At 62.1% G+C, this 113,478-nt stretch carries 100 protein-coding genes, 2 tRNA genes and 3 pseudogenes (2 of these 105 running past the window's edge); 56 read left to right on the top strand and 49 right to left on the bottom strand.

Annotated elements, in window-relative coordinates:
• The 3 genes in view from asd to C5F70_RS22110 are tightly spaced (at most 57 nt apart) and all read right to left on the bottom strand, a layout consistent with a single transcriptional unit that may run on beyond the window.
• Positions 1-230: the 5' portion of an archaetidylserine decarboxylase gene (asd, locus tag C5F70_RS22120; protein ID WP_104904053.1), read on the bottom strand. It extends 631 nt beyond the left edge of the window; 230 of the gene's 861 nt are visible here — the first part of the coding sequence; the start codon lies at positions 228-230; its stop codon lies off the left edge, out of view.
• Between the two features lie 16 nt (positions 231-246).
• Positions 247-1,062 (bottom strand): thiosulfate sulfurtransferase, encoded by an 816-nt coding sequence (gene rhdA, locus C5F70_RS22115; RefSeq protein ID WP_046490724.1) that lies wholly within the window; start codon positions 1,060-1,062, stop codon positions 247-249.
• Between the two features lie 57 nt (positions 1,063-1,119).
• On the bottom strand, positions 1,120-2,655 hold the full coding sequence (locus C5F70_RS22110; protein WP_026140383.1) for an HDOD domain-containing protein: 1,536 nt from the start codon (positions 2,653-2,655) through the stop codon (positions 1,120-1,122).
• A 166-nt stretch (positions 2,656-2,821) separates the two neighbouring features.
• Here C5F70_RS22110 and motA point away from each other — a divergent pair, with 166 nt between their 5' ends.
• The gene (gene motA / locus C5F70_RS22105; protein WP_017849767.1) at positions 2,822-3,673 is read left to right on the top strand and encodes a flagellar motor stator protein MotA; all 852 of its coding nucleotides are present in this window, start codon (positions 2,822-2,824) and stop codon (positions 3,671-3,673) included.
• Positions 3,674-3,676: 3 nt separating this feature from the next.
• Positions 3,677-4,693, top strand: coding sequence for a flagellar motor protein MotB (motB, locus tag C5F70_RS22100; protein WP_102617178.1), 1,017 nt, complete (start codon positions 3,677-3,679; stop codon positions 4,691-4,693).
• A 49-nt stretch (positions 4,694-4,742) separates the two neighbouring features.
• Here the strand turns inward: motB and rsgA are convergent, their stop codons facing one another.
• Positions 4,743-5,774 carry a small ribosomal subunit biogenesis GTPase RsgA gene (rsgA, locus tag C5F70_RS22095; RefSeq protein ID WP_017849765.1) on the bottom strand — a complete coding sequence of 344 codons (1,032 nt, stop codon included), beginning with the start codon at positions 5,772-5,774 and terminating at the stop codon, positions 4,743-4,745.
• A gap of 108 nt (positions 5,775-5,882) precedes the next feature.
• On the opposite strand from rsgA, the gene orn reads away from it, so the two are divergent.
• Together orn and C5F70_RS22085 are read left to right on the top strand one after the other, a co-directional pair.
• Positions 5,883-6,425, top strand: coding sequence for an oligoribonuclease (gene orn, locus C5F70_RS22090; RefSeq protein ID WP_017849764.1), 543 nt, complete (start codon positions 5,883-5,885; stop codon positions 6,423-6,425).
• Between the two features lie 90 nt (positions 6,426-6,515).
• Entirely contained in the window at positions 6,516-7,133 is a 618-nt protein-coding gene (locus C5F70_RS22085; protein WP_169850564.1) for a trimeric intracellular cation channel family protein, read from the top strand.
• Here the strand turns inward: C5F70_RS22085 and queG are convergent.
• Positions 7,127-8,194: a tRNA epoxyqueuosine(34) reductase QueG gene (gene queG / locus C5F70_RS22080; protein ID WP_104904052.1), complete on the bottom strand. Its 1,068-nt coding sequence runs from the start codon at positions 8,192-8,194 to the stop codon at positions 7,127-7,129. The two genes, C5F70_RS22085 and queG, sit on opposite strands and share 7 nt — an antisense overlap.
• Positions 8,195-8,257: 63 nt before the next feature.
• Here queG and C5F70_RS22075 point away from each other — a divergent pair, with 63 nt between their 5' ends.
• The 12 genes from C5F70_RS22075 (at position 8,258) to C5F70_RS22020 (ending at position 22,590) form a co-directional block, all read left to right on the top strand.
• Entirely contained in the window at positions 8,258-9,118 is an 861-nt protein-coding gene (locus C5F70_RS22075; RefSeq protein ID WP_104904051.1) for an NAD(P)H-hydrate dehydratase, read from the top strand.
• Positions 9,106-9,576 carry a tRNA (adenosine(37)-N6)-threonylcarbamoyltransferase complex ATPase subunit type 1 TsaE gene (gene tsaE / locus C5F70_RS22070; protein ID WP_017849760.1) on the top strand — a complete coding sequence of 157 codons (471 nt, stop codon included), beginning with the start codon at positions 9,106-9,108 and terminating at the stop codon, positions 9,574-9,576. Before C5F70_RS22075 ends, tsaE begins: the two co-directional genes overlap by 13 nt.
• Positions 9,577-9,591: 15 nt before the next feature.
• Positions 9,592-11,013, top strand: coding sequence for an N-acetylmuramoyl-L-alanine amidase (locus tag C5F70_RS22065; RefSeq protein ID WP_017849759.1), 1,422 nt, complete (start codon positions 9,592-9,594; stop codon positions 11,011-11,013).
• A complete protein-coding gene (gene mutL / locus C5F70_RS22060) occupies positions 11,013-12,926 on the top strand; it encodes a DNA mismatch repair endonuclease MutL (protein ID WP_017849758.1) in 1,914 nt (637 codons plus the stop codon). The genes C5F70_RS22065 and mutL overlap by 1 nt, the downstream gene beginning before the upstream one ends.
• Positions 12,926-13,897: a tRNA (adenosine(37)-N6)-dimethylallyltransferase MiaA gene (miaA, locus tag C5F70_RS22055; protein WP_104904050.1), complete on the top strand. Its 972-nt coding sequence runs from the start codon at positions 12,926-12,928 to the stop codon at positions 13,895-13,897. Before mutL ends, miaA begins: the two co-directional genes overlap by 1 nt.
• A 94-nt stretch (positions 13,898-13,991) precedes the next feature.
• On the top strand, positions 13,992-14,252 hold the full coding sequence (gene hfq, locus C5F70_RS22050; RefSeq protein WP_017849756.1) for an RNA chaperone Hfq: 261 nt from the start codon (positions 13,992-13,994) through the stop codon (positions 14,250-14,252).
• A 12-nt stretch (positions 14,253-14,264) separates the two neighbouring features.
• Entirely contained in the window at positions 14,265-15,566 is a 1,302-nt protein-coding gene (hflX, locus tag C5F70_RS22045) for a ribosome rescue GTPase HflX (protein ID WP_046384903.1), read from the top strand.
• Positions 15,567-15,662: 96 nt separating this feature from the next.
• A complete protein-coding gene (gene hflK, locus C5F70_RS22040) occupies positions 15,663-16,838 on the top strand; it encodes an FtsH protease activity modulator HflK (protein WP_017849754.1) in 1,176 nt (391 codons plus the stop codon).
• Positions 16,838-17,704 (top strand): protease modulator HflC, encoded by an 867-nt coding sequence (gene hflC / locus C5F70_RS22035; RefSeq protein WP_017849753.1) that lies wholly within the window; start codon positions 16,838-16,840, stop codon positions 17,702-17,704. The genes hflK and hflC overlap by 1 nt, the downstream gene beginning before the upstream one ends.
• Before the next feature lie 280 nt (positions 17,705-17,984).
• Complete coding sequence (locus C5F70_RS22030) at positions 17,985-19,172, top strand: ATP phosphoribosyltransferase regulatory subunit (protein WP_017849752.1); 1,188 nt, start codon at positions 17,985-17,987, stop codon at positions 19,170-19,172.
• Positions 19,173-19,226: 54 nt separating this feature from the next.
• Positions 19,227-20,516 carry an adenylosuccinate synthase gene (locus C5F70_RS22025; protein ID WP_017849751.1) on the top strand — a complete coding sequence of 430 codons (1,290 nt, stop codon included), beginning with the start codon at positions 19,227-19,229 and terminating at the stop codon, positions 20,514-20,516.
• A gap of 139 nt (positions 20,517-20,655) precedes the next feature.
• Positions 20,656-22,590: a methyl-accepting chemotaxis protein gene (locus C5F70_RS22020; RefSeq protein ID WP_026140382.1), complete on the top strand. Its 1,935-nt coding sequence runs from the start codon at positions 20,656-20,658 to the stop codon at positions 22,588-22,590.
• A gap of 108 nt (positions 22,591-22,698) precedes the next feature.
• On the opposite strand, the gene C5F70_RS22015 is transcribed toward C5F70_RS22020, so the two are convergent.
• From C5F70_RS22015 to C5F70_RS22000, 4 genes are all read right to left on the bottom strand, one after another.
• Positions 22,699-24,264: an iron ABC transporter permease gene (locus C5F70_RS22015; RefSeq protein ID WP_104904049.1), complete on the bottom strand. Its 1,566-nt coding sequence runs from the start codon at positions 24,262-24,264 to the stop codon at positions 22,699-22,701.
• Positions 24,264-25,289, bottom strand: a complete 1,026-nt coding sequence (locus tag C5F70_RS22010) for an extracellular solute-binding protein (protein WP_104904048.1) — start codon at positions 25,287-25,289, stop codon at positions 24,264-24,266. Before C5F70_RS22010 ends, C5F70_RS22015 begins: the two co-directional genes overlap by 1 nt.
• A gap of 144 nt (positions 25,290-25,433) precedes the next feature.
• Positions 25,434-25,520 (bottom strand) — tRNA-Leu (locus C5F70_RS22005).
• A gap of 176 nt (positions 25,521-25,696) precedes the next feature.
• Positions 25,697-25,783: transfer RNA gene (locus C5F70_RS22000), tRNA-Leu, on the bottom strand.
• Positions 25,784-26,007: 224 nt separating this feature from the next.
• Here C5F70_RS22000 and rnr point away from each other — a divergent pair.
• The 10 genes from rnr to C5F70_RS21950 all read left to right on the top strand — a co-directional run bounded on the left by rnr (position 26,008) and on the right by C5F70_RS21950 (position 37,283).
• Positions 26,008-28,644, top strand: coding sequence for a ribonuclease R (gene rnr / locus C5F70_RS21995; RefSeq protein WP_017849747.1), 2,637 nt, complete (start codon positions 26,008-26,010; stop codon positions 28,642-28,644).
• Entirely contained in the window at positions 28,641-29,396 is a 756-nt protein-coding gene (gene rlmB, locus C5F70_RS21990) for a 23S rRNA (guanosine(2251)-2'-O)-methyltransferase RlmB (protein ID WP_017849746.1), read from the top strand. The genes rnr and rlmB overlap by 4 nt, the downstream gene beginning before the upstream one ends.
• 309 nt (positions 29,397-29,705) lie before the next feature.
• Positions 29,706-30,128 carry a 30S ribosomal protein S6 gene (gene rpsF, locus C5F70_RS21985; protein ID WP_003217491.1) on the top strand — a complete coding sequence of 141 codons (423 nt, stop codon included), beginning with the start codon at positions 29,706-29,708 and terminating at the stop codon, positions 30,126-30,128.
• A gap of 28 nt (positions 30,129-30,156) precedes the next feature.
• Positions 30,157-30,387, top strand: coding sequence for a 30S ribosomal protein S18 (gene rpsR / locus C5F70_RS21980; RefSeq protein WP_002551829.1), 231 nt, complete (start codon positions 30,157-30,159; stop codon positions 30,385-30,387).
• 36 nt (positions 30,388-30,423) lie between these two features.
• Positions 30,424-31,317 (top strand): hypothetical protein, encoded by an 894-nt coding sequence (locus C5F70_RS21975; protein WP_026140381.1) that lies wholly within the window; start codon positions 30,424-30,426, stop codon positions 31,315-31,317.
• An 18-nt stretch (positions 31,318-31,335) separates the two neighbouring features.
• The gene (rplI, locus tag C5F70_RS21970; protein WP_010563337.1) at positions 31,336-31,782 is read left to right on the top strand and encodes a 50S ribosomal protein L9; all 447 of its coding nucleotides are present in this window, start codon (positions 31,336-31,338) and stop codon (positions 31,780-31,782) included.
• Positions 31,783-31,892: 110 nt separating this feature from the next.
• A complete protein-coding gene (gene dnaB, locus C5F70_RS21965) occupies positions 31,893-33,290 on the top strand; it encodes a replicative DNA helicase (RefSeq protein ID WP_017849744.1) in 1,398 nt (465 codons plus the stop codon).
• A 96-nt stretch (positions 33,291-33,386) separates the two neighbouring features.
• Positions 33,387-35,690: a YgiQ family radical SAM protein gene (locus tag C5F70_RS21960; RefSeq protein ID WP_026140380.1), complete on the top strand. Its 2,304-nt coding sequence runs from the start codon at positions 33,387-33,389 to the stop codon at positions 35,688-35,690.
• A gap of 226 nt (positions 35,691-35,916) precedes the next feature.
• Positions 35,917-36,843: a hypothetical protein gene (locus tag C5F70_RS21955; protein WP_046384895.1), complete on the top strand. Its 927-nt coding sequence runs from the start codon at positions 35,917-35,919 to the stop codon at positions 36,841-36,843.
• Positions 36,843-37,283: a hypothetical protein gene (locus tag C5F70_RS21950; protein WP_017849741.1), complete on the top strand. Its 441-nt coding sequence runs from the start codon at positions 36,843-36,845 to the stop codon at positions 37,281-37,283. The genes C5F70_RS21955 and C5F70_RS21950 overlap by 1 nt, the downstream gene beginning before the upstream one ends.
• A 15-nt stretch (positions 37,284-37,298) precedes the next feature.
• On the opposite strand, the gene C5F70_RS21945 is transcribed toward C5F70_RS21950, so the two are convergent.
• Positions 37,299-37,787 (bottom strand): type VI secretion system tube protein Hcp, encoded by a 489-nt coding sequence (locus C5F70_RS21945; protein WP_046384893.1) that lies wholly within the window; start codon positions 37,785-37,787, stop codon positions 37,299-37,301.
• Between the two features lie 187 nt (positions 37,788-37,974).
• Between C5F70_RS21945 and C5F70_RS21940 the strand changes: the two are divergent.
• From C5F70_RS21940 to C5F70_RS21915, 6 genes and pseudogenes are all read left to right on the top strand, one after another.
• Positions 37,975-38,890, top strand: a pseudogene (locus C5F70_RS21940) (NAD synthetase).
• Complete coding sequence (locus tag C5F70_RS21935; protein ID WP_079442726.1) at positions 38,887-39,345, top strand: hypothetical protein; 459 nt, start codon at positions 38,887-38,889, stop codon at positions 39,343-39,345. The pseudogene C5F70_RS21940 and the gene C5F70_RS21935 overlap by 4 nt, the downstream one beginning before the upstream one ends.
• Before the next feature lie 99 nt (positions 39,346-39,444).
• Positions 39,445-39,939 carry a hypothetical protein gene (locus C5F70_RS21930; RefSeq protein WP_104904047.1) on the top strand — a complete coding sequence of 165 codons (495 nt, stop codon included), beginning with the start codon at positions 39,445-39,447 and terminating at the stop codon, positions 39,937-39,939.
• 201 nt (positions 39,940-40,140) lie between these two features.
• Entirely contained in the window at positions 40,141-43,431 is a 3,291-nt protein-coding gene (locus C5F70_RS21925; protein ID WP_104904046.1) for a DUF2126 domain-containing protein, read from the top strand.
• A 161-nt stretch (positions 43,432-43,592) separates the two neighbouring features.
• Entirely contained in the window at positions 43,593-46,079 is a 2,487-nt protein-coding gene (locus C5F70_RS21920; RefSeq protein WP_046384889.1) for a circularly permuted type 2 ATP-grasp protein, read from the top strand.
• Complete coding sequence (locus C5F70_RS21915) at positions 46,079-46,969, top strand: transglutaminase family protein (RefSeq protein WP_017849734.1); 891 nt, start codon at positions 46,079-46,081, stop codon at positions 46,967-46,969. Before C5F70_RS21920 ends, C5F70_RS21915 begins: the two co-directional genes overlap by 1 nt.
• Positions 46,970-47,071: 102 nt before the next feature.
• Here C5F70_RS21915 and C5F70_RS21910 read toward each other — a convergent pair whose 3' ends face one another.
• Positions 47,072-47,254 carry a hypothetical protein gene (locus tag C5F70_RS21910; protein WP_017849733.1) on the bottom strand — a complete coding sequence of 61 codons (183 nt, stop codon included), beginning with the start codon at positions 47,252-47,254 and terminating at the stop codon, positions 47,072-47,074.
• Positions 47,255-47,587: 333 nt separating this feature from the next.
• On the opposite strand from C5F70_RS21910, the gene azu reads away from it, so the two are divergent.
• Positions 47,588-48,034 carry an azurin gene (gene azu, locus C5F70_RS21905; RefSeq protein ID WP_046384887.1) on the top strand — a complete coding sequence of 149 codons (447 nt, stop codon included), beginning with the start codon at positions 47,588-47,590 and terminating at the stop codon, positions 48,032-48,034.
• 136 nt (positions 48,035-48,170) lie between these two features.
• On the opposite strand, the gene nadE is transcribed toward azu, so the two are convergent.
• The 3 genes from nadE to C5F70_RS21890 form a co-directional block, all read right to left on the bottom strand.
• Positions 48,171-48,998, bottom strand: coding sequence for an ammonia-dependent NAD(+) synthetase (gene nadE, locus C5F70_RS21900; protein WP_017849731.1), 828 nt, complete (start codon positions 48,996-48,998; stop codon positions 48,171-48,173).
• 3 nt (positions 48,999-49,001) lie between these two features.
• A complete protein-coding gene (gene pncB, locus C5F70_RS21895; protein WP_017849730.1) occupies positions 49,002-50,216 on the bottom strand; it encodes a nicotinate phosphoribosyltransferase in 1,215 nt (404 codons plus the stop codon).
• Positions 50,217-50,431: 215 nt separating this feature from the next.
• A complete protein-coding gene (locus C5F70_RS21890; protein WP_104904045.1) occupies positions 50,432-51,319 on the bottom strand; it encodes a LysR family transcriptional regulator in 888 nt (295 codons plus the stop codon).
• A gap of 153 nt (positions 51,320-51,472) precedes the next feature.
• Here C5F70_RS21890 and C5F70_RS21885 point away from each other — a divergent pair, with 153 nt between their 5' ends.
• The 8 genes from C5F70_RS21885 to C5F70_RS21845 all read left to right on the top strand — a co-directional run bounded on the left by C5F70_RS21885 (position 51,473) and on the right by C5F70_RS21845 (position 61,410).
• Positions 51,473-52,963, top strand: coding sequence for an aldehyde dehydrogenase family protein (locus C5F70_RS21885; protein WP_017849728.1), 1,491 nt, complete (start codon positions 51,473-51,475; stop codon positions 52,961-52,963).
• Between the two features lie 111 nt (positions 52,964-53,074).
• Positions 53,075-54,358: an FAD-binding oxidoreductase gene (locus C5F70_RS21880; RefSeq protein WP_104904044.1), complete on the top strand. Its 1,284-nt coding sequence runs from the start codon at positions 53,075-53,077 to the stop codon at positions 54,356-54,358.
• 386 nt (positions 54,359-54,744) lie between these two features.
• The gene (locus C5F70_RS21875) at positions 54,745-55,881 is read left to right on the top strand and encodes a branched-chain amino acid ABC transporter substrate-binding protein (RefSeq protein WP_046490657.1); all 1,137 of its coding nucleotides are present in this window, start codon (positions 54,745-54,747) and stop codon (positions 55,879-55,881) included.
• Positions 55,882-56,081: 200 nt separating this feature from the next.
• The gene (locus C5F70_RS21870) at positions 56,082-56,996 is read left to right on the top strand and encodes a branched-chain amino acid ABC transporter permease (protein WP_003236186.1); all 915 of its coding nucleotides are present in this window, start codon (positions 56,082-56,084) and stop codon (positions 56,994-56,996) included.
• Positions 56,997-56,998: 2 nt separating this feature from the next.
• Positions 56,999-58,276: a high-affinity branched-chain amino acid ABC transporter permease LivM gene (livM, locus tag C5F70_RS21865; RefSeq protein ID WP_017849725.1), complete on the top strand. Its 1,278-nt coding sequence runs from the start codon at positions 56,999-57,001 to the stop codon at positions 58,274-58,276.
• On the top strand, positions 58,273-59,148 hold the full coding sequence (locus C5F70_RS21860) for an ABC transporter ATP-binding protein (protein WP_017849724.1): 876 nt from the start codon (positions 58,273-58,275) through the stop codon (positions 59,146-59,148). The genes livM and C5F70_RS21860 overlap by 4 nt, the downstream gene beginning before the upstream one ends.
• A complete protein-coding gene (locus C5F70_RS21855; RefSeq protein ID WP_104904043.1) occupies positions 59,145-59,861 on the top strand; it encodes an ABC transporter ATP-binding protein in 717 nt (238 codons plus the stop codon). The genes C5F70_RS21860 and C5F70_RS21855 overlap by 4 nt, the downstream gene beginning before the upstream one ends.
• A 784-nt stretch (positions 59,862-60,645) precedes the next feature.
• Positions 60,646-61,410: an SDR family oxidoreductase gene (locus tag C5F70_RS21845; RefSeq protein ID WP_017849722.1), complete on the top strand. Its 765-nt coding sequence runs from the start codon at positions 60,646-60,648 to the stop codon at positions 61,408-61,410.
• Between the two features lie 126 nt (positions 61,411-61,536).
• Here C5F70_RS21845 and C5F70_RS21840 read toward each other — a convergent pair whose 3' ends face one another.
• From C5F70_RS21840 to ureE, 5 genes are all read right to left on the bottom strand, one after another.
• On the bottom strand, positions 61,537-62,658 hold the full coding sequence (locus C5F70_RS21840) for an AGE family epimerase/isomerase (RefSeq protein WP_104904042.1): 1,122 nt from the start codon (positions 62,656-62,658) through the stop codon (positions 61,537-61,539).
• A gap of 196 nt (positions 62,659-62,854) precedes the next feature.
• Entirely contained in the window at positions 62,855-63,427 is a 573-nt protein-coding gene (locus C5F70_RS21835; RefSeq protein WP_104904041.1) for a HupE/UreJ family protein, read from the bottom strand.
• A 22-nt stretch (positions 63,428-63,449) separates the two neighbouring features.
• On the bottom strand, positions 63,450-64,064 hold the full coding sequence (gene ureG, locus C5F70_RS21830; protein ID WP_017849719.1) for an urease accessory protein UreG: 615 nt from the start codon (positions 64,062-64,064) through the stop codon (positions 63,450-63,452).
• Between the two features lie 9 nt (positions 64,065-64,073).
• A complete protein-coding gene (locus C5F70_RS21825; protein ID WP_104904040.1) occupies positions 64,074-64,748 on the bottom strand; it encodes an urease accessory protein UreF in 675 nt (224 codons plus the stop codon).
• Complete coding sequence (ureE, locus tag C5F70_RS21820; RefSeq protein WP_017849717.1) at positions 64,745-65,245, bottom strand: urease accessory protein UreE; 501 nt, start codon at positions 65,243-65,245, stop codon at positions 64,745-64,747. The genes C5F70_RS21825 and ureE overlap by 4 nt, the downstream gene beginning before the upstream one ends.
• Before the next feature lie 338 nt (positions 65,246-65,583).
• On the opposite strand from ureE, the gene C5F70_RS21815 reads away from it, so the two are divergent.
• A complete protein-coding gene (locus C5F70_RS21815; protein WP_026140377.1) occupies positions 65,584-66,090 on the top strand; it encodes a C40 family peptidase in 507 nt (168 codons plus the stop codon).
• 4 nt (positions 66,091-66,094) lie between these two features.
• On the opposite strand, the gene C5F70_RS21810 is transcribed toward C5F70_RS21815, so the two are convergent.
• Together C5F70_RS21810 and C5F70_RS21805 are read right to left on the bottom strand one after the other, a co-directional pair.
• Positions 66,095-66,727, bottom strand: coding sequence for a TetR family transcriptional regulator (locus C5F70_RS21810; protein ID WP_046384878.1), 633 nt, complete (start codon positions 66,725-66,727; stop codon positions 66,095-66,097).
• Positions 66,728-66,887: 160 nt separating this feature from the next.
• Positions 66,888-67,259 (bottom strand): hypothetical protein, encoded by a 372-nt coding sequence (locus tag C5F70_RS21805; RefSeq protein WP_017849714.1) that lies wholly within the window; start codon positions 67,257-67,259, stop codon positions 66,888-66,890.
• A gap of 358 nt (positions 67,260-67,617) precedes the next feature.
• Here C5F70_RS21805 and C5F70_RS21800 point away from each other — a divergent pair, with 358 nt between their 5' ends.
• From C5F70_RS21800 to C5F70_RS21790, 3 genes are all read left to right on the top strand, one after another.
• The gene (locus C5F70_RS21800; protein ID WP_104904039.1) at positions 67,618-69,687 is read left to right on the top strand and encodes an AsmA family protein; all 2,070 of its coding nucleotides are present in this window, start codon (positions 67,618-67,620) and stop codon (positions 69,685-69,687) included.
• Positions 69,688-69,867: 180 nt separating this feature from the next.
• Positions 69,868-70,848, top strand: a complete 981-nt coding sequence (locus C5F70_RS21795) for a hypothetical protein (RefSeq protein WP_104904038.1) — start codon at positions 69,868-69,870, stop codon at positions 70,846-70,848.
• A complete protein-coding gene (locus C5F70_RS21790; protein ID WP_102618689.1) occupies positions 70,845-71,201 on the top strand; it encodes a hypothetical protein in 357 nt (118 codons plus the stop codon). The genes C5F70_RS21795 and C5F70_RS21790 overlap by 4 nt, the downstream gene beginning before the upstream one ends.
• Positions 71,202-71,252: 51 nt before the next feature.
• Here the strand turns inward: C5F70_RS21790 and C5F70_RS21785 are convergent, their stop codons facing one another.
• Complete coding sequence (locus C5F70_RS21785; RefSeq protein WP_046384874.1) at positions 71,253-71,783, bottom strand: bacterioferritin; 531 nt, start codon at positions 71,781-71,783, stop codon at positions 71,253-71,255.
• Between the two features lie 176 nt (positions 71,784-71,959).
• On the opposite strand from C5F70_RS21785, the gene C5F70_RS21780 reads away from it, so the two are divergent.
• Entirely contained in the window at positions 71,960-72,850 is an 891-nt protein-coding gene (locus C5F70_RS21780) for a triacylglycerol lipase (RefSeq protein WP_017849709.1), read from the top strand.
• A 112-nt stretch (positions 72,851-72,962) separates the two neighbouring features.
• Here the strand turns inward: C5F70_RS21780 and C5F70_RS21775 are convergent, their stop codons facing one another.
• A complete protein-coding gene (locus tag C5F70_RS21775) occupies positions 72,963-73,850 on the bottom strand; it encodes a DMT family transporter (protein WP_017849708.1) in 888 nt (295 codons plus the stop codon).
• 144 nt (positions 73,851-73,994) lie between these two features.
• Here C5F70_RS21775 and C5F70_RS21770 point away from each other — a divergent pair, with 144 nt between their 5' ends.
• Positions 73,995-74,294, top strand: a complete 300-nt coding sequence (locus C5F70_RS21770; RefSeq protein ID WP_017849707.1) for a PsiF family protein — start codon at positions 73,995-73,997, stop codon at positions 74,292-74,294.
• Positions 74,295-74,467: 173 nt separating this feature from the next.
• Positions 74,468-75,481, top strand: a complete 1,014-nt coding sequence (locus C5F70_RS21765) for an AI-2E family transporter (protein ID WP_017849706.1) — start codon at positions 74,468-74,470, stop codon at positions 75,479-75,481.
• A gap of 140 nt (positions 75,482-75,621) precedes the next feature.
• On the opposite strand, the gene C5F70_RS21760 is transcribed toward C5F70_RS21765, so the two are convergent.
• On the bottom strand, positions 75,622-76,890 hold the full coding sequence (locus tag C5F70_RS21760; protein WP_017849705.1) for an Hsp70 family protein: 1,269 nt from the start codon (positions 76,888-76,890) through the stop codon (positions 75,622-75,624).
• A 288-nt stretch (positions 76,891-77,178) separates the two neighbouring features.
• Here C5F70_RS21760 and C5F70_RS21755 point away from each other — a divergent pair, with 288 nt between their 5' ends.
• Complete coding sequence (locus C5F70_RS21755; RefSeq protein WP_102618693.1) at positions 77,179-78,123, top strand: DnaJ C-terminal domain-containing protein; 945 nt, start codon at positions 77,179-77,181, stop codon at positions 78,121-78,123.
• Between the two features lie 154 nt (positions 78,124-78,277).
• On the opposite strand, the gene ureC is transcribed toward C5F70_RS21755, so the two are convergent.
• The 12 genes and pseudogenes from ureC to urtA form a co-directional block, all read right to left on the bottom strand.
• On the bottom strand, positions 78,278-79,978 hold the full coding sequence (ureC, locus tag C5F70_RS21750) for an urease subunit alpha (protein WP_104904037.1): 1,701 nt from the start codon (positions 79,976-79,978) through the stop codon (positions 78,278-78,280).
• A gap of 113 nt (positions 79,979-80,091) precedes the next feature.
• Complete coding sequence (locus C5F70_RS21745; protein WP_017849702.1) at positions 80,092-80,397, bottom strand: urease subunit beta; 306 nt, start codon at positions 80,395-80,397, stop codon at positions 80,092-80,094.
• A complete protein-coding gene (locus C5F70_RS21740) occupies positions 80,394-80,927 on the bottom strand; it encodes a GNAT family N-acetyltransferase (RefSeq protein ID WP_017849701.1) in 534 nt (177 codons plus the stop codon). Before C5F70_RS21740 ends, C5F70_RS21745 begins: the two co-directional genes overlap by 4 nt.
• Positions 80,928-80,932: 5 nt before the next feature.
• Positions 80,933-81,445, bottom strand: coding sequence for a GNAT family N-acetyltransferase (locus tag C5F70_RS21735; protein ID WP_104904036.1), 513 nt, complete (start codon positions 81,443-81,445; stop codon positions 80,933-80,935).
• A 9-nt stretch (positions 81,446-81,454) separates the two neighbouring features.
• The gene (ureA, locus tag C5F70_RS21730) at positions 81,455-81,757 is read right to left on the bottom strand and encodes an urease subunit gamma (protein ID WP_104904035.1); all 303 of its coding nucleotides are present in this window, start codon (positions 81,755-81,757) and stop codon (positions 81,455-81,457) included.
• A 147-nt stretch (positions 81,758-81,904) separates the two neighbouring features.
• Positions 81,905-82,744, bottom strand: coding sequence for an urease accessory protein UreD (locus C5F70_RS21725; RefSeq protein ID WP_104904034.1), 840 nt, complete (start codon positions 82,742-82,744; stop codon positions 81,905-81,907).
• Positions 82,745-82,774: 30 nt separating this feature from the next.
• Positions 82,775-83,473, bottom strand: coding sequence for an urea ABC transporter ATP-binding subunit UrtE (gene urtE, locus C5F70_RS21720; RefSeq protein WP_017849698.1), 699 nt, complete (start codon positions 83,471-83,473; stop codon positions 82,775-82,777).
• 22 nt (positions 83,474-83,495) lie between these two features.
• Positions 83,496-83,582, bottom strand: a pseudogene (locus C5F70_RS31225) (outer membrane lipoprotein carrier protein LolA); the annotation flags it as partial.
• A gap of 24 nt (positions 83,583-83,606) precedes the next feature.
• Complete coding sequence (gene urtD, locus C5F70_RS21715; RefSeq protein WP_026140376.1) at positions 83,607-84,455, bottom strand: urea ABC transporter ATP-binding protein UrtD; 849 nt, start codon at positions 84,453-84,455, stop codon at positions 83,607-83,609.
• Entirely contained in the window at positions 84,452-85,531 is a 1,080-nt protein-coding gene (urtC, locus tag C5F70_RS21710) for an urea ABC transporter permease subunit UrtC (protein WP_104904033.1), read from the bottom strand. The genes urtD and urtC overlap by 4 nt, the downstream gene beginning before the upstream one ends.
• Positions 85,531-87,033, bottom strand: a complete 1,503-nt coding sequence (gene urtB, locus C5F70_RS21705; protein ID WP_104904032.1) for an urea ABC transporter permease subunit UrtB — start codon at positions 87,031-87,033, stop codon at positions 85,531-85,533. The genes urtC and urtB overlap by 1 nt, the downstream gene beginning before the upstream one ends.
• A 142-nt stretch (positions 87,034-87,175) precedes the next feature.
• A complete protein-coding gene (urtA, locus tag C5F70_RS21700) occupies positions 87,176-88,441 on the bottom strand; it encodes an urea ABC transporter substrate-binding protein (protein WP_104904031.1) in 1,266 nt (421 codons plus the stop codon).
• Positions 88,442-88,917: 476 nt separating this feature from the next.
• Here urtA and C5F70_RS21695 point away from each other — a divergent pair, with 476 nt between their 5' ends.
• The gene (locus tag C5F70_RS21695) at positions 88,918-93,525 is read left to right on the top strand and encodes a DUF4329 domain-containing protein (RefSeq protein ID WP_104904030.1); all 4,608 of its coding nucleotides are present in this window, start codon (positions 88,918-88,920) and stop codon (positions 93,523-93,525) included.
• A 75-nt stretch (positions 93,526-93,600) separates the two neighbouring features.
• Here the strand turns inward: C5F70_RS21695 and C5F70_RS21690 are convergent, their stop codons facing one another.
• From C5F70_RS21690 to cbiE, 9 genes are all read right to left on the bottom strand, one after another.
• Positions 93,601-94,971, bottom strand: coding sequence for a PepSY domain-containing protein (locus C5F70_RS21690; RefSeq protein ID WP_104904029.1), 1,371 nt, complete (start codon positions 94,969-94,971; stop codon positions 93,601-93,603).
• Positions 94,972-95,088: 117 nt separating this feature from the next.
• Positions 95,089-97,158: a TonB-dependent copper receptor gene (locus tag C5F70_RS21685; RefSeq protein ID WP_104904028.1), complete on the bottom strand. Its 2,070-nt coding sequence runs from the start codon at positions 97,156-97,158 to the stop codon at positions 95,089-95,091.
• Between the two features lie 93 nt (positions 97,159-97,251).
• Positions 97,252-97,677 (bottom strand): DUF2946 domain-containing protein, encoded by a 426-nt coding sequence (locus C5F70_RS21680; RefSeq protein ID WP_079442743.1) that lies wholly within the window; start codon positions 97,675-97,677, stop codon positions 97,252-97,254.
• 11 nt (positions 97,678-97,688) lie between these two features.
• Positions 97,689-98,171, bottom strand: coding sequence for a copper chaperone PCu(A)C (locus C5F70_RS21675; RefSeq protein WP_046384861.1), 483 nt, complete (start codon positions 98,169-98,171; stop codon positions 97,689-97,691).
• 47 nt (positions 98,172-98,218) lie between these two features.
• Positions 98,219-98,614 carry a DUF2946 domain-containing protein gene (locus C5F70_RS21670; RefSeq protein WP_046485671.1) on the bottom strand — a complete coding sequence of 132 codons (396 nt, stop codon included), beginning with the start codon at positions 98,612-98,614 and terminating at the stop codon, positions 98,219-98,221.
• A gap of 96 nt (positions 98,615-98,710) precedes the next feature.
• Positions 98,711-99,001, bottom strand: a complete 291-nt coding sequence (locus C5F70_RS21665; protein ID WP_017849687.1) for an addiction module antidote protein — start codon at positions 98,999-99,001, stop codon at positions 98,711-98,713.
• 3 nt (positions 99,002-99,004) lie between these two features.
• A complete protein-coding gene (locus C5F70_RS21660) occupies positions 99,005-99,307 on the bottom strand; it encodes a type II toxin-antitoxin system RelE/ParE family toxin (protein WP_079442744.1) in 303 nt (100 codons plus the stop codon).
• A 356-nt stretch (positions 99,308-99,663) separates the two neighbouring features.
• Entirely contained in the window at positions 99,664-100,383 is a 720-nt protein-coding gene (locus tag C5F70_RS21655; RefSeq protein WP_057006059.1) for a cobalt-precorrin-6A reductase, read from the bottom strand.
• Complete coding sequence (cbiE, locus tag C5F70_RS21650) at positions 100,380-101,585, bottom strand: precorrin-6y C5,15-methyltransferase (decarboxylating) subunit CbiE (protein ID WP_104904027.1); 1,206 nt, start codon at positions 101,583-101,585, stop codon at positions 100,380-100,382. Before cbiE ends, C5F70_RS21655 begins: the two co-directional genes overlap by 4 nt.
• A gap of 38 nt (positions 101,586-101,623) precedes the next feature.
• Here cbiE and cobG point away from each other — a divergent pair, with 38 nt between their 5' ends.
• The 5 genes from cobG (at position 101,624) to C5F70_RS21625 (ending at position 106,980) form a co-directional block, all read left to right on the top strand.
• Entirely contained in the window at positions 101,624-102,976 is a 1,353-nt protein-coding gene (cobG, locus tag C5F70_RS21645) for a precorrin-3B synthase (protein ID WP_104904026.1), read from the top strand.
• A complete protein-coding gene (locus C5F70_RS21640; protein WP_017849678.1) occupies positions 102,969-103,595 on the top strand; it encodes a precorrin-8X methylmutase in 627 nt (208 codons plus the stop codon). Before cobG ends, C5F70_RS21640 begins: the two co-directional genes overlap by 8 nt.
• On the top strand, positions 103,595-104,326 hold the full coding sequence (locus tag C5F70_RS21635) for a precorrin-2 C(20)-methyltransferase (protein ID WP_017849677.1): 732 nt from the start codon (positions 103,595-103,597) through the stop codon (positions 104,324-104,326). Before C5F70_RS21640 ends, C5F70_RS21635 begins: the two co-directional genes overlap by 1 nt.
• Positions 104,326-105,963: a precorrin-3B C(17)-methyltransferase gene (gene cobJ / locus C5F70_RS21630; RefSeq protein WP_104904025.1), complete on the top strand. Its 1,638-nt coding sequence runs from the start codon at positions 104,326-104,328 to the stop codon at positions 105,961-105,963. Before C5F70_RS21635 ends, cobJ begins: the two co-directional genes overlap by 1 nt.
• A gap of 237 nt (positions 105,964-106,200) precedes the next feature.
• The gene (locus C5F70_RS21625) at positions 106,201-106,980 is read left to right on the top strand and encodes a hypothetical protein (protein WP_017849675.1); all 780 of its coding nucleotides are present in this window, start codon (positions 106,201-106,203) and stop codon (positions 106,978-106,980) included.
• Here the strand turns inward: C5F70_RS21625 and C5F70_RS21620 are convergent.
• From C5F70_RS21620 to purD, 3 genes are all read right to left on the bottom strand, one after another.
• Positions 106,977-107,573, bottom strand: a complete 597-nt coding sequence (locus C5F70_RS21620; RefSeq protein WP_104904024.1) for a MarC family protein — start codon at positions 107,571-107,573, stop codon at positions 106,977-106,979. The genes C5F70_RS21625 and C5F70_RS21620 overlap by 4 nt on opposite strands.
• A gap of 1,587 nt (positions 107,574-109,160) precedes the next feature.
• Positions 109,161-111,932, bottom strand: coding sequence for a hybrid sensor histidine kinase/response regulator (locus C5F70_RS21615; RefSeq protein ID WP_046485690.1), 2,772 nt, complete (start codon positions 111,930-111,932; stop codon positions 109,161-109,163).
• A gap of 101 nt (positions 111,933-112,033) precedes the next feature.
• A complete protein-coding gene (gene purD / locus C5F70_RS21610) occupies positions 112,034-113,326 on the bottom strand; it encodes a phosphoribosylamine--glycine ligase (protein ID WP_017849672.1) in 1,293 nt (430 codons plus the stop codon).
• Between the two features lie 21 nt (positions 113,327-113,347).
• Between purD and C5F70_RS31220 the strand changes: the two are divergent.
• Positions 113,348-113,461: pseudogene (locus C5F70_RS31220) on the top strand (outer membrane lipoprotein carrier protein LolA); the annotation flags it as partial.
• Positions 113,462-113,476: 15 nt separating this feature from the next.
• Here C5F70_RS31220 and purH read toward each other — a convergent pair.
• Positions 113,477-113,478, bottom strand: a 2-nt sliver of a protein-coding gene (gene purH, locus C5F70_RS21605; protein WP_046384852.1) for a bifunctional phosphoribosylaminoimidazolecarboxamide formyltransferase/IMP cyclohydrolase. It continues 1,606 nt past the right edge of the window; only 2 of the gene's 1,608 nt are visible here; the start codon falls outside the window, past its right edge; its stop codon straddles the right edge of the window (only 2 of its three bases are visible, at positions 113,477-113,478).

Genomic DNA, 113,478 nt, shown 5'->3' with positions numbered 1-113,478 from the left:
GGGCGCGCGCCGTCTTTCAGGGCGCGGGTGAAGAACGCGTTGAAGTGTTCGTAGGCGCTCAGGTCTTCAACCAGGGCCTGGGACATGTCCACTTGATAGCGCTTGGCGAACCAGGCGGTGAACGCGTTCTTGAACCAGCGCACGCGGCACTCGGCAATGCAGCCGGCCAGGCGCGACAGCAAGTGGTGCGGCAGCAAGTACTGGCTGAGGATGAACAACTGCTTTTTCATTAACTGTCCTTAAACCTTAAATCTCGACGGGGGTGTCGGGGTGGTTGCCCCATTCGCCCCAGGAACCGGCATAACCTTTGACTCGCGGATAACCGAGCGCCTTGGCCACCAGGTAGGTGAAGCCAGAGCGGTGGTGAGTCTGGCAGTGGGTGATGATTTCTTTGTCGCGGGTCAGCCCGAGGTTTTCGAGGATCTGCGGCATGTCGCGGCGGATGCGCAGGTTGCGCGCCTTGTCCATGCCGGCAGTCCACTCGAAGTTCACGGCACCGGGGATGTGACCGCCCTTGGCTGCCAGGACCTTTTCGCCGGAATATTCCAGCGGGCCGCGTGCGTCCCAGATGCCCAGGTCGGCGGCGCCGAGACGGCTTTGCAGGTATTCGCGGGTCGCGGTGGGGCCGTCATGCAGGGTGAGGCTGACAGGCCCGCCAGCCGGGGCCGGCACCTCGGTGGACAGCGGGAGCTGGTCTGCCAGCCACGCCAGCAGGCCGCCGTCGAGGTAGTGGTATTTCGTGTGGCCGATCACGTCGAGCAGCCAGATGAAACGTCCGGCCCAGCCACCGCCTTCGTCGTCGTAGACCACGTAGGTCGCGTCCGGGGTGTGGCCCAGCTCGCCGAACAGTTTTTCCAGGTCTGCCTTGTTCGGCAGCAGGCCGGGGGCTGGCGGCTGGCCCAGTTGGGTGCGCTTGGGGTCAACGAAATGCGCGCCGGGGATATGCCCTTCGGCGTAGCGGGCGGCGCTGGTGAGGTCCACCAGAATCAGTTGGTCGGCATCAAGGCGGCCAAGCAGGTCGCTGGGTTCGATCACCAGCGGCAAGCCAGAGAAGTCAGGCATGTGAGGTCTCCTGGGCACAAATGTTGGCGATAAAAGAGGGCGATTGTAGCGCAAGCATCAGCCGGTGCGGTTGGTAAAGCTGTGCAGGGCTTTCTCGATGCATTGAGCGGTTTTGCCAAAGGCCTGCACGGTGGTTTCCGAGAACGGCCCGCCGCCCTGGTCGGCGATCATCAGCATGACCACCCGGCCGTTGCAGCTCAGTGAGCGCAACAGCAGGTGTTCACCGTTGAACAGGCGACGCAGGATCGGCGGCAACAGGGCGGCAAATTGCGCGTGATTGTCGGGCGTGAGGCGCACCTGGGCGGATTTTTCCAGCATGCGTTGCAACAGCGTGCTGTTGACCACGTCCAGGCTCAAGTTCGCGGCGTCCTTCGGCAGGCCGGCGGCCTGGTGGACGCGCAGGGTGCTCAGGGCGCGATCGGCCATGAACAGCAAGACGCGCTGCATGCCGCTGGCCTCCAGGGCTTCCTTGGCGCAGGTGGTCAGGTGCATGGCGTTGGCGAAGCGGCTTGGCTCCACCAGCAGTTCGGTGCAACGGCTGCGCCAGACGGCCAGGGCCTCGGCGGTCGGCGGCGGTGCGGGCAGCAGGCCGTGATGGATTTTCTGTACATTCCACGGCCAGATCAGCGACAGCGCCGGGTGCCAGAGGTCGGGCATCAGGGTTGCACGAGCGCTGATCACCGCTTGCTGGTGAACCTGTTGCTGCACCTCGCTCAACGGCTGTTGCAGGTACAGCGCGGTGAGGTATTGCCAGCGCTCGGTATGCGGGCAGGTCCAGGATTCCTGGGCCGACATCGCCAGGCCGTTGGCCAGCAACACCGTATTGGCCGGCTGGTTCAGCCAGCGCCGCAAACTGGGTTCGGCATCCAGCAGTTGTTGCTGGCGCAGTGGGTCGTCTTCCCGGGCGATGCGCAATGCCTTGACCAGCAAGCGTTGCTCGGTCAGCAGCAGGTGATAGCCCTGGGATACCCAGATCGGCAGGTGCCAGGTTTCGGTCAGGCCAAGGCACAGGTCGAGCAGGCGCACGCCGAACAATTCCTGTTCGACCTGACGCGCCGATTGGCCTTTGTGGATTACCCGCAGTTCCCATTCGTCCAGGAGCTTGGGGTAGGCCACAGCCATCGGCCACAACGGCGCCAGGAACAGCAGGCTGCCCCAATGAATGTCTTGCCACAACCGCGCCAGGCGGCTGGCGAACAAGCCGCTGGCTTGCTGCGACGCGTGGCGGCTGACCAGCACCAGTTGGCGAAAGGCGACGGGGATTTCATTCATCGGCACCGACGGCAGCCGTTCCAGCAGGTCCTCGGCGCGTTTGAGGCCGAGACGGTTAAGCGCCACCTCAAGGTTTTCTGCCGGTTCCGCCATGCTGCCATGGGTGTGGCTGTTGGCCTCGCGCATTACGCTGAGTACCAGCGACGGGCTGTTCTGCATCAGCTCGGCAATATCTCGCAAAGAACTGCGGCTATCGCGGATGGCTTTGCACACGCGCTCGTGGCTGGCCTGGGGAACGGGCAACCGGACTTCGTCCAGGCACTTGATCCAAGCGGCGAGAGAGATGGGTCTTACAGATGGGGCTGTCTTTTCATTGGCCATGATTGGGGCGCGATCATCACTTACTTCAACACGCCCTGAACGGGCCGAACTGGCTTTTCGCCTTGACGGCCTATAGTCTGGCGCAGTTTTGCCGATAAGTAGAACAAGAGTTTTTCAGTTACCCCAAATATGTCCATGAACCCGACGGCGCAAGTACAAAACCCCTATGGCTAAAATAATCGGCATCATCGTCGTCTTTGCAAGTGTGCTCGGTGGCTATGTCCTGTCTCACGGCAAGATTGCAGCGTTGATCCAGCCCTTCGAAGTGATGATTATTGGCGGCGCGGCATTCGGCGCATTCTTGCAGGCCAACCCCGGCTACATGACCATGCATGTGATCAAGAAGTCGCTGGGCATGTTCAGTTCGCGCTTCTCCCACACCTTCTACATGGAAGTGCTGGGCCTGGTTTATGAGATCCTCAACAAGAGTCGCCGTGAAGGCATGATGGCCATCGAAGCGGACATCGAAGACGCTGCAGCGAGCCCGATTTTCGCCAAGTACCCGGCAGTGCTCAAAGACGAGCGCATGACCGCCTACATCTGCGATTACCTGCGCATCATGTCCTCCGGCAACATGGCCCCCCATGAGCTGGAAGGCCTGTTCGACATGGAACTGTTCAGCCTCAAGGAAGAGCTGGAGCACCCGTCCCACGCCGTCACCGGTATTGCCGACGGCATGCCCGGCTTCGGTATCGTTGCGGCGGTACTCGGTATCGTGGTGACCATGGCCTCCCTCGGCGAGGGCGACCAGGCGGCCATCGGCATGCACGTAGGTGCGGCGCTGGTGGGTACGTTCTTCGGTATTCTCGCGGCCTACGGTTTCTTCGGTCCGCTCGCCACCTCCCTGGCCCACGATGCCAAGGAAGAAGTCAATCTGTATGAAGCGATCAAGGCCAGCCTGGTGGCTTCGGCCTCCGGCATGCCGCCTTCGCTGGCGGTGGAATTCGGTCGCAAGGTGCTGTACCCGAAACATCGCCCGAGCTTTGCCGAGTTGGAACAAGCGGTTCGCGGTCGCTAAGCCATGGAAAACAACCAGCCGATAATCATCAAGCGCGTCAAGCGCTTCGCTGCGGGGCACCATGGTGGCGCCTGGAAAATCGCCTTCGCCGACTTTGCAACGGCGATGATGGCGTTCTTCCTGGTGCTGTGGCTGATGTCCACCGCGACCCCCGAGCAGAAGATCGCCATCGCCGGTTACTTCAAGGACCCGATTGGCTTCTCGGAAAGCGGTACGCCCTTCGTGATCGACCTGGGCGGTTCGCCGCAGTTGGCGCCGGAGCGCACCATCAACCCTGAGGTCAAGACCGAGGCGCCGCAGGAAAAAATTCCGATCGAGCGCGACACCGTCGAGAGCCTGGCCGAACAGGTCGAGCAGGAACGCCTCGAATTGTTGCTGAAGGAATTGCAGACCAAGGTCGAAGAAAACCCGCAGTTGCTGAAATTCAAGGATCAGATTTCCTTCGAAATCACGCCGGATGGCTTGCGCATCCAGATCACCGACGCCGCCAACCGGCCGATGTTCGACTCTGGCAGTGCGCGGTTGAAGCCGTACTTTGAAGACATCCTGCTGGCCATGGCCGACACCATCAAGGCGGTGCCGAACAAGATCAGCATCAGCGGTCACACCGATGCCAAGCCGTATTCGGGGCAGGGCGACTTCGGCAACTGGGAGCTTTCGGCCAACCGCGCCAACGCCGCCCGACGTGCGCTGGTGGCCGGCAGCTACCCGGACTCGCAGGTGGCGCGGGTGGTGGGTTTCGCTTCGTCGCAGCTGTTTGATTCGAAGGACCCGTTCAACCCGATCAACCGCCGGATCGATATCGTCGTGCTGACCAAAAAGGCCCAGCGCGCGATTGAAGGTGATCAGCCGCCACCGCCACAGCCCCCAGATACGGGCACGCAGGGCGCAGCACCGGCCGACCCGAACGCGATCCCGCCGGGGCAGGAACCGTTGCCGGCGCATGAGCTGCGGCAGAAGCTGAACCTGTTCGAGGGTGGCGGGATGAAAGACCCTACGGTGCCGGGTACGGGATCGTAAGCTGTATACGACAAGGCCGCGATAAACGCGGCCTTGTCGTATGTGCTGTTTAGTAACTGCTCTCGGGCAAACTCGCAATAATCGACCGATAGCTGTTCATCCGTTGCTGCTGCACGCGGCCATCTTCCAACGCCTTGAGCAGGGCACAACCGGGTTCGCGGTCGTGTTTGCAGTCGCGGAAGCGGCAGGTGCCGATCAGGTCGTTGAACTCGATGAAACCGGCTTCCACGTCGCTGCGGCTGACATGGCCGAGGCCGAATTCACGAATGCCCGGGGAGTCGATCAGCTCACCGCCGCCGGGGAAGTGGAACAACCGCGCGGTGGTGGTGGTGTGGGTGCCCTGGCCGGACAGCTCCGACAGCGGGCCGACACGGGTGTCGACTTCCGGCAGCAGGCTGTTGACCAGCGAGGACTTGCCCACGCCAGACTGGCCGACGAACACGCTGATGCGCCCGTCCAACTGGTGTTGCAGTTGTTCCATGCCATTGCCGTGATGAGCCGACACTTCCAGCACCGGGTAACCCAGGGTGCGGTAGACCGCCAGCAACGCGTTGAGCGCCGGGGCGTTCTGTTCGTCGATCAGGTCGAACTTGTTCAGCAACAACAGCGGGCGAATGCCGGCATGCTCGGCGGCGACCAGGTAACGGTCGATCAGGTTGGCATGAGGCTCGGGCAGCGGTGCGAAGACGATGACGATCATGTCGACGTTGGCCGCCACCGGCTTCAACTGGCCGCGGCTGTCGGGACGGCGCAGTTCGGTGGTGCGGGGCAGTTGCGCGACGATCACGCCGATGCCTTGGTTGCCGGCACGCCACACCACTCGGTCGCCGGTCACCAGCGCCGGCAGGTTGGCGCGCAGGTGGCAGCGGAAGACCTGGCCGGCGAGTTCGCCTTCGAGCGCCTCGACCTCGACCTGCACACCAAAGTGCGCGATCACCAGGCCCGTTTGTTCGGGGCCCAGGTCGCCGCCCTCGAGCGCTTCCACGGCGGAGGATTCACGTTTGGCGGCGCGTGCGGCGCGTTCGCCCTGAATCTTTTCGATGCGCCAGTTTTGGCGACGGTTGAGCTGGCGTTTGGCCATTGGTGTTCCGTGTCGATAATGCAAAGGTTGGGTGAAACGGTCGCGAGTCTAGCACGGCCCCGCCTGCTAAACTGCGCAGCTACGCCAAGGTGCCAAGAGAATCAAGCCATGCAAAACCCACAGAATCTGATTTGGATCGATCTGGAAATGACCGGTCTGAACCCCGACACCGACGTCATCATCGAGATGGCGACCATTGTCACCGACAGCAACCTCAACACCTTGGCCGAAGGTCCGGTGATCGCCATCCACCACAGCGACGCCGTCCTCGCCACCATGGACGAGTGGAACACCCGCACCCACGGCAACTCCGGCCTGACCCAGCGCGTGCGCGACAGCCGTGTCAGCATGGCCGAAGCCGAAGCCGAAACCATCGCCTTCCTGGAAAAGTGGGTGCCCAAGGGCAAGTCGCCGATCTGCGGTAACAGCATCTGCCAGGACCGCCGCTTTCTTTATAACCACATGAAGGCGCTGGAAAGCTACTTCCACTACCGCAACCTGGATGTGTCCACGCTCAAGGAGCTGGCCGCGCGCTGGGCGCCGGAAGTCAAAGACAGCTTCCATAAAGGCAGCACTCATTTGGCGCTGGATGACATTCGTGAGTCGATCGCCGAGTTGCAGCACTACCGCAAGCACTTCATCAAGGCCTGATGCTTGGGGGCGCCTCGGTCTTTCGCCAAGCGCCCTCTTTTGGTGCCGTCAGCAAATGATTAGACTGCGCGCCTCTTTGTAAGGATCGCCATCATGCTGCTGATGCTCTACCTCGTCGCCATCACCGCCGAAGCTATGACTGGCGCTTTGTCTGCCGGTCGGCGCGGCATGGATTGGTTTGGCGTGGTGTTGATCGCCTGCGTGACGGCGTTGGGTGGCGGTTCGGTGCGCGATGTGCTGCTCGGGCATTACCCGCTGACCTGGGTCAAACACCCGGAATACCTGGTGCTGACCTCCGTCGCCGCGCTGGTGACGATCTTTATCGCGCCGCTGATGCGCCGCCTGCGCTCGCTGTTTCTGGCGCTGGATGCCGTGGGGTTGGTCGCCTTTACCCTGATCGGCTGCATGACCGCCCTGGAAATGGGCCACGGTATGTTGGTGGCGTCGGTCAGCGGCGTGATCACCGGGGTGTTCGGTGGGATCCTGCGGGATATTTTCTGCAACGACATCCCGCTGATCTTTCGCCGTGAGCTGTACGCCAGCGTGTCATTCCTCGCCGCTTGGTTCTACTTGCTGTGCCTTTACCTGCAATTGCCGGGCGAGCAGGCGATTATGCTCACCCTGTTCAGCGGCTTTCTCCTGCGCCTGCTGGCGATCCGTTTTCACTGGGAAATGCCCAAGTTCATCTACAACGACGACGTTCACTGACGCTCGGCATGCTGCTTCAGCGCCCATTCCACATGTTCGCGCACCAGCTCCGACGGATAGTTCCGGCGCGCCTTCAAGGCTTCCAGCACCGGAATGCTCGATGGCGCATTGCCCAGGCCTACCGCCAGGTTGCGCAGCCAGCGCTCGTAACCTGCGCGGCGTAGGGGCGAGCCTTCGGTGCTGCTGAGGAATTTTTCCTCGTCCCACATGAACAGTTCGGCCAATTGCGCGTTATCCAGGTTGTGTCGTGGCTTGAAATCGCTTTCGGCGGTGGTGCGGGCGAAACGATTCCATGGGCAAACGATCTGACAGTCATCGCAACCGAAAACCCGGTTGCCGATCAGCGGGCGCAAGTCTTCGGGGATCGCGCTCTTGAGTTCGATGGTCAAATAGGAAATGCAGCGCCGCGCGTCCAGCACGTAGGGCCCGACGAACGCGTTGGTCGGGCAGATATCCAGACAGGCGGTACAGCGGCCGCAGTGCTCGGTGACGTGGGGCGGATCGACCGGCAGCGGCAAGTCGACAAACAGCTCGCTGAGGAAGAAGTAGCTGCCGGCCTTGCGATTGAGGACCAGGGTGTTTTTGCCGATCCAGCCCAGCCCGGCTTTCTCGGCGATGGCTTTTTCCAGCACTGGCGCGCTGTCGACAAAGGCGCGAAAGCCGAAGGGGCCGATTTGTGCCTGGATGCGTTCGGCCAGTTGCTGCACGCGCTTGCGGATCAGTTTGTGGTAGTCGCGGCCCAGGGCGTAACGGGATATGTAGGCTTTTTCCGGTTGGGCCAGCCGTTGCGCCATGTGCGTGTCGCCGGGCAGGTAATCCATGCGCAGTGAGACTACGCGCAAGGTGCCCGGCACCAATTCATCGGGGTGCGAGCGTTTGCTGCCGTGGGCGCCCATGTATTCCATCTCGCCGTGGTAGCCCGCGTCGAGCCAGCGTTGCAGGTGCTGTTCATGCTCGGCCAGGTCCAGGCCGCTGATGCCGACTTGTTGGAAACCCAGCTCGCGGCCCCAGTCTTTGATCGATTGGGCGAGCGCGGGCAGATCGGAAGTAATAGCAGGCATGAGACACGGGAAACCACAGGTTAGATGAGTATAATTCTGCCAGACATCGGAGCTTGAAGACGCATGCCGCAGACAAAACACGCAATAACCGACGTTCAGCCCCTGTTGCCCGGCAATTTGCCGCAACTGGCTGCGCGTTCCCCGGACGCCCATAAAGGCCGCTTCGGTCACCTGCTGGTCATCGGCGGCGACCGAGGCTTTGGCGGCGCTGCGTTGCTCAGTGCCGAAAGTGCGCTGCGCAGCGGGGCGGGCATGGTGTCCCTGGCGACTCGCCTTGAACACGTGCCCGCCGCGCTGGCGCGCCTGCCGGAAGTCATGAGCGTCGGCGTGAGTTCGGCCAACCAATTGATGGGTTTGCTCGAAAAGATCTCGGTTATCGTCATTGGTCCGGGCCTGGGCCATGCCGCCTGGGGCAAGAGCCTGCTGTCCGTCGCCGCCAACGCCAAGCAGCCGCAAGTCTGGGACGCCGATGCCTTGAACCAGTTGGCGACCGGCAGCGTCAGTCTTCCCGCCAACTGCGTGATCACCCCGCATCCTGGCGAAGCGGCGCGCTTGATGGGTATTTCGACAGCCGAGGTTCAGGCGGATCGTCTTAAGGTGGCGCGCGCGTTGAGCCAGAAATTCAATGCAGTGGCTATTCTCAAGGGGGCGGGCAGTCTGATCGCCAGCCCGGACGGTCGCGTCGCGCGATGTGACCAAGGCCATCCGGCCATGGCGACCGCGGGGCTCGGCGACGTATTGGCCGGCCTGGTGGGCGCATTACTGGCACAGGGCATGCCCGCTTATGAAGCCGGCTGCCTGGCCGTGTGGCTGCACGCCACGGCGGGAGCCCTGCAGGGCACCTTTGGCCGCGGCCTGGCGGCCAGTGACCTGATACCTGCCATTCGTCAATTGCTGGAGGAACAGTCGCCGTGCCTGAAGTAAACCTTTTCCTGGCGGATGAAGCGGCAATGGTCGCCTTCGGTCATCGGATTGCCCAGGTGACAGGCGGCGCGGGGCTGATCTTTCTCGAGGGCGACCTGGGGGCGGGCAAGACCACGCTGTCGCGGGGCATCATTCGCGGGTTGGGCCATGCTGGGGCGGTGAAAAGTCCGACCTTTACGCTGGTCGAGCCTTATGAGATCGGGGCGACAAGGGCCTTCCACTTTGATCTCTATCGTCTGGTGGACCCCGAAGAGCTGGAGTACATGGGGATTCGGGATTATTTCGAGGATGACGCGCTGTGCCTGATCGAGTGGCCAGATAAAGGCACAGGCTTTTTGCCAAAGCCGGACCTGACCATTACCATTACGCCGCATGAGCACGGACGTCGGCTGAAGTTGTTGCCCCAGGGTGCGCGCGGTGAGTCGTGGTGCGCTGCTCTGGCATTGGAATTCAAATAATTGGTGGGGTTAGGTATGCGCTTTCGCGCGTTGGTTGCTGTCGTAGGGGTGTTGCTTGCGGCAATGACTGTCAATGCTCTGGCTGCTTCACAGGTGAAGAGTGTTCGCCTGTGGCGAGCGCCGGATAACACGCGACTGGTGTTCGACCTGTCTGGCCCGGTCCAGCACAGCGTCTTTACCCTGACGGCGCCTGATCGCCTGGTGATCGACATCAACGGTGCGACCCTGGCCGCGCCGCTGAAAATCTCCACTGCCAACACGCCGATTACCAGCATGCGTTCGGCCCAGCGCACGCCGAGCGATCTGCGCGTGGTCATCGACCTGAAAAAGGCCGTGACCCCGAAAAGTTTCTCCCTGGCGCCCAACGCCCAATACGGCAACCGCCTGGTAGTCGACCTGTTCGACAACGCCGCCGATGCCGCACCGCCGCCCGCGCCGACGCCGAGCGTGGCGACCGTACCGGCCGTGCCGGTCAACCCGTCGCAACCGCAGGTCAAGTTGCCACCGCCGCCGCCGGCGCCAGCGGGTAAACGCGACATCATCGTGGTGATCGACGCCGGTCACGGTGGTGAAGACCCGGGCGCTTCCGGCTCGCGTGGCCAGCATGAAAAAGACGTGGTGTTGGCCATCGCCCGTGAATTGCAGCGCCAGGTCAACGGCATGAAAGGTTATCGCGCCGAGCTGACCCGTACCGGCGACTACTTCATCCCGCTGCGCGGTCGCACCGAAATTGCGCGCAAGAAGGGTGCCGACCTGTTCGTCTCGATCCATGCCGACGCCGCGCCGTCGGCTGCCGCCTTCGGCGCCTCGGTGTTTGCCCTGTCGGATCGCGGCGCCACGTCCGAGACGGCCCGCTGGCTGGCTGACAGTGAAAACCGTTCCGACTTGATTGGCGGGGCCGGCAACGTGTCCCTCGACGACAAGGACAAGATGCTCGCCGGTGTACTGCTCGACCTGTCGATGACCGCCTCGCTGACCTCCAGCTTGAACGTCGGGCAGAAAGTCCTGAGCAACATCGGTCGCGTGACATCGCTGCACAAACAGCGCGTGGAGCAGGCCGGGTTCATGGTGTTGAAATCGCCGGACATCCCGTCGATCCTGGTGGAGACCGGGTTCATTTCCAACGCCAACGAAGCCTCGAAACTGGCCAGCGCCAGCCATCAGCAGGCATTGGCACGTTCCATCAGCTCCGGCGTGCGCCAGTTCTTCCAGCAGAACCCGCCACCGGGCTCGTATGTCGCCTGGCTGCGCGACTCCGGGAAAATCGCCCAGGGCCCACGTGACCATCGTGTACAGCCTGGCGATACCCTCGCCATGTTGGCGGTGCGCTTCCAAGTGTCGTCTGCGACGTTGCGCAGCGCCAACCACCTGAAAACCGATGAGCTGAAAGTCGGCCAGGTGTTGACCATCCCCGGCACTGAATTGGCGGCACAGTAATGAGCGAATCGATCCTCAACAGCGGCTCGCGCATCGAACTGCTCAGCCCGCGCCTTGCCAACCAGATTGCGGCGGGCGAGGTGGTCGAGCGGCCGGCGTCGGTGATCAAGGAGTTGCTGGAAAACAGCATCGACTCCGGCGCCAAGCGCATCGATGTCGATGTGGAGCAAGGCGGCGTCAAGCTGCTGCGGGTGCGTGACGACGGCAGCGGCATCTCCTCCGATGACCTGCCGCTGGCCCTGGCGCGGCACGCCACCAGCAAGATTCGCGACCTGGAAGACCTGGAGCGGGTGATGAGCCTGGGCTTTCGCGGTGAGGCCCTGGCCTCGATCAGTTCCGTGGCGCGCCTGACGCTGACCTCCCGCACGCGCAGCGCCGACCAGGCCTGGCAAGTGGAAACCGAAGGCCGCGACATGGCGCCTCGGGTCCAGCCGGCTGCGCATCCGGTGGGCACTTCGGTGGAAGTGCGCGACCTGTTCTTCAACACCCCGGCGCGGCGCAAATTCCTCAAGGCCGAGAAAACCGAATTCGATCACCTGCAGGAAGTCATCAAGCGCCTGGCCCTGGCGCGCTTCGACGTGGCATTCCACCTGCGCCACAACGGCAAGACCATCCTCAGCCTGCACGAAGCCAACGACGACGCCGCGCGCGCTCGGCGGGTGGCGGCGGTGTGCGGCGCGGGGTTCCTGGAGCAGGCGCTGCCGATTGAAATCGAACGTAATGGCCTGCGCCTGTGGGGTTGGGTGGGGTTGCCGACGTTCTCCCGCAGCCAGGCGGACTTGCAGTATTTCTTTGTGAACGGCCGGGCGGTGCGCGACAAGCTGGTGGCCCACGCGGTGCGCCAGGCGTATCGCGACGTGCTGTTCAATGGGCGGCACCCGACGTTTGTGCTGTTTTTCGAGGTCGACCCATCGGTGGTCGACGTCAACGTACACCCGACCAAGCATGAAGTGCGCTTCCGTGACGGGCGCATGGTGCATGACTTCCTCTACGGCACCTTGCACCGCGCGCTGGGCGATGTGCGCCCGGATGACCAACTGTCCGCGCCGATCGTGACGGCGGTGGTTCGTCCGAGCGGCCCGCAAGCCGGCGAGTTCGGCCCGCAGGGCGAAATGAGCCTGGCGGGCAACCTGCTGCAGTCGCCGCAACCCCAGCCGAGCTACACGGCGCCGGGTTCGGGGTCGGGGGCGGGCTATCAGTATCAATACACCCCGCGTCCGCAATCGGCGGTGCCGGCGGCCGAGGCCCAGGCGGCCTATCGTGAATTCTTTGCGCCGCTGCCGGGCGCCGAGCCGAGCGCGGTCGCGTTGCCCGAAGGTGGCGGGGATATTCCGCCACTGGGTTATGCATTGGCGCAGCTCAAGGGTATCTACATCCTCGCGGAAAACGCCCACGGCCTGGTGCTGGTGGACATGCACGCGGCCCACGAACGGATCATGTACGAGCGCCTGAAAATCGCCATGGCCAGCGAAGGCCTGAGCGGCCAACCGCTGTTGGTGCCGGAATCCCTGGCGGTCAGCCAGCGCGAAGCCGATTGTGCCGAAGAGCACGCCAGCGTGTTCCAGAAACTCGGTTTTGAACTGCAGCGCCTGGGCCCGGAAACGCTGGCGATCCGCCAGATTCCCGCGCTGCTCAAGCAAGCCGAGGCCAACCGGTTGGTGGCCGACGTCTTGGCGGACCTGATGGAGTACGGCACCAGTGATCGTATCCAGGCGCACATCAACGAGCTGCTCGGCACCATGGCCTGCCACGGCGCGATCCGCGCCAATCGCCGCCTGGCTTTGCCGGAAATGAACGGCCTGCTGCGCGACATGGAAAACACCGAGCGCAGCGGACAATGCAACCATGGCCGACCGACCTGGACCCAAATGGGCCTGGACGATCTGGACAAACTGTTCTTGCGCGGCCGCTGATGAGTGCCTTGCCCCCCGCGATCTTCCTGATGGGCCCCACGGCCGCCGGCAAGACCGACCTGGCCATCGAGCTGAGCAAAGTGCTGCCCTGCGAACTGATCAGCGTCGACTCGGCCCTGGTTTATCGCGGCATGGACATCGGCACGGCCAAGCCTTCGAAGGAGTTGCTGGCGCAATATCCGCACCGCTTGATCGACATCATCGACCCCGCGATGAGCTATTCGGCGGCGGATTTTCGCAGCGATGCCCTGGCGGCCATGGCCGATATCACTGCGCGTGGCAACATCCCGCTGCTGGTGGGCGGCACGATGCTCTACTACAAGGCTTTGCAGGAAGGCCTGGCGGATATGCCGCCGGCCGACGCCCAGGTGCGCACCGAGCTTGAAGAAGAAGCGGCGCGCCTTGGCTGGCAAGCCCTGCACGAGCAACTGGCGGCGGTCGATCCGGTGTCAGCCGCGCGCATCCACCCCAACGATCCGCAGCGCCTCAGTCGAGCTCTGGAAGTCTGGCGGGTAAGTGGTCAGACCATGACCGAGCATCGGCAGCGACAATCTGCGCAAAGTGCTGACGCAGGCGCATCGGGGCGCTCACAATTGCCCTATACTGTGGCGAATCTGGCGATTGCTCCGGCAAATCGCCAGGTGCTGCATGAACGAATTGCACAAAGATTCACAATTATGTTGGAACAGGGGTTCGTGGAGGAGGTCGTAGCACTGCGTTCAAGAGGTGACCTGCATCCGGGGTTGCCTTCGATACGTGCTGTAGGCTATCGCCAAGTCTGGGATCATCTGGATGGCAAGCTGACGTCAGCCGAAATGCAGGAGCGCGGCATCATTGCCACGCGCCAATTGGCGAAGCGCCAGTTCACCTGGCTGCGCAGCTGGAGCGATTTGCATTGGCTGGACAGCCTGGACAGCGACAATCTGTCACGCGCCTTGAAATACTTGGGAACGGTCTCCATATTGAGCTGAGTCCTTGCAATTGCCGTCTATCCTTGGGGGTGTGACGGCCATAAGCTATTTATTTTCCGATTTTTTATTATTGATCCTTAAAGGAGTGCGGCACATGTCAAAAGGGCATTCGCTACAAGACCCTTACTTGAATACTTTACGTAAAGAGAAAGTGGGGGTTTCCATCTACCTGGTCAACGGTATCAAACTGCAAGGTACGATCGAATCGTTCGACCAGTTCGTTATCCTGCTGAAAAACACCGTCAGCCAAATGGTTTACAAGCACGCTATCTCGACAGTCGTTCCCGTCCGTCCAATCCGTCTGCCTAGCGCGACTGATGGCGAACAGGGTGACGCTGAGCCAGGTAACGCCTGATAGGAGTCTCCTTTGTTCTTTGAGCGCCACGGTGGTGGTGAGCGAGTGATCCTCGTTCACTTGGATGGACAGGACCCTGAGGCGCGCGAAGATCCGCAGGAGTTTCAGGAGTTGGCTAATTCGGCCGGCGCCGAGACCGTTGCGTTTTTTAACGTGCCGCGTCATCGGCCAACCGCCAAATACCTGATTGGCAGCGGCAAGGTCGAGGAACTGCGCGACCTGGTCCATGCCGAACAGGCCGATCTGGTGATCTTCAATCACATCCTCACGCCCAGTCAGGAACGTAACCTCGAACGTGTTTTCGAGTGTCGCGTGATCGACCGTACCGGCCTGATTCTCGATATTTTCGCCCAACGCGCGCGTACCCATGAGGGCAAGCTCCAGGTTGAACTGGCCCAGCTTGACCACATGAGCACCCGGCTGGTGCGCGGCTGGACTCACCTTGAGCGTCAGGGTGGCGGTATCGGCATGCGTGGCCCGGGCGAGACCCAGCTGGAAACCGACCGGCGACTGTTGCGGGTTCGCCTGCGTCAGATCAAGGGCCGGCTGGAAAAAGTCCGCAGCCAGCGCGAACAATCGCGACGTGGCCGCAGCCGTGCGGATATCCCGACCGTTTCCCTGGTGGGTTACACCAACGCCGGCAAGTCCACGCTGTTCAACAACTTGACCAAGTCGGACGTGTACGCGGCCGACCAACTGTTCGCGACCCTCGACCCGACCCTTCGCCGCCTGGAACTGGCCGACCTGGGGCCGATCGTGCTGGCCGACACCGTGGGCTTCATTCGGCACTTGCCGCACAAGCTGGTCGAGGCGTTTCGGTCTACGCTCGAAGAGTCGAGCAACTCCGACCTGCTGTTGCACGTGATCGATGCGGCTGAGCCGGATCGCATGTTGCAGATTGAACAGGTGATGGTGGTGCTGGGCGAGATTGGTGCCCAGGACTTGCCCATCCTCGAGGTCTATAACAAACTCGATTTGCTTGAAGGCGTTGAGCCACAAATTCAGCGCGACGAGGACGGCAAGCCCCAGCGGGTCTGGCTGTCGGCGCGTGATGGCCGGGGCCTGGACTTGCTCGAGCAAGCGATTGCCGAGTTGCTCGGCAACGATTTGTTCGTCGGCACCTTGCGCTTGCCTCAGCGTTTTGCTCGACTGCGTGCACAGTTTTTCGAGCTGGGCGCGGTACAGAAAGAAGAACACGATGAAGATGGCGTCAGCTTGCTGGCCGTTCGATTGCCGCGCTCGGAGCTGAATCGGCTGGTCAGTCGCGAAGGCGTTGTACCGACAGAGTTCATCGAGCAACACACTTTGCAATAAAAGCCTGAGAAAGCGGTTGTGCCGCAGTAGCAGGCATTCTGTAGCATTGGTCGGCGCGCCGTGGGTGCGTCTTTGCTTTATCAGATGGAGAGCGCTATGGCTTGGAATGAGCCGGGTGGCAACTCGAATAATCAGGATCCTTGGGGTGGTAAGCGCCGCAATAATGGCGACCGCAAGGGGCCGCCGGATCTCGACGAGGCCTTCCGAAAGCTGCAGGAAAGCCTGAATGGGTTGTTCGGTGGTGGAAAAAAACGCGGTGGTGACGATGGCGGTCGCACAAGCAAGGGCGGCGGCTATGGCCTGCTGGGCCTTGGGCTTGTCGTGCTCGCGGCCGTGTGGCTGTACAGCGCGGTCTACGTGGTGGATGAGCAGGAGCAAGCCGTGGTGCTGCGCTTCGGCAAATACTACGAGACTGTCGGCCCGGGCCTGAACATCTACTTCCCGCCGATCGACAAGAAGTACATGGAGAACGTCACGCGTGAGCGTGCCTACACCAAGCAGGGCCAGATGCTGACCGAAGACGAGAACATCGTCGAAGTGCCGCTGACCGTGCAGTACAAGATCAGCAACCTGCAGGACTTCGTGCTGAACGTCGATCAACCTGAGATCAGTCTGCAACAGGCGACTGAGAGCGCCCTGCGCCACGTGGTGGGTTCCACCGCGATGGATCAGGTGCTCACCGAGGGTCGTGAATTGATGGCCAGCGAGATCAAGGAGCGCCTGCAACGGTTCCTCGACACCTATCGCACTGGTATCACCGTCACCCAGGTCAACATACAGAGCGCAGCGGCACCGCGCGAAGTGCAGGAAGCCTTCGATGACGTGATCCGCGCCCGTGAAGACGAGCAGCGTTCGCGCAACCAGGCTGAAACCTACGCCAACGGCGTCGTGCCGGAAGCCCGTGGTCAGGCCCAGCGCATCCTTGAAGATGCCAACGGTTACCGCGATGAAGTGGTCTCCCGCGCCAAGGGTGAGGCGGATCGCTTTACCAAGCTGGTCGCCGAGTACCGCAAGGCACCGGAAGTCACGCGTGAGCGTCTGTACCTGGACACCATGCAGGAAGTCTTCAGCAATACCAGCAAGGTTCTCGTGACCGGCGGCAAGGGTGGGCAGAACAACCTGCTGTACCTGCCCTTGGACAAGATGATCGAAGGTGGACGTAGTGGCGCCAGCGCACCGGCCACCGGTTCGAATGCCGCTGCCAACGAAGCGAGCGCCCGTGCGGCCGCTGACTTGCTGCAACAGCAAACACGTACCAGGGAGAGTCGTTGATGAGCAATAAATCGCTGACCGCCCTGATTGTGGGCGTCGTCGTGGTCATCGCTGCCTGGAACTGCTTCTACATCGTCGCTCAGACCGAGCGTGCGGTGCTGCTGCAATTCGGTCGCGTGGTCCAGGCAGACGTCCAGCCGGGCCTGCATGTGAAAGTCCCCTACGTCAACCAGGTGCGCAAGTTCGACGCGCGCCTGATGACCCTGGATGCACCGACACAGCGTTTCCTGACCCTGGAAAAGAAAGCCGTGATGGTTGACGCCTACGCCAAGTGGCGCGTCAAGGATGCCGAGCGCTTCTACACCGCGACCTCCGGCCTCAAGCAGATTGCCGACGAGCGCTTGTCGCGTCGTCTGGAATCGGGCCTGCGTGACCAGTTCGGTAAACGCACCCTGCACGAGGTGGTGTCCGGTGAGCGTGATGCGCTGATGGCGGATATCACCCGTTCGTTGAATACGATGGCGGAAAAAGAGCTGGGGATCGAAGTTGTCGATGTCCGGGTCAAGGCCATCGATCTGCCGAAGGAAGTGAACCGCAGCGTGTTCGAGCGCATGAGCACCGAGCGTGAGCGTGAAGCGCGTGAGCACCGCGCCAAAGGTAACGAACTGGCCGAGGGTATCCGTGCGGATGCCGACCGTCAGCGTCGCGTACTGCTGGCCGAGGCCTATCGCGAGTCTGAAGAGGCGCGTGGTGACGGTGATGCGCAAGCCGCGTCGATCTACGCCAAAGCCTACGGCCAGGACCAGGAGTTCTACGCGTTCTACCGTAGCCTGCGTGCCTACCGTGAAAGCTTTGCGAACAAAACCGACGTCATGGTGCTGGACCCGAGCAGCGACTTCTTCCGCTACCTGGAAAAGTCCAAGTAACTCATTGTTCACTCCCGTCGGGCGGCTAAAACGCCTGGCGGGGTGATCCTTTGAGAAAACGGGTGTATGATGCGGCAGCCGGGAAATTCCCGGCTTTTTTGCGTCTGCATGTTTGATTCGGCAGGCGCGACAGATTTTTCGAGGAAAGTGCCCGACGAGGCCGTTTGCAGGCCGTTCGTCACGTCGCTCTTGCGCGTGGTTTATGCCGGGGGCAGGCATTTTCTGCTTCACTCAAGGCTCGGCCGAGGGCTGGCCGCCCGGATCATAGGGGAATGGCGTAATGGCAACGGTAGACCGCTGGCTGCTGCCAGATGGCATCGAAGAAGTACTGCCACCAGAAGCTGCGCGCATTGAAGTAGCGCGTCGCCAGGTGTTGGATCTGTTCCAGAGCTGGGGTTACGAGTTTGTCGTGACCCCGCATATCGAGTACCTGGAATCCCTGCTGACCGGCGCGGGCCAGGACCTCGATCTGCGCACGTTCAAGGTCATTGACCCGCAATCGGGCCGGCAAATGGGGTTCCGTGCCGACATCACGCCGCAAGTGGCGCGCATTGATGCACACACCCTGCGTCGCGAAGGCCCGAGCCGCCTGTGCTATGCCGGCAGCGTGCTGCATGCAAAGCCGCGGGCGTTGTCGTCGTCGCGCAGCCCGATCCAGTTGGGCGCCGAGTTGTATGGCGATGCCAGCCCGAGCAGCGACGTGGAAGTCATCAGCCTGATGCTGGCCATGCTGCAACTGGCTGACGTGCCGGATGTCCACATGGATCTGGGCCACGTCGGTATCTACCGTGGCCTGGCGCGTGCGGCCGGTTTGTCCGGTGAAGTGGAGCAACAGCTGTTCGATGCCCTGCAGCGCAAGGCAATCGATGAAGTCGTCGCCTTGACCGAAGGCGTGCCGGCCGAACTGGCTGACATGCTGCGTGCGCTGGTGAACCTGTGCGGCGGCCGCGAAGTCCTGGACGCTGCCCGTGAGCGCCTGGCCAATGCGCCGGCGCCAGTATTGGCGGCACTGGATGACGTGCTGGCGATTGCCGCGCAGTTGTCGGCGCGGTTCCCGCAACTGCCGCTGTATTTCGACCTGGGCGAGTTGCGCGGTTACCACTACCACACCGGTGTGGTGTTCGCTGTGTTTGTGCCGGGTGTTGGCCAGGCCATCGCTCAGGGCGGTCGTTATGACGATATCGGCGCCGACTTCGGTCGTGCGCGTCCGGCCACCGGCTTTTCCACCGATTTGAAAACCCTGGTGACCCTGGGGCGTGCTGAGGTCGAGCTGCCGTCTGGTGGCATCTGGATGCCCGACAGTACGGACGCAGCACTCTGGCAGCAGGTTTGTCAGTTGCGCGGTGAGGGTCAGCGTGTCGTCCAGGCGTTGCCTGGGCAGCCATTGGCTGCCGCCCGTGAAGCGGACTGCGACCGGCAATTGATTCTGCAGAACGGGCTTTGGCAAGTATCGCCACTGGCTTCTTGAGTTTTCCTGCCGGCCATCGCCGGCACCAAGTTTGCGCGAATGAGGACAAGTGTTATGGGTAAGAATGTCGTAGTCCTGGGCACCCAATGGGGTGATGAGGGCAAAGGCAAGATCGTTGATCTGCTGACCGAACATGCTGCCGCCGTAGTGCGCTACCAAGGTGGCCACAACGCTGGCCACACCCTGGTCATCGATGGCGAAAAAACCGTCTTGCACCTGATCCCGTCGGGCGTCCTGCGCGAAGGCGTGCAGTGCCTGATCGGCAACGGCGTGGTGGTTGCACCCGACGCCCTGATGCGGGAAATCACCAAGCTGGAAGAGAAAGGCGTACCGGTGCGCGAGCGCCTGCGTATCAGCCCGGCCTGCCCGCTGATCCTGTCCTTCCACGTCGCGCTGGACCAGGCTCGTGAAAAGGCCCGTGGCGAGCTGAAGATCGGTACTACCGGTCGCGGTATCGGCCCAGCCTACGAAGACAAGGTTGCGCGTCGTGGCCTGCGTGTTGGCGACCTGCTCAACATGCCGCGCTTTGAAGACAAACTGCGTGAGTTGGTGGATTACCACAACTTCATGCTGGTGGGTTACTACAAAGAGCCAGCCATCGAATTCGACAAGACCCTGGCCGAATGCAAGGAATACGCTGAGCTGCTCAAGCCGCTGATGCTGGACGTGACGGCCGAGCTGCACGACCTGCGTCGCGCTGGCAAAGACATCATGTTCGAGGGCGCCCAAGGTTCGTTGCTGGACATCGACCACGGTACCTACCCCTACGTGACCAGCTCTAACACCACCGCTGGCGGCGTCGCTACCGGTTCGGGTGTTGGCCCGATGTTCCTGGACTACATCCTGGGCATCACCAAGGCTTACACCACGCGGGTCGGTTCGGGTCCATTCCCGACTGAACTGTTCGACGAAGTGGGCGCGCACCTGGCTAAACAAGGTCACGAGTTTGGCGCGACTACTGGCCGTGCTCGTCGTTGTGGCTGGTTCGATGCCGTTATCCTGCGTCGCGCTATCGATGTGAACAGCATCTCGGGTATCTGCCTGACCAAGCTGGACGTACTCGACGGTCTGGAAACCATCAACATCTGTGTCGGCTACAAAGATGCAGAAGGTAAGGTCGTTGCCCCGACTGACGCTGACAGCTACGTAGGTCTGCAGCCGGTGTACGAAGAAGTACCGGGCTGGGTCGAATCGACCGTGGGTGCCAAGACCCTGGAAGAGCTGCCCGCCAACGCTCGTGCTTACATCAAGCGCGTTGAAGAGCTGATCGGCGCACCGATCGACATTATTTCGACGGGCCCGGACCGCAACGAGACCATCGTTCTGCGTCACCCGTTCGCTTAATAAGCTGTTGATGTAAAACGCAAAGGGCTCCTCAGGGAGCCCTTTTTCGTTTAAGTTCGCCAAACGGCACGACCCTTGCTGTATTTCCTTCTTTCGCGGTGCTATCAAATTAATGGCACCCGTGGTGGAGGGATTCCCGATGTCTGCCGTTCTCTCATTGTTACAAAGTCGTCTGTTGCGGCCGGTGTTCGTTACCCTAGGTATCGCTCTTTTGGTGCAAGTGCTGGTGGCGGTCGCTCTTACTCGGAGCACAGTCACGGCGCTGGAAGCTGATTTGGGCAATCGCCTGGGGGTCGACAGTCAGAAACTGTCCGGCGAATTGGCCCAGGCCGGCAAGGAAGTCACATCCAGCCTGGACAGCTTGTCCAGCAGTACCCGTCAGCGTCTGACCGCTGGGCTTTCTGCGCGCCTGCAGGAAGAGCAGAAGCAACTGCGTGCGACCCTGGAAAAAGACCTGCAAGACTCCGCTAACGACATGGCGCAACTGCTGGCCTCCGTGGCGCCTCGCGCCATGTGGGACAACGATGTGCCGACGCTGTCGGAGTTCGCCCGGCGGGCCCAGCGCAATCCCAACGTGTTGTTCGTGGTTTACGACGACGCCGCCGGTGAGCATCTGACCCGCTATCTGAACCGGGAAAACCCGATCAACCAGGCGCTGCTGGAAAAGGGCAAGGGCGACCGCGCCCTGGATAAAGTGCTGGACGCCGCCAAGGCGGACTCTTCCGTGTACTACGTCGAAGCGTCCATCAGCCCCAACGGTGTCGAGATCGGCAAGGTTCGCATGGGGGTCTCGACCGCGTCGGTGGAAGCCAACCTGCAGGCGCTGGATAAGCGCTTTGCGACACTGATCGCCAGCGGCGATCAGTTGGTGGGCGATAGCCTCAAAGGTGCGGCGGCCGATAGCGCGGCCGCCATGGGCGCGAGGTTGCAGTCGGCGCAGGCGACCGCCACCCAGATGACCGCCAACACCACCAATGCCGTGCAGGACGCGGCGGGCACCTTGCGCTGGCGCATCGGTATGGGGCTCGCGGCGGTCGGCTTCGGTGTGCTGCTGTTGATCGCGGTGGTGCTCGGGCGGCGGGTGGTCAATCGCCTGAAACTGTTGATCGCGGCCATGGATGATCTGGCGGCGGGCGAGGGCGACCTGACCAAGCGTGTGCAGATCAACAGCAAAGATGAGATCGGCGACATGGCGTCGGCGGTCAATCGCTTTGTGGATAAGTTGCAGCCCATCGTGCGCGAGGCCGGCGATGTGGCGCAGCGTACCGGTGTGGAAATCGGCGCGATGACCTTGCGCAATGCCGGCGCCGATGCGGCTGCCGGTTTGCAGCGCGACGAAGTGGCCGAGAGCCTGCGCGCGCTGTCGCAGATGGCGGATGAGGCGCAGGCCGAAAGCCATGCGATGCAGGCCGCGCTGCAGCAGGTGGTGGATATACGCCAGGCCACGGATGAAAACTCACGCACTTCGGCTGAAGTCGGCAGCTTGATCGAAGCGCTGGCGGGCCAGGTGCAGGCCGGTTCCAAGGTCATCGAGCGCCTCGCCGCGCAAAGCGAGCAGATCGAAGTGGTATTGACGGTGATCCATGGCATCGCCGAGCAGACCAACCTGCTGGCGCTCAACGCGGCCATCGAAGCGGCGCGTGCCGGTGAGACCGGGCGTGGCTTTGCGGTGGTGGCGGACGAGGTGCGTGCGCTGGCGAGTAAAACCCAAAGCTCCACCGGCGATATCCAGGCACATATCGTGGCGTTGCAGCAGGGCGCGCGCGAGGCCGTCGAAACCATTGGCAAGGCCGGGCGCCAGGCCAACGAAGGCTTGCTGGTGCTGCGCGACAGTGTGCGCTTGCAGCAGACGGTGCAGGCCTCGGTGGAGCAGGTGCATGCGGCGATTGGCCTGGCCACTCGTGCGGCCGAGCATCAGGCCCAGGGCGCGCATGCAGTGCGTGGGCGGGTCGAGGTGATCCATGCCCAGGCCGAGCGTGCCGCACAGGCTGTGGTGGAAACCACGGCCAGCGGCAAGGTGCTGGATGGCTTGGCGGCGCAGTTGAAGGCGAGCCTGGGGCAGTTCCGGGCTTAGTGTGGTCTGTGCCGTCGCTATCGGGAGCAAGCTCCCTCCCACATTCGACTGCATTCCAAAGCTGGAACCCAGTCAACTGTGGGAGGGGGCTTGCCCCCGATAGCTGTTTCAGCGACTCAGATACATCCGCGTCGTGAGCAAATAAACCGGCAACCCCGACACCAGAATCAACAACGCCGCATACGGCGCCGCCGCCGCGAATTCGATATTCGAGGTGTGCGCCCACACCGCCGTCGCCAGGGTATTCAGCCCGGTCGGGCTGAGCAGTAATGTCGCGGTCAATTCCTTCATCGCATCGAGAAACACCAGCGCGAATGCCGCCCCCAAAGCCGGGAAAATAATCGGCAGGGTCACTCGGCAAAAGGCACTGAACGACGACGCACCCAACGTGCGTGCAGCCTCTTCCAACTGCGGTGCCGCCTTGTTCAAGGCTGTCCGGATCGGCGCCTGGGCCAGCGGCAGAAACAGCAGCGCATAGGCAATCAACAGCAGTGCCGACGTCTGGTACAGCGCCGGCACGTAGTGCAAGGCGAAGTACACCAGCGTCAGCGCAATCACCAGGCCGGGCAGGGCGTGCAGCAAGTACGGCAGGCGCTCGGCCCAGAGCGCCAGCGGGCCTTTGTAGCGCACCACCAGCAACCCCACCGGCACCGCGAGTGCCAGGCACAGTGCCGCGCCGCCCAGCGACAGCGCCAGGGAGGACAGCAGCGCCTCACCAATCTCGGCCACCGGGAACGCGGCCGACGAGCCCACCGCCAGCCAATAGCCGAGCATCCCCAGCGGAATGCCGCTGCCGATGATCGCCAACGCCAGGCAATACAGCTGCCCCAATGGCGCCCACTTGCCCAGTCGGATCTGTTCCGCATGCCGCGCCGCGCCCTGGCCGATCCGCACATGTCGGCCCTTGCCGCGCACGCGCAGTTCCAGCCACAGCAGTGTCAGGCACATTGCCAGCAACACCGCCGACAGCATCGCTGCATTGGCGTTGCTGAATTCCAGTTCGAATTGCTGATAGATCGCTGTAGTAAAGGTCTGCAGGCCGATGATCGACAGCGCACCGAATTCCACCAGCATATGCAGCGCGATCAACAATGCGCCGGCCAACAGCGACGGCCACAGCAAGGGCAGGGTGATGCGCCGGAACACGCCCCAGCGATTCAGCCCCAGGGTGCGCGCGGACTCTTCGAGGGAGGGGTCGAGATTGCGCAGGGTCGCCGCCACCGGCAGAAACACCAGCGGGTATTTCGACAGGGTCATCACCAGGATCGCCCCGCCGAGCCCTTCGAAGTTAGCGCTCAGCGACACCCAGGTGAAGCCGCTGACAAACGCCGGCACCGCAAACGGCAGGCACAGGATCACGCCCCAGAGACGGCGCCCCGGCAGGTTGCTGCGCTCCAGCAGCCAGGCGAGGGATAGGCCGATCACGCCGCACGCCAGCGTCACCCCGACCATCAGCGCCAGGGTGTTGCGCAGCAGCCCGAACACATACGGGCGCCACAGCAGATGCACGGCCTCCGCCCAGCCGGCTTGCCAGGCCTTGAGCCCGACATACGCCAGCGGCAACAGGCTCAAGCCCACCAGGAACAGCACAGGCAGCAACAGCCAGATCGACGGGCGCTTGCGTCGCGGGCTGTAGCCCCCGTGCAGGGCGGGAGCGCGGAGCGATGGGTTCATCAGTTCAGGCCAACGTCACGTTCCAGGTCCAGGGCTTCTTGCGCGTTACCCAGGTCGGCGGGGGTGACTTTCGGCGGTTGCAGCTCGCTGAACGGCTTCAGGCCGCGACTGGACTCCATGCCCTTGCGCAGCGGGTATTCGGCCGAGGTGTTGGTGATTACGCGCTGGCCTTCTTCGCTGACCATGAACGCCAGCAGTTGCTGGGCTTCTTGCGGGTGCTTGCTGGATTTTAGTGCGGCAGCGGAAGACACGGTGATCAGGCCGCCGGCATCGCCGTTGGTGAAGTAGTGCAGTTGCGAGTCCAGGTTGGTTTTTTCCTTCTTCAGGGCAAACCAGTAGTAGTTGTTCACCAGCACGCTGGCGATTTCGCCGTTTTCCACGGCTTTGAGGGCGACCATATTGTTGCTGTACACCTTGCCGAAGGCGCGCAGGCCGGTCAGCCATTCTTCGGCGGCTTCGCGACCGTGCAGCTTGATGATCGCCACGGCTTGCTCCTGGAACGCGCCGCTGGTGGGCACGAAGCCGACCTTGCCTTGCCATTCGGGGCGGGCGAAATCCAGTACCGACTTGGGCAGGTCTTTCTCGGCAATCAGTTTCGGGTTGAAGGCCACGACGCGGGTGCGCGCGGTCACGCCCATCCAGTCACCCTGGCTGCCGATGTAATCCTTGGGCAATACCTCGAGGGTGCCGGCGTCGATTTTCGCCAGCAGGCCTTGCTCGCCGAGTTTGTTCAACGGCGGCGATTCTTCGGTGTAGATCACATCGGCCGGGGAGCGCGCGCCTTCTTCGACGACCTGGCTGGCCAGCTGGTTGCTGCTGCCTTTGCGCACGTTGACGTGAATGCCGGTCTTGGCTTCGAAGGCTTTGGCGAGTTCATCGCCGACTTCTTTGTGTTGGCCGTTGTACAGGGTCAGGGCAACCTTGTCGGCGCAATAGGCTGTGGGCGAGAGCAGGGTCAGGCTGAGCAGAGTGAGGCTAAGGCCACGCAGAAGGGATGTCTTGAGATGGGTGCCACGGATCATCATCCGGAAGTTTCCTCGCTTGAGTGCAACAAATCGTTGCAAGGATAAACGATAAAGCTTCTCAAGTGCGGATGAAGGAGAAATCCATGGGGCGGTTTTCATACCCCAGAAACGAAAAAACCCGCTTTCGCGGGTTTGATCTGAATTTGGTGCCCAGGAGAAGACTCGAACTTCCACGACCTTGCGATCACCAGCACCTGAAGCTGGCGTGTCTACCAATTTCACCACCTGGGCATTATCAAGCAACGTTGCCGCTGTTGATGGAGCGAACTATACGGAGCGCTTTTTGATCTGTAAACCCCTGATTCGAAAATATAAATCAGTTTTTCGTTAAGAATCAAAGGACTGTAACGCAAAAACCCGCTTTCGCGGGTTTCTGGATAACTCAAGGCTGACCTCGAGTTTTGAATTGGTGCCCAGAAGAAGACTCGAACTTCCACGACCTTGCGGTCACCAGCACCTGAAGCTGGCGTGTCTACCAATTTCACCATCTGGGCAGTATCTTCAACGTTGCCGTCGTCGATGGCGCGCACTATACGGAGTGGCTTTTGAACTGTAAACCCCTGCCATGAAAAAAGCCTGGAAAATTTCGCCAATGGTCGTACAAGGTGCGTGTTGGCGGTCACAAAGTGCTTTAAAACGCTTGTTGACGCCTGAAATTTCCCGTTTCAATACGCGTATGCCAAACTAACCCGCATATAGACAAGGTGAAAACTCTCTAATGGCCGATTGGCAGTCCCTCGATCCCGAGGCCGCTCGTGAAGCGGAAAAATATGAAAACCCTATTCCTAGCCGCGAACTGATCCTGGCGCATCTCGCCGATCGTGGTTCGCCTGCTAGCCGCGAGCAGTTGGTTGAAGAATTCGGTCTGACCACCGAAGACCAGCTCGAAGCCCTGCGCCGCCGTCTGCGTGCCATGGAGCGCGATGCTCAGTTGATCTACACCCGCCGTGGCACCTATGCGCCCGTGGACAAGCTCGACCTGATCCTGGGTCGCATTGCCGGCCACCGTGACGGCTTCGGCTTCCTGATCCCGGATGACGGCAGCGACGACCTGTTCATGAGCCCGGCGCAAATGCGCCTGGTGTTCGATGGCGACCGTGCGCTGGCGCGCGTGTCGGGCCTGGACCGTCGCGGCCGCCGTGAAGGCGTGATCGTCGAAGTGGTGTCCCGTGCCCATGAGTCCATCGTTGGGCGTTACTTCGAAGAAGGCGGCATCGGCTTCGTCATTCCGGACAACCCGAAGGTCCAGCAGGAAGTGCTGGTGACCCCGGGCCGCAATGGCGCGGCCAAGGTCGGTCAGTTCGTGGAGGTGAAAATCACCCACTGGCCGACCCCGCGCTTCCAGCCTCAGGGCGATATCATCGAAGTGGTCGGCAACTACATGGCGCCGGGCATGGAAATCGACGTCGCGCTGCGCACCTACGATATTCCTCACGTCTGGCCCGAAGCCGTGCTCAAGGAAGCCGCCAAGCTCAAGCCGGAAGTCGAAGAGAAGGACAAAGAAAAGCGCATCGACCTGCGCCATCTGCCGTTCGTCACCATCGACGGCGAAGACGCCCGCGACTTCGACGATGCGGTGTATTGCGAAGCCAAGCCTGGCAAGTTGCGCCTGTTCTCCGGCGGCTGGAAGTTGTACGTGGCGATTGCCGACGTCTCCAGCTACGTGAAGATCGGTTCGGCGCTGGATAACGAAGCCCAGGTGCGCGGCAACTCCGTGTATTTCCCTGAGCGCGTGATCCCGATGCTGCCTGAGCAGCTGTCCAACGGCCTGTGCTCGCTGAACCCGAAAGTCGACCGTTTGGCCATGGTGTGCGAGATGACCCTCTCGAAAACCGGCGAAATGACCGACTACCAGTTCTACGAAGCGGTGATCCACTCTCAGGCGCGCCTGACCTACAACAAGGTCAGCACCATCCTGGAAACGCCGAAGACCAGCGAAGCCAAGGCCCTGCGTACCGAATACGCCGGTGTGGTGCCGCATCTCAAGCAGCTGTATGCGCTGTACAAGGTGCTGCTGGGCGCACGTCATGTGCGTGGCGCGATCGATTTTGAAACCCAGGAAACCCGGATCATCTTCGGTTCCGAGCGCAAGATCGCCGAGATCACCCCGACCACCCGCAACGACGCGCACAAGCTGATCGAGGAATGCATGCTGGCGGCCAACGTGGCCACCGCTGAATTCCTGAAGAAGCACGAAATTCCTGCGCTGTACCGGGTACACGACGGCCCGCCGCCGGAGCGTCTGGAAAAACTGCGCGCCTTCCTCGGCGAGCTCGGCCTGTCCCTGCATAAAGGCAAGGACGGCCCGTCGCCGAAGGATTACCAGGCACTGCTGGCCAGCATCAAGGACCGTCCGGATTTCCACCTGATCCAGACCGTGATGCTGCGTTCGCTGAGCCAGGCGGTGTACAGCGCCGACAATCAGGGCCACTTCGGCCTGAATTACGAGGCGTACACCCACTTCACCTCGCCGATCCGTCGTTACCCGGACTTGCTCACGCACCGTGCGATCCGCAGCGTGATCCACTCCAAGCAGGACACCCCGCACGTCAAGCGCGCCGGTGCCATGACCATTCCGAAGGCGCGGATCTATCCTTACGACGAAGCGGCCCTGGAGCAGCTCGGCGAGCAGTGCTCCATGAGCGAGCGCCGTGCCGACGAAGCCACCCGCGACGTCGTGAACTGGCTCAAGTGCGAGTTCATGAAGGACCGCGTGGGCGAGTCGTTCCCTGGCGTGATCACGGCCGTGACCGGCTTTGGTCTGTTTGTCGAACTGACCGATATCTACGTCGAGGGCCTGGTGCATGTCACCGCCTTGCCGGGTGACTACTACCACTTCGATCCTGTGCATCACCGCCTGGCGGGCGAGCGTACCGGTCGCAGTTTCCGCCTGGGCGACACGGTCGAAGTGCGCGTCATGCGCGTCGACCTGGACGAACGCAAGATCGACTTCGAGATGGCCGAAAAAACCATCGCCGCGCCGATCGGCCGTAAAAAACGTGGCAGCGAAACCGCCGCGCCGGCCACCCAAGGCAAGGGCGCTCCTGCGAAGGCAGCGGTTGCCGAGCCTGCGCCGGCCAAGGCCGGTCGTCGTCCGGCGGCCAAGGACAAGGTTCCCGAGGCCTACCGCCCAAGCGACGCAGCGGCGAAAAACGCCGAACTGCGCAGAAGCCGTGAGTTGAAGCAGCAGTTGCTCAACGAAGCCAAAAGCGGTGGTAAAGCGGCGTCTGGGGGAAAGCCCCACACGGCGGAAAAGCCGTCGAGCAAGCCCAGTAAACACCGTAAAGGCCCGCCAAAAGCGGGTTCGGCTCCCGCGAAAAGCGGCGGGTCGCGTAAACCTAAGGCCAAGTCATGAGTCTGGAAAAAATCTACGGCGTCCACGCCGTAGAAGCGCTGCTGCGTCATCACCCTAAACGCGTCAAACAGGTTTGGCTGGCGGAAGGTCGCAGCGAGCCGCGCGTGCAGGCGCTGGTCGAGTTGGCCAACGAAAACCGTGTGGCGATCGGCCAGGCCGAGCGTCGCGAAATGGACGTGTGGGTTGAAGGCGTCCACCAAGGCGTCGTCGCGGATGTCAGCCCGAGCCAGGTGTGGGGCGAGGCGATGCTCGACGAGCTGCTCGACCGCACCGAAGGCGCACCGCTGTTGCTGGTGCTGGACGGCGTGACCGACCCGCATAACCTCGGCGCCTGCCTGCGTTCTGCGGATGCTGCCGGTGCGCTGGCGGTGATCGTGCCCAAGGACAAGTCGGCCACGTTGACGCCGGTTGTGCGTAAAGTCGCGTGCGGCGCGGCGGAAGTGATTCCGTTGGTGGCCGTGACCAACCTCGCGCGCACCCTGGAGAAACTCCAGCAGCGCGGCCTGTGGGTCGTGGGTACGGCGGGGGAGGCCGAGGTCAGCATTTATGACCAGGACCTCACCGGCCCGACCATCCTGATCATGGGCGCCGAAGGCAAGGGCATGCGTCGCCTGACTCGCGAGCATTGCGATTACCTGGTTCATCTGCCGATGGCTGGCAGCGTCAGCAGTCTCAACGTATCGGTCGCTACCGGCGTGTGCCTGTTCGAAGCCCAGCGCCAGCGCGGTGCGAAGGGCAAGACCAAGAAGTAATGTCGGGCCTGGCATAGATGCAAAATGTGGGAGGGGGCTTGCTCCCGATTGCGGTAGATCAGTTACCTATAATGTGACTGCCTCACCGCAATCGGGAGCAAGCCCTCTCCCACTTTTGTTTTGTGGTGCCTGGAAGATTGTTCAAATAATCACCAATCACCTTGCGCCCTTCCTCCCCCTTCTCTACAATTGCGCCCCTTGCCTTCCTGGCAGGCACCGATGTGCCTCCCTGCGGCAAGATCCATAAGTGTCATTCACTCCTTGTCTGACCGTTTTTGAGCGGCAGGCTACAACCCGTAAGGAGCATTCATGCGTCATTACGAAATCATCTTTTTGGTCCACCCGGATCAAAGCGAGCAAGTCGGCGGCATGGTAGAGCGTTACACCAAGCTGATCGAAGAAGACGGCGGCAAAATCCACCGTCTGGAAGATTGGGGCCGTCGTCAACTGGCCTACGCAATCAACAATGTTCACAAGGCTCACTACGTGATGCTGAACGTTGAATGCACTGGCAAGGCCCTGGCCGAGCTGGAAGACAACTTCCGCTACAACGATGCTGTGATCCGTAACCTGGTCATCCGTCGCGAAGAAGCCGTTACCGGCCAATCCGAGATGCTCAAGGCTGAAGAAAACCGCAGTGAGCGCCGTGAGCGTCGCGACCGTCCTGAGCACGAAGGCGCTGAAAGCGCTGATAGTGATGACAGCGACAACAGCGATAACGCTGACGAGTAATCCACGGACCTTTTAAGGAGCCTATCAAATGGCACGTTTCTTCCGTCGTCGTAAATTCTGCCGCTTCACCGCTGAAGACGTGAAAGAGATCGATTACAAAGATCTCAACACTCTGAAAGCCTACGTATCCGAGACCGGCAAAATCGTTCCAAGCCGTATCACCGGTACCAAAGCACGTTATCAGCGTCAGCTGGCCACCGCTATCAAGCGCGCCCGCTTCCTGGCCCTGCTGGCCTACACCGACAGCCACGGCCGCTGAGACCGGGCAGTCGACAAGTAGTAAGGGATTGAATGCATGCGCGCCTTAGCTGAGTTCATCATGCGCGGTCGCGTGCAGGCCACTCTGGTAGTGGCTGGATGTGCAGCATTGCCGTTGTTGTATTGGTTGGGTGCTGCCGCGGGATGCCTTGTGCTTCTGCGGCGCGGTTTGCAGGATGCCGTTGGCGTCCTGGCCCTGGGGTTGCTGGCCGCCTTGATCTGGTGGCTGCAATTGGGCGAACCCAAAGTGCTTATGGTGCTGCTGGGGTCGTCGAGCCTTGCGTTGGTTTTACGCGCAAGTGAGTCCTGGGTCCGCACGCTGCTGGTCAGCGTGGCATTGGGGTTGGTGTTTTCAGTGTTGCTCGGCGCGGCTTTCCACCCGCAAATCGAGGCGCTGGCGCAAGAGATCGTCAAGGTCCTGCCGCTGGCTCTCGGGGAGCTCTACCAGCAATTGTCGGTAGACGAGCGAGCGCGCCTTGCGGCGCTGATAGCACCGGCCCTGATCGGCCTGATGGCGGTGGTGTTGCAGATTGTCAGTGTGCTGAGCCTGATGCTTGGGCGTTACTGGCAGGCGTTGTTGTACAACCCGGGTGGTTTTGGTCGCGAGTTTCGCCGTATCAGAATCCCCGCAGGCCCGGCGATGTTGCTGCTGGCATGCATGGTGGTCGGACCGAACTTCGGTCCAGAGGCGGCCTTGTTATTGCTGTTTTGCAGCGTACCGCTGGTGTTCTCCGGGCTGGCCCTGATTCACGGGCTGGTGGCGCAGAAGCGCCTGGCCAGGTTCTGGCTGGTGGGGTTGTACGTCACGCTGATGCTGTTCATGCAGCTGATCTATCCGTTACTCGTGGTTTTGGCCATTGTCGACGGCCTGATTGATTTTCGCGGTCGTCTGGCGCCGAAAGACGCCGATAACGCGAACGGTGAAGGTTAAAAGTTAGAGGATTTTCACATGCAACTGATCCTTCTGGAAAAAGTCGCCAACCTGGGCAACCTGGGCGACAAAGTGAACGTTAAGGCCGGCTACGGTCGTAACTACCTGCTGCCATACGGCAAAGCCACCGCTGCAACCGCTGCCAACCTGGCTGCGTTTGAAGAGCGTCGTGCTGAGCTGGAAAAAGCAGCAGCAGACAAAAAAGCTTCGGCCGAAACTCGCGCTGCCCAACTGGCTGAGCTGGAAGTGACTATCACTGCCACCGCCGGTGACGAAGGCAAGCTGTTCGGTTCGATCGGCACCCACGACATCGCTGACGCACTGACCGCCTCTGGCGTTGAAGTTGCGAAAAGCGAAGTTCGTCTGCCGAACGGCACCATCCGCAACGTAGGTGAATTCGACGTAGCCGTGCACCTGCACGCTGAAGTTGAAGCCACTGTACGCGTTGTCGTGGTAGCAGCTTAAGTCGCACCTAACTGACTGGCACCTCGCGTGCCAGGCGGTTAACATCGGGCACGATCCTGTTTACAGGTCGTGCCTTTTGTTTTTTACACACCCCCTAATTCCAAGTGGCCATGAACGATATTTCAGCTCCTGAGCAATACGATCTGCAAACCGCTGCCCTGAAGGTGCCGCCGCATTCCATCGAGGCCGAACAGGCCGTGCTCGGTGGCTTGATGCTGGACAACAACGCCTGGGAACGCGTGCTGGATCAAGTCTCGGACGGTGATTTCTATCGTCATGACCATCGCCTGATCTTCCGCGCCATCGCCAAGCTGGCCGACCAGAACTCACCGATCGACGTGGTGACCCTGGCCGAGCAGCTGGACAAGGAAGGCCAGACCTCCCAGGTCGGCGGCCTGGGCTACCTCGGTGAGCTGGCCAAAAACACGCCGTCCGTCGCCAACATCAAGGCGTATGCCCAGATCGTTCGCGAGCGCGCCACCTTGCGCCAGTTGATCGGCATCAGCACCGAAATCGCCGACAGCGCCTTCAACCCCGAAGGTCGCAGCGCCGCCGAGATCCTTGACGAGGCCGAGCGCCAGATCTTCCAGATCGCCGAAGCCCGGCCGAAAACCGGCGGCCCGGTCAGCGTCAACGACCTGCTGACCAAGGCCATCGACCGCATCGATACGTTGTTCAACACCGACAACGCCATCACCGGCATCTCCACCGGCTACACTGACCTCGACGAGAAGACCAGCGGCCTGCAGCCGTCCGACCTGATCATCGTCGCCGGCCGTCCATCCATGGGTAAAACCACCTTTGCGATGAACCTGGTGGAAAACGCCGTGTTGCGCAGTGACAAGACCGTGCTGGTGTACTCCCTGGAGATGCCAGGCGAATCGCTGATCATGCGGATGCTCTCGTCCCTGGGCCGTATCGACCAGACCAAAGTGCGCGCCGGTCGCCTGGAAGACGACGATTGGCCGCGCCTGACCTCGGCGGTCAACCTGCTCAACGACCGCAAGCTGTTCATCGATGACACCGCCGGCATCAGCCCGTCGGAGATGCGCGCGCGTACCCGTCGCCTGGTGCGTGAACATGGCGATATCGCCCTGATCATGATCGACTACCTGCAACTGATGCAGATCCCGGGTTCCAGCGGCGACAACCGGACCAACGAGATTTCCGAGATCTCCCGGTCCTTGAAAGCCCTGGCCAAGGAATTCAACTGCCCGGTGGTGGCGCTGTCGCAGCTCAACCGTTCCCTGGAACAACGCCCCAACAAGCGCCCGGTGAACTCCGACTTGCGTGAATCCGGAGCGATCGAGCAGGATGCCGACGTGATCATGTTCGTCTACCGCGACGAGGTGTATCACCCGGAGACCGAGCACAAAGGCATTGCCGAAATCATCATCGGCAAGCAGCGGAACGGCCCGATCGGCTTTATCCGCCTGGCGTTCATCGGCAAATACACGCGTTTCGAGAACCTTGCGCCGGGCAGTTACAACTTCGACGACGACGAATAATCCTTCTGTTCAATTCCTACTGTTATCGTCGGAATTGGTCAAAATTTGTGCTATATTCCGCGCCCGCGATTTTTCATCTCAACACCGGTCACCGTCATGCAAACAGCCAAGCCGTTATTTGACTATCCCAAGTACTGGGCCGAATGTTTCGGTCCTGCGCCATTCCTGCCGATGAGCAGGGAGGAGATGGATCAGCTTGGCTGGGATTCCTGCGACATCATCATCGTCACCGGTGATGCCTACGTTGACCATCCGTCGTTCGGCATGGCGATCATCGGCCGGCTGCTGGAGTCCCAGGGCTTCCGCGTCGGGATCATTGCCCAGCCGAACTGGCAGTCCAAAGACGACTTCATGAAGCTCGGCGAGCCGAACCTGTTCTTCGGCGTCGCGGCCGGCAACATGGACTCGATGATCAACCGCTACACCGCTGACAAGAAAATCCGCTCCGACGACGCCTACACCCCTGGCGGCATGGCCGGCAAACGCCCGGACCGCGCGAGCCTGGTGTACAGCCAGCGGTGCAAGGAAGCCTACAAGAACGTGCCGATCGTGCTCGGTGGCATCGAAGCGTCCCTGCGCCGCATCGCCCACTACGACTACTGGCAGGACCGGGTGCGCAACTCGATCCTGATCGACGCCACCGCCGACATCTTGCTGTACGGCAACGCCGAGCGGGCCATCGTCGAAGTGGCCCAGCGCCTGTCGTGGGGCCACAAGATCGAAGACATCACCGATGTGCGCGGCACCGCGTTCATTCGCCGTGATACGCCCGAAGGCTGGTATGAGGTGGACTCCACCCGTATCGACCGTCCGGGCAAGGTCGACAAGATCATCAACCCATACGTGAATACCCAGGACACCCAGGCCTGCGCCATCGAGCAGGAAAAGGGGCCGGTTGAAGATCCGCAGGAAGCCAAGGTCGTGCAGATCCTGGCCAGCCCGCGCATGACCCGTGAGAAGACCGTGATCCGCCTGCCATCGGTGGAAAAAGTCCGTGGTGACGCGGTGCTTTATGCCCACGCCAACCGCGTGTTGCACCTGGAAACCAACCCAGGCAACGCCCGTGCCCTGGTGCAGAAACACGGCGAAGTGGACGTGTGGTTCAACCCGCCGCCCATTCCGATGACCACCGAAGAAATGGACTACGTGTTTGGCATGCCTTACGCACGTGTCCCGCACCCTGCGTATGGCAAGGAAAAAATCCCGGCCTACGACATGATCCGTTTCTCGGTGAACATCATGCGTGGCTGCTTCGGCGGCTGTACCTTCTGCTCGATCACCGAGCACGAAGGCCGGATCATCCAGAACCGTTCCGAAGAGTCGATCATTCGCGAGATCGAAGAAATCCGCGACAAGGTTCCGGGCTTCACCGGCGTGATTTCCGACCTCGGCGGCCCGACCGCGAACATGTACCGCATCGCCTGCAAGAGCCCGGAAATCGAATCCGCGTGCCGCAAGCCGTCGTGCGTGTTCCCTGGCATCTGCCCGAACCTGAACACCGACCACTCGTCGCTGATCCAGTTGTATCGCAGCGCCCGTGCGTTGCCGGGTGTGAAGAAGATCCTGATCGCCTCCGGCCTGCGCTACGACCTGGCCGTTGAGTCTCCGGAGTATGTGAAGGAACTGGTCACCCACCACGTCGGTGGTTACCTGAAGATCGCCCCGGAACACACCGAGGAAGGTCCGCTCAACCAGATGATGAAACCGGGCATCGGCAGCTATGACAAGTTCAAGCGCATGTTCGAGAAGTACACCAAGGAAGCGGGCAAGGAGCAGTACCTGATCCCGTACTTCATCGCCGCCCACCCCGGCACCACCGATGAAGACATGATGAACCTGGCCCTGTGGCTCAAGGGCAACGGTTTCCGCGCCGACCAGGTGCAGGCGTTCTACCCGTCGCCGATGGCCACCGCCACCGCGATGTACCACTCGGGCAAGAACCCGCTGCGCAAGGTCACCTACAAGAGCGACGCGGTGACCATCGTCAAGAGCGAAGAACAGCGCCGTCTGCACAAGGCGTTCCTGCGCTACCACGACCCGAAAGGCTGGCCGATGCTGCGCGAAGCACTGACCCGCATGGGCCGCGCCGACCTGATCGGGCCGGGCAAGGATCAACTGATCCCGTTGCACCAACCGGCCACCGACAGCTACCAGAGCGCGCGTCGCAAGAACTCGACGCCGGCCGGCAGCCATAAGGTCGCCAAGGAAACCACCACCAGGATCCTCACCCAGCACACCGGCCTGCCGCCCCGTGGCAGCGACGGCAGCAACCCGTGGGACAAGCGCGAGCAAGCCAAGGCCGCGGCCATGGCGCGCAACAAGCAGGCCGCCAAGGAACGCGCGGATGCGGCCAAGGGCAAGGGCGGCAAGCCAGCCCGCAAGCCGGTGGTACCGCGTTGATCGTTGCCTGAATATGCCAAACGCCAGCCTCGTGCTGGCGTTTTGCTTTCTAGCCGGTGGGGAGTCTGTTTGTTAAGGTGGCGGCCATTAAATCGCTATCGGGAGCAAGCCGAATCGTCGCACCGGCCCTCCCACATTTTGAATGTATTCACACTTCAAATGTGGGAGGGGGCTTGCCCCCGATGGCGTCAGTCCAGTCCCCAACTTTTCAAGGAAGAACACCCCCATGAGCAACCCCCTGCTCAACATCGGCATGGACTCCAACCGCTCGCAGTTCATGGCGCGCCAGCGCATCGAGAGTGAAGTCGACCTGCCTCGGCTGTTTGCCATCATCGACGCCGACCCCGGCATCGTCGGCGCGGGCGTGGTGTATATCGACGCCGACTTCAACGTCGTGACCCTGCGCGAGTTCAAGCCGATCTGCAGCATTCGACCCAAGCGCATCATTGTGCGCGAGGCGCAGAAATACATCGCCCCGGCGCAGTTCGCCGACCAAGTGCTGAACAACCCGCGCGAGTCGCGACTGGTGAGTGAAGCCTTCAACACCACGTTGTCCTGCGGCGGCGCGGTCATTGGCTGGCTGGTGGTGTTGAGCGGCACCATCGCTATCCCGTTCACCGCCGGCGCCAGCACGGTCGTGACGGCCATCGGCTATACCGCCGCCTCGGCCAGCACCGTGTCGTGCCTGGTTGGTGGGTTCCGCACGCGCAACGAAATCGTCAACCCGTCGATGAATGATTACCTGGATAACGAAGAGTGGTACCAGACGGCGACCAAAGTCCTCGACGGTGCCGCCTTGGTTGGCGTGGGCGCCTCGGCGCTGACGACAGTCAAGCTGGTCAACGTCACTCGTGCGGCCACGGGTAAAAGCCTGCGTCAGGTGCTCAAAGGCCTGAACGGGCAGGAGCGGGAGAAACTCACCAAAGAGCTGCTGAAAGTGGCCGACCCGCAAATGTCGAACAAGATGCGCAAGCTGCTGCAACTGAGCGGCGAGTTGCCCAAACGCTTTACGCCGACCCAGCTCAAGCACGCCACCTATGTCCAATTGGGCGATGCCTTCAGTGCGGGGCTGAGCGTCTGGGGCTTGAAGCGTTCGGATAACTACAAACAGGCCAAGACCTTCGCGATTGGCTTGTACGAAGAGGCCGAGTGATGAGTGGTGTTCCTTCGCTTAAACCGTTTTTGCTGGAGCATTTTCCCGCATTCATCGGCGTGATTCTCGCTGGTTGCCTCGGCGGTTCGGCGGCGATTTCCCTGGCGGCCAGCACCTATTTTTCCGACGTGCCCATGGCAACCAATGCCACTGTGTCGTGGTTCGTGGTGATAGCCGCCGCGCTGTTCGTGGCCAACAGCAACTTCCTGGTGGTGCGCGGCCGAGCCTGGGCCGTGTGGGCGATGGTGGCGTTTTTTGCGGTGTGCCTGTTGGTCGTGCTGCCGACACTGCTCTATCGGCCGCACTGGTTTATCTACAGTGAAAGCCTGTTCTGGCCATTGCTGGGGTTGTTGCTGATCAACAGCAAGGGCTATCGGTCGATGGTCAAGAAGTTGGTTGAAGTGCGGCGGTTGCGGGAGGCGGCCAAGGCGGGGCTGTAGCCTCTGCACATGGTTTCAGATTTTGACGTTCTGGCGAATGTTCCAGCCGTATTTGACGGCGCCGCCGTCCTTGCCGCCGTCGGATTTCTGCGGCTGGTAGCTGACTTCGACCGTGGCGAAGTTCAGGGCTATCACCTCAGTCAGCACATCGCTGCTGGTCACCGCGTCGGTTTGGTAAGACGTGACCATCACTTCCTTCAGCGTGATCACCAGATACTCCACGGCATTGCTGCCACCGGCCTTGCGCACCACCAACCGTGCCTCCGGGTAATGCTTGCCGGTGGAGCAGGCCATCATCAGGTTGGGTGAAGACTTGTCCATGACCTTGGAGACAGACAGGTTTTCAATATTGACCTTGCCGGCACCGCCGCCGCTGCCGGTATGCATCGAACCGGTCTGGGACATGCCCCAGCCCCATCGGCTGATCTCGATTTCGTCGCGATGGGCCTGGTCTTTGGACTCGCCCTTGATGTCCCCCAGCTTCAAAAACATATCAGTTGCCATTGTCACTCCCTGTTTTGGTGTGCGCCGGTAGTGGCGCGGGGCGTACTTTTTCTTATTCGGGATATGGCTTACAAGGGGCGGCATCACGATCAGGAAGTGCCTGTCCGGATAAAGCGAAGCTTCTGACATTTTTCGGGGATAGGCAGTCTTTACCCTCTGCGCTCTTGTGAACCTCAGGAGTAAAGGGATGACTTCCAGCGTATTCAGAGACAGTTTCCTCAGTCCCAATTACATGACGCGGCAGCGGCTGGAAAGCAGTATTGATCTGCGCAAGTTATTTGCGGCGATTGATGCTGATCCGGCCATCGTCGGTGCCGGCGTGGTGTACATCGACGCGCAGCTACGGATGGTTGTACTGCGTGAATTTCAGCCGATTTGCAGTATCGCGCCGAAGAATGTGATTTTGCGCGAGGCGCCCAGCTATGTCGGGCGGGTGGAGTTCGCTCGGCAACTGGCGAATGAGCCGCGAGAGTCGCAGGTGGCGTTTGAGGCGGTGAATACAGCTTTGGCGTGTACTTCTGCGGTGATCAGTTGGATCAGTGGTACTGAGTGGATCGGCGCTCAGTCCGTTCAGCTTTGGGGTTACTGGGGTGGTAGCTGCGATAAGCTTTACATCAGCAACAGCCAGTTCAATTCAGTGCTTAGTTGGCGGCCAGAGGACTCGCAACGAAATTATTGACCCGGCTCTTAACGATGCTCTGGATAGCGAGCCATGGTATCAGGCTGTGACGATTGGTTTGGACGCTGTTTCGCTACTGGGCGCTAGTGTCTCGGCACTGGCAACTATACGACTGGTTAATGCGACAAGAAAATCTACCGGAAAAACTTTGCCGCGGGTGTTGAAAGGACTGAGTCGTCAAGAGCGAGCAAAGTTGACCCAGGAGTTGTTGAGTATTCGGCACCCGGAAATGACCCGGAAAATGATCAGGTTGAAGCAACTCGCTGGAAAAATGCCAAAGCGTTTTACGCCCGCAGAAGTAAAACAGGGCACTGTTTTGCAGATTCAAGACGCTCTAGGTGCTGCCTTAGGGGTTGCTAGCAGTTCGATGTCTGGGAATATTCGCACTGTCGCGGTCGGAATTTATGAGGAGATGACCGAGTGATATTGCTGCTGCCCCTTCGCCCTTTTCTCAAGCGTTATTTACCCGTGTTTCTCGGGGGGATTTTTTCAAGCATTTTTGCTGGATCTTCCGTAGTGGTGGTAGTGCAAAATTACTATCTCAAAGCCATTTCTTTAGCTATTTCGGCACAAGTAGCGTGGTGGGCATGTGTCGTTCTGGCATGCGCCTTGAGTCTTAGCAACATTATGATTGTCCGTGGGCGACGAGACTGGGTGTGGGTCATGGTTGTCTATTTTGGAGCCTGCCTGGTTACCGCTCTTCCGGCCATTCGTTATTCCCCTCATCTGTTCATCTATGCCGAAAGTTTGTTTTGGCCATTGCTTGGTCTGCTGATTCTCAACAGCAAGCGTCATCGTGAGATGCGTGGGAAGCTTGTTGAACTTCGTTTTAGGCGAAAACGGATACAGAAAATTGCTGACAGGCTACAAAAAAGGTGATTTTGCTTTGATTAATTGGGAGCGTTGCCTCATTCCCGACAACTTACTGTTCTGGAACATCCGGATCGTCGCGGTTGGGCTGTATGAGGATATATCAGAGTGAGACTTCTCGGACGGAAACCTCTCATACCGGTGCGCCCTTTTCTTTTGCGCTACTTTCCCGTGTTTATCGGCGTAATTTTAGCGGGCATCTTCGGCAGTTCTTCTGTTGTTGTGCTGGTGGAAAACTATTATTTTCCATCGTTATCGAACGCGGCTGCTAAAAGTGCCGGCGTGCTCTTGGTCTGGTTTATCACCCACTGCAATTTCATGATCGCCTACGGGCGACCTAAGTGGGTCTGGGGAATGTATGGCCTTTTCATCGCCTGCCTGTTGGTCGCTGTGCCAGGTTTTCATTTTTCACCGAACCCATTCATTTACGCGGAATGCTTCTTTTGGCCGGTACTCGGCCTGCTGCTGCTTCGCAGCAAACGCCACCGGGAACTGCGTGCCAAATGCGTAGAACTTCGCCATATGCGCGGGAAGGTAAGGGTGGCCATTGAAAAGCGGCGCAAACACGAGCGCGCAATAATCAGAATAAAGAAATCGAGGTAATTCCCCACCCAGCCTCCACCAAACCGATACCGCCCCACCCACTCCCCGCCACATATATGTGCAGCTCTTGCACCATTGCACCAACGTTGGCGCCGTTTTGGTGCTGTACTGCACCGGGTCTTACGATAAAGCGCAATGACTGCCGCTCTGGCATAAGTCTTGCGCGCGTTGTGTCCATGCCCTGGCTTGCAGGAGGCCGCCGTGTCGATTCATGTCGCGTTGCACCACGTTACGCATTACCGCTACGACCGCGCTGTCGAACTCGGCCCACAGATCGTGCGTTTGCGCCCGGCGGCCCATAGCCGCACGCGGATTTTGTCCTACGCACTGAAAGTGCTGCCCGAGCAGCACTTCATCAATTGGCAGCAGGACCCTCAGGGTAATTACCTGGCGCGCCTGGTGTTCCCGGAAAAGACTGACGAACTGCGTATCGAAGTCGACCTGGTCGCCGAGATGGCGGTGTTCAACCCGTTCGATTTTTTCCTTGAACCCTACGCGGAAAAAATCCCGTTTTGCTACGCCGCCGACGAGCAGCGCGAGCTGGCGCCGTACCTGGAAACCTTGCCGCTGACGCCGAGGTTCGCCGCTTATCTGGCGGGTATCGACCGCACGCCGCTGCCGGCCGTGGATTTCCTGGTGGGCCTCAACCAACGCCTGGCCGCCGATATCGGTTACCTGATCCGCATGGAACCCGGCGTGCAGACCCCGGAATTCACCCTGGAAAATGCCTCCGGCTCGTGCCGCGATTCGGCTTGGCTGCTGGTGCAATTGCTGCGCAACCTGGGGCTGGCGGCGCGGTTTGTGTCAGGCTATCTGATCCAGCTCACCGCCGACGTCAAAGCCCTCGATGGCCCCTCCGGCACCGAGGTGGACTTCACCGACCTGCACGCCTGGTGCGAAGTGTATTTGCCCGGCGCCGGCTGGATCGGCCTGGATGCCACCTCCGGGTTGTTCGCCGGTGAAGGCCATATTCCGTTGGCCTGTAGTCCCGATCCATCGTCTGCCGCGCCGATCAGTGGCCTGGTGGAGCCGTGCGAGTGCGAATTCACCCACGAGATGTCGGTAGAGCGCATCTGGGAAGCGCCACGGGTAACCAAGCCCTACACCGAAGAACAGTGGTTGGCGATCCAGGCCCTGGGGCGGCAGATCGATGGCGACCTGCTGGCGGACGACGTGCGCCTGACCATGGGCGGCGAACCGACCTTCGTCTCCATCGACGACCCCGACGGCGCCGAGTGGAACACCGCTGCCCTGGGGCCGGACAAGCGTCGCCTGTCGGCCGAGCTGTTCCAGCGCATGCGCAAGCACTACGCGCCCAAGGGCCTGGTGCATTTCGGCCAGGGCAAGTGGTACCCCGGCGAGCAACTGCCGCGCTGGTCGCTCAACTGTTACTGGCGCCGCGATGGCGAGCCGATTTGGCACAACAGCGCGCTGATCGCCGATGAGCAACAGGACTACGGCGCCGACGGCGTGCTGGCCGGGCGTTTCCTGGGCAGTGTTGCCGAGCGCCTGAAGTTGCCGGCGCGCTTTGTGTTTCCGGCCTTTGAAGACAACTTCTACTACCTGTGGCGCGAAGGCGCGCTGCCGCAAAACGTCACCGCCCTCGACCCGCGCCTGAGCGATGAACTGGAACGCGAGCGTCTGCGCAAAGTGTTCAGCCAGGGCCTGGACAAGGTCATCGGCCAAGTGCTGCCGCTGGCGCGCACCGCTGCCAATGACCGCTGGCAGAGTGGGCGCTGGTACCTGCGCGACAATCACTGCCGACTGGTGCCGGGGGATTCGCCGCTGGGTTATCGCCTGCCGCTGGCCTCGCAGCCCTGGGTGACGGCGGCAGAGTACCCGTTTGTCCACCCGACCGACCCCAACCAGGACTTGCCCGAGCTGCCGAGCACGGCGCAATTGCAACGCCATGGCGAAGCGGCGCCGAGCGCCGAGCGCCTGCCGAAGATCGACGAGTCCGCCGACTGGCTGACCCGCACCGCGCTGTGCGCCGAAGCGCGCGAAGGCCGCCTGTATCTGTTCATGCCGCCGCTGGAGCGCGTCGAGGACTACCTGGAGCTGGTGGCCGCCATCGAAGCCACCGCCGAAGAACTGCACTGCCCGGTGCTGCTGGAGGGCTACGAGCCGCCGGCGGATTACCGTCTGAGTAACTTCCGGGTCACGCCCGACCCGGGTGTGATCGAGGTCAACGTGCAGCCGTCCGCCACCTGGGACGAGCTGGTAGAACGCACCGAATTCCTCTACGAAGAGGCGCGACAAACCCGCCTGACCACCGAGAAGTTCATGATCGACGGGCGCCACACCGGTACCGGCGGCGGTAACCACTTCGTGCTGGGCGGCGCGACACCCAAGGACTCACCGTTCCTGCGGCGTCCCGATCTGCTGCGCAGTTTGATCAGCTACTGGCACAACCATCCGTCATTGTCCTACCTGTTTTCCGGCTTGTTCATCGGCCCGACGTCCCAGGCGCCCCGGGTCGATGAAGCGCGTAACGATGCGCTGTATGAGCTGGAAATCGCCTTCGCGCAAATGCCCGCGTCAGGCGAAGAGTGCCCGCCGTGGTTGGTCGACCGCCTGCTGCGCAATCTGCTGATCGACGTGACGGGCAACACCCACCGCGCCGAATTTTGCATCGACAAGCTCTACTCGCCCGATGGCGCCACCGGGCGCCTGGGCTTGCTGGAGTTGCGCGCCTTTGAAATGCCACCCCATGCGCGCATGAGCCTGACCCAGCAACTGCTGCTGCGCGCGCTGGTGGCGCGCTTCTGGCGCGAACCCTATGCGCCCCCGAAACTGGCGCGCTGGGGCACTGAGCTGCATGACCGTTTCCTGTTGCCGCACTTCATCGAGCAGGATTTTGCCGACGTGATCGTCGAACTCAACGCCGCCGGCTACCCGTTGCGCGCCGAATGGTTTGCCGCGCACCTGGAATTCCGCTTTCCCAAAGTCGGCGACTACGCCGTCAGCGGTATCGAGCTCGAACTGCGCCAGGCCCTGGAACCCTGGCATGTGCTGGGCGAGGAGGGCGCGGTGGGCGGCACGGTGCGTTATGTGGATTCGTCCCTGGAGCGCCTGCAGGTGAAGTTGAGCGGGCTGCCACCGCAACGCTATTTGCTCACCTGCAATGGCATCCCGGTGCCGCTGCAAGCGACCGGGCGCATCGGCGAGTTCGTCGCCGGCGTGCGGTATCGCGCCTGGCAACCGGCCAACTGCCTGCAGCCGACCATCGCGGTCCATGCGCCGTTGGTGTTCGACCTGCTGGACACCTGGATGCAGCGCTCCCTGGGCGGTTGCCAGTATCATGTGGCGCATCCAGGCGGGCGTAACTACGACAGTCTGCCGGTGAATGCCAATGAAGCCGAGAGCCGGCGCATGGCGCGATTTTTCCGCCTGGGGCATACCCCGGGCAAGCTCCCTGTACCGACCGTCGTGATCAATGACGAATTGCCGATGACTTTGGATTTGCGACGTTTCCCCAATAAAAATGACTGAATGCAAGCCAAAATGTGGGAGGGAGCTTGCTCCCGATTGCGGTAAATCAGCCGATACATGAGTTGACTGACCCACCGCAATCGGGAGCAAGCCCCCTCCCACAAAGGATTTGCAGTGTTTGTTAGGTTAATCTGAGCCCCCTTGCCCCTGCCGAGCGTTCCATGTCCGACTTGCTCGACCGTTACCCGCTGACCGCGGGCACTTATCACGAACTGCTGGACGACAGTGGCGCGGTACGTGCCCATTGGCGGCGCCTGCTCGACCATCTGCAACGCAGCACCCCCGCGCAACTGGCCCAGCGCCAGGCGTTGCTGACCCGGCAGATCCAGGAAAACGGCGTGACCTACAACGTCTACGCCGACCCCAAGGGCGCTGATCGCCCGTGGGAACTGGACCTGCTGCCCCATGTGCTGGCGGCCGATGAATGGCAGCACCTGTCGGCCGGCATCGCCCAGCGTGCGCGGCTGCTCAACGCGGTACTGGCGGACCTCTACGGCCCGCAACGCTTGATCAAGGAAGGCCTGCTGCCGGCCGAACTGGTGTTCGGGCATAACAATTTTCTGTGGCCGTGCCAGGGCATCCAGCCGCCCGACGGTACGTTCCTGCACCTGTACGCCGTCGATCTGGCGCGCACCCCGGATGGTCGCTGGTGGGTCACTGCCGACCGCACCCAGGCCCCTTCGGGCGCCGGTTATGCGCTGGAAAACCGCACCATCGTGTCCCGCGCCTTTCCGGATCTGTACCGCGACCTGCAGGTGCAGCACCTCACCGGTTTCTTTCGCACCCTGCAGGAAACCCTGGCGCGCCAGGCGCCCAGCGATAGTCAGCCGCCGTTGATCGTGCTGCTCACGCCTGGGCGTTTCAACGAAAGCTATTTCGAACACCTGTACCTCGCCCGTCAGCTCGGCTACCCGCTGGTGGAAGGCGGCGACCTCACGGTGCGCGACAGCACGGTGTTCCTGAAAACCCTCAGTGGCCTGCGTCGGGTACACGCGATCATGCGCCGCCTCGACGACGACTTCTGCGACCCCCTCGAACTGCGCACCGACTCGGCCCTCGGCGTGCCCGGCCTGCTCGACGCCGCGCGCCAAGGCAACGTGCTGGTGGCCAATGCCCTGGGCAGCGGTGTACTGGAATCCCCCGGCCTGCTGGGCTTTCTGCCGAAGATCAACGAATTTTTGTTTGGCGAAGAACTGCTCCTGCCGTCCATTGCGACGTGGTGGTGCGGCGAAGCGCCGGTGCTTGCCGAAGCCCTGGAGAAACTGCCCGAGCTGCTGATCAAGCCGGCATTTCCGTCACAGAGCTTCAACCCGGTCTTCGGCCGTGACTTGAACGACGCACAACGCGAGGCCCTGGCCGAGCGCATGCGCGCGCGGCCTTACGCGTATGTCGCCCAGGAGCTGGCGCAGCTGTCCCAGGCGCCGGTGTGGCACACCGTCGAAGACCACCTGCAACACCGCGCCATCGGCATGCGCGTCTACGCCGTGGCCAGCGCCGACGGTTACCGGGTATTGCCCGGCGGCCTGACCCGCGTGGCTGCCGAGGCCGATGCCGAGGTGGTGTCGATGCAACGCGGCGGCGCGAGCAAGGACACCTGGGTGCTCGGCGAACGCGCCGCCGGCGGCGAGCAGTGGCGCGCGCAGCGGCCGATAGGCGCCCATGACCTGGTGCGCCGCGACCCTTATCTGCCGTCGCGGGTGGTGGAAAACCTGTTTTGGTTTGGCCGTTATTGTGAACGCTGCGATAACAGCGCGCGTTGGCTGCGCATCGTGTTGGCGCGCTATGTCGACGGCGACGATCCGCTGGCGTTGCAAGCGGCGGTCGAACTGGGCGAAAACCTGCGCCTGTTGCCGGAGGAGGGCGAGTTGCCCGAACGCCTGCTCGCGGCCTTGCTTGGCGACGACTGGCCGTCGAGCCTGCGCGCCAACCTGCAGCGCTTGCAGTGGGCGGCGTCCCAGGTGCGCGGCAAGTTGTCCCGAGAGAATTGGCAGGCCCTGGTGGAGCTGCAACGCGAAGCCCTGGAGCTGGAAAGCGAAAGCCCCGACTTCGGCGAGTTGCTGGACTTCCTCAACCGCCTGGTGATGTCCCTCGCGGCGTTGTCCGGGTTTGCCCTGGACGACATGACCCGCGACGAAGGCTGGCGCTTTCTGATGATGGGCCGGCGCATCGAGCGCCTGCAGTTTCTCAGCAGCAGCCTCGCGGCGTTCCTGCGCGGCGTGGCGGTGTTCGATCAGGCTGGGCTGGAATGGTTGCTGGAACTGGGCAACAGCAGCATCACCTACCGTTCGCGCTACCTGGCGGTGCCGCAACTGATTCCGGTGCTCGACCTGTTGCTGCTGGATGAGCAGAACCCCCACGCCGTGTTGTTTCAGTTGAAGCTGGTGAGCCGCACCTTGCGTCGTCTCAACGATGATTTCGCGGTGCCCCGGGAAACCGGCCTGGCGCCGTTGGTCGAGCGCCTCGCGCGGTTCGACCTGGGTTGCCTGGAGAACCCGCTGTTTGGCGAGGCCAGCGTGCGTGCCGCGCTGGACGGCCTGGCCGACCTGCTGCAAGCGGTCGCCGATGAGAGTGGGCAAGTGTCGGATCGCCTGGCCTTGCGCCATTTTGCCCATGTGGATGATGTCAGCCAACAAACGGTGTCGGTGTGATGAGCGCGCGCTATCAGATTTTTCACGATACCCATTACCACTACGACAGCCCGGTGTCCCTGGCCCAGCAGTTGGCGCATCTGTGGCCACGGCCATGTGCCTGGCAGCGCTGTACCTCGCAGCAACTGGATATCAGCCCGTTGCCGTCCTCGCGCCGCGATGAGCTGGACGTGTTCGGCAACCCGATCACCCGCCTGGCGTTCGAGCGGCCCCATGATGAGTTGTTGGTGAATGCCGCGCTGACTGTGGAAGTGCTGGCGCGGCCGCTGCTGGATTTCCAACAGTCGCCGGCCTGGGACCAGACTCGCGACAGCCTGACCTACAGCAGCCAGCCGCTGTCATCGGCGTTGATCGAAGCCTGTCGCTTTCGCTTCGAATCGCCCTACGTGCATCTGAAGAAAACCTTCGTCGAGTTCTCCGAAAGCTGTTTCCCGCCCGGGCGTCCGCTGTTGCTGGGCGCTCAGGCCCTGATGGAAAAAATCTTCGGCGAATTCACCTTCGATGCCGAAGCCACCCAGGTCGCCACGCCGCTGGTGGAGGTGCTGGAGCGCCGTCGCGGGGTGTGCCAGGACTTCGCTCACCTGATGCTCGCCTGCCTGCGCTCACGGGGCCTGGCGGCGCGCTATATCAGCGGCTACCTGCTGACCCAGCCGCCGCCCGGCCAGCCACGGCTGATCGGCGCCGATGCGTCCCATGCGTGGATTTCGGTGTACTGCCCGATGTCGGGCTGGGTGGATTTTGATCCGACCAACAATGTGCAGCCGGCACTGGAACACATCACCCTGGCCTGGGGCCGGGATTTCTCCGATGTTTCGCCGTTGCGTGGGGTGATTCTGGGGGGAGGCAGCCATGACCCGGAAGTGCGGGTGACGGTGATGCCGCTCTTGTAGGAGCGAGCTTGCTCGCGAAAAAACCGAGGGCGCCGCGTTGAACCAGGCACCCCGCGTTATCGTTAACGCACTTCGCAAGCACGCTCGCTCCTACAGTGATGCTTACTCGGCCGGGTCTTTCGGTGTCTCGGTGTCGTCGGTTGCCACTTCGCCTTCCGCATCCGGGTTCAGTGCGCCGGTCTCTTCGTCTGCAGCGGCTTTCTTGCGTTGCAGCTTTTCCTCTTTCTTCTGTTCCTTGGCCAAGTCTCTTTGACGTTTGGCGAAGGAGTAATTAGGTTTGGCCATGGGCGATCCTCTAGGGTCGAAGGTGAGGGTGGGCGGCGCGCAGCTGCCTTGGGTCGCTATGGTAGCAGCTTAGCGGCGCGCTTGGCCTTCACTTACCGCAGGCGTATGCGGCCAACAGACCGCTGAACAGATGATTGAGGTGCATGGTCCGGACTCCAGTGGGTGATGGACCGATCATAGGCGGGGCGTGACACTTTGGCTGGTTGATTGTATCGATAAGTCTGATAGCCTAAAGTTGTATACAATTTGTTGATTCAGGTCATAAGACTTTCTGCCTGTCTCGGGCACCCTTGTCGCACTATGCGTTGTTTAAACCCTGCCTTGGAGAATCACATGTTTGCCAAACTCGTTGCTGTTTCCCTGCTGACTCTGGCAAGTGGCCAGTTGCTTGCTGCAGAGTGCAAGGTCACCGTCGACTCTACCGACCAGATGTCCTACAACACCAAGGAAATCGTGATCGACAAGAGCTGCAAGACTTTCACCGTCGAGTTGACTCACTCCGGCAGCTTGCCGAAAAACGTCATGGGCCATAACTGGGTGCTGACCAGCGCAGCCGACATGCAACCGGTCGCGACCGATGGGATGGCTGCCGGCCTCGACAAGAACTACCTGAAAGACGGCGACGAGCGCATCATCGCCCACACCAAAGTCATTGGCGCTGGCGAGAAAGACGCGGTGACCTTCGATGTGTCCAAGCTGAAAGCGGGCACTGACTATGCGTTCTTCTGCTCGTTCCCAGGCCACATCTCGATGATGAAAGGCACTGTGGTCGTCAAGTAAGACCGCATTATCGTTCATCGGGGGCAAGCCCCCTCCCACATTCGACCGCATTCTCATATGGGAACTCGGTCAACTGTGGGAGGGGGCTTGCCCCCGATGGCTACCTCACAATCAATACAAAACTATTGGGTTCACCTCACGGCGCAAACGGCATGACCCGCTTGTGCTCGGTCTTGCGATACGTCTCGCAAATGATCCTGAACGCTTCTTCCCGCACCGGCTCGCCGTGCAGGAACGCATCGATCTCGGCATAGGTCACGCCATGTGACGCCTCGTCCGGCTTGCCCGGCGAGAGGTCTTCCAGGTCGGCGGTCGGGATTTTCTCCACCAGCGACTCCGGCGCACCGAAGTGCCGCGCAATCGATCGCACCTGGTTCTTCACCAGCCCGCTCAACGGTGCCAGATCGCAGGCGCCATCACCGAATTTGGTGAAAAAGCCCATTACCGCTTCCGCCGCATGGTCGGTGCCGATCACCAGGCCGCTGGCCGCGCCGGCGATGGTGTACTGCGCGACCATCCGCATGCGCGCCTTGGTGTTGCCCAGCACGAAATCGCGGGACACCGCCGCCTTGCCTTCAAATGCCGCCACTTCATTGGCCAGGGATTTCACCGCTGGGCCGATGTTTACGGTGTGGCGCTCATCCGGCTCGATAAAGTCCACCGCGGCCTGGGCGTCGATTTCATCGAACTGGGTTTCGTAGGGCAGGCGCACCGCGATAAAACGATAGGCCTCGTCGCCGGTGCTGGAGCGCAGCTCCTGCATGGCGCGCTGGGCGAGCAGGCCTGCGGTCAGGGAGTCGACGCCACCGCTGATGCCCAACACCAATGTCTTGAGCCCTGAATTGCGCAGGCAGTCCTGGATAAAGGTCACGCGCCGGGCGATTTCGGCCTCAAGGGCGGCCTGGTCTTTGAACGGCGCTTGAACCTTGAGCTGCTGCGCAATCTCACGCTGTACGGCTTGCATGATTCACTCCTTGCTGGAAAGGGCAGGTACTTTGAAAACGTGTCGCAAATAGGCGACGAAATTCGGGTCCGTGCAGTGGGTCTTGCCCGCTTCATCGGAGATCTTCGCGACGGGCTGGCCATTGCAGGCCGTCATTTTAAGCACAATGCTCATCGGTTCCACACCTGGAATATCGCAGGTCAGGTTGGTGCCGATGCCAAAGCTCACATTGATCCGACCGCGCAGCGCCCGGAATATCTCCAGGGCCTTGGGCAGCGACAGGCTGTCGGAGAACACCAGGGTCTTGCTCATCGGCTCGATGCCCAGCTTGTGATAGTGGGCGATGGCTTTTTCCGCCCACAGCACCGGGTCACCGGAATCGTGGCGCAGGCCGTCGAACAGCTTGGCGAAGTACAAGTCGAAGTCGCTGAGGAAGGCGTCGGTGGTGATGCAATCGGTCAGGGCGATACCCAGCAGGCCGCGGTATTCGCGGACCCAGCAGTCGAGGGCGGCGATCTGGCTGTCGATCAGACGCGGGCCGAGTTGCTGGTGGGCCATGATCCATTCATGGGCCATGGTGCCCAGCGGTTTCATATCGAACTCGCGAGCCAGGTGGACGTTGCTGGTGCCGACAAACCGGCCGGGGAAGTCGTGCTTGAGCACGCTCACCACTTCTTCCTGCACGCGGTAGGAGAAGCGTCGGCGAGTGCCGAAGTCCGCCACCTGCAGCTCGGCGAGCTCGTCGCTGCTGGCGTTTGCAATCAGCCAGTCGAACTTGCGGTACAACTGCTCGCGGGCCTGTTCGAGGACCACGGTCTGGTAGCGGTAGCGGTTGCGCACTTCGCTGATGATGGCGAGCATCGGCACTTCAAACAGGATCACATGCAGCCACGGCCCACGCAGGCGGATAAACAGCTCGCCGTTTTCGATGCCGGTGTGGACATAGCGCAGGTTGAAGCGGAACAAGCCGAGAAAGCGCAAAAAATCCGGCTTCATGAAGCTGATGCGCTCCAGGAAACTCAGTTGGTCCGCGCTCAGGCTCAACTCGGCGAGGCGCTCGAACTGGTAACGGATCTCCGCCAGGTATGGGCGCAGGTCTTCACTGTTGCGGCAACGAAACTCCCATTCAACTTCCACATTGGGGTAGTTGTGCAGCACCGCCTGCATCATGGTCAGCTTGTAGAAGTCGGTGTCGAGCAGGTTCTGCACGATGCGATCGGCAAACACACTCTCGCTCATAACGGGAATCTCCAGACAGGACGGCGATGGGCGCCGGCCTTTACGCACAAGAAAGGAAGGGGGCTAGTGGCGCATAGACCTGTGGGGTTTTGCCAGTGATTTTTTCAGTGAGGCCACTGGCCCTATCGGGGGCAAGCCCCCTCCCACAGGTTGGAATGCGTTTCAAATGTGGGAGGGGGCTTGCCCCCGATAGCGGTTGTGCAGACGACACAGGTTCACACTTGCTCCATCATCCACTTCACAAACTCCCGCACCTTGGGCACCTCCGCCGAATGTTCGGGGTACGCCAGGTAATACGCATCCTGGCTCGGCATTGCATGCTGCCAAGGGATCACCAGCTTGCCGTCGGCCAATTCCTCCTCCACCAGAAAGCGCGGTAGCAACGCCACGCCACAGCCCACCTGCGCCGCCCGAATGCACATATAGAACGTGTCGAAACGCGGCCCGTGATAGCTGTGTTCGGTGTGAAACCCCTGGTCGGCGAACCAGTCATGCCAGCCCTGGGGGCGCGAGGCGTTTTGCAGCAGCACCAGGTTGCTCAGTTGCGTGGGGTCGGTGAAGGCTTGTGCGGGCAGGCTTTCCGGGGCGCACACCGGGATCAGTTCTTCACTGAACAGTTTCAGGCTCTCGGTGCCGGGGCGTGAGCCCTGGCCGAAGTAGAACGCCATGTCGGCCTTGCCTTGCAGCAGTTCGTCCGGTTCCTGTTCGTTGCACAGGTCCAGGTGGATTTGCGGATGACGCAAGCGCCAGCCCTTGAGGCGCGGCACCAGCCAGCGCGCGCCGAAGGTGTAGGGCGTAGACACGCGTAATACTTCGGTCTCGCCACCGTAGGAACGCAGGTAATGGGTGGACATCTCCACCTGGGTGAGGATTTTGCGCACTTCCACCAAATACAAATCGCCCGCCGGGGTCATCTGCAAGCGTCGGCGTACCCGGCGGAACAGCAGGTGCTGCAGCAGTTCTTCCAGTTGCGCGACCTGTTTGCTCACCGCGCTTTGCGTGAGGTTCAGCTCCTCAGCGGCGCGGGTGAAGCTCAGGTGGCGGGTGGCGGCTTCGAAACACTGCAGGGCAGTGATCGAGGGCAAATGTCTTTTGTTCAGCACGGCATGCCTCTTTTTATGCTTTGCATGAATAAACGGAATGATATCTCGCCTAATCGTCGTTTGTTGGCAAGTCTTGGGCCAGCTACAAATAAGCCCTGGATTGCCGTGCGGGCCGCGGCGCAATTTTTTCTGTATAGATTGAAGGAGTCACCCATGGTTGCCGCATTGCTTGATCGTCTCGGGGTAAACCCGGCGCTGTACCAAGCGGGGAAACAACCCGTGCATTCGCCGATCGATGGCAGCCGTATCGGCAGTGTGAACTGGGAAGGCGCCGCCGAGGTGGAGCAACAGGTCAGTCGCGCCGAGCATGCATTCGAGGCCTGGCGCAAGGTGCCGGCACCGCGTCGCGGCGAGTTGGTGCGCCAGTTCGGCGACGTGTTGCGCGAGTACAAGGCCGACCTGGGCGAGCTGGTCTCCTGGGAAGCCGGCAAGATCACTCAGGAAGGCCTGGGCGAAGTGCAGGAAATGATCGACATCTGCGACTTCGCCGTCGGCCTGTCGCGCCAGTTGTATGGCTTGACCATCGCCTCCGAGCGCCCCGGCCACCACATGCGTGAAACCTGGCACCCGCTGGGCGTGGTCGGTGTGATCAGCGCGTTCAACTTCCCGGTGGCCGTGTGGGCGTGGAACACCACCCTGGCCCTGGTGTGCGGCAACGCCGTGATCTGGAAGCCGTCGGAAAAGACCCCGCTCACCGCCCTGGCCTGCCAGGCGCTGTTCGAGCGCGTGCTGAAAAAATTCAACGATGCGCCGCAATACCTGAGCCAGGTGATCATCGGTGGCCGCGATGCCGGTGCCGCGTTGGTGGATGACCCGCGTGTCGCACTGATCAGCGCCACCGGCAGTACGCGCATGGGCCGTGAAGTGGCGCCGAAAGTCGCCGCGCGCTTTGCCCGCAGCATCCTCGAGCTGGGCGGCAACAACGCGATGATCCTCGGCCCAAGCGCCGACCTGGACATGGCGGTGCGCGCCATCCTGTTCAGCGCCGTCGGCACCGCCGGGCAGCGTTGCACCACGCTGCGCCGGCTGATCGCCCATGAGTCGGTCAAGGAAGAAATCGTCACGCGCCTCAAGGCCGCCTATTCCAAGGTACGCATCGGCCACCCGCTGGAAGGCAACCTGATCGGCCCGCTGATCGACAAGCACGGCTTCGACGCGATGCAGGATGCGCTGGAGCAGGCCCTGAGCGAAGGCGGCAAGGTGTTCGGCGGCAAGCGCCAACTGGAAGACAAATTCCCGAATGCCTACTACGTGTCGCCGGCGATTGTGGAAATGCCGGAGCAAAGCGACGTGGTCTGCACTGAGACCTTTGCACCGATCCTGTACGTGGTCGGCTACAGCGACTTCGCCGAAGCCCTGCGCCTGAACAACGCCGTGCCGCAAGGCCTGTCGTCATGCATCTTCACCACCGATGTGCGCGAAGCCGAGCAGTTCATGTCGGCGGTGGGCAGCGACTGCGGCATTGCCAACGTCAACATCGGCCCGAGCGGCGCGGAAATCGGCGGCGCGTTTGGCGGTGAGAAAGAGACGGGCGGCGGGCGTGAGTCGGGCTCGGATGCGTGGCGCGGGTACATGCGTCGCCAGACCAATACCGTGAACTACTCGCTGGAACTGCCGCTGGCCCAGGGCATTACCTTCGACTGATTACCTTAAGTCGAAGTGCGGTCAAAATGTGGGAGGGGGCAAGCCCCCTCCCACAGTTGAGCTATATGCAGTTCGGAATAGATGTTTGTTAGGTCTCATCGGAGTCTGGCAATGGCACTACGCGAAACATGTTTGTGGGAACAACTCACCCCTGGCCGGCCGGATCGCGCTGCGCTCAAGGGCGAAGTGAAGGTGGATGTGTGCGTGATCGGCGCCGGGATTACCGGTTTGTCGGCGGCCATTCACTTGCTGGAACAAGGCAAGACTGTCGCCGTGCTGGAAGCCCATCGCACCGGCCATGGCGGCTCGGGACGCAATGTCGGGCTGGTCAACGCCGGCTTGTGGATTCCGCCGGACGAGATCGAAGCCGGTTTCGGCGCGGCGGTGGGCAGCCAGCTCAATCGCATGCTGGGCGCGGCGCCGTCGCTGGTGTTCAGCCTGGTCGACAAATACAACATCGATTGCCAATTGCGCCGCGAGGGCACTTTGCACATGGCGCACAACGCCCGGGGCGAAGCGGATTTGCGCAGTCGTGAAGAACAATGGAAGCGCCGCGGCGCGCCGGTCGAACTGCTCACCGGTTCGGCCTGCGAGCAAGCCACCGGCACTCGAAAGATCTCCGCCGCACTGCTGGATAGACGTGCCGGCACCTTGAACCCGATGGCCTACACCAGCGGCCTGGCCAATGCGGCCGTGGGGTTGGGCGGGCAGCTTTTTGATCATTCCCCGGTTGCGCGTCTGGAACGCCAAGGTGCGGACTGGTCGGTGCAGACCGCGAACGGTGCGGTGCAGGCTGCACAAGTGGTGATCGCCTCGAATGCCTACACCGAAGGCGAATGGACCGAACTGCGGCGCAATTTCTTCCCTGGCTATTACTACCAGGTCGCCTCCGCACCGCTGACCGACGACGCGGCCCAGCAAATTCTTCCCGGTGGCCAGGGTTCGTGGGACACGCGCCAGGTGCTCAGCAGCATCCGCCGCGACGCCGATGGCCGCCTGTTGCTCGGCAGCCTGGGCAATGGCAACCAGAAACCGGCGTGGTTTCTCAAGGCGTGGGCCGATCGGGTGCAGCAGCACTACTTCCCGTACCTCAAATCGGTGCAGTGGGAATGCACCTGGACCGGCTGCATCGCGTTCACCCCGGACCACTTGATGCGCTTGTTCGAACCCGCGCCCGGCCTGGTGGCCGTGACCGGCTACAACGGCCGCGGCGTGACCACCGGCAGCGTGGTCGGCAAGGCCTTTGCCGACTACTTGTGTCACCAGAATCCCCAGGCCCTGCCGATTCCGTTTGCGCCGATGCAACCGCTGGCCGGGGTGGGCCTGCGCAGTTGCCTGTATGAAGCCGGATTCTCGCTGTATCACGCCGGCCAATGCTTGCGGATCGTGATCTGATCAGCGAAATAGCCTTCAGAAGCCGGCACGTTCTTCGCCGACGACTAATCTGTATTGGTGCAAGTTGTAGCAATCACGCACTGTAAATGTGCAGTTCCGTTACGTGCATTGTTACAGCTGTAGGAAGTGTCGTTTGGCGGTCTGGTTGCAGGTGCGACCCATGGAGGTTGTACTTTTTTGATCCATGGGTTGCACCTATTGAAGTTAGAGGGTTGCACGTCCCGACGAGCGGAGCCGAAACACCTGCAATAACAATGACACCGTGTCTTTTTGAAGAATAAAAACGTAATGGCACGCGGCTTGCTCTGGGCTTTCAGTGAAAGTTTTAGTTGAAGGTTTGCAGTGAATACTTAGTGCCAATAAACAAAAACCTCGGAGCACCACTCATGTCCCAGACGTTTTACAAGAAAGGTTTTCTGGCCCTCGCCGTTGCAGCGGCGCTGGGTGTTTCTACGTTTGTTCAAGCTGATGTGAAGATTGGCGTAGCGGGGCCGATGACGGGCGCCAACGCCGCTTTCGGTGAGCAGTACATGAAGGGCGCCCAGGCGGCAGCCGATGTCATCAACAAGGCTGGCGGCATCAACGGTGAGCAGATCAAGCTGGTCGCCGGCGACGATGCCTGTGAACCCAAGCAGGCCGTGGCCGTGGCCAACCGCCTGGCCGACCAGGACAAAGTGATCGGCGTGGTCGGGCACTTCTGCTCGTCCAACACCATCCCGGCGTCCGAGGTCTACGACGAAGCCGGCATCATCGCCATCACCCCAGGCTCGACCAACCCGCAGGTCACCGAACGCGGCCTGGGCGCCATGTTCCGTATGTGCGGGCGTGACGACCAGCAAGGCATCGTGGCCGGCGACTACATCGTCGACGTGCTCAAGGGCAAGAAAGTCGCGGTCATCAACGACAAGGACACCTACGGCAAGGGCCTGGCCGACGCCACCGCTGCCCAGTTGACCAAGCGCGGCGTGAAACCGGTGCTGGAAGAAGGCCTGACCCGGGGCGAGAAAGATTTCAGCGCCCTGGTCACCAAAATCCGCTCCCTGGGCGCCGACGTCGTGTACTTCGGCGGCCTGCACCCGGAAGCCGGTCCGCTGGTTCGCCAGATTCGTGAAGCAGGCCTCAAGGACGTGAAATTCATGTCCGACGACGGCATCGTGACCGACGAACTGGTCGCGACCGCTGGCGGTGCGCAGTACGTGGACGGCGTGTACATGACCTTCGGCGCTGACCCGCGCCTGCTGCCGGACAGCAAGGCAGTGGTTGAAGAGTTCCGTAAAAATGGCACCGAGCCAGAAGGCTACACCCTGTATGCCTACGCGTCGGTCCAGGCCCTGGCCGCCGGCTTCAACGGTGCCAAGTCCAACAAGGGTGAAGACGCCGCCAAGTGGCTCAAGGCTCACCCGGTAAAAACCGTGATGGGTGAAAAAGCCTGGGATGCCAAGGGCGACCTGAAAGTCTCCGACTACGTGGTTTACCAGTGGGACAAAGACGGCAAATACCACCAGCTGGAAAAGCAGAAGTAAGGCTGAGTGCCACAGACCTAATGTGGGAGGGGGCTTGCCCCCGATGACGGTGTACAGCCACCCGATGTATAGCTGACCCTCCGCAATCGGGGGCAAGCCCCCTCCCACAGGGGGACTGGGTTGTTATTGAGATCTGTTTTTTCCTCCAGAAGCGCCGCACACCTACCGGTGTGCAGGTGCTCACCGCGTGAGATTGCGTTATGGATGGTATTTTCCTGCAGCAACTGGTCAACGGTCTGACCCTCGGGTCGGTCTATGGCCTGATCGCCATCGGCTACACAATGGTCTATGGCATCATTGGCATGATCAACTTCGCCCATGGCGAGGTTTATATGATTTCCGCTTACCTCGCGGCGATCAGTCTGGCACTGCTGGCTTATTTCGGCATCGAATCCTTCCCGCTGCTCATTCTCGGCACCCTGATCTTCACCGTGGTGGTCACCGGCGTTTACGGTTGGGTCATCGAACGGGTCGCCTACAAACCGCTGCGCAACTCCACCCGACTGGCACCGCTGATCAGCGCCATCGGTATCTCCCTGATCCTGCAGAACTACGCACAGATCGCCCAGGGCGCCAAGCAACAAGGCATTCCGACCCTGCTGGCCGGCGCCTGGCGCGTCGATATCGGCAGCGGTTTCGTCCAGTTGACGTACACCAAGGTCTTCATCCTGGTCGCTGCCTTCGCCGGCATGGCCTTGCTGACCTACATCATCAAGTACACCAAGCTCGGCCGCATGTGCCGCGCTACCCAGCAAGACCGCAAGATGGCCTCGATCCTCGGCATCAACACCGACCGCGTGATTTCCTACGTGTTTGTCATCGGTGCCGCCATGGCGGCCCTGGCCGGCGTGTTGATCACCCTCAACTACGGCACGTTCGACTTCTACGCCGGCTTCATCATCGGCATCAAGGCCTTCACCGCGGCGGTACTCGGCGGCATCGGTTCCCTGCCTGGGGCGATGCTGGGCGGGATCATCCTCGGTATTTCGGAGTCGCTGTTCTCGGGGTTGATCAACTCTGACTACAAAGACGTGTTCAGTTTCTCCCTGCTGGTGGTGATTCTGATTTTCCGTCCCCAGGGCCTGCTTGGTCGCCCACTCGTGGCTAAGGTATAAACATGTCTGCTGCCAAATCGATTGATATCAAAAAAAGTGTGGTCGATACGATCCTCGCCGGGCTGATTGCGTTGATCGTGTTCGGTCCGATCGTCGGCGTGGTGCTCGACGGCTACAGCTTCAACCTGCAACCTGCGCGCGTGGCGATCCTGGTCGCCATCGTGATGGCCGGCCGCTTTGCCCTCAGCCTGTTCCTGCAAACGCCCAAGGGCGTGAAGATTCTGCAGGGCTTCGAGAGCAGCGGTTCGGGCGTCCACGTGCTGGCGCCGGACTACAAGTCGCGGCTGCGCTGGATCATCCCGGCGCTGATCGTGATCGCCATCGTGTTCCCGATCTTCGCCAACAAGTACTTGCTCACCGTGGTGATCCTCGGGTTGATCTACGTACTGCTCGGCCTGGGCCTGAACATCGTGGTCGGCCTGGCCGGCTTGCTCGACCTGGGTTACGTGGCGTTCTACGCCATCGGCGCCTACGGCCTCGCGCTGGGGTATCAATACCTCGGCCTGGGTTTCTGGACGGTGCTGCCGCTGGCGGCCATCGCGGCGGCGCTGGCGGGGTGCATACTCGGCTTCCCGGTGTTGCGCATGCACGGCGACTACCTGGCGATCGTGACCCTGGGGTTTGGTGAAATCATCCGCCTGGTGCTGAACAACTGGCTGTCGTTCACCGGCGGGCCAAACGGCATGCCGGTGCCTTCGCCGACCTTCCTCGGCCTGGAATTCGGGCGCAAAGCGAAGGACGGCGGGATTCCGTTCCATGAGTTCTTCGGCCTCGATTACAACCCCAACATCAAGTTCATGTTCATCTACATCGTGCTGTTCCTGGTGGTGCTGGCCGTGCTGTACATCAAGCATCGCCTGACCCGCATGCCGGTCGGCCGCGCCTGGGAAGCCTTGCGCGAAGATGAAATCGCCTGCCGCTCCATGGGCCTGAACCACGTGCTGGTCAAGCTCTCGGCGTTCACCATCGGCGCCTCCACGGCCGGTCTGGCCGGGGTGTTCTTCGCCAGTTACCAGGGCTTCGTCAACCCGTCGTCGTTCACCTTCTTCGAGTCGGCGCTGATCCTGGCCATCGTGGTGTTGGGCGGCATGGGCTCGACGGTGGGCGTGGTGATCGCGGCGTTCGTGTTGACCGTCGCGCCGGAACTGCTGCGCAGCTTCTCTGAGTACCGCGTGCTGCTGTTTGGCGTGTTGATGGTGGTGATGATGATCTGGCGGCCACGCGGCCTGATCCGGATCAGCCGTACCGGTGTGACCCCACGTAAAGGAGTGGCGCCATGAGCAAGGAAGTCATCCTGTCCGTGGAACATCTGATGATGCACTTCGGTGGCATCAAGGCCTTGAGCGACGTGAGCCTCAAGGTCGAACGCAACTCGATCTTCGCCCTGATCGGCCCCAACGGCGCCGGCAAGACCACGGTGTTCAACTGCCTCACCGGCTTCTACAAAGCCAGTGGCGGCAAGATCGAACTCAACGTGCGCGGCCAGCAGACCAACGTGATCCAACTGCTCGGCGAGCGTTTCGAGGCCATCGACTTCGTGTCGCCGAAAAGCTTCTTCAGCCGCGTGTACTACAAGATGTTCGGCGGCACCCACCTGGTGAACCGCGCCGGCCTGGCGCGGACCTTCCAGAACATTCGCCTGTTCAAGGAAATGTCGGTGCTGGAAAACCTGCTGGTCGCCCAGCACATGTGGGTCAACCGCAACCTGCTCGCGGGCATCCTCAACACCAAGGGCTACCGCAAGGCTGAAAGCGACGCCCTCGACCACGCCTTCTACTGGCTGGAAGTGGTCGACCTGGTGGACTGCGCCAACCGCCTGGCCGGCGAGCTTTCCTACGGCCAACAGCGCCGCCTGGAAATCGCCCGCGCCATGTGTACCCGGCCGCAGATCATCTGCCTCGACGAACCGGCTGCGGGCCTCAACCCCCAGGAAACCGAAGCCCTCAGCGCGATGATTCGCCTGCTGCGCGACGAACACGACCTCACAGTGGTGCTGATCGAACACGACATGGGCATGGTGATGAGTATTTCCGACCACATCGTGGTGCTGGACCACGGCAACGTGATCGCCGAGGGCGGGCCGGATGCGATCCGCAACGACCCGAAAGTGATCGCGGCCTACCTGGGCGCGGATGAAGAGGAGCTTGTATGAACGGGCCTATCCTCGAAATGAAGGACCTGGACGTGTTCTACGGCCCGATCCAGGCGCTGAAGAAAGTCTCGCTGCACATCAACGAAGGCGAAACGGTCAGCCTGATCGGCTCCAACGGCGCGGGTAAATCCACGCTGCTGATGTCGATCTTCGGCCAGCCACGGGCGGAGTCGGGGCAGATCCTCTACAACGGCATCGACATCACCCACAAGTCGTCCCACTACATCGCGTCCAACGGCATTGCGCAGTCGCCGGAAGGGCGGCGGGTGTTCCCCGACATGACCGTCGAGGAAAACCTGCTGATGGGCACCATCCCCATCGGTGACAAGTTCGCCCAGGAAGATATGCAGCGCATGTTCGAGCTGTTTCCACGGCTCAAAGAGCGGCGTAACCAACGGGCGATGACCATGTCCGGTGGCGAGCAGCAAATGCTCGCCATCGCTCGCGCATTGATGAGCCGGCCCAAGTTGTTGCTGCTCGACGAACCGAGCCTCGGCCTGGCGCCGATTGTGGTGAAGCAGATCTTTTCCACCCTGCGCGAACTGGCGGCCACCGGGATGACCATCTTCCTGGTGGAGCAGAACGCCAACCATGCGCTGCGTCTGTCAGACCGGGCGTATGTGATGGTCAACGGCGAGATTCGCCTGACAGGCACCGGCAAGGAGCTGCTGGTGAACGAGGAAGTGCGCAACGCCTACCTCGGTGGCCACTGACCTAGACAACGACGCATAAACCTTGTGGGAGGGGGCTTGCCCGATGGCGGTGTATCAGTCAGAACACCTGATACTGACCCACTGCCATCGGGGGCAAGCCCCCTCCCACATTTGTTTTTGTGGTGTTCACAAGTGCGATCCCAAATTGTGGAAAACAAATCCGGCCACCTCCCAAAGCGCGACATATAGCCGCCGCAAATCGCTGTTTTGTCACAGTTTTGACTTGTCCCCATCCGCTGTGGAACCGGCTGTGGGTAACGTGGGAGTAGCTGGCTGAAAGCCTTTGATTCCGTGGCCTGCAGCGTGATGGTTGTTTTTTGATCAGTGGCTTTTTGGCGACCTGCCGAGGGGTTTGTCAACCTGTTTAAAGACACAGGTATATGACCGGATTATGTCTGTCCAGGCTGTGGATAAGTCTGTGGTTAAACTCTGGAAAGACGTCCGCAGAGGCCGGAATGACTGGCCTGGAGCCATCGTTCGGTTTTTCCTCTCGTGCATGGGCCTACATACAGCCTCGTCCAGGTCAAGCAAAAAACTTTGCAAAACCGCCTGAAAGCCTTGTACACAGCGGCTCTGGGCTTTTTGCATTTGCCCCCAAAGACTGTGGGCGCAATTGTGGATAACCTGCGCGCATATGGCTGCAGGCCACGGTGTGTAAGGCTTTGCGTGGTTTGGTTGAAAACTGATCAGGCGCGCATGGCGTGATGTGCGTAGCGGTTGCCGCGACGACGGCGTAAGGGCATTCTGCTGGCTAATTTTTCCCGATGTCTGCAAGGAGAACACCATGTCCAACACGCTGTTTATTACTGGCGCAACTTCAGGTTTTGGCGAAGCCTGCGCCCGTCGGTTTGCCGAAGCTGGCTGGAAACTGGTGCTCACCGGTCGTCGTGCCGAGCGTCTGAACGCGCTGGTCGAAGAGCTTTCCAAGCAGACCGAAGTACACGGCCTGGTGGTGGACGTGCGTGACCGCCAAGGCATGGAAGCGGCGATTGCCGGCCTGCCGCCCGCGTTCGCCAAGCTGCGCGGACTGATCAACAACGCCGGCCTGGCCGTGGGCACCGATCCCGCGCCCAAGTGCAACCTCGACGACTGGGAAACCATGGTCGACACCAACATCAAGGGCCTGCTGACCACCACCCACCTGCTGTTGCCGCGCCTGATCGCCTATGGCCGCGGTGCCGGGATCATCAACCTGGGCTCCATCGCCGGCAGCTACCCGTACCCGGGGAGCCACGTGTATGGCGGCTCCAAAGCGTTCGTGAAGCAATTCTCGCTGAACCTGCGCTGCGACCTGCAAGGCACTGGCGTGCGTGTGACCAACATCGAGCCAGGGCTGTGTGAAAGCGAGTTCTCCCTGGTGCGTTTCGGCGGCGACCAGGCGCGTTACGACGCCACCTACGCCGGCGCCGAGCCGATCCAGCCGCAGGACATCGCCGACACCATCTTCTGGGTGCTGAACACCCCGGCGCACGTCAACATCAACCGCCTTGAGCTGATGCCGGTGAGCCAGAGCTGGGCCGGGTTTGCGATTGAGCGTGGGGCCAAGTAAGGGGTTAGACCGAGTTGCCTGCATCGGGGGCAAGCCCCCTCCCACACTGAATTGGGTTCACACATCAAGATCTGTGAACCACCTTCAAAGGTGGGAGGGGGCTTGCCCCCGATGAGTCCCTGAAGGTCAGCCGAGAACCTTGACCAACCCCTGATAACAGGTCGCCAGGTGATACGGCGTGGTCGACGGCATATCCCGTCGGCTCACGCTGCCCTGGGCATCCAGGCATTCATTCCAGCCCTTGGCATGCAGGAAGTGCTGCTGCAACGCGAGCAACTGGCGCTGCAGCACGGCTTCGCTGCCCGGCCGCAAGGTCAGTGCGCGCAGGTATTCCGCCTGGGCCCAGATGCGTTGGGTGCCGTCGCGCACGCTGCCGTCCAGGGCGAGCATGCCGCTGACCGCGCCGGTCCGGTTATCCACACCCGTTTGCTCGGCATAGGCAAAGGCCTGCGTCAGCGAAGCATGCAGCGGCGTGCCGCGCAGCACGTCGGAAGACTCAAGCAAGAAGAACCACTCGAACTGGTGCCCCGGCTCAAACCAGTTATCCACAGCGCCCAGCGGTTTTTCCATCATCACGCCGTGCTGGCGCTCGATGAAACGCTGGTGCATGGCCGTCGCCAAGGCCAGCAATGCGGTTTGCACCGCGGCGTCTTCACGCACCGCCAGGGTGGCGAGGAAGCCTTCCGCCAGGTGCATCAGCGGGTTTTGCAATGGGCCGGACTTGAGGGACGACCAATTACGCTCCAGCACCGCCTCGTACAGGCCATCGCCGCTGGCGAAACGTTGGGCGACCACTTCCAGCGCCGCATTCAACACCGACTCCACCAGCGGTTCGCGCACCTTGGCCCAGTAATGGGCGCAGGCGAAAATGATGAACGCGTGGGTGTACAGATCCTTGCGCTTGTCCAGCGGCTGGCCGGCGGGGTCGATGCTGTAGAACCAGCCGCCGTGCTCGGCGTCGTGGAAATGCCGTTGCAGCGAGCGGAACAACACGGCGGCGCGTTCTTCGGCAAAGGCTGCGCCGGGTTCGCCGATCAGGCTGGCGAACAGGTACAACTGCCGGGCACAGGCCATGGCGCGGTAGCGTTGCGGCGGCAACGGCCGGTGGTCGGCGTCCAGCGCCTCGTAGGGCAGCGCCAGCTCGGCGTTCCAGCCCGGGCCCTGCCAGAGCGGCACGATCAGGTCATGGAAGTGCGTGAGCACGGCATTCAAGGAAGGCTGAAGGGCGGAGCTTGGAGCGATGGGCATCGGCTGGCGTCGTCACGGCAGAGGTGTAGGCGCGCATGGTAGCAGGCTTGGGAACGGTGGTGTCTGCGCCACCGCTATCGGGGGCAAGCCCCCTCCCACATTCGACCGAGTTCCAACTTTGGAATGCAAGCGAATGTGGGAGGGGCGGTGCGACGATTCGACTTGCCCCCGATGAGGCGCTTAATCGCGCCGCAAATCAGCCAGCCAGCAACCAAACCCCGGTCGCCGCCGAAGCCGCCCCGGCAACCCGCACCAACGGCGCCGCCGCAGTCGGCAGCCAGCGCACCACGGCATAACCGGCGGCGTGCAACACAGCGGTGGCGCCGACAAATCCGGCGGCATACGCCCAAGGGCTGGACATGTCCGGCAGCTCCAAGCCATGGGCCACGCCGTGGAACAGCGCGAACAAGGCCGTCGCCCCCAGCGCCATGAACAACGGCGGGCGCACCGCCAGCGCCACCGCCAGGCCCAGGGCCAGCACCGACGCGGCAATCCCGCTTTCCAGCGCCGGCAACGCCAGGCCTTCAAAGCCCAACAGGCCGCCGAGCAACAGGGTGGCCACGAAGGTGCAGGGCAGCGCCCAACGCGCCGCGCCTTTTTGCTGGGCGGCCCACAAGCCGACCGCCAGCATGGCCAGCAAATGGTCGAGACCGCCCAATGGATGGCTGATACCCGCCACCAGGCCGTTGTCGCCGTGACCCGGGTGGGCGAAGGCCAAGGCGGGTGCGAGCAGCAGGGCGGCGGCAGCGAAGATTTTTTTCAGGCGCATGGACAGGTTCCTTATGGGGTGATCAGGCCGCAGTCAGCAGGCCCTGGCGTTCGATGAAGGCGACGATCTCATCCAGGCCGACGCCGGTTTTCTGGTTGCTGAACACAAAGGGTTTACCGTTGCGCATGCGTTGGGTGTCGCTGTTCATCAGTTCCAGCGAGGCGCCGACCAAGGGCGCCAGGTCGATCTTGTTGATCACCAGCAGGTCGGATTTGCAGATGCCGGGGCCGCCCTTGCGCGGCAGTTTATCGCCGGCGGACACATCGATCACATAGATGGTCAGGTCCGACAGTTCCGGGCTGAACGTCGCCGACAGGTTATCGCCGCCCGACTCCACCAGGATCAGGTCCAGGCCGGGAAAGCGCCGGTTGAGTTGGTCCACCGCTTCCAGGTTGATCGAGGCGTCTTCACGGATCGCCGTGTGCGGGCAGCCGCCGGTTTCCACACCGATGATGCGCTCGGGCGCCAGGGCCTGGTTGCGCACCAGGAAGTCGGCATCTTCGCGGGTATAGATGTCGTTGGTGACCACCGCCAGGTTGTAGCGATCACGCAAGGCCAGGCACAGGGCCAGGGTCAGGGCGGTCTTGCCGGAGCCCACCGGGCCGCCGATGCCGACACGCAGAGGTTGTGTGTTCATGTGCTTCTCCTAGGAACGGAACAGGCGGCTGTACTGGCGCTCGTGGGCCATGCACGCCAGGGACAGGCCGAACGCGGCGCTGCCGAAATGGTTGGGGTCGATGTGGCTGGCGTCCTGCTGGGCGTGTTGCAGCAGGGGCAGCAGTTCACTGGTCAGGCGTTGGGCGGCCTGCTGGCCGAGCGGCAGGGTTTTCATCAGCACGGCCAGCTGGTTTTCCAGCCAGCTCCACAGCCAGGCGGCGAGGGCGTCGTCGGGGCTGATGCGCCAGGCGCGTGCGGCCAGGGCCCAGCCCAGCGCCAGATGCGGCTCGGCGTGTTGTGCGAGAAAGCCACGGGCCGCGTCGTCCAGTTCCGGCAGGCCGTTGAGCAGTTGCTGCAGGGAGTACCCCATCTGCCGGCTCTCCTGATACAGCTCGCGGGTCTCGCGACTGGCGCGGTGTTCCTCGCACAGTTGCGCCAGCTGCGACCAATCGCCGGCCACGGCGGCGCGGCAATGCGCGAGCAACAGCGGCGCTTCGAAGCGGGCGAGGTTGAGCAGCAACTGGTCGCTGATCCAGCGGCGGGCGCCGGCCGCGTCTTTGACGCGGCCATTCTCCACGGCCATTTCCAGGCCCTGGGAATAGCTGTAGCCGCCAATCGGCAATTGCGGACTGGCCAGACGCAGCAGCGCCCAGGCTGGGTTCATAAACGCACGCCGAACTGATGCAGCTTCGGCGGGTAGTTGAAATCTTCATCGCCATGGCGTGAATGGTGGTGGCCGCCGCCGTAGGCCCCGTGTTCCGGCTGGAATGGCGCTTCGAGGGTTTCGGTCCGCGCGCCCAGCTGTTCAAGCATGGCCTTGAGCACGTAATCATCCAGCAGGCGCAGCCAGCCGTCGCCTACTTGCAAGGCCACGTGGCGATTGCCCAGATGATACGCGGCGCGGGTCAGTTCAAATGCATTGCGGCAGGTGACGTGCAGCAGTTGTTCAGGGCGCGCGCAGACGCGTACTACACGTCCGTCTTCAGCCTGTAGGAACTCGCCATCGTGCAGCGGCGGCTGGCCACGCTCCAGGAACAGGCCGACGTCTTCGCCGTCGGCACTGAAACAGCGCAGGCGGCTTTTGCTGCGTGCTTCGAAGTTCAGCAGCAACTCGGCGGCCCAGAGGGCTTGCGGGGCGATTCGGCGGTGGATCACCAGCATCAGAAGGCTTCCAGCTATGAGCGATAAGAGAGTTAGAGCAAGGGGCTTGCCAATCCCGCGCAGGAGTAGGAATTCCCTGAAGGCGAGCGCAGCGATGCCACCGAATAGGGCGTCAGTCACCGCCTTTATGCTTCAAATTGGTGCGCGTCTGGAGGTGTAGCACTGGATGGGGGCGTTGTGTGTGGATGTGGTGTGCGGTTTTGCGTGAAATTTCTCTCATCTAATTCGCACTGGTGTTTTTTCAGATTTCTCCTACGCAGTATCCGGATTCCGCGTTCAAAAAGTTACGCGCTGTTTCTTTAGGATTTGCGCCGTCTTAACACCACGGCGATTCATCAATGTTCAAGTCACTTTTCTTTTTAATCCTTTTCAGTCTTTCCTGTGTCATCTCATCGGCCTCGGCCAACCTGAAACCCCAATCGACATTCGGCTCTTCGCTGCCTGGTGTTCCAACGTCTTCGGTGGCGAATGTGGTCGACCGCGCCCATGCCCTGCTGGGCACCCCGTACAAATGGGGGGGCACCTCGGCCGAGCAAGGGTTTGATTGCAGTAGTTTCCTGGTCTATCTGTTCAAGACCGAAGCCAACATTCACATCCCGCGCACGACGGCGGCGATGCACCGTTCAACGGCTGCGACCGTCAAGCGCAACGAGCTCAAACCGGGGGACGCGGTGTTTTTCAAAGGCAATGGGCGCGGTCAGGTCAGCCATGTGGGGCTGTATATCGGCGAAGGGAAATTCATTCATTCGCCGCGGGCCGGCAAGAATGTGCGGATCGATTCGCTGAGCAACAACTACTGGAACAAGAACTACACCGGCGCCAAGCGTTTCCACACGGCGGGTTGACGGCTTACTCGGTGCTGCCGAGGCCCTGCCAGTGCTTGAGGCCAATGAAGATGAAGCGCAACTGCTGGGTGATTTTCGCCTGGGGCGTGAGGTGGGCGGGCAGCGCGTGGGCGGGCGGGTCGATGATGTCGGGCAGGGTGGCGAACACACTTTTGACGATCAGGTCGGCCATCACGTGCAGGCCGTCGGCGTCCAGGTGCTGGAGCTTGGGCATCAGGGTCAGGTCGGCGGCCAGGTCACTGGTGATGTCTTCGCGCAGGGCGCCGATGGCTTGGCGCACAGCCAGGCAGCCACCGTACTGTTCGCGGGCCAGGAACAGGAATTGCGAGCGATTGGCCGCGACCACATCGAGGAAGATCCGCACGGACGCATCGATAATGCCGCCCATCATGAATTCGTTGTGGCGCACCAGGCGGATCGTGGCACGGAAGGTCTGGCCGACTTCGCTGACCAGCACCAGGCCCAGTTGGTCCATGTCGGCAAAGTGACGATAGAACCCGGTGGGCACGATCCCGGCTGTCTTGGCCACCTCCCGCAAGCTCAGGCTGCCGAACCCGCGGCCACACTCCATCAGATGGCGGGCAGCGTCCATCAGGGCGAGGCGGGTCTGTTGCTTCTGTTCGGCACGGGGCAGCATGGCGGGCGGGCTTTGTCGGCAAGTACAGCGACGCACTCTAGCAAAACCGCTTCATAGACGTCGAACTTGGCAGGGCATTGCGGCGTGGATGCGTGACACGTTGTGCAGAAAGTCAAAAGCCCGATCCAGGGATCGGGCTTTTTTCCGGGCCACCACAGGCTTAGCTCTGAGCTTGATGCAGGTCTTGCAGACGGTCGGCACCGCCTTCAGCAACACCTTCTGTATAGGCACGTTTGTTGGCGTGTTCAGCACCACCTTCAACCAGGCCTTTTTCTTCCAGGCGGTTGTGGCCGTTTTCGGTCACGCCTTCGGTGTAAGCGCGTTTGTTGGCTTGTTCCGAACCATTTTCAGCAACGGCGCCTTTGGCGTAGTCACGGTTCTCTTGTTCTTGCGACCCGCTACGGGCGAGGGTTTGGCTGAATTGAACGGCATCGGCTTTGACTTGTGGGATCGCTTGTTCAGCGGCCGGCAGGGCAAAGGCACTGGATGCCAGGACGGACAGCAGCACGGTAGCGAGTACTTGGCGTTTCATGATCGGTTGCTCCTTGGGAGGGCGATTAAGTGGGTACGTGGCTAATGCTACTCTCGATAAGTCGATATAAAAGTTCATAAACCCAATGGTAATAATCAACGGAATTGATTGTTCCCATGGGAGGCTCTAAGTCGAGCCTCTCAAGCCCGCGGTTTTGCACCGTGCTGGGTATTTTCGACACGTGCCGGGGTAACAATGGTGCGCTGGCGTGGGATAAATCTGTCGAAGTGGTCAGAAAAATGGGTTTTTTCCGGCAAAACGTTGATTGGGTTAAACCCCGGGAGGGTTTGCCAGTCCTAGCTGTATAAGCTGTCTCAAGGGCTGTGACTCAGCCAGTCGTATTCAGGAGCTCTGTGCAATGACGCGCACTCGTAAAATCGTCGCTTGGTGCTGCGCCAGCATCGTTCTATCAATCGCCGTGGTGGTGTTGTTTTTGCTGTTCTTCGACTGGAACCGCATCAAACCGCCGCTCAATGCCAAGGTTTCCGAAGAACTGCATCGCCCGTTCGCCATCAATGGCAACCTGGCGGTGGTGTGGCGCCGTGAACTGGACGAGGGCGGCTGGCGCGCCTGGGTGCCCTGGCCCCATGTCATTGCCGAAGACCTGAGCCTGGGCAACCCCGACTGGTCGAAAACCCCGCAGATGGTCACGCTCAAGCGTGTGGAGCTGCGTATCTCGCCATTGGCCTTGCTGGTGCAACGCGTGGTGATCCCGCGTATCGACCTCGTCGAACCGAGCGCCGAGTTGCAGCGCCTGGCCGATGGGCGCGCCAACTGGGTGTTCACATTCGATCCCAAGGACCCTAACGCCGAACCCTCCGCCTGGGTGGTGGACATCGGTGCCATCGGCTTCGACAAGGGCCACGTGACCCTCGACGACCAGACCCTCAAAACCCAACTGGACGTGATCATCGACCCGCTGGGCAAACCCATTCCGTTTAGCGAAATCGTCGGCGATGCGGATGCCAAAAAGCTCTTGGAAAAAGGCGCGGCCCCCCAGGACTATGCGTTCGGCCTCAAGGTCAAAGGTCGCTACCACGGGCAGACACTCGACGGCAGCGGCAAGATCGGCGGCCTGCTCGCCTTGCAGGACGCGGCCAAGCCGTTTCCGCTGCAAGCCCAGGTGAACGTCGCCGACACCCGCATCGCCGTGGCCGGCACCCTGACCGACCCGCTCAACCTCGGTGCCCTGGACCTGCGCCTGAAACTCACCGGCGCCAGCCTGGGCAACCTGTACCCGCTGACCGGCGTCACCCTGCCGGACTCGCCGGCCTATTCCACCGATGGGCGCCTGATCGCGCAACTGCATCAAGCCAGCGGCGCGACGTTCCGCTACGACAACTTCAACGGCAAGATCGGCGACAGCGACATCCACGGCAACCTGGCCTACGTCGCCAGCCAGCCGCGGCCCAAACTCAGCGGCACGCTGGTGTCCAACCAACTGCTGATGGCTGACCTTGCGCCCTTGATCGGTGCCGACTCCAACGCCAAGCAAAAAGCCCGTGGCGGGATGAGCAAGCAACCGGCGACCAAAGTGCTGCCGGTGGAAGCGTTCCGCACCGAGCGCTGGCGTGACATGGATGCCGACGTGGAATTCACCGGCAAACGCATCGTCCACAGCACCGACTTGCCCTTCACCGACCTCTATACGCACTTGGTGCTGACGGATGGCGAACTTAGCCTGCAACCCCTGCGGTTCGGCGTGGCCGGCGGCAAGCTCGATGCACAGATCCGCCTGAACGGGCGCATCACGCCGATGGAAGGCCGCGCCAAATTGACCGCGCGCAACTTCAAGCTCAAACAGTTGTTCCCGACCTTCGAGCCGATGAAAACCAGCTTTGGCGAACTCAACGGTGATGCTGATATTGCCGGGCGCGGCAACTCGGTGGCGGCGTTGCTGGGCTCGGCCAACGGTGACCTGAAGATGCTGATCAACGACGGCGCCATCAGCCGGGGCCTGATGGAAATCGTCGGGCTCAACGTAGGCAACTACGTCGTCGGGCGCCTGTTTGGCGACAAGGAAGTGAAGATCAACTGCGCGGCGGCCGACTTCGGCATCAAGACCGGGCTCGCGACCACGCGCTTGTTTGTGTTCGATACCGAGAACGCCATCGTCTATATCGATGGCACGGCGAATATGGCCTCGGAGCAGCTCGACCTGACCATCACCCCGGAGTCGAAAGGCTTCCGCCTGTTCTCGCTGCGCTCACCGCTGTATGTGAACGGTCCGTTCATCAAGCCGAATGCCGGCGTGAAAGCCATCCCCCTGGCACTGCGTGGCGCCGGCATGGTCGCGCTGGGCGTGATCGCCGGCCCGGCTGCCGGGTTGCTGGCACTGGTCGCGCCGAGCGGCGACGTGCCCAATCAGTGCGCGCCGTTGTTGCAGCAGATGAAGGAAGGCAAGGCGCCGAAGACCGTGAAAGGTTGATTCGGCGCAGTCGTAAGAAAGGGCGCCTCTAGAGGGGCGCCTTTTGATGGCGGAGCTGTAAGTGTGCTCCTGGTCTTGCGTAGTTCATTTCTGAAACAGCAAATCCGCCCCTGATTCCCCTTATACCTCCTGCGGCGCCTTCTTATAGTCGGCGGTCATAGTCACTTGGAGGTGGACGCGATGCAGGGACCCTACGTTTTTATCAATGATCGACCGCAGCTTTATCCACTGCTCAAACTAAGCCTGTCACTCAGTCCTCATGCGCAAACGAAGTTCGACACCCTTAACCAACATATCCGCAACACCGTGGTATTACCTGGGCAACTGGTAATCATCGGGGACAGCCGAACAGCCTCTTGCACGGCTGAAGAAGCACGGCTGATGCTCTCCGCACGAAACGTGAAACATGACTTGATGGCGCACTCTGCCGCTGATCAGTCTTTGATTAAGAATTACGATCTGTTACAGACCATCATGGCCCATACCTCGATTGGCATCGGGGCTGCCAGCAGTGCCTGGAGTAAGCACCTTGCGGCAATCGAGAAGACCCTCATGGAAATCGACGATTTACATAAGCAGTACCTGAGGAAGGGCACCATGGGGGCAAGGGATGAGTTTCTGGTTAAGCGCAGAGCGCTGTTTGCAAAACTGGAGATTCAACTTTCTGGTATGGCACGTCTTGGCACGGGCTTGAAGAATGAAGGTTCGATCAAAAAAATGTTGGGCATTTCCACTAAAAGCTATTGGCATCACGGGGAAATTCGCAAATATGAAGAGACCGTCAAGCGTATCGCCAAGGCTTCGCAGATGTTGAAGAAAGGCACTTATATTGGTATCGCGCTGGATGTCGGAGTGACTGCGCTGGAGATAACGGAGGCGTGCTCCATCGGGCGGGAGCGGGAATGTACGCGGGCGAAGTTTGTGGAGGGAGGGAAGCTGGTGTTAGGCGTCGGTGGCGCCGCTTACGGAGGGTACGCAGGCATGGGGTTCGGAGTTGCTGTATGTGCAGCGGTCTTTGCCGTACCTACTGCGGGAGCGAGTGCGCTAGGCTGCGCCATAGTTGGCGGGGCCGTTGGCGGCTTAGCCGTGGGCGCTTTAGGTAGCCACACCGGTGAGCAAATAGGCTCCCTCCTTTACAAAGTTTCAGGGAGTGGGCAATGACGCCAGAGTCCATCGGTATAGTGTCTGGTGTGTTGATGCTGCTGAGTTTTCCATTAAATTTTTATGTCATTTATACAAGACTTGAAGAGGCCGAAGATTATCTAAAGTTCAGCACATTCGTAGTAACGTTCAAATATAGGTTTGGCGTCGGTCCGCTGGGTGGGAAGTTGAAACGTCTCTTCGCGATTGCCCTCGTCATCCTTATGCCGAGGATTTTTCAATGGCGATACCTCGTGCTCGTTGAGGATGTGAAACGTATTCCAAGAAGTCTCAAACTATGGATAGTCGTTCCCTACCTGCTCACACTGTCGTCCGTGGCGGGGATGGCCCTGTCATGGTTTCTGACGAACTGACGGTCAAAAGGGGAAGCTGGCTAACCCGCTTCCCCTTTTCGGCGCAGTCATTTACAGACTTTCGAGAATATCCGCCATGTCATCCGCATGCTCTTCTTCCTGAGCCAGGATTTCTTCGAACAGGCGGCGGGTGGTCGGGTCTTTGTCACCGATGTACTGGATGATTCCACGGTAGCTGTCGACCGCAATCCGCTCGGCGACGAGGTCTTCGTAGACCATTTCCTTCAAATTGTTGCCGGCCACATATTGCGCATGGGCGTTCTTCGACAGCAGGTCCGGGTTGAATTCCGGCTCACCGCCCAACTGCACGATACGTTCGGCGAGTTTGTCGGCGTGTTCGGCTTCCTGGGTCGCATGTTCGAGGAATTCTGCAGCGGCGATCTGCGCCTTCACGCCGCTGGCCATGAAGTAGTGACGCTTGTAGCGCAGCACGCAGACCAGTTCGGTGGCCAGCGAGGCATTGAGCAGGCGAATAATCTCTTCGCGGTCGGCGTCGTAGCCTTCGGTCACGGCGCCGTTTTCGACGTTCTGGCGGGCGCGTTGGCGCAGGGTCGCAACGTCAGTCAGGTTTGCTGCAGTCATCTCAACCTCCTGGGGCTAATCCGGTTTTACGCCACGCTCTGTCGGCGTGATCGCTCCAAGTTGTGAGTCGTGGGCGGGGCAAAAAGTTTTATTGGATTTGCCGGCAGATGTCATCAGCCCGTCGCCGGATTGGGTTAGCCTGCGCTCATCCTTTCTTGATCAAGGACGTTCGCTTCATGTCGCAGTCGTTAGCCACGCGTTACCCCTTGGTGCTGGTGCCGGGCATGCTGGGGTTTGTGCGCTTGGGATTGTTTCCCTACTGGTACGGCATCGTCCCGGCGTTGCGGGCCGGCGGGGCACAGGTGTTTGCGGTGCAGGTGGCGCCGCTCGATTCCAGCGAGGTGCGGGGCGAGCAGTTGCTCGCGCAGGTCGAGCGGATTCGCCGCGAAACCGGTGCCGACAAGGTCAACCTGATCGGCCACAGCCAGGGCTCGCTCACTGCGCGCTATGCCGCCGCCAAATGTCCGCAGTGGATCGCCTCGGTGACGTCGGTGGCCGGGCCCAATCACGGTTCGGAGCTGGCGGATTATTTCCACACCCATTACCCCCGGGGCAGCGTCAAAGGCCGGATGGTCAGCGCGCTGTTTCATCTGGTCGCCGCCGTCATGAGCCTGCTGGAGACCGGCTACCGAGGCCCGCGCTTCAAGGCCGACCTGCACGCCTCGCACCAGTCGCTGACCAGCGCCGGTGTGGCGGTGTTCAATCGTGAGTATCCCCAGGGATTGCCGCCGACATGGGGTGGGCAGGGCGCCGCAGAGGTCAATGGTGTGCGCTATTACTCGTGGTCCGGCACCTTGCAGCCGGGTAAGACCGATCGCGGGCGCAACCTGCTCGATGGCACGAATCGCAGTTGCCGCTTGTTTGCCCGCAGCTTCGTGCGCGAGAAAGGCCACTGCGATGGCATGGTCGGGCGCTACAGCTCACACCTGGGCACGGTGATCGGCGATGACTACGCCCTCGACCATTTCGATATCGTCAACCAGTCGCTGGGGCTGGTGGGCAAAGGCGCGGAGCCGATCCGCTTGTTCGTCGAGCATGCGCAGAGGCTCAAGGCGGCTGGGGTGTAGGAGATGCACCGCGTTATCGTTCATCGGGGGCAAGCCCCCTCCCACAGTTGACCGAGGCGCCAGGGCGAACGCGGTCCAATGTGGGAGGGGGCTTGCCCCCGATAGCGATAGCTCAGGCAACGCCCGGTTTACGCCCGACCGGCGTAGTCCAGCGCTCCGACAAAATCACCCCGCCCAACGTCAGCAGCCCGCCCACCAAGTGATACAGCGCCAACGCTTCCTTCAACACCAGCGCCGCGATCAGCGCGGTAATCAGCGGCAGCAGGTTGAAAAACAACGTGGTGCGGCTCGGTCCCAGGGTTTTCACCGAGTGCATCCAGGCCAATGGTGCGAGCATCGAGGCCAACAGGCAGGCGTACAGCACCAACGGAATATTTGCCCAGCCCAACCCGGCTTTTGCCGAGTACAGAAACAGCGGAAACAGCACCACCACGGCCACCAGCACCTGCAGATACAGCAACACCGACGGCGGCAGGCGCAGCTGCCATTTTTTCAGCAAGGTGCTGTAGACCGCGTAGGCCAGGGTGGCGACCAGCATCATCGCGTCGCCCAGGTTGACCCCGTGTTGCAGCAGCGTGCCCAGGCTGCCGGACGACACCACCACCGCCACGCCAGCGAACGACAGCACCGCGCCGCTCAGCGCGCCGAAGGTCAGGCGTTGGCCGAGGCTGATGATCGCCGCCGTCAACGCCATCAATGGCATCAGCGACAGGATGATGCCCATGTTGGTGGCGCTGGTCAGCGACGCGGCGTAATAGGCCAGGCTTTGATACACCGCCATGCCCAGCACGCCGAGGATAAAAATCTTGCCCAGGTTCGGGCGGATGATCGACCACTGGGCAATCACCGGCTTGAGCATGAACGGGGTAAACAGCAGCGCCGCGAGCAACCAGCGGTAGAAGCCGATTTCAGCGGGGAAGATCGAACCCACGGCCAGTTTGTTGACCACGGTGTTGCCGGCCCAGATGAAAATGGCCAGCAGGGGATATGCGTATTGCATTGAAAACAACCCACGGTGTTGGTGAGACGGGAGTATGGCGCAGTACCGCCGGGCGAACATCCGTAGTCGGTGAAGATGTTACAAGGTTTGGCTACACTCCTCGGTAGGCCGCGCCCTCCGGCGCGGTAACAGGGAGAAAACTCCATGAAGATGCTGCGAATTCCGTTGTTGATGATGGGCCTGCTGCTGTGTTCCCAAGGCTTTGCCGCTACCGCCCAGCAAAATAAAATGACCACCTGCAATGCCGAGGCCACCACCAAGACGCTCAAAGGCGACGAGCGCAAAGCGTTCATGAAAACCTGCCTATCGGCGCCCGCCGCCAATGATGCGAAGACGCTGACCCCGCAGCAGCAGAAGATGAAAGATTGCAATGCGTCGGCGAAAACCAAGGCGCTGACCGGCGATGCGCGCAAGACGTTCATGAGCACCTGTCTCAAAGGCTGATCACGAGTTCGCGCTCGCCGAAGATCAAATGTGGGCGGCTGGCTGGGCCCCTCGGTCTACCTGAAGGGCCAGCCCGCTCCCACGCTTGATCGCATTGACTACCGATCCACTCGCTTGATTCCCCCAAGGCTGGCAGACTGCCCATCCTTTAACGCCGTTCGTTTTGAGGCTGTATGCCAACGTTTTCTCAGCGTCACGTGTTATTGCTGGCCAGTTACATCATTATTTTCGGCGGGTTACTGCTGGTTCTGCCGTTGAAGTTGCTGCCCAGCCTGCTGGCCGGGCTGTTGGTATTTGAACTGGTCAACATGCTTACCCCTCAACTGCAACGGCTGATCGAAGGTCGGCGTGCGCGCTGGCTGGCCGTGGCCTTGCTCGGCACCCTGATCGTCAGCGTATTGACCCTGATCTTTGCCGGCGCCATCAGCTTCCTGCTCCACGAAGCGGAAAACCCCGGGGCCTCCCTCGACAAATTCATGGGCGTGGTCGACCGCGCGCGCGGCCAACTGCCGCCGTTCCTCGACGCTTACCTGCCCGCCAGCGCCGCCGAATTCCGGGTGGCCATCGGCGACTGGACCAGCAAACACCTCAGCGATCTGCAACTGGTGGGCAAAGATGCCGCCCACATGTTCGTCACCCTGCTGATCGGCATGGTGCTCGGCGCGATCATGGCGCTGCAGCGCATCCCCGACTTGACCAAGCGCAAACCCCTGGCTGCCGTGCTGTTCGATCGTCTGCACCTGTTGGTCCAGGCGTTTCGCAACATCGTCTTCGCGCAAATCAAGATCGCCGCCCTCAACACCGTGTTTACCGCCGTGTTCCTCGCCGTGGTGCTGCCGCTGTGCGGGATTCACCTGCCGCTGACCAAGACCCTGATCGTGCTGACCTTCCTGCTCGGCCTGCTGCCGGTGATCGGCAACCTGATGTCCAACACCCTGATCACCATCGTCGCGCTGTCGCTGTCGATCTGGGTCGCGGTGGCGGCGCTGGGGTATTTGATCGTGATCCACAAGGTCGAGTACTTCCTCAACGCGCGCATCGTCGGCGGGCAGATCAGTGCCAAGTCGTGGGAATTGTTGTTGGCGATGCTGGTATTCGAAGCCGCGTTCGGCCTGCCGGGGGTGGTGGCGGGGCCGATTTACTATGCGTACCTGAAGAGTGAGCTGAAGCTCGGCGGGATGGTCTGAGGAGGGAGCACACTGCTCTGCTGTAGGAGCGAGCTTGCTCGCGAAGGACGCCAACGATAATGCGGGCTGTCTGACGGCGCGCGGTGCTCTTGGGTTTTTCGCGAGCGAGCTCGCTCCTACAGGGGGGCGGTGCGACGGTATCAGCTGCCGTAGCGCTTGCTGGCCTCGATCGCCAACCCGCTGCCGATACTGCCGAAGATATTCCCTTCCACATGCCGCGCATTCGGCAGCATCGCCGAGATGCTGTGGCGCAGCGCCGGAATGCCGCTGGAACCGCCGGTAAAGAACACCGTGTCCACCTGCGCCACATCCACCGACGCGTCGCTGAGCAATTGGGTGACGCTGTTGCGCACGCGCTCCAGCAGCCCGTCGATGGCCGATTCGAACAACGTGCGGCTCAGGTCCACGCTCAAGCCCGGCTCAACCCGGTCGAGCAGTACATGGCGGCTGTCTTCGTGGGTCAGCTGGATCTTGGTTTCTTCGACTTCCATCGCCAACCAGTGCCCGGCCCGCTGTTCGATCAGCTTGAACAGGCGGTCGATGCCGCCGGTGTCTTCGATGTCGTAGCGCATGCTGCCCAGGGCCAACTGGGATTTTTGCGAGTACACCGAGTTGATGGTGTGCCAGGTGGCCAGGTTCATGTGATGGCTGGTGGGCATGTACGCGCCGCTTTTCATGCGGCTGCCGTAGCCGAACAGCGGCATCATGCCGGCCAGCGAGAGTTGTTTGTCGAAGTCGGTACCGCCGATGTGTACGCCGCCGGTGGCAAGGATGTCGTCGTGGCGGTTGTCGTTGTGGCGACGGTCCGGCGACAGGCGCACCAGCGAGAAGTCCGAGGTACCGCCGCCGATGTCGACAATCAGCACCAGCTCTTCTTTTTCGATGGTGGACTCGTAGTCGAAGGCCGCGGCGATCGGTTCGTACTGGAACGAGATGTCCTTGAAGCCGATCTTGCGCGCCACGTCGACCAAGGTGTTCTCGGCTTCCTGGTCGGCCATCGGGTCGTCATCGACGAAAAACACCGGGCGGCCCAGTACCACTTCTTCGAACTCGCGGCCGGCGGTGGCTTCGGCGCGGCTCTTGAGTTGGCCGATAAACAGCGCGAGCAAGTCGGTGAACGGCATCGCGGTGCCCAGCACGCTGGTGTCGTGCTTGATCAGCTTGGAACCCAGCAGGCTCTTGAGCGAGCGCATCAGCCGGCCTTCGTAGTTCTCCAGGTATTCGTGCAGCGCCAGGCGACCGTAGACCGGGCGGCGCTCCTCGAAGTTGAAGAACACCACCGACGGCAAGGTGATTTTGTCGTCCTCCAGCGCGATAAGCGTTTCCATGCCGGGGCGAATCCAGCCGACGGTGGAGTTGGACGTGCCGAAGTCGATGCCGCAGGCACGGGCTGGGGATGGGTTTTTCATGTCTATCGGGTTCCGGTTGAAAAACGGCCGCGCAGTGTATGCCACCCGCGTGCAGATGCGTAGGCCGACGATCTGTTAAATAGCCGGCGGCGCGCCTTGAAAGAGCGGGGTTTGCCCCCAACTTGTCCAGCATACGGTCGGCGGCTGCAAGGTTATTCGTGCGGTGCCGATAAACTACTTAGACGCATCCATCGGCTTGGGATTGAGTTCAGTCAATCCAAACGCTGCAAACCGGCGCATGCTGTGCCCTTGGCTGTGCGATATCGATGACGGAGGGTGACCCCCCAGATGGACTTTAAAGACTATTACAAGATCCTTGGCGTGGAGCCGACAGCGGACGACAAGGCAATCAAGGCCGCCTATCGCAAGCTGGCGCGCAAATATCACCCGGACGTGAGCAAGGAAAAAGACGCCGAAGCCAAGTTCAAGGACGCGTCCGAAGCCTATGAAGCGCTGAAAAGTGCCGACAAGCGTGCCGAGTACGACGAGCTGCGCAAATACGGCCAGCACGGCCAGCCGTTCCAGGGCCCACCGGGCTGGCAGAGCCGTGGCGGCTATGGCGGCGGCCAGGACACGGGCGACTTCTCGGACTTCTTCAGTTCGATCTTCGGCGGGCGCGGCGATGCGTTCGGTGGCGGTCAGCGCCGCAGTACCGGGCGCAAGGGCCAGGATGTGGAGATGCAACTGTCGGTGTTTCTTGAGGAGACGCTGTCGACCGAGTCCAAGCAGATCAGCTTCCAGGTGCCGCAATACGACGCCTCGGGCCGGCATGTCAGCAACACCACCAAGAGCCTGAACGTGAAGATCCCTGCCGGGGTGACCGACGGCGAGCGCATCCGCCTCAAGGGTCAGGGCGCGCCGGGCGTTGGTGGCGGGGCCAATGGTGATCTGTACCTGATCGTCAAGTTCGCGCCGCACCCCAAGTTCGAGGTCGAAGGCGAAAACCTGGTGATCACCGTACCGGTGGCACCGTGGGAGCTGGCGTTGGGCACCGAAGTCGCGGTGCCGACCCTGACCGGCAAGATCAACCTCAAGGTCCCGGCCGGCAGCCAGAACGGCCAGCGCATGCGCGCCAAGGGCCATGGCCTGCTGAACAAGAGTGGCCAGCGCGGTTACCTGTTCATCCAGCTCAAAGTGGTGATGCCCAAAGAAGCCACCGCGGAGGTGCTCGGGTTGTGGAAGGCGCTGGCCGACAGCGCCGCCTTCGATCCGCGCAAAGGCTGGAACGCCTGACCCACCCGGGCGACTGTCTTGCAGAGTTCGGCCCAGGCCCGTGGGGGCCATGAATAAGCTGCTCATTTTTACAATGAGGCGCTATTCATGGCCCACGCTCAAGCCCCACTCCCTCCCGGCGATAGGGCGCCGCGCCAGCGTGGCGTAGGGCGCGTCAGAACAGAAAGTAGCGCTGCGCCATCGGCAGCACATCCGCCGGCTCACACCACAGCAACACGCCGTCGGCCTTGACCTGATACGTCTGCGGGTCCACCTCGATGTGCGGCAGGTAGTCGTTGTGGATCAGGTCGGTTTTCTGCACGTCGCGGCAGCCTTTGACCACCGCAATCTGCTTCTTCAGGCCCAAGGTTTGCGGCAAGCCGGCGTCCGCGGCGGCCTGGCTGATAAAGGTCAGGCTGGTGGCGTGCAGGGCGCTGCCGAAGCTGGCGAACATCGGCCGGTAGTGGACCGGCTGCGGCGTGGGAATCGAGGCGTTGGCATCGCCCATCAGGCTTGAGGCAATCGCGCCGCCCTTGAGGATCAGCGTCGGCTTGATGCCGAAGAACGCCGGCCGCCACAGCACCAGATCAGCCCATTTGCCGACTTCGATGGAGCCGACGATATGGCTGATGCCGTGGGTGATCGCCGGGTTGATGGTGTACTTGGCGATGTAGCGCTTGGCCCGGAAGTTGTCGTTGCCAGGGCCGTCGCCGGGCAGGGCGCCGCGCTGTTTTTTCATCTTGTCGGCGGTTTGCCAGGTGCGCGTGATCACTTCGCCGACGCGGCCCATGGCCTGGCTGTCGGAGCTGATCATCGAGAACGCGCCGAGGTCGTGCAGGATGTCTTCGGCGGCGATGGTCTCGCGGCGGATGCGGCTTTCGGCGAAGGCCACGTCTTCGGCGATGCTCGGGTCGAGGTGATGGCAGACCATCAACATGTCCAGGTGCTCGTCGATGGTGTTGCGCGTGAACGGCCGGGTCGGGTTGGTCGAGCTGGGCAGCACGTTGGGGAAGCCGCAGGCCTTGATGATGTCCGGTGCATGGCCGCCGCCGGCGCCTTCGGTGTGGTAGGTGTGGATGGTGCGGCCCTTGAGCGCGGCCAGCGTTGTTTCGACGAAGCCGGACTCGTTGAGGGTGTCGCTGTGAATCGCCACCTGCACATCGTATTGGTCGGCGACGTTCAGGCAGTTGTCGATACTCGCGGGCGTGGTGCCCCAGTCTTCATGCAGCTTCAAACCGATGGCGCCGGCCTTGACCTGTTCGATCAACGGCTCCGGCAGGCTGGCGTTGCCCTTGCCGGTGAAACCGATGTTCATCGGGAACGAGTCGCTGGCCTGCAGCATGCGCGCCAGGTGCCACGGGCCGGAGGTGCAGGTGGTCGCGTTGGTGCCGGTGGCCGGGCCGGTGCCGCCGCCGATCAGGGTGGTGACGCCGCTGGTCAGCGCTTCTTCGATCTGCTGCGGGCAGATGAAATGCACGTGGCTGTCGATGCCGCCGGCGGTGAGGATCATGCCTTCACCGGCGATCACTTCGGTGCTGGCGCCGATGGCCATGGTCACGCCGGGCTGGATATCCGGGTTGCCGGCCTTGCCGATGGCGTGGATGCGACCGTTCTTGAGGCCGACGTCGGCCTTGACGATGCCCCAGTGGTCGATGATCAGCGCGTTGGTGATCAACGTGTCGACCACTTCATGGGCGAGCAATTGGCTCTGGCCCTGGCCATCGCGGATGACCTTGCCGCCGCCGAATTTGACCTCTTCGCCATAGACGGTGAAGTCCTGCTCCACTTCGACGAACAACTCGGTGTCGGCCAGGCGGACCTTGTCGCCGACGGTGGGGCCGTACATGTCGGCGTAGGCTTGGCGGCTGATTTTCATGTGTGGTTGCCCTGAAAAATTTATGTTGAATGTGAGTCAGCTATCGGGGGCAAGCCCCCTCCCACATGGGAATGCATTCCAACTGTGGGAGGGGGCTTGCCCCCGATGAGGCCCTAAAGATCGCCCATGATCCGCCCGGCAAACCCAAACACCCGCCGCCCACCGCCGAAGTCGACCAACTCGACCTCACGGCTCTGCCCCGGCTCAAACCGCACCGCGGTGCCCGCCGGGATATTCAGGCGCATGCCGCGGCTCAATGCACGGTCGAAGGTCAGCGCGTCATTGGTCTCGAAAAAGTGATAGTGCGAGCCCACCTGGATCGGCCGGTCGCCGCTGTTGGCCACGCTCAGGCTGACGGTGCGGCGGCCGACGTTGAGTTCGATGTCGCCAGGCTGGATCTGAAATTCACCAGGAATCATGCAGGTTGCCCCAGGGTCTTGTAGTAGATGGCGGTCGGGCTGTAGCGCCCGTCCGGGCTTTGGCAGTAATCGGGCAGTTCACCGACCTTGGTGTAGCGCAGCGCCTGGTAGAAGGCTTCGGCCTCGGAGCCGGCTTCGGTGTCCAGGTACAGCAGGCCGCGCTTGTGTTGGCGCGCGGCGAGTTCCAGGGCGTGCATCAACTGGTGGCCCAGGCCGTGGCGGCGGGCGCTGCTGTGGACCAGCAGTTTTTGCACTTCGGCGCGGTTCAGACCGTTGGCTTTCTGGCACAGCGCCAGTTGCACGCTGGCGATCACGCGCTCGTCGCGCACCACCACCCACAGCAACAGGCTGGCGTCTTCGATGCTCGCTTGCACGCCGTGCAAATACGCGCGGGCCTGGGCCTCATCGAAGTCGGCCATGAAGCCGATCGACGCGCCGTGCCTGACCGCATCCAGCAACAGCTCGATCAAGCCCTGGCGATAGTGGGCAAAACTTTCAGCATTGACTCGACGCAGTTGCGCGGCGTTCATCGATCTCACTCCTGGGGCGGTTCGGCGCCCGGATTCAAGGTCAGTTGCATAAAGGTCAGGTCGAGCCAGCGGCCGAATTTGATGCCCACTTGCGGCATCTGCCCGGTGGTGCTGAAACCCAGGCGTTCGTGCAGGCGGAGCGAGGCCTGGTTGCCGCTTTCAATGGCGGCGACCATCACGTGTTTACCGCCGGCGCGCGCGCGTTCGATCAGGGCTTGCATCAGGCGCGGGCCGAGGCCTTTGCCGCGTTGATCGTTGCGCACGTAGACCGAGTGCTCGACGCTGTAGCGATAGCCTTCGAAGGGGCGCCAGTCGCCGAACGAGGCGTAGCCCGTCACTTCGTCGTTGTCGACGGCGACCAGAATCGGGTAGCGCTGCGCCTGGCGCGCAGTGAACCAGGCCTGGCGGTTCGCCAGGTCCACCAGTTGCTCGTTCCAGATCGCCGTGGTGTTCAGCACCGCGTCGTTGTAGATGTCGCGGATCGCTGGCAGGTCTTGCTCGGTTGCATCACGAATCATGGCTGGGCCTCACGCGATGGGTTGGTGGACGGTCACCAGTTTGGTGCCATCGGGGAAGGTGGCTTCCACCTGGATATCCGGGATCATCTCCGGGATGCCTTCCATCACCTGGTCGCGGCTGAGCAGGGTGGTGCCAAAGTGCATCAGGTCGGCCACGGTACGGCCGTCGCGGGCGCCTTCCATCAGCGCGGCGGAGATGTAGGCGATGGTTTCCGGGTAGTTGAGCTTCACGCCGCGCGCCAGGCGCCGTTCGGCGACGAGGCCTGCGGTGAAGATCAGCAGTTTGTCTTTTTCCCGTGGGGTCAGGTCCATGGTTCAAGGTCCTTCATAAAATGCATTCTTAAATACAATGGAGATCAAGTGTGGGAGGGGGCTTGCCCCCGATAGCAGAGTGTCAGGCAATGCATCTGTAACTGACCCACCGCCATCGGGGGCAAGCCCCCTCCCACATTTTGATCTTCATGTGCTCCAGATTCGCGGTGCCACGGCCTCTCGGCCCAGCACCGCTGGGCGCAACAGCCGCCATAAATCAATCAACCAGCCCCGCGCCAGCAGCGCCTCGCTGGCCAGGCAGCGGGCGACCAGCAAGCCGGGCAGTTGGGTCAGGTCGCCGCGCACGGCGTGGGGCAGGGCGCGGCAGTGTTCGAGTAATTCAGGCTCGATATCACCGGTCAGCAACAGGGTGGCGAATACCGGTTGTCCGTCCAGGCCGATCGGTGAGTCGAGCAAGCCATCGTCGCCCACAATGCGCTGGCGTTCGTGCCAGAGCAACTGGCCGTCGCGGCGGATATCCAGGTGCGATTGAAAGTGCCCGAGGTCGAAGCGCTCGCCGCTGGCCGGGCGGCCCAGGGCGACCACGTCCCAGTACAACAGCCGCGCATCGCCGTGCAGCGCGATGCGTGTGCTGAGTTCGGCCTGGGCGGCGCTGAACACGATGGTTTCCTGAGGCAGCCATTCCAGGGTGGCGCCGGCCTCGACGCTCAGCTCCAGTTGCTGAAACGCCGGGCCGCTGGCGCGGTACCACTTGGCCGCGCCAGGGCTGGTCAATTGCGCCCAGGCGCTCGCGGCGACGTGGGCGCGGATGTCCAGGCGGTCGCCGCCGGCAATGCCACCGGGCGGATGCACGATGATGTGCTGGCACACCTCGGGACCTTCGGCGTACAGGTGTTTCTGCACGCGCAGCGGGCCGAGGTGGCGGCGCATCACCGGGCGCGTGGTGGCGCCGAAACGCGCATAGCCGAGTTCCAGCTCGGCGTGCCAGCTGGGGGTGAACAGGGCAGTGGAAACGGGCAGGTTCATGGCGTGTGCTTATCGTTAGGACGCTACAGATTAGATGGTTACGAGACCGCGCACACCGTCGCGTTCCATATTTTCGCCACGGCCTTGCTGGACGATTTCTCCGCGTGACATCACCAGGTATTGGTCGGCCAGTTCGGCGGCAAAGTCGTAGAACTGCTCCACCAACAGGATCGCCATGTCGCCACGGGCCGCAAGCTTCTTGATCACCGCCGCGATTTCCTTGATCACCGACGGCTGGATACCTTCGGTCGGCTCATCGAGAATCAACAGGCGCGGCCGGCTGGCCAGGGCGCGGCCGATCGCCAGTTGCTGTTGCTGGCCGCCGGACAAATCGCCCCCGCGGCGGTGCTTCATTTGCAGCAGCACCGGGAACAGTTCGTAGATAAACCCCGGCACTTCCCTGGCCTCGGCGCCGGGAAAGCGCGACAGGCCCATCAGCAGGTTTTCTTCCACCGTCAGCCGCCCGAAAATCTCGCGGCCCTGGGGCACGTAGGCGATCCCGGCGTGAACGCGCTGGTGTGGCTTGAAACCGGTGATGGCCTTGCCTTCCCAGTTCACCGCGCCCTCTTTGGCGGGCAACAGGCCCATCAGGCACTTGAGCAGGGTGGTCTTGCCCACGCCGTTACGGCCGAGCAGGCAGGTGACTTCGCCGACCTGCACCTCGAATGAAAGCCCGCGCAGGATGTGGCTACCGCCATAGTATTGGTGCAACTTGTCGACTTGCAGCATTCTCAAAACCTCCTCAATTCCCTGTAGGAGCGAGCTTGCTCGCGAAAAACCTGAGGGCGCCGCGTGCATTCAGGCTGCCCGCGTTATCGTTAACGATTTTCGCGAGCAAGCTCGCTCCTACAGAAAAGCGAACTCAGCGCCCGAGGTATACCTCGATCACGCGCTCGTTTTCCTGCACCTGTTCCAGCGACCCTTCAGCCAGCACGCTGCCCTGGTGCAACACGGTCACATGGTCGGCAATCGAACCGACAAACCCCATGTCGTGCTCCACCACCATCAGCGAGTGCTTGCCCGCCAGGCGCTTGAACAGTTCGGCGGTGAATTCGGTTTCGGCGTCGGTCATGCCCGCCACCGGTTCGTCGAGCAGCAACAGTTGCGGGTCTTGCATCAGCAGCATGCCGATTTCCAGGAACTGTTTCTGGCCGTGGGACAGCAGGCCAGCCGGGCGATGCACCGAGGCGGTGAGGCGGATGGTGTCGAGCACTTCATCGATGCGGTCCTTCTGTTCCCCGCTCAGGCGTGCGCGCAGGCTGGCCCACACCGACTTGTCGGTCTTCTGCGCCAGCTCCAGGTTTTCGAACACGCTCAAGGCTTCGAACACCGTGGGCTTCTGGAACTTGCGGCCGATGCCGGCCTGGGCGATCTGCACTTCGCTCATCGCGGTCAGGTCGAGGGTTTCACCGAACCAGGCGTTGCCGTGGCTGGGCCGGGTCTTGCCGGTGATCACGTCCATCAGCGTGGTTTTGCCGGCGCCGTTGGGGCCGATGATGCAGCGCAGTTCGCCGACGCCGATGTAGAGGTTCAAGGCGTTGAGTGCCTTGAAACCGTCGAAGCTGACGCTGATGTCTTCCAGGGTCAGGATCGTGCCGTGGCGCGTATTGAGGCCCGTGCCGGCGGCCTGGCCGATGCCGATCGCATCGCGGCCGTTGCCGGTGTCGAGAATAGGTTCGAGCATAAATTCCGCCGTCGCAGTCACTCTCATTGTTCACCCTGTTTCTTCAACAGGCCGATCACACCCTTGGGCAAATACAGGGTGACGATGATGAACAACGCCCCCAGGAAGAACAGCCAGTACTCCGGGAACGCCACGGTGAACCAGCTCTTCATGCCGTTGACCACCCCGGCGCCGAGCAGCGGCCCGATCAAGGTGCCGCGCCCACCCAGGGCCACCCACACAGCGGCTTCGATGGAATTGGTTGGCGACATTTCGCTGGGGTTGATGATGCCCACCTGCGGCACGTACAACGCCCCCGCCAAGCCGCACAGCACCGCGCTCAATACCCACACGAACAGCTTGAAACCGCGCGGGTCGTAGCCGCAGAACATCAGGCGGTTCTCGGCATCGCGCAAGGCGGTCAACACCCGGCCGAACTTGCTGCGGGCCAGGCGCCAGCCGATGTACAGGCTGCTCACCAGCAACAGCACGGTGGCGGCAAACAACACCGCGCGCGTGCCCGGTTCGGTGATGCCGAAGCCGAGGATGCTGCGGAAGTTGGTGAAGCCGTTATTGCCGCCGAACCCGGTCTCGTTGCGAAAGAACAACAGCATCCCGGCGAAGGTCAGCGCCTGGGTCATGATCGAGAAATACACGCCCTTGATCCGCGAGCGGAAGGCGAAGAAGCCGAACACCAGCGCCAGCAACCCCGGCGCCAGCACCACCAGGCACAGCGCCCAGAGGAAGTGCTCGGTGCCGACCCAGTACCAGGGCAATTCGGTCCACGACAAAAAGGTCATGAACGCCGGCAACTCGTCGCCGGAGGCCTGGCGCATCAGGTACATGCCCATGGCATAACCGCCGAGGGCGAAGAACAGGCCGTGGCCGAGGGACAGCATCCCGGCGTAACCCCACACCAGGTCGAGCGCGAGGGCGACGATGGCGTAGCAGAGGATCTTGCCCACCAGCGTCAGGGTGTAGGCCGAGACATGCAGCGCGTTGTCCGCTGGCAGCAGCGACAGCAACGGCAGCGCCAGCAGCACGCCGAGGATCAGCGCGCCGACGGCAATCGTCAGCTTGGGGCCGGCCTTTTGCGTGGCCGTGAGCATCAATGGCTGGTTCATCAGTCGATCACCCGTCCTTTCAGTGCGAAGAGGCCTTGCGGGCGTTTCTGGATAAACAGAATGATCAGCGCAAGGATCAGGATCTTGCCGAGCACGGCGCCGATCTGTGGTTCGAGGATCTTGTTGGCGATCCCCAGGCCGAACGCGGCCATCACGCTACCGGCCAATTGGCCGACACCGCCGAGCACGACGACCAGGAAGGAATCGATGATGTAGCTCTGGCCCAGGTCGGGGCCGACGTTGCCGATCTGGCTCAGCGCCACACCGCCGAGCCCGGCGATGCCGGAGCCCAGGCCAAAGGCGAGCATGTCCACGCGCCCGGTGGGCACGCCGCAGCAGGCGGCCATGTTGCGGTTCTGGGTGACGGCGCGCACGTTGAGGCCCAGGCGCGTCTTGTTGAGCAGCAGCCACGTCAACACCACCACGCACAGGGCGAAGGCGATGATCACGATGCGGTTGTACGGCAGCACCAGGTTGGGCAGCACTTGAATGCCGCCGGACAACCAGGCGGGGTTGGCCACTTCGACGTTCTGCGCGCCGAACACCAGGCGCACCAGTTGGATCAGCATCAGGCTGATGCCCCAGGTGGCGAGCAGGGTTTCCAGGGGGCGGCCGTACAGGTGACGAATCACCGTGCGCTCCAGGGCCATGCCAATGGCGGCGGTGACGAAAAACGCCACCGGCAGTGCGATCAGCGGGTAGAACTCGATGGCGTGCGGCACGTAGCGCTGCATCAGCAACTGCACCACATAGGTGGAATAAGCACCGAGCATCAGCATCTCGCCGTGGGCCATGTTGATCACGCCCAGCAGGCCGAACGTGATCGCCAGGCCCAGGGCCGCGAGCAGCAGGATCGAACCGAGGGACATGCCGCTGAAGGCCTGGCCGAGCAGCTCGCCCAGCATCAGTTTGCGCTTGACCTGGGCCAGGCTGGTCTCGGCGGCGGTATGCACGGCGGCGTCGGTTTCCACGCCGGGGGCGAGCAGGGTTTCCAGGCGTGTGCGCGCCAGCGGGTCGCCGGTGCTGCCGAGCAGACGCACGGCGGCCAAACGCACCAGCGGGTCGCTGTCCACCAGTTGCAGGTTGGCCAGGGCCAGGCTGAGGGCGCTGTGTACCTCCTCGACGGTTTCGGCGGCGACACGCTGGTCGAGGAACTTGAGCTGCGCCGGTTGCGCGGTTTTTTGCAGGGTCTGCGCGGCGGCCAGGCGTACCTTGGGGTCGGCGGCGAGCAGTTGCAGGCTGGCCTGTACGTTGTCGATCAGACCGCGCAGGCGGTTGTTCAGGCGCACGGTCTTGGTTTCACCGTTGACCGTCAGTTGGCCTTGTTGCAGCGCGTCCACCAGCTCGATGCGCGCCGGGTCGGGCTGGGCGGCCCAGTCCTGCAGCAGTTTGGCTTGTTGCGTCGGGTTGGCGGCGAGGAAGTCTTCGGCGTCGCCGGCGTGTGCGGCAACAGGCAGCAACAGCAAGGCCGTGAGGATCAAGCGGTAGAGGGCAGTGGGCATAACAAAATGTCCTGATCGTGCGCGCATCGGCTTTATGTGGGAGGGAGCTTGCTCCCGATAGCGGTGGGTCAGGCAATGCATGTGCTGACTGATCCACCGCTATCGGGGGCAAGCCCCCTCCCACAGGGGGCCGTGGCGGGGCTTAGTTACTTTTCACGGCGTAATCAGGTTTTTTGTCATTGCCAGGAATGTACGGGCTCCATGGCTGTGCGCGGATCGGTTCCTGGGTCTGCCACACCACCGAGAACTGCCCGTCGGCCTGGATCTCACCGATCATCACCGGCTTGTGCAGGTGGTGGTTGGTCTTGTCCATGGTCAGGGTGAAACCCGACGGCGCCGCGAAGGTCTGGCCGGCGAGGGCTTCACGCACTTTGTCGACGTCGGTGGACTTGGCCTTCTCCGCCGCCTGCGCCCACATATGAATGCCCACGTAGGTGGCTTCCATCGGGTCGTTGGTCACGGCTTTGTCCGCGCCCGGCAGGTTGTGTTTCTTGGCGTAGGCTTTCCAGTCGGCGACGAATTTGGTGTTCACCGGGTTCTCTACCGACTGGAAGTAGTTCCAGGCGGCGAGGTTGCCCACCAGCGGCTTGGTGTCGATGCCGCGCAGTTCTTCTTCGCCCACCGAGAACGCCACCACCGGTACGTCGGTGGCTTTGAGGCCCTGGTTGGCCAGCTCTTTGTAGAACGGCACGTTGGAGTCGCCGTTCACGGTGGAGATCACCGCGGTCTTGCCGCCCGCCGAGAATTTCTTGATGTTGGCGACGATGGTCTGGTAATCGGCGTGGCCGAACGGGGTGTAGACCTCTTCGATGTCTTTATCCGCGACGCCTTTGGAATGCAGGAACGCGCGCAGGATCTTGTTGGTGGTGCGCGGGTACACGTAGTCGGTGCCCAGCAGGAAGAAGCGCTTGGCGCTGCCGCCTTCTTCGCTCATCAGGTATTCCACCGCCGGGATCGCCTGCTGGTTCGGCGCTGCACCGGTATAGAACACGTTCGGCGACATCTCTTCGCCTTCGTATTGCACCGGGTAGAACAGCAGGCCGTTGAGTTCTTCGAACACCGGCAACACCGATTTGCGCGACACCGAGGTCCAGCAGCCGAATACCACGGCGACCTTGTCCTGGGTCAGCAACTGCCGGCTTTTTTCCGCGAACAGCGGCCAGTTCGACGCCGGGTCTACCACCACCGGTTCCAGCATCTTGCCGTTCACACCGCCCTTGGCGTTGATCTCGTCGATGGTCATCAACGCCATGTCTTTGAGCGAGGTTTCGGAGATGGCCATGGTGCCGGACAACGAATGCAGGATGCCGACCTTGATGGTCTCGGCGGCCTGCACGGTCCAGGTCATGCCCATGGCGACAATCGATGCCGATAGGGTGAAAGCCTTGAGCAAACTACGACGCTTCATGGTGCGATCTCCGGGGATTTGATTTTTTTAGTGGCAGAGTTGGAAGCTGAAGAGTGCATAGCAAGGCCTGTGCCTAAGGCCCGAAACCTCCACTTAAATCGTCACGCAGGGTGTCGCGGGCAAGCCCGGTGCACCGCTTTGGCTCGCGGTCGCAGGGTCGTGCAGGCGGGAGCCCCGAAAGAGGGCATGAATATGCGGTGCCACGCTGCTGTCCGGGTCTTCCGGGATTCGCGCTTTGCATTCAATACACGGGAGAGCCGCCACATCGATACGCGCTTTGACAAGCTCGCGAAATGCGATGCAGTAATGGCCTCACTGGCGTGTGCGATTGGGTGTTTGTGACAGTACTTTTCGTACAGGGCCTAAATAAGTCATACCTATCTACCGTCTCTGAACGAGCGGTGTACTCCATCTTTGAAGGGGTGCGTCACGGCGATTATTTGCCAGGACGCACGCTTTCTTCGATGAGGTGAAACATGAATGACTTTACGGAACTGCCGCAACAAACCCCTGGACATATACCGGTCCTTCCGGCGCTCAGCCCGTTGTTTATGTCGGCCGACGATGCCGCCCGTTGGGCTTATGAGCGGATCGACTACTCGGTGGCCGACAAGGAATACGGGGGTGCCATTCTTAAACAAGGCAACCGCTACTTCGCCACGACGCCAATCGCTGACCAGCAGTTGACCTTCGATCATCGGATCTTGCTGGCCACGGATGCCGACGACAACTTCATCGCGCCCAACGGCTACAGTTGCGAGGCGCTTTACCATTCTCACCCGCCGAACCTGGAGCAGGTGAAAGCGAGAAACCCCGGGATTAGCGATGATCATGCTTCGATGATGATCAGTTTTTTTTCGCCTGCGGACCTGAGTTTTATCATTGAGCATCGCAGCTCGGTCCGCGCTCATTATTTGTGCGGCCCCGAGGGCTCGCTGCTTAAGTACACAACCTCGGGTTCGGCGGCGGAGGTCCTGCTGAGAAAGCGCCTTCTCGGCGAGGAGCCGTTCCCGGCTTCTGCGGATCGGGAGTCATTGATCTGGATGACCGCCGATGCCGGCGACCTGCGGGTAGTGGTGCCCAACCGCCAATGGGGAGGCGTGCGTGGGCAGATGAAGCGGGGTTGGAGAGTCAATGCCGCCGTGACGCAAGTGACCCAGGAGCAACCATTTTTCACCCAGGTATTCGCACAGCCTGAATTGGCCGTGATGGCGGCCCTAGCCCTGTCGGCGTCGGCGGCTGGCGAGTATGCCTTCGGCTTTGTACTGAAACACACCCAAAGCGAAAGTTACATCGCGACCTACCCCGAGCTCGCGCCCAGGGCATTGTTCTCGGCCACCGGGCTCTTCCCCGAGCAAGCCTCCGGCAAACTGAAGCTGCCCTCCAACTTTCGGCTCGAAGCCCTCTACTACCGCTCTAAAGCCGCGCCAACGGACATCCCCGAAAACGAGTCCTGGTTGTATGCCACATTCCCGACCCCTGCGGAGCTGGTGGCGGCCATCGTGCAGTCAGAAGCGACCCGGGACATACAGAACAAAAGCCGAGGCTTGCGCCTTTACATCGAAACCTCGGATGACGCACTGCTTGAACTCAAGGTGCCAGCGCCCAGTGATGCCGGCGCGCTGGTCAACACCGGCAACGATGGCGTGCTCGGTGACAATGGCGCCCAGGCCGCGCTGAAGGCCGGCAGCCTCAGCCCGCGTGACTATGTGCGCCGGGTGATTGCCGCGACGTCGGTGTCAGTGGTCCAGGCCGGCTTGCTCTGGCGTGTCGTCGGCCCGCTGGACAACCGTTCGACGGTGTTGAGCGGTTTCTATCCGGCGGTATTGAGCCCGCCCTTTATTTCTGCCCACGACGCAGCGGTGTATGCCCACGAGCAGATCGGCCCAAGGCGCGAGCGAACCTACGGCGGCTATGTACTCAAGGACAAAGAAGGCCGCTTCTTTATCACCCAGCCCCTGGCCAGCGACGCCAACCCGTTTGCCCTCAGGCTGTTTTTTCCGACGGAGCTACCCGGTCCGTTGATCCCTCCCGAGGCTTACGCGATTCACGGCCGCTACGGCTCCCACCCGGCGCTGTCGATGGTCGACCCCGGCTGGGTCAAGCAGCGCAACTGGACGCGCGAAGACGCCCTCATCAACCTGCAGATTTTTGGCACCGCCCAAATCTACGATGTGATCCAGTCGGGGCGCCCGGCGTATATGTCGGCTGCCGAGGACTGCCTGCTGGCGTACACCCCGAGCGGCTCCACGCATGAGGCATTGGTGTCTGCCGGCGCTGCGCCGCAACCGGCCGGCAGCGTGCTGCAAAAACGGTTGGACAGCGGTCTGTTCAAACCCTCGCTGTGGGTCACCCGGTTGGCTGAGGCGGGTGACTTGCGGGTGATCCAAGGCAATGTGTTATGGGGCCCGCGTTCGCCGATCTACAAAGACTGGACGCCCTCTTTCGAGTACGCGCCCAGAACCGGCGCTCCCGACTATGTGACCTATGGCGCGCTGTTCGGCACGGCAGACGAAGCCGCCCGCGATCTGCATGCGCGGGTCCATGGGCGCAACCTGCCGGAGCAGGCGTACTTTGCGTTTATCCTCAAGCACCGGGACAAGGCGTTGTACCTGGCCACCGAGGTGGTGGGCGTCAATGAACGGGTCAAGCTGTTCAATCTCAACAGCGTGTTTGCACCGACAGAAGACAATGACTATCGGTTTCCCGCTGGGTTTTCGCTCTGCGGGCTGTTTCGTTCGCAGCAATGGCAACCGACCGGGCTGTCGCCATCCAGTGCCTGGCTGACCCGCTATTTTGTGATGCCGATGGTGTTGTACGAGGCGCTGTACCAGAGCCAGCGCAGAGGGGTGAAGTACAACGGCGGTAGAAACCTGCCGGTGTACTTTTCAACGCAGGAGGGGGCCCTGTTGAGATTCGTCGCGCTGCCATTTCGCGTGGGCGGCGGCGGGCCGGTGGAAAGTGCCTTTGAACAGGCCGCCAGCGCATTGGCCTCCGGTGAAAAGACGACGCAGACCTTTGTCAGGGAGTGGGCCAACAGCGGCGAGCTCTACGTGGTGCGTACCAGCCAATGCTGGGACCAGCAAGGGCGGGTGTCGCGCACCTGGACGGGTTACGAACACCTGACCCGCCGTCGCGTGGGGCCCGCGTTTGCCAACCCGGACGATGCGGCACGGTATGCCGCGGGCATTGTCGGTGAGGGCCGGCGCCGCACCTATGGCGGCGTCCTGCTCAGGCTGCCCGATGGTGTGTTCGTCGCGACTGATCCGCTGGTGGTGCCGCGCCAGGGCTTTGCGCTGAACTGGATTTATCCCGATCCGGCGATCGCGCAAGGGCTGTACCCGCCGGGAAGTATCATCGTCGCGCGTTACCGCTCGGTGCTCAAGCAAGAGACACAGATACTGTTTTCGGCCACGCAAAAGGCGGTCTACCAGAGCATGTTGCCCACGAGCGTGCTGTCGAACCTGCTGTTCCGTGAAGTCCACATCAAGCGCGAATATGTGTTTGGCCCCGAGGGGGGCATCCTGCGTTATCAACTGACGGGGTCGGCGGAGGAGGAGGCGCTCAAGCTGACGTTGGCGCCGTTGAACCTGGTCAGGGGGGATGTGGCCGACAATGAAGTCGAACGGCAACTGCGCAGCGGAACGCTGCTCCCGGTCGACTTCGTCACGCAGGTGGCGAAGGCCGGCGATCTGCGGGTGGTCAACGGCAACCGCCTGTGGGGCCACCCGCGACGGTTGAGCGGGCCGTTCGTGCCGGACTTGGCCGAGGTCGCGGCGCTGGCGATCAAGCAGGTGTTTGCCGATGCGCCGTGCGGTCCGCTCTTTACCCAGGCTTACGACGCCGTGCGTCATGTGCAGCGAGTGTCGTCGCCCCAGGCACAGGTGCAGTTCGGTTATGTACTCAAGGATGCGCGGAAAAACCTGTACATGACGACCTTGCCGCTGGTGCGCGCCGATTACACGCGTTTCGAACAGGTCTTCGTCGATGGCCTGTTGCCCCAGGGGTATACGCTGGATGGCTTGTATCTGTGCGCCTCCACCGTGGCGATTGCGCCGGCGAGCGATGACATGGCGCTGAGTTTCTTCTCGCCCCAGGTACTGGCCGGCGCGGTCAATTTTCTCAGCAACCTGGCCGGCAACGGTGCCCTGCCGCTCTACCTGCTGTGCGCCGACGGCGCGCTGCTGAGGTATTCCTTGCGAAAGCACGAGGGGCAAGCGCTGAGCAGCGAGGCCCGAACGCTCGGACCGCAGTTGCTCGAAGGCGCCTCCAGCGTCGCCGACTACGTGCGCGGGCTCGCGACCAAGGGCGACTTGTATGTGCGTGTCAGGAGCACGGTGTGGGGCAAGGAACAAAGCGTCACCGCGCAGTGGCAACCCAAGGCCGCGCCCTGGCCCGCCCAGGACAACCCACACTTCCTGTCCTTTTGCGGGCCGCTGTTCGGTCATGCCGACGACGCTGCGCGCTGGGCCGAAAAACAGCTGGGCGGCTTCAAGGGCCGCGAATACCTCGGCGCCGTGCTGGCGCCGCCAAAGGCGCGGGGGCTCGTGGCGCTTGAGCCGGTGGAGGATCACCGTGCGTGGTTGGTGGACACGATTTCACAGCTGTTCTGGTTCGGTCATCTCGGCTTTGATATCACCCCCGATCACCCGCTGTTCTTCTACACCATCAAAGCGCTCCAGGCGTTTTACAAAGTCATCCCTTTGGGCCTGAATCTATCGGCGCTGGATCAGCGGTTGCTGGACAATTTTGCCGACAAAAATGATCTGCGCCTGTACCTGGACATCATCCGCAGTAACCGTCCGGTCGCCGAGAGTGTCTACCTGGCGTGTCGCGGCGGTGCGCTCCTGAAGTATGTGCCGGGTTTCACGGCGGACGAGACGCGACTGCTGAGTGTCGACTCGTCGCCTTCGCCCAGCGTGCTGGTCAGCGGCTTGCGCGCGGCCGGCACGTTGAGTGTGTTGGAAACCGATACCTTCTGGACGCGACCGGGGGCGCTGGGGGCGGAATGGCAGGTCAAGGACGTACTCGCCGAGCCGGACCCGCAAGCCGTGCTGTACGGCCGGGACAAAGACGAACTCTGACAACGGCGCGGCGCTGACCAAGCCGGCCGCCGTGGATCGCCCGGTCCCCGGCGGCACTTGACCGGCACCCGGGCGTCAAACCCGCGAAGGCTGCGCAAACAGCCGCGACAGCAGCAGACGATCGAGCGCCCACACGACGATCAACGACGCGCCCACCAACGGGAAGGCGATCGCCAGCCCGAGCATGATCACCATCGCGGTTTTCCACTTCGGCAGGTCATGACGCAACGGCGGCACTCCGAGGCCGCCCACCGGCCGCCGTTTCCACCAGATCACCACGCCGCTGACGGCACTGAGCAGGATCATCAGGCAGATCAGCAGCACGATCAGTTGATTCACCCAGCCGAACATCTTGCCCTCGTGCAACATCACGCCGGTCTCGGTCGCCCGCGCCACGCCGTTGTAGTGTTCCCAGCGCACATCGGCGAGGACCTTGCCGGTGTACTGGTCCACATGCAGGGTGGCGTCATTGCGCGGGTCGTTGGCGAATACCGAAACAGTGAATACGCCCTCGGCGGTGGTGGGCGGGGTGATGCTGTAGCCGGGCTCGACCTTGCGCGAGGTGGCCAGGTCGACCACCTGTTGCAGGTTGATGGTGGGCGCGGCGGGGGCGGCATGCATCGCGCCGTGGTTCATGTGTTCGGCATGGTCGCCGGACACCGGCATCGGTGTGTTTTCCATGGCCCAGGGCACGGTCTGTTGCGTCGCGGTGTTGAGCACGCGGGCCTGTTGATCGGAGGTCGGCACGTTGTTCCACATCGCCGCCGGGAAGCGGTTCCACAGGTCGGCGTATTGCTTGCCCCAGAAGCCGGTCCAGGCCATGCCGCTGAGCAGCATCACCAGCAACAACGCCGCGCCCCAGAAACCGGTGACGACATGCAAGTCGCGCCAGAACACACGGCCACGGGTGTTGAAGCGCGGCCACAGCACCCCGGACGATGACTTGCCGCGCGGCCACCACAAGTACATGCCTGAGATCACCAGCATCACGCCCCAACCGGCAGCGAGCTCGACCAGGCGGTCACCCACGGTGCCGATCATCAACTCGCCGTGCAGGGCGCGGGCGATGGCTTGCAGGTTGTTTTTCGCGTCCTGCGTGCCGAGCACGGTGCCGCGATACGGGTCGACGAACACCGTCATTTCGCGGCTGCCGTCGTGCATGACGAACTGTGCGCTGCTGGTGGCGTCGGCCGGTGGCAGGTATTTGCTGAGCCGGCCCTGGGGGTAGGCGGCCTTGGCGCGTTGCAGTTGCTCGTCGGCGCTCAGCGCGCGTTCGGCGGCGGGGACGGTGAGCAGGTGGCCGTACATCAGCGGGTCGAGCTGGGGCTTGAACAGGTAGATGATGCCGGTCAGGGCCAGCAGCACCATGAAGGGGGCGACAAACAGCCCGGCGTAGAAATGCCAACGCCAGGCCAGGTTGTAGAAGGAGATTTTTTGTGTGCTCATCAGGGGGGCTCCGCAAGGTTTTGTTTTTTGGGGGCAGTTACACCGCCATCGGGGGCAAGCCCCCTCCCACATTTGAAGTGCATTCCAACTGTGGGAGGGGGCTTGCCCCCGATGCTTTTAGAAGCTCATGTCGACCTTGGTCCAGAGCGTGCGCCCCGGCTCCTTGATGGCCTGCGGATCGTTGGCCGGGTAGCCGAACCCGGCGTTGCCGGCCAGGTTCAAATGCTCGGCGTAGGCTTTGCCGAACAGGTTGTCGACGCCGGTACTGACCTTGAAGTTTTTATTGATGCGGTACGCCGCGTTCAGCGAGAACACGCCAAAGCCGCCGCTCTTGTCGTAGTCCTTGCCGACCACGTTGCCTTTGTTCTGGTCGATGCGGTTTTGCGCGGCGACCACTCGCCACAGGGCGCCGGCGCTCCAGTCGTCCTCGCTGTAGGTCAGGCCCAGGCGCGCATCCAGCGGCGGCATTTGCGGCAGGGGCTTGCCGTCGCTGCTGTTCTTGCCCCAGGCGTAGGCGAGGGTGGCGTCGGCCTTCCAGTTTTGGGTCAGCTTGTACGCCGCGCCCAGTTCGCCGCCCATGATCCGTGCGTCGACGTTGCGCGCCTGGGACGTGGTGCCCATCATTCCGGTCCGGTAGTCGAACAGGATGAAGTCGCGTACCTGGCCGACGTAACCCGAGGCCCAGGCTTCGAGGTCGGCAGTCTTGTATTGCGCGCCGAAGTCGAGCTGGGTGGTTTTTTCCGGTTTCACGCCATCGAACGCGTTGACCGAACCGGCCGCGCCGGTGTTGGGGGAAAACAGTTCCCAGTAATCCGGGAAGCGTTCGGCGTGGCCCAGCCCTGCGTAGAGCGTGGTCGGGGTGTCTGCCAGGTCGTGCTCGTAGCGCATGAAGCCCGAGGGCAGGGTGTCGGCGCGGGTGTCGTCGGCGGTCGGGTTGGCGCGTGCCGACATGCCTGAGCCGATGGTCTGGCGGAAGTCCCGGGCCGAGGCGCGGTCCAGGCGCGCGCCGGTGATCAGGCGGTCGCGGTCGGCGGCGTACCAGGTCAGTTCGCCGAATACGCCGTAGTTATGGAAGTTGGCGTCTTTGTTGCGCGGCAAATCCTTGTAGGTGTCGACGCCCATGCTGCTGCGCTGGCGGTGTTCGTTGGTCTGCGCATCCAGACCGCCGATCAGTTGCAGGTCGGCCCAGCGCCAGGTCGCCTTGATCCGCGCGCCGAGGGTGCGGCGGTCGACGTTGGAGGCCATGGGGCCTGCCATCATCCCGGTGCCCGACGGGACGCGCAGGCTGTAGTTGTCCATGACGTGGTCGGCGTAGTTGTAGTAGACCTGGGCCTCGACCTTGTCCAGCACCTCACCGATATTGGATTTTTCGAAGCGCAGCCCCAGGCTTTCGCGCAGGAACTGCGAGCCGTCCATGCCGCGCCCGGCGTAGCGCGCCTCGCCATCGCCGCGGCCGGCGGTGAGTTCGAGCAGGGTGTCGGCGTCGGGGGTGAAACCGACCGCGACGTCACCGTTCCACTTGTCGTAGCGCGAGGCGACGGTGTCGTTGTTGCCGTCCTTGTAGTCGTCGGCGTGTGCCTGGTTGCCGATCACCCGCACGTAACCCAGGGGCCCGCCGGCAGCGGCGTCGATGACTTTGTCGAAGCGCCCGTTGGAGCCGGCCAGCACGCTGGCGTTGAGCCGCGTGCCCAGTTCGCCGAAATGCTCGGGCTCGCGCTCGAACAGGATGGTGCCGGCCGACGCGCCCGGGCCCCAGAGCACGGTTTGCGGGCCTTTGATCACGGTGAGTGTGTCGTAGGTTTCCGGGGAAATGTACGAGGTGGGCGCGTCCATCCGGCCCGGGCAGGCGCCGAGCATCATGCTGCCGTTGGTGAGGATGTTCAGGCGCGAGCCGAACATGCCGCGCAGCACCGGGTCGCCGTTGGTGCCGCCGTTGCGCACCAGGGCGAAGCCGGGGATAGTCTTGAGATAGTCGCCGCCGTCGCTGGCGGGCACTGGCTGGCGTGGGTCTTTCGGGTTGGTGACCACGGTCAGCGGCGAGCTGGGGGCGATCGCGGTGATCACGGTGGGGCTCAGTTCGTGCTCGGCGTGCTCATCGGCATGGGCCTGTGGCATCAAGAGCGCGCCGCACAGAACGGCGAACACGGGAGTGCTTCCCAAACGGGTGTCAGCAGAAAACCTGGACATGAAAAATTCCATCTATCAATCGTAAACAACACGGCCAGCAGCCTGTGGCTGTCTGTCTAACGTCGGCCGGGGTGAAGTAACGGTGTCAAGTGCTTACGCGGCGATGGGTGGGGCACGGCTGCGCGCGCCGGGGAAAATGCTCTGCCGGGCATGGCCCAGGCGCGGTGAGGGGGTGAGGGCGTTGGCCGGCGATGGGGCGCCGAGGGTGAGGTAGGACACGCTGCCGGGCAGTGCCGGGCAACTGAAGAGCAGGCTGCAATAGCCGCACTTTTCCCAGAGGACGTGGTGTTCGTCGGGGGCTTGTTTTTGAGGTGGACGGTGTTGCGGTTCGCCGTGGCACTCGGGCATGTCCATGGACATGCTCATGGACATACCGGCGTGCTGATTCATCGGCATCGCTTGGGAAATCAGCGGACCGATAAAGATCATCAGCATGGCGAACAGGCTGATCCAACTGCCGCGCTTAAGGCTCACGGGCCTGCGGCGCGGCGCGGACAACCTGGCGCGAGGGGCGCCCATCGAGTGTTGGCCTACTCGCCGTGTTTATGCTCGTGGGGCGCCATCGGCGGGACTTTCTGCACGGACACTTGCACCTCGACGTCCCCGGCTTTTTCGAAGGTCAGGGTCAGAGGGAAGTGCTTGCCGTCGGCCAGTACGCTGCGGTCTTTGAGGCCCAGCAACATCACGTGATAGGCCATGGGCGCGAAGGTCAAGTCACCCTTGGCCGGCACGGCAACGCTGGGCACTTGTTGCATCTTCATCAATGCGCCTTGCATCACATGCTCATGCAGTTCGGCTTTGTCCGCCACCGGCGTCTTGGCGCTGAGCAGGCGGTCCGGGGTTTCGCCGGTATTGTGAACCACAAAGTAGGCCGCGACGGTCGGCGCGTTGGGGGGCAATTCCTGGGACCAGGGATCGCTGACCAGCAGGTCGCCGGCCTTGAAGTCGTCGGCATTGGCAGCACTGAACACCGGCAGCAGCAATGCGGCCAGAAGCAGGGAAGATTTGAGCATGGCAGTTCTCCAGAACGGTTCTAAACGCAGTTCACTTGCGAAGACCATCAGACCGTTGGAGAGGCGCGCGGGTTAAGGCTCGGCCATTGCTGGCGCGGCGTCGGGGACTGCAATGACGGTGGCGGCAGGCTCTGCGCCGCCTCGAACCGCGTGACATACAACTGCGGCACATGCCCCGGCAACGCCACCAACGGCGCCGAGCCCGAGCAACACCAGCAATGCTGCATGGCGGAGTGATCGTCCTGCGCCGGTGCCGGAATGTCCAACTTGCCCAGGGCAACGGTTTTCAGGCTGGCGCCATTGGACGAACAGAAACTGCCCCACAACAGTTGCTGCGCGGGGTCCTTGGACTGCTGCATCGCCCCGGCCAGCGGCATGGCAAAGGCGTTGAACAGCACTGCAAAGCAGGCGATCCAGACGATTGCAAAGCGTTGACGGGCCATGGCGGACAATCCGTAGGGTTAAACGATCAGGCGGGTATTTAGCCTGATCGGGGGGGATAAGTAAAAAGTGGCGGTGTGGTTTGGTGTCGCAGTGTGTCAGAGCGCGGTGGCGTGAAGTTTGAGCCCCAGTGCTCTCATGACCTTCATGATAGTCGCGAACTCGGGATTGCCAGTGCTGGAGAGGGCTTTGTACAAACTTTCTCGCCCCAGGCCGGCGTCGCGAGCGACTTGGGTCATGCCTTGGGCGCGAGCGATATCGTTCAGCGCTGTGCGAATCAACAGACCGTCGCCAGCATCTTCTTCAAAGCAAGCATCCAGATAGGCGGCCATCTCAAAAGGAGTCTTGAGATATTTTGCGGCATCGAAACGGGTAAAGGATTCGCTCATAAGTCACTCCTTGCGGCCAAGATTTTTTGCCATGTGTATTGCACGCTGGATGTCTCGGCTTTGTGTTGATTTGTCGCCGCCCATCAGCAGCAGATAAACCACCTTGTCTCGGCGAGTGAAGTAAACCCGATACCCGGGGCCTTGGTGGATTCGCATTTCGCAAACGCCCTCTCCTACAGCCTCACAGTCGCCGAAGTTTCCTGCTTGCGCCATGCGCAGCCTTGTCACAATGCGTACTTTTGCGAGCGGATCGCGCATTGCTTCGAGCCATTTGACAAACTCAATGGATTCTTCGAACTCAATCATCGCAAATCGTATTCCTTGGGATACAGGATGGCAAGTTGCGACGCGCTGCAACTGCAGTGCATCCCCATCGCGGAAGCGGGTGCAAAACCGCGAGAGGGGAGGTTAGGGCGGGAGCTTTTGGCTGAACTAGCCGGCTGGTTCGGAGTTGGTCGTAAGGTGAATCGTCTTTCTGCTGGGTAAACCAAACAGTGGGTGTTTTGGCTAGGTCTTCGTACAAACAGAAACGTGCGACACCTTGTTTGAGGTTGCTGGTCGCAAACGTGATCTCTAGTCTGCGGACATCGATGCAAACTCAGCGATCATGCGACTGCTACGCCGTTGAACGGGAGCAAGTTCCCACATTGGCGAGGTGTCGTTTAGCGAGACGATATTGCCTGTAGCACCGCAGCCACGGCTGTAAATTCTCGATCCGCCGTAGCCAACACCGGCCGCCTCAACACCAACACCGGCACCCCTCGCTCGCGCGCCACTTCCAGCTTCGGTTCGGTGGCGGTGCTGCCACTGTTCTTGCTGATCAGCACATCGATCTTTTGTCGTTCGAACAACGCACGCTCGTTTTCGATCAGAAACGGCCCACGCGCGCCGATGACTTCGCAGCGTTCATTGCCCGGATACACCTCCAACGCGCGCAGCGTCCAGAATTGCTCCTGCGGGATCTCATCAAGATGCTGCAACGGCTCGCGGCCCAAGGTGAACAGCGGGCGTTTGAAGGGTTTCAGGGCCTCGATCAGCTCGGCCCAGTCAGCGACTTCGCGCCAGTCATCCCCCGCTTGCGGTCGCCACGCCGGGCGGCGCAGGGCCCAACACGGCACACCGCACAACCGTGCTGCCTGGGCGGCGTTGTGGCTGATCTGTGCCGCATACGGGTGGGTGGCGTCGAGGATCAGGCCGATGTGTTCGTCGCGCACGAACTGCGCCAACCCTTCAACCCCGCCGTAGCCACCGACACGCACCTGGCAGGTGAGGTCGGTCGGCACGCGGCCCACACCGGCCAGACTGTAGATATGTTCGGGGCCGAGGGTGCGGGCGATGGCGAGGGCTTCGGTGACGCCGCCCAGTAGCAGGATCGGTTTCATAGGGGCTTGATCACGTCCAGCAGGGTGATCGGCAGCGCCTGGCGCCAGGTGTCGAATTCACCGAGCGGCTGGGCCTGGGCCACGTGGAGGCGGGTCAGTTCGCCGCCGTGTCGGGCGCGCCAGGCCATCAGGGTCATTTCGCTTTGCAGGGTCACGGCGTTGGCGACCAGGCGGCCACCGGGGCGCAGGTGCTGCCAGCAGGTCTCGAGCACGCCGTCGCGGGTGACGCCGCCACCGATGAAGATCGCGTCGGGCGTTTCCAGGCCGCCGAGGGCCGCAGGCGCGGTGCCGCGCACCAGTTGCAGGCCGGGCACGCCGAGGGCGTCGCGATTATGTTCGATCAGGCCTTGGCGGCCGGCATCGGCTTCAATCGCCAAGGCGCGGCAGCTCGGGTGGGCGCGCATCCACTCGATGCCGATGGAGCCGCTGCCCGCGCCCACGTCCCAGAGCAATTCGCCGGGCAGTGGCGCCAGGCGGGCCAGGGTCATGGCGCGCACGTCGCGTTTGGTCAGTTGGCCGTCGTGTTTGAACGCCACATCCGGCAGGCCGGCGAGGCGCGACAGGCGCGGGGCATCGGCGTCGGCCAGGCAGTCGATGGCGACCAGGTTCAGATCGGCGACCGCGGCGTGCGGCCAAGCGTGGGCCACGCCATCGACACGTCGCTCAGCCGCGCCGCCCAGATGTTCAAAGACGCTGAGACGGCTCGGCCCAAAGCCGGATTCAACCAACAGCGCGGCAATCGCGGCAGGGCTCTGCCCGTCATTGCTCAACACCAACAAGCGCACGCCGCTGGCCAGATGTGCATTCAACGCCGTCAAGGGCCGGGCCACCACCGATAACGTCATCACGTCCTGCAACGCCCAGCCCAGGCGCGCCGCCGCCAGCGACACAGAGGAGGGCGCCGGCAAAATCAGCATCTCTTCAGCCGGCACCTGCCGCGCCAGGCTGGCGCCGACGCCGTAGAACATCGGGTCGCCGCTGGCCAGCACGCACACCGGTTCACCGCGTCGCGCCAATAACGGCGCCAGGGAAAACGGGCTCGGCCACAACTGGCGTTCGCCGCGCACGCACACTGGCAACAGGTCCAATTGACGCTGGCCACCGATGATCCGTGCGGCACGCAATACGGCGTGCCGGGCGTTTCTGCCGAGCCCTTTGAAGCCGTCTTCACCGATGCCTATTACCGTCAGCCAGGGCGACATATGAATTCCTTGAACGACATCCGACGGGCAGGCTTTTCATGCCGTCGGACAAAGCAGGCATAATACCGCGCCTTGACCCGCGAACCGGTAGCCCCGTGAACCCAATCCCTGCTCTGAACACCTTGCGCCCCTCGGCTTGCCCGGGGTTGCTGCGTATCGTCCAGGCGTTGGACGGCGGCATTTGCCGGATCAAACTGGCCGGCGGCGCGATCAGCGCCGCACAAGCCCATTCCGTGGCGGACGCGGCCCAGGCCTATGCGGGCGGGGTGATCGAGGCGACCAACCGCGCCAACCTGCAGATCCGCGGGATCGGTGCCGAGCAGCAGGCCTTGATCGCGATGCTCCTTGCCGCAGGCCTCGGCCCCAGCACCGCCGCCGGTGACGACGTGCGCAACCTGATGCTCAGCCCCAGCGCCGGTATCGACCCGCAGATGCTGTTCGATACGCGCCCGCTGGCCGACCAGATCCTCGCCACCCTGCAAAACCACACGCGCTTCCACGAACTGTCGGCCAAGTTCGCGGTGCAACTGGATGGCGGTGAAGCCCTGGCGATGCTCGAACATCACCATGACCTGTGGCTGTCGGCCTTTGAGCAGGGCGGCGAAACACTGCTCGCGTTCGGCCTGGCCGGCTGCCCGGGGTTGGATGCGCCGTTGGCGGCCGTGCGCTTGGAGCAGGGGCATGCCTTGGTGGTGGCGGTGTTGGAACGGTTTCTGGACCTGGCCACGCCGGCGCAAACACGCATGCGTCATCTGCCTGTGGATAACTTCCTGGTCGGGCTGGACCTGCCGTTATTGCCGGTCGATGGCTTCAAGCGCCCGGCCAGCGGGGCGTGGCTGCACCTGGGAAGTTATCCACAGCATCAGCACGGTCGGGTCTACGTGACCGCCGTGACGCCGCTGGGTCGACTCGACGCCTCCATGCTCAAGGGCGCAGCGCAACTCGCCGATGAGTATGGCGACGGCACGCTGCGCTTTACCCCCTGGCAAGGCCTGCTGCTGCCCAACGCCAAATGCCAGGATGCCGCCGCGATCACCGCGCGCCTGGAACGGCTGGGCTTCCTCTGCTCGGCCGACCAGCCGCTGGCGCAGTTGATCGCCTGCACCGGCTCCAGCGGCTGCGGCAAAGGCCTGGCCGATACCAAGGCCGACGCGATGCAACTGGCCGCGCTGCGCCCCGGCCACGCGGTACATCTGTCTGGCTGCGCGCGTTCCTGCGCCGCCGCGCACATCGCGCCGGTGACCTTGCTGGCGGTCAGCCCCGGCCATTACGACGTCTATTTTCGCGAAGCAGCCCAGCCCGGTTTCGGCCGGCTGCACGCGCGCACTCTTTCCATTGAAGCGGCGGGCGCCCTGCTGCGCGCTCACCCACGGAGCAACACCGATGATTGATTACATCCGCGACGGTCAGGAGATCTATCGCAACTCCTTCGCCATTATTCGCGCGGAAGCCAGGTTGGAGCGCATCCCGGCCGACCTGGAAAAACTCGCGGTGCGCGTGATTCATGCCTGCGGCATGGTCGAGGCGATCGACGGCCTGCAGTTCTCCGCAGGCGCGGGCAGGGCAGGGCGCGAGGCGCTGGCCGCCGGTGCGCCGATTCTGTGCGATGCGCGGATGGTGTCCGAAGGCGTGACCCGTGCGCGGCTGCCGGCCAACAACGAAGTGATCTGTACCCTGCGCGACGAACGCGTGCCGGCGTTGGCGCAGAAGCTGGGCAACACCCGCTCCGCCGCCGCCCTGGAACTGTGGCGCCCGCACCTGGCCGGCAGTGTGGTGGTGATCGGCAATGCGCCGACCGCCTTGTTCTACCTGCTGGAAATGCTCGACGCCGGCGCGCCGAAACCGGCGTTGATCCTTGGCTTCCCGGTGGGCTTCGTCGGCGCCGCCGAATCCAAGGCGATGCTGGCCGCCGACAGCCGTGGCGTGCCGTTCGTGATCATGCAGGGCCGCCTGGGCGGCAGTGCGATGGCGGCCGCGGCGGTCAATGCCCTGGCCACGGAGGTCGAATAATGCCGGCACGTGGACGTTTGATCGGCCTGGGCGTCGGCCCCGGCGACCCGGAACTGATCACCCTCAAGGCCCTGCGCCTGCTGCGCGAATCGCCGGTGGTGGCGTACTTCGTGGCCAAGGGCAAAAAGGGCAACGCCTTCGGCATCATCGAAGACCACCTGGTGGCGCAGCAAACCCTGATGCCGCTGGTGTACCCGGTGACCACCGAAGCGTTGCCGGCGCCGCTGTCCTATGAACAGGTGATCAGCGATTTCTACGACAGCGCCAGCCAGGACGTCGCCGCGCACCTGGACGCCGGCCGCGATGTGGCGGTGATCTGTGAAGGCGACCCGTTCTTCTACGGCTCCTACATGTACCTGCATGACCGCCTGGCCGAGCGCTACGAAGCGCAGGTCATTCCCGGCGTGTGTTCGATGCTCGGTGGCGCCTCGGTGCTCGGCGCGCCGCTGGTGTATCGCAACCAGAGCCTGTCGGTGCTGTCGGGGGTGCTGCCCCATGAAGACCTCAAGCGCCGCCTGGCGGATGCCGACGCGGCGGTGATCATGAAGCTGGGGCGCAACTTCCCCAAGGTGCGCCAGGTGCTCGAAGAACTCGGCCTGGCCGAGCGTGCGCTGTATGTGGAGCGCGCGACCATGGCCAACCAGAAAATCGTCCCGCTGGATCAAGTCGAGCCGATGTCCTCGCCGTATTTCTCGCTGATCATCGTGCCCGGTGAACGGTGGCAAGGTTGATGCGCCCGGCGATTGTCATCCTCGGGCAGGGCAGCCTGGCCACGGCGCGCAGGATTGCGCAGGTGTATCCGGGTGCGGTGATCCACGGCCTGCTGGGCCGGGTCGACGGCGCGGACCAGAGCTACCGCGAATTCGGCGCGACCCTGCGCCAGCTCTATCAGCAAGGCACGCCGCTGATCGCGCTGTGCGCCGCCGGTATCGTGATCCGCACCCTGGCGCCGCTGCTGCTGGAAAAAGGCGAAGAGCCCGCCGTACTGGCCGTGGCCGAAGACGGCAGCGCGGTGGTGCCGTTGCTCGGTGGCCTGGGCGGGGTGAATGACATGGCGCGGGAGGTTGCCGCGGCGTTGGGTGTGGCCGCCGCGATCACCACCAGTGGCGAGCTGCGTTTCGGCACGTGCCTGCTCAACCCGCCGGCCGGTTATCAACTGGCGGACCTGGAACTGGGCAAGCGCTTCGTCAGCGACCTGCTTGCCGGCGAAAGCGTGCGTATCGAAGGCGCGGCGCCGTGGCTTGACCAGGCCAACCTGGCGCAGGACCGACAGGCGCGCCTGGCGATCCACGTAGGCAGCGCCGAGCGCGTACCGGCGGCCAACGAGTTGCTGATTTATCCACAGAGCGTGTGCGTCACCTGCAAGCCCGGCGCGCAATTGGCGCAGCGTGTGCGTGGCGCGTTGCATGCCTCGGGGATTGCCCTGCAGTCACTGGCCTGCCTGTTGGCCAGCGATACCCAGATGGCCGAACCGTCGTTGCACGAAGCGGCGTTGGAATTAGGCGTGCCGCTGCGTTTCGCCGAGGTGGAGCAAGCGGCGGACATCGTTGTTTCGGTCGCCGAACAGCCCTTGGACGTGTCCCAGGTCGGTCGCCCGCGTGGCCGTCTTGCGGTGATCGGCCTTGGCCCTGGCGCCGCCGACCTGATGGTGCCGGCGGTGAAGGCCGAACTGGCGCGCTGTACCGATGTGCTGGGGTACGAAACCTACGTCCGCATGGCCGGGCCGTTCCGCGACGATCAGGTGCAGCACTGCACCGACAACCGTGAAGAAATGCAGCGCGCCCGCCACGCTTTCGCGCTGGCCGCTCAAGGCCGGTCGGTGGTGGTGGTGTCGTCCGGCGACCCTGGTGTGTTCGCCATGGCGGCGGCGGTGATCGAGGCGCTGCATGAGTCCGACGACCCGGCCTGGCACCAGGTCGAGCTGGAAATCCTGCCGGGCGTTTCCGCGTCCCTGGCCACCGCGGCCCAGGCCGGCGCGCCGTTGGGGCACGACTTCTGCGTGATGTCGCTGTCGGACAACCTCAAGCCCTGGTCGATCATCGAGCAGCGCCTGGACCTCGCGTCCCAGGCCGACCTGGCCCTGGCGTTCTACAACCCGATCTCGCGTGCGCGGCCGTGGCAACTGGGGCGTGCCCTGGAGATTGTCGCGCAACACCGCAACGCCGCAACGCCGGTGGTGCTGGGCCGCGATATCGGGCGGCCGGGCCAGACCCTGCGCGTGACCACGCTGGGGCAACTGACCCCGGAACAGGTGGACATGCGGACCATGGTGCTGATCGGCTCGTCCACCACCTGCGCGTTCCCGCGCGCCGGCGGCGGTGAGTGGGTGTACACGCCGCGCTGGTATGGCGAAAAACCGGCCTCCTGAAAAGCACCGCGCGAGCGCCGGAAAGCTCCGAATGACGCTGGGTGAACACCTGCCGTGATTCGGGGCTTTTTCTTTTTTTATCGATGAAATCCGGAACTGCCCGCGGGGCGCCCAACGAATGCTGGGCTGCGCTGTGCGAGCGCTGCCGGCAAGGGATGTTTGTCGTGTGGAAAGCCCGTCGGCGCCTGGACTAGTGTGGACACACGCCCCATGTGGGGTGCTTGTGGAGAACTGAAAATGGAGCGACATCACAGAAGGATCAACAGCACCAAGCGGCGCAAATTGATTGCCGCCTATAAGCTGCCCGGCGCGCCGGGGACGCACGCGGCTTTACCGCTGGATACCGAGGACGGCTGCAACGCGGCGGTGGTCAACAATGGCGTGATCTCGTTCGCCGACGGCCTGAGTGGCCTGAACCGCGAATACATCCGCAAAAGCTATCTGTTGGCCAGCAGCTACGTCAGCGATGTCTTGAGGATCAGTCGCGGCACGGAGGGCTGGTACGACGAATTTATCAAGGTGATGATCAGCCTGGGCTGGCTGCCGGTGCGCAGCCGGTTCGAGCGGGTCTCAAGCGCCGGCAAGGGGCTGACGGTGCAACTGGCGGCGCTGAATATCATCGCCACCCTGCTGGCCTCGACCTCACTGGCCGGGCCTCTGCTGACGGCGCTGCCGAAACTGGCCGCCGATGCGCTGGAAACATTGAAACAGATGCCGGCGTCATTCGAGCTGTTCAAGCGCAATAGCAGCGTGCATCAGGGCGGCGATTTTGGCTTGGCGTCCTGCGCCGAAACCGACGGCGAAGTCATGATGGTGCTGGTGACCTACAGCTCCCATGGCGTCAGCAAGCACGTGGGGCTGCCTTTTCTTGAGTGGGACAGTTCCTCGTTCGAGGCCTTCAGCGGGCAAACCTGCCTGGTGCTGAATACCTCGGTGGTCAACGAAAAAACCATCCAGTTGATGCGTGAGAGTGCGGGCGACAAGGTGCAACTGGCGATCGCCAAATACCGGATCTAAGGCACCATGTAGCCGCGCACCCCGGTAAAGATGATTTGTGCGGCCAAGGCGCACACGAACAAGCCCATCAAGCGACTGACAATCTGCAAGCCCTGGTCACCGAGAATCCGTTCGATACGGTTGGACAAATACAGCACCACGCCCACCGTGAAGCTGGCCAGGGCGATGCTGAGGATGGCGGCGATTTTGTCGTCCCAATGGGGCTGGCTGACGCCCATCACCAGCAGCGCCCCGATGGTGCCGGGGCCGACGGTGAGCGGAATGGTCAGCGGCACGATGGTCACGTCCTGCTGCACGTTATCGGTCTGCACCGCTGACTTGCCCTGCGCCATGCCCAGGGCCGAGATGAACAGCACGCTGCCGGCGCCGATGCGGAAAGCGTCCACGGTGATGCCGAACACGCTGAAAATCACCCGGCCGAACAGGTAGAGCAAGACGCTCGACACCAGCGTCGCCAACGCCACTTTCCAGGCCAGGCGTCGCCGTTCCTTGCTCGAATAGCCGCGGGTCAGGCTGATAAAACAGGACAACACGAAGAACGGGCTGTAGAGCACCAGCATCTTCAGGTAAACGCTGAATAACACGTGGAGCATGGGGGTGGCTCGCGACAGAAGGAGATTGGCGGAGTCTATCAGGCGACAGAGATCAAATGTGGGAGGGAGCTTGCTCCCGATGGCGGTGTGACCGTCAGCTTATTTGTAACTGTTCCAGCGCTATCGGGGGCAAGCTTGTCATCGCTGTCTTTCAGTCGATGCATAGGTGACTGGTCCACCGCTATCGGGGGCAAGCCCCCTCCCACATAGGATCTGTGGTGTTCATCCATTGTGTGGCAGACGCAGGCTCAGTGTGGGAGGGGGCTTGCCCCCGATGGCGGTGTGACAGTCAGCTTATTTGTAACTGTTCCAGCGCTATCGGGAGCGAGCTTGCCATCGCTGTCTTTCAGTCGATGCATAGGTGACTGGTCCGCCGCCATCGGGGGCAAGCCCCTCCCACATAGGATCTGTGGTGTTTATCCATTGTGGGGCAGACGCAGGCTCAGTGTGGGAGGGGGCTTGCCCCCGATAGCGGTGTGACAGTCAGCTTATTTGTAACTGTTCCAGCGCTATCGGGAGCAAGCTTGCCATCGCTGTCTTTCAGTCGATGCATAGGTGACTGGTCCACCGCCATCGGGGGCAAGCCCCTCCCACATAGGATCTGTGGTGTTCATCCATTGTGTGGCAGACGCAGGCTCAGTGTGGGAGGGGGCTTGCCCCCGATGGCGGTGTGACAGTCAGCTTATTTGTAACCGTTCCAGCGCTATTGGGAGCGAGCTTGCCATCGCCGTCTTTCAGTCGATGCATAGGTGACTGGTCCGCCGCCATCGGGGGCAAGCCCCCTCCCACATAGGATCTGTGGTGTTCATCCATTGTGTGGCAGACGCAGGCTCAGTGTGGGAGGGGGCTTGCTCCCGATGGCGGTGTGACCGTCAGCTTATTTGTAACTGTTCCAGCGCTATCGGGAGCGAGCTTGCCATCGCCGGCTTTCAGTCGATGCATAGGTGACTGGTCCGCCGCCATCGGGGGCAAGCCCCCTCCCACATAGGATCTGTGGTGTTCATCCATTGTGTGGCAGACGTAGGCTCAGTGTGGGAGGGGGCTTGCCCCCGATGGCGGTGTGACAGTCAGCTTATTTGTAACTGTTCCAGCGCTATCGGGAGCGAGCTTGCCATCGCTGTCTTTCAGTCGATGCATAGGTGACTGGTCCACCGCCATCGGGGGCAAGCCCCCTCCCACATAGGATCTGTGGTGTTCATCCATTGTGTGGCAGACGCAGGCTCAGTGTGGGAGGGAGCTTGCTCCCGATAGCGGTGTGACAGTCAGCTTATTTGTAACTGTTCCAGCGCTATCGGGAGCGAGCTTGCCATCGCTGTCTTTCAGTCGATGCATAGGTGACTGGTCCACCGCCATCGGGGGCAAGCCCCCTCCCACATAGGATCTGTGGTGTTCATCCATTGTGTGGCAGACGCAGGCTCAGTGTGGGAGGGGGCTTGCCCCCGATGGCGGTGTGACAGTCAGCTTATTTGTAACTGCTCCAGCGCTATCGGGAGCGAGCTTGCCGTCGCCGGCTTTCAGTCGATGCATCGGTGACTGGTCCACCGCCATCGGGGGCAAGCCCCCTCCCACACTCGATCGCATTTGACGTTAAGAGGGCGCATGCTCCGGCCGTGGCTGACGCTGCGCCACCCAGTACTCCACCAGCTCGCGCAATTGTGACAATTCCACCGGCTTGGCCATGTGCCCGTCCATCCCGGCCTGGCGTGCGCGCTCTTTGTGTTCCGAGAGGATGTGTGCGGTGAGCGCCACCACCGGCGTGCGAATGCGCTGGTGGCTGACTTCCCAGGCCCGCAACTGTTGGGTCGCGGAGAAGCCATCGAGGATCGGCATTTCACAGTCCATCAACACCAGGTCATAGCGCTGGGCCTTCATCGCCTGCAGGGCTTCTTCGCCGTTGCTCGCGGTGTCCGGGTTGAGGTTGAGCTTGCCGAGCATGCCGCGGATGACTTTGGTGGAGATGCTGTTGTCTTCGGCCACCAGGATGCGGAAGTCGCTGGGCACGATGATGGCCGCCGGCGCGTTGAGGGGCGCGCGTGGCTGCCCGCCGCCTTTGCTGCGCTGGGTCAGTTCGTCGGCCAGGGTGGTCTTGAGGGTGTAGCCGGCCACCGGCTTGGCGAGGATGCGCTTGATCCCGCAATTGCGCGCGATGATCTTGCTCGGCGCGTTACTGATGCCGGTGAGCATGATCAGCAGGATGTCGTGGTTGAGGCTCGGGTCTTCCTTGATCTTGGCTGCCAGTTGCATGCCGGTCATGCCGGGCATGTTCTGGTCCAGCAGCACCACGTCGAAGTAATCACGCAGGTGCGCCTTGGTGCGCAACAACGCCAGGGCTTCCTTGCCCGACGGCACCGCGCTGACATTCAGGCCCCAGGCGGTGCATTGCTGCACCAGCACTTTGCGGCAGGTGTCGTTGTCGTCCACCACCAATACCCGCGCACCCTTGAGCGGGCCGTCGAGGTCGGAGGTCGGGTGTTCCAGGCGTTCCGGGTCCAGCGGCAGGGTCAGCCACAGGGTGCTGCCTTGTTGTGCGCCGCTCTTGATGCCGAATTCGCCGTTCATCAACAGGATCAACTGGCGCGCGATGACCAGGCCCAGGTGGCCGCTCAAACGGGTGGCCGAGAGGAAGTTCTTGCTGTGCAGTTCGCTGTGCAGCAACGCATCGCGTTCGGCGGCTTCCATCGGCAGGCCGCTGTCCTGCACGGCAATGCGCAGGCGCGGCTTGGGGCTGCGCTCGTCGAGGGCGACGACGATCAACACTTCGCCTTCATCGGTTTTCTGCAGGGCGTTTTCCAGCAGGCTCAACATCGCCTGGCGCAGGCGCGTCGGGTCGCCGCTGATCACCCGCGGCACCTGGGGCTGGATAAAGCTGATCAGCTCGACGTTCTGTTGCTCGGCCTTGGCGCGGAAGATGTTCAGGCAGTCGTCGATCAGCGCATTGAGGTCGAACTGCACATCGTCCAATTCGATCTGCCCGGATTCCAGCTTGGAGATATCGAGGATTTCGTTGATCAGTGTGAGCAGTTCGTTACCGGCGCTGTGGATCGTCTGCACATAGTCGCGCTGTTTGACCGACAACGGCGTGCCCAGCAGCAGTTCGGTCATGCCCAGCACGCCGTTCATGGGGGTACGGATTTCGTGGCTGATCTTCGCCAGGAACTCAGCCTTGGCGGCGATTTCGGCGTTGCTGGCCGCCAGCTCGCGGCTGAGGCTGAAGCGTGCTTCGACGATGGCGCGCTGGCGTTCGCCGAGGGCCAGGCTCATCAGCAGGCCACTGAGGCAGATAAAGCTGAGCAGGGTAATGATCAAGCCTTGCGGCGCCAGCAGCGTAAGGCCAAGCAAGGCGGGCAGGATGATCAGTGTGCCGATGTTGAACACCACCATCCCCGCCACGAACAACCGCGCTGGCCGGTAGCCTTTTTGCCAGTGATAGGCCGAGACAAACAACATGCTCAGGCCGGCCAGGGCCACCAGGACGTAAGTGATGATGTTCAGCGGCAACGTGTTGACGAACAACAGCAGCAGGCCGCACAGCACGATCAACAGAATGTCGGCCATCAACAGTTTGTTCAGCGGGTGCGGGCCCAGCGGCATGAAAAAGCGATAGGCAAACATCAGCCCGCACGGTGCGGTCAGCAGCAGGGCGAGGTAGGCGCCCGGCGTCTGGATCGCGTGCCAGTTCTGCAGCCATGGCCCCAGCAGGTTGAGCAGCAACGCCAGGCTGAGCAGCAGCAGCACTTCGCAGGCCGCCAGCCACAGGCTGCTGCGTGAGCGGTGGTAGGCGAAGCGGGAGAGGTTGTGCAGGATCAGCATCAGCAGGCAGCCGAACAGCAGGCCGTAGATCAGCGTCTGGCTTTGGTCGGCGGCGGCGAGTACGGCCGGCTCCAGGGTGATATAGGGGCGCAGTTCGTGTTCCGAGACCAGGCGCAGGTACACCTCAAGGGGCTTCGGGCTCTGGGGCATCGGCAGCATGAAGTCGCTGCTGGGCAGCGGGCGCTCGGCCTGGGGCTGGCGCGTGCCGGTGGTTTGCTGTTCCACCAGGGTGTCGCCATCCAGCACATACAGACTCAGGAGGGAAACGTCCGGGGCAAACACCCGCAGCACTTGCTCGTGCTGGCCGGGTTGCAGCTTGAAGCGTACCCACAACGCACCGTCCGGCTCGGCAGCAGTGATCCGGTCCAGTTCGATGGGGCTGAATTGATTGGTGTAGCGGGGCGAACGGATATCGCTCAGTTGCAGGTCGGCCTGTTCATCAAGCAATACTGCCCAGCCACTGCCTTGCGCAGCGGCCTGGGCCGGGAGCAAACAGAGCAGTGTCAGCAGACTGACAGTGAAACCTATGGCGATCCTGAGCCAGCGCACGGCGAAATCCCTTCGTAGGTTGAAGCACGGGTTAACTATGCGCGGGGTCATACGAGTACGGCAAGGGCCAGAGGCCCTTACCTAACCGAACGGATAGCGACTTAATGAGTCTCGCCACGTTCACGGGCAATCGCGCGATAGCCGATATCTTTGCGGTAGAAGCAGCCGTTCCAGCTGATTTTTGCCGCCAGTTTGTAAGCCTGTTGCTGTGCAGCGTCGACACTGGCGCCCATCGCGGTGGCACATAGCACACGGCCACCTGCGGTCACCACCTTGCCGTCCTGCAGCGCAGTGCCCGCATGGAACACTTTGCCTTCCAGCGTCGCCGCCGCGTCCAGGCCTTCAATCACATCGCCCTTGGCGTAGTCGGCCGGGTAACCGCCGGCTGCCAGCACAATGCCGACGCTCGGGCGTGGGTCCCACTGGGCTTCAACCTTGTCCAGGGCCTGGGCCAGCGCGGCTTCCACCAGCAGCACCAGGCTCGATTGCAGGCGCAGCATCACCGGTTGGGTTTCCGGGTCGCCGAAGCGGCAGTTGAACTCGATGACCTTCGGGTTACCGGCCTTGTCGATCATCAGACCGGCGTAGAGGAAACCGGTGTAGACGTTGCCTTCATCGGCCATGCCGCGCACGGTCGGCCAGATCACCAGGTCCATCACACGCTGATGCACTTCGCTGGTTACGACCGGGGCCGGGGAGTAAGCCCCCATGCCGCCGGTGTTCGGGCCGCTGTCGCCGTCGCCGACGCGCTTGTGGTCCTGGCTGGTGGCCATCGGCAGGACGTTCTTGCCGTCGACCATCACGATGAAGCTGGCTTCTTCGCCGTCGAGGAATTCTTCGATGACCACGCGCGAACCGGCTTCACCGAAGGCGTTGCCGGCGAGCATGTCGCGCACGGCGTCTTCGGCTTCCTGCAGGGTCATGGCGACGATCACGCCTTTGCCCGCGGCCAGGCCGTCGGCCTTGATCACGATCGGCGCGCCTTTTTCACGCAGGTAAGCCAGGGCTGGCTCGATCTCGGTGAAGTTCTGGTAGTCGGCGGTCGGGATCTTGTGGCGCGCCAGGAAATCCTTGGTGAATGCCTTGGAACCTTCCAGCTGGGCCGCGCCGGCGGTCGGGCCGAAGCAGTCCAGGCCCCGGCTGCGGAACAGGTCGACGACACCGGCAACCAGCGGCACTTCCGGACCGACGATGGTCAGGGAAACGTTTTTCTCGGCGAAATCCGCCAGTTGTTCCAGGGCCAGCACGTCGATGGCGACGTTTTCGCACTTGGCTTCAATGGCGGTGCCGGCGTTGCCGGGGGCTACGAATACTTTCTGGACGCGTGGGTCCTGGGCAACTTTCCAGGCCAGGGCGTGTTCACGGCCACCGCTGCCAATAATCAAAACATTCATTTCAAAAACCTCTGAGAAACGCTGTGCTTCCCTGTAGGAGCGAGCTTGCTCGCGAAGGTCGTCAACGATAACGAGGGAAACCTGACACCTCGTGGCGTTTTTGAGTTTTTCGCGAGCAAGCTCGCTCCTACAGTCGGGAAGCGGTGCTGTTT

Source organism: Pseudomonas sp. LH1G9, from assembly GCF_002949975.1.
GTDB lineage: Bacteria > Pseudomonadota > Gammaproteobacteria > Pseudomonadales > Pseudomonadaceae > Aquipseudomonas > Aquipseudomonas veronii.
The sequence above is the reverse complement of the archived record's forward strand: the minus strand, read 5'-3'. Positions and strand labels throughout refer to the sequence as shown.

Excerpts from the sequence above, each read along its gene's own strand:
- C5F70_RS21780 (WP_017849709.1), top strand. The coding sequence starts at position 71,960 with ATGTCGCAGTCGTTAGCCACGCGTTACCCCTTGGTGCTGGTGCCGGGC.
- C5F70_RS21695 (WP_104904030.1), top strand. The coding sequence starts at position 88,918 with ATGAATGACTTTACGGAACTGCCGCAACAAACCCCTGGACATATACCG.
- C5F70_RS21625 (WP_017849675.1), top strand. The coding sequence starts at position 106,201 with ATGGAGCGACATCACAGAAGGATCAACAGCACCAAGCGGCGCAAATTG.
- C5F70_RS21755 (WP_102618693.1), top strand. The coding sequence starts at position 77,179 with ATGGACTTTAAAGACTATTACAAGATCCTTGGCGTGGAGCCGACAGCG.
- C5F70_RS21815 (WP_026140377.1), top strand. The coding sequence starts at position 65,584 with ATGTTCAAGTCACTTTTCTTTTTAATCCTTTTCAGTCTTTCCTGTGTC.
- rhdA (WP_046490724.1), bottom strand. The coding sequence starts at position 1,062 with ATGCCTGACTTCTCTGGCTTGCCGCTGGTGATCGAACCCAGCGACCTG.
- livM (WP_017849725.1), top strand. The coding sequence starts at position 56,999 with ATGTCTGCTGCCAAATCGATTGATATCAAAAAAAGTGTGGTCGATACG.
- C5F70_RS21880 (WP_104904044.1), top strand. The coding sequence starts at position 53,075 with ATGGCACTACGCGAAACATGTTTGTGGGAACAACTCACCCCTGGCCGG.
- C5F70_RS21855 (WP_104904043.1), top strand. The coding sequence starts at position 59,145 with ATGAACGGGCCTATCCTCGAAATGAAGGACCTGGACGTGTTCTACGGC.
- ureC (WP_104904037.1), bottom strand. The coding sequence starts at position 79,978 with ATGAAAATCAGCCGCCAAGCCTACGCCGACATGTACGGCCCCACCGTC.
- C5F70_RS21680 (WP_079442743.1), bottom strand. The coding sequence starts at position 97,677 with ATGGGCGCCCCTCGCGCCAGGTTGTCCGCGCCGCGCCGCAGGCCCGTG.
- C5F70_RS21885 (WP_017849728.1), top strand. The coding sequence starts at position 51,473 with ATGGTTGCCGCATTGCTTGATCGTCTCGGGGTAAACCCGGCGCTGTAC.
- pncB (WP_017849730.1), bottom strand. The coding sequence starts at position 50,216 with ATGAGCGAGAGTGTGTTTGCCGATCGCATCGTGCAGAACCTGCTCGAC.
- queG (WP_104904052.1), bottom strand. The coding sequence starts at position 8,194 with ATGCCTGCTATTACTTCCGATCTGCCCGCGCTCGCCCAATCGATCAAA.
- C5F70_RS22075 (WP_104904051.1), top strand. The coding sequence starts at position 8,258 with ATGCCGCAGACAAAACACGCAATAACCGACGTTCAGCCCCTGTTGCCC.
- urtC (WP_104904033.1), bottom strand. The coding sequence starts at position 85,531 with ATGAACCAGCCATTGATGCTCACGGCCACGCAAAAGGCCGGCCCCAAG.
- C5F70_RS21665 (WP_017849687.1), bottom strand. The coding sequence starts at position 99,001 with ATGAGCGAATCCTTTACCCGTTTCGATGCCGCAAAATATCTCAAGACT.
- C5F70_RS21685 (WP_104904028.1), bottom strand. The coding sequence starts at position 97,158 with ATGTCCAGGTTTTCTGCTGACACCCGTTTGGGAAGCACTCCCGTGTTC.
- urtD (WP_026140376.1), bottom strand. The coding sequence starts at position 84,455 with ATGAGAGTGACTGCGACGGCGGAATTTATGCTCGAACCTATTCTCGAC.
- purD (WP_017849672.1), bottom strand. The coding sequence starts at position 113,326 with ATGAATGTTTTGATTATTGGCAGCGGTGGCCGTGAACACGCCCTGGCC.
- urtE (WP_017849698.1), bottom strand. The coding sequence starts at position 83,473 with ATGCTGCAAGTCGACAAGTTGCACCAATACTATGGCGGTAGCCACATC.
- hflC (WP_017849753.1), top strand. The coding sequence starts at position 16,838 with ATGAGCAATAAATCGCTGACCGCCCTGATTGTGGGCGTCGTCGTGGTC.
- C5F70_RS21875 (WP_046490657.1), top strand. The coding sequence starts at position 54,745 with ATGTCCCAGACGTTTTACAAGAAAGGTTTTCTGGCCCTCGCCGTTGCA.
- cobJ (WP_104904025.1), top strand. The coding sequence starts at position 104,326 with ATGCGCCCGGCGATTGTCATCCTCGGGCAGGGCAGCCTGGCCACGGCG.
- cobG (WP_104904026.1), top strand. The coding sequence starts at position 101,624 with ATGCCGTCGGACAAAGCAGGCATAATACCGCGCCTTGACCCGCGAACC.
- C5F70_RS21655 (WP_057006059.1), bottom strand. The coding sequence starts at position 100,383 with ATGAAACCGATCCTGCTACTGGGCGGCGTCACCGAAGCCCTCGCCATC.
- nadE (WP_017849731.1), bottom strand. The coding sequence starts at position 48,998 with ATGCAAGCCGTACAGCGTGAGATTGCGCAGCAGCTCAAGGTTCAAGCG.
- mutL (WP_017849758.1), top strand. The coding sequence starts at position 11,013 with ATGAGCGAATCGATCCTCAACAGCGGCTCGCGCATCGAACTGCTCAGC.
- rlmB (WP_017849746.1), top strand. The coding sequence starts at position 28,641 with ATGAGTCTGGAAAAAATCTACGGCGTCCACGCCGTAGAAGCGCTGCTG.
- C5F70_RS21845 (WP_017849722.1), top strand. The coding sequence starts at position 60,646 with ATGTCCAACACGCTGTTTATTACTGGCGCAACTTCAGGTTTTGGCGAA.
- C5F70_RS21955 (WP_046384895.1), top strand. The coding sequence starts at position 35,917 with ATGAGCAACCCCCTGCTCAACATCGGCATGGACTCCAACCGCTCGCAG.
- C5F70_RS21915 (WP_017849734.1), top strand. The coding sequence starts at position 46,079 with ATGAGCGCGCGCTATCAGATTTTTCACGATACCCATTACCACTACGAC.
- C5F70_RS22015 (WP_104904049.1), bottom strand. The coding sequence starts at position 24,264 with ATGAACCCATCGCTCCGCGCTCCCGCCCTGCACGGGGGCTACAGCCCG.
- rnr (WP_017849747.1), top strand. The coding sequence starts at position 26,008 with ATGGCCGATTGGCAGTCCCTCGATCCCGAGGCCGCTCGTGAAGCGGAA.
- urtB (WP_104904032.1), bottom strand. The coding sequence starts at position 87,033 with ATGCCCACTGCCCTCTACCGCTTGATCCTCACGGCCTTGCTGTTGCTG.
- hflK (WP_017849754.1), top strand. The coding sequence starts at position 15,663 with ATGGCTTGGAATGAGCCGGGTGGCAACTCGAATAATCAGGATCCTTGG.
- C5F70_RS21745 (WP_017849702.1), bottom strand. The coding sequence starts at position 80,397 with ATGATTCCTGGTGAATTTCAGATCCAGCCTGGCGACATCGAACTCAAC.
- C5F70_RS21640 (WP_017849678.1), top strand. The coding sequence starts at position 102,969 with ATGATTGATTACATCCGCGACGGTCAGGAGATCTATCGCAACTCCTTC.
- C5F70_RS21950 (WP_017849741.1), top strand. The coding sequence starts at position 36,843 with ATGAGTGGTGTTCCTTCGCTTAAACCGTTTTTGCTGGAGCATTTTCCC.
- C5F70_RS21835 (WP_104904041.1), bottom strand. The coding sequence starts at position 63,427 with ATGCGCCTGAAAAAAATCTTCGCTGCCGCCGCCCTGCTGCTCGCACCC.
- C5F70_RS21620 (WP_104904024.1), bottom strand. The coding sequence starts at position 107,573 with ATGCTCCACGTGTTATTCAGCGTTTACCTGAAGATGCTGGTGCTCTAC.
- C5F70_RS21860 (WP_017849724.1), top strand. The coding sequence starts at position 58,273 with ATGAGCAAGGAAGTCATCCTGTCCGTGGAACATCTGATGATGCACTTC.
- motB (WP_102617178.1), top strand. The coding sequence starts at position 3,677 with ATGGAAAACAACCAGCCGATAATCATCAAGCGCGTCAAGCGCTTCGCT.
- C5F70_RS21760 (WP_017849705.1), bottom strand. The coding sequence starts at position 76,890 with ATGAAAAACCCATCCCCAGCCCGTGCCTGCGGCATCGACTTCGGCACG.
- ureE (WP_017849717.1), bottom strand. The coding sequence starts at position 65,245 with ATGCTGGTGATCCACCGCCGAATCGCCCCGCAAGCCCTCTGGGCCGCC.
- C5F70_RS21670 (WP_046485671.1), bottom strand. The coding sequence starts at position 98,614 with ATGGCCCGTCAACGCTTTGCAATCGTCTGGATCGCCTGCTTTGCAGTG.
- C5F70_RS21765 (WP_017849706.1), top strand. The coding sequence starts at position 74,468 with ATGCCAACGTTTTCTCAGCGTCACGTGTTATTGCTGGCCAGTTACATC.
- C5F70_RS21735 (WP_104904036.1), bottom strand. The coding sequence starts at position 81,445 with ATGATTCGTGATGCAACCGAGCAAGACCTGCCAGCGATCCGCGACATC.
- dnaB (WP_017849744.1), top strand. The coding sequence starts at position 31,893 with ATGAACGATATTTCAGCTCCTGAGCAATACGATCTGCAAACCGCTGCC.
- C5F70_RS21635 (WP_017849677.1), top strand. The coding sequence starts at position 103,595 with ATGCCGGCACGTGGACGTTTGATCGGCCTGGGCGTCGGCCCCGGCGAC.
- C5F70_RS21945 (WP_046384893.1), bottom strand. The coding sequence starts at position 37,787 with ATGGCAACTGATATGTTTTTGAAGCTGGGGGACATCAAGGGCGAGTCC.
- azu (WP_046384887.1), top strand. The coding sequence starts at position 47,588 with ATGTTTGCCAAACTCGTTGCTGTTTCCCTGCTGACTCTGGCAAGTGGC.
- C5F70_RS21810 (WP_046384878.1), bottom strand. The coding sequence starts at position 66,727 with ATGCTGCCCCGTGCCGAACAGAAGCAACAGACCCGCCTCGCCCTGATG.
- C5F70_RS22065 (WP_017849759.1), top strand. The coding sequence starts at position 9,592 with ATGCGCTTTCGCGCGTTGGTTGCTGTCGTAGGGGTGTTGCTTGCGGCA.
- miaA (WP_104904050.1), top strand. The coding sequence starts at position 12,926 with ATGAGTGCCTTGCCCCCCGCGATCTTCCTGATGGGCCCCACGGCCGCC.
- C5F70_RS21910 (WP_017849733.1), bottom strand. The coding sequence starts at position 47,254 with ATGGCCAAACCTAATTACTCCTTCGCCAAACGTCAAAGAGACTTGGCC.
- rplI (WP_010563337.1), top strand. The coding sequence starts at position 31,336 with ATGCAACTGATCCTTCTGGAAAAAGTCGCCAACCTGGGCAACCTGGGC.
- C5F70_RS21675 (WP_046384861.1), bottom strand. The coding sequence starts at position 98,171 with ATGCTCAAATCTTCCCTGCTTCTGGCCGCATTGCTGCTGCCGGTGTTC.
- urtA (WP_104904031.1), bottom strand. The coding sequence starts at position 88,441 with ATGAAGCGTCGTAGTTTGCTCAAGGCTTTCACCCTATCGGCATCGATT.
- C5F70_RS22010 (WP_104904048.1), bottom strand. The coding sequence starts at position 25,289 with ATGATGATCCGTGGCACCCATCTCAAGACATCCCTTCTGCGTGGCCTT.
- C5F70_RS21870 (WP_003236186.1), top strand. The coding sequence starts at position 56,082 with ATGGATGGTATTTTCCTGCAGCAACTGGTCAACGGTCTGACCCTCGGG.
- C5F70_RS21690 (WP_104904029.1), bottom strand. The coding sequence starts at position 94,971 with ATGAGCACACAAAAAATCTCCTTCTACAACCTGGCCTGGCGTTGGCAT.
- C5F70_RS21805 (WP_017849714.1), bottom strand. The coding sequence starts at position 67,259 with ATGAAACGCCAAGTACTCGCTACCGTGCTGCTGTCCGTCCTGGCATCC.
- C5F70_RS21825 (WP_104904040.1), bottom strand. The coding sequence starts at position 64,748 with ATGAACCCAGCCTGGGCGCTGCTGCGTCTGGCCAGTCCGCAATTGCCG.
- cbiE (WP_104904027.1), bottom strand. The coding sequence starts at position 101,585 with ATGTCGCCCTGGCTGACGGTAATAGGCATCGGTGAAGACGGCTTCAAA.
- C5F70_RS21960 (WP_026140380.1), top strand. The coding sequence starts at position 33,387 with ATGCAAACAGCCAAGCCGTTATTTGACTATCCCAAGTACTGGGCCGAA.
- C5F70_RS21800 (WP_104904039.1), top strand. The coding sequence starts at position 67,618 with ATGACGCGCACTCGTAAAATCGTCGCTTGGTGCTGCGCCAGCATCGTT.
- C5F70_RS22030 (WP_017849752.1), top strand. The coding sequence starts at position 17,985 with ATGGCAACGGTAGACCGCTGGCTGCTGCCAGATGGCATCGAAGAAGTA.
- C5F70_RS22110 (WP_026140383.1), bottom strand. The coding sequence starts at position 2,655 with ATGGCCAATGAAAAGACAGCCCCATCTGTAAGACCCATCTCTCTCGCC.
- rpsF (WP_003217491.1), top strand. The coding sequence starts at position 29,706 with ATGCGTCATTACGAAATCATCTTTTTGGTCCACCCGGATCAAAGCGAG.
- C5F70_RS22020 (WP_026140382.1), top strand. The coding sequence starts at position 20,656 with ATGTCTGCCGTTCTCTCATTGTTACAAAGTCGTCTGTTGCGGCCGGTG.
- C5F70_RS21775 (WP_017849708.1), bottom strand. The coding sequence starts at position 73,850 with ATGCAATACGCATATCCCCTGCTGGCCATTTTCATCTGGGCCGGCAAC.
- ureG (WP_017849719.1), bottom strand. The coding sequence starts at position 64,064 with ATGAACACACAACCTCTGCGTGTCGGCATCGGCGGCCCGGTGGGCTCC.
- C5F70_RS21840 (WP_104904042.1), bottom strand. The coding sequence starts at position 62,658 with ATGCCCATCGCTCCAAGCTCCGCCCTTCAGCCTTCCTTGAATGCCGTG.
- C5F70_RS21740 (WP_017849701.1), bottom strand. The coding sequence starts at position 80,927 with ATGAACGCCGCGCAACTGCGTCGAGTCAATGCTGAAAGTTTTGCCCAC.
- C5F70_RS21795 (WP_104904038.1), top strand. The coding sequence starts at position 69,868 with ATGCAGGGACCCTACGTTTTTATCAATGATCGACCGCAGCTTTATCCA.
- C5F70_RS21975 (WP_026140381.1), top strand. The coding sequence starts at position 30,424 with ATGCGCGCCTTAGCTGAGTTCATCATGCGCGGTCGCGTGCAGGCCACT.
- C5F70_RS21790 (WP_102618689.1), top strand. The coding sequence starts at position 70,845 with ATGACGCCAGAGTCCATCGGTATAGTGTCTGGTGTGTTGATGCTGCTG.
- motA (WP_017849767.1), top strand. The coding sequence starts at position 2,822 with ATGGCTAAAATAATCGGCATCATCGTCGTCTTTGCAAGTGTGCTCGGT.
- C5F70_RS21770 (WP_017849707.1), top strand. The coding sequence starts at position 73,995 with ATGAAGATGCTGCGAATTCCGTTGTTGATGATGGGCCTGCTGCTGTGT.
- C5F70_RS21920 (WP_046384889.1), top strand. The coding sequence starts at position 43,593 with ATGTCCGACTTGCTCGACCGTTACCCGCTGACCGCGGGCACTTATCAC.
- rsgA (WP_017849765.1), bottom strand. The coding sequence starts at position 5,774 with ATGGCCAAACGCCAGCTCAACCGTCGCCAAAACTGGCGCATCGAAAAG.
- ureA (WP_104904035.1), bottom strand. The coding sequence starts at position 81,757 with ATGGACCTGACCCCACGGGAAAAAGACAAACTGCTGATCTTCACCGCA.
- C5F70_RS21725 (WP_104904034.1), bottom strand. The coding sequence starts at position 82,744 with ATGAACCTGCCCGTTTCCACTGCCCTGTTCACCCCCAGCTGGCACGCC.
- hfq (WP_017849756.1), top strand. The coding sequence starts at position 13,992 with ATGTCAAAAGGGCATTCGCTACAAGACCCTTACTTGAATACTTTACGT.
- rpsR (WP_002551829.1), top strand. The coding sequence starts at position 30,157 with ATGGCACGTTTCTTCCGTCGTCGTAAATTCTGCCGCTTCACCGCTGAA.
- C5F70_RS22025 (WP_017849751.1), top strand. The coding sequence starts at position 19,227 with ATGGGTAAGAATGTCGTAGTCCTGGGCACCCAATGGGGTGATGAGGGC.
- C5F70_RS21660 (WP_079442744.1), bottom strand. The coding sequence starts at position 99,307 with ATGATTGAGTTCGAAGAATCCATTGAGTTTGTCAAATGGCTCGAAGCA.
- orn (WP_017849764.1), top strand. The coding sequence starts at position 5,883 with ATGCAAAACCCACAGAATCTGATTTGGATCGATCTGGAAATGACCGGT.
- C5F70_RS21785 (WP_046384874.1), bottom strand. The coding sequence starts at position 71,783 with ATGACTGCAGCAAACCTGACTGACGTTGCGACCCTGCGCCAACGCGCC.